At 42.5% G+C, this 96,785-nt stretch carries 70 protein-coding genes and 1 pseudogene; 39 read left to right on the top strand and 32 right to left on the bottom strand.

The genetic code is table 11. The features are described from left to right. Positions 1-330: 330 nt before the first annotated feature. Positions 331-1,443 (top strand): non-hydrolyzing UDP-N-acetylglucosamine 2-epimerase, encoded by a 1,113-nt coding sequence (wecB, locus tag V7K53_RS00355; protein WP_335195730.1) that lies wholly within the window; start codon positions 331-333, stop codon positions 1,441-1,443. Positions 1,444-1,520: 77 nt separating this feature from the next. Here wecB and V7K53_RS00350 read toward each other — a convergent pair whose 3' ends face one another. The 5 genes from V7K53_RS00350 to V7K53_RS00330 all read right to left on the bottom strand — a co-directional run bounded on the left by V7K53_RS00350 (position 1,521) and on the right by V7K53_RS00330 (position 5,597). Then, on the bottom strand, positions 1,521-2,111 hold the full coding sequence (locus tag V7K53_RS00350) for a peptidoglycan-binding protein (protein WP_335195729.1): 591 nt from the start codon (positions 2,109-2,111) through the stop codon (positions 1,521-1,523). Positions 2,112-2,350: 239 nt separating this feature from the next. Next, positions 2,351-2,812, bottom strand: coding sequence for a response regulator (locus tag V7K53_RS00345; protein ID WP_335195728.1), 462 nt, complete (start codon positions 2,810-2,812; stop codon positions 2,351-2,353). A 320-nt stretch (positions 2,813-3,132) separates the two neighbouring features. Further along, on the bottom strand, positions 3,133-3,843 hold the full coding sequence (locus V7K53_RS00340) for a Crp/Fnr family transcriptional regulator (protein WP_335195727.1): 711 nt from the start codon (positions 3,841-3,843) through the stop codon (positions 3,133-3,135). Positions 3,844-3,941: 98 nt separating this feature from the next. After that, positions 3,942-4,670 carry a Crp/Fnr family transcriptional regulator gene (locus V7K53_RS00335; protein ID WP_335195726.1) on the bottom strand — a complete coding sequence of 243 codons (729 nt, stop codon included), beginning with the start codon at positions 4,668-4,670 and terminating at the stop codon, positions 3,942-3,944. A 189-nt stretch (positions 4,671-4,859) separates the two neighbouring features. After that, positions 4,860-5,597, bottom strand: a complete 738-nt coding sequence (locus V7K53_RS00330) for a Crp/Fnr family transcriptional regulator (protein ID WP_335195725.1) — start codon at positions 5,595-5,597, stop codon at positions 4,860-4,862. A gap of 1,028 nt (positions 5,598-6,625) precedes the next feature. Between V7K53_RS00330 and V7K53_RS00325 the strand changes: the two genes are divergently transcribed. The 3 genes from V7K53_RS00325 to V7K53_RS00315 all read left to right on the top strand — a co-directional run bounded on the left by V7K53_RS00325 (position 6,626) and on the right by V7K53_RS00315 (position 9,895). Then, entirely contained in the window at positions 6,626-7,663 is a 1,038-nt protein-coding gene (locus V7K53_RS00325) for an NADP(H)-dependent aldo-keto reductase (protein WP_335195724.1), read from the top strand. Positions 7,664-7,837: 174 nt separating this feature from the next. Next, positions 7,838-8,965 (top strand): aryl-sulfate sulfotransferase, encoded by a 1,128-nt coding sequence (locus V7K53_RS00320; protein ID WP_335195723.1) that lies wholly within the window; start codon positions 7,838-7,840, stop codon positions 8,963-8,965. Positions 8,966-9,223: 258 nt separating this feature from the next. Next, entirely contained in the window at positions 9,224-9,895 is a 672-nt protein-coding gene (locus tag V7K53_RS00315; protein WP_335195722.1) for a glutathione S-transferase family protein, read from the top strand. 96 nt (positions 9,896-9,991) lie between these two features. On the opposite strand, the gene V7K53_RS00310 is transcribed toward V7K53_RS00315, so the two are convergent. From V7K53_RS00310 to V7K53_RS00300, 3 genes and pseudogenes are all read right to left on the bottom strand, one after another. Beyond that, entirely contained in the window at positions 9,992-11,005 is a 1,014-nt protein-coding gene (locus V7K53_RS00310) for a zinc-dependent alcohol dehydrogenase family protein (protein WP_335195721.1), read from the bottom strand. A 176-nt stretch (positions 11,006-11,181) separates the two neighbouring features. After that, a complete protein-coding gene (locus V7K53_RS00305; RefSeq protein ID WP_335195720.1) occupies positions 11,182-12,204 on the bottom strand; it encodes a tetratricopeptide repeat protein in 1,023 nt (340 codons plus the stop codon). A 254-nt stretch (positions 12,205-12,458) separates the two neighbouring features. Then, a pseudogene (locus V7K53_RS00300) lies at positions 12,459-12,577 on the bottom strand (ATP-binding protein); the annotation flags it as partial. Between the two features lie 280 nt (positions 12,578-12,857). On the opposite strand from V7K53_RS00300, the gene V7K53_RS00295 reads away from it, so the two are divergent. The 3 genes from V7K53_RS00295 to V7K53_RS00285 all read left to right on the top strand — a co-directional run bounded on the left by V7K53_RS00295 (position 12,858) and on the right by V7K53_RS00285 (position 22,519). Continuing rightward, positions 12,858-14,738, top strand: a complete 1,881-nt coding sequence (locus V7K53_RS00295) for an ABC transporter ATP-binding protein (RefSeq protein ID WP_335195719.1) — start codon at positions 12,858-12,860, stop codon at positions 14,736-14,738. A gap of 110 nt (positions 14,739-14,848) precedes the next feature. Next, complete coding sequence (locus V7K53_RS00290) at positions 14,849-16,273, top strand: ATP-binding protein (protein WP_335195718.1); 1,425 nt, start codon at positions 14,849-14,851, stop codon at positions 16,271-16,273. A 102-nt stretch (positions 16,274-16,375) separates the two neighbouring features. Next, entirely contained in the window at positions 16,376-22,519 is a 6,144-nt protein-coding gene (locus tag V7K53_RS00285) for an nSTAND1 domain-containing NTPase (protein WP_335195717.1), read from the top strand. Positions 22,520-22,563: 44 nt separating this feature from the next. On the opposite strand, the gene V7K53_RS00280 is transcribed toward V7K53_RS00285, so the two are convergent. The 3 genes from V7K53_RS00280 to V7K53_RS00270 all read right to left on the bottom strand — a co-directional run bounded on the left by V7K53_RS00280 (position 22,564) and on the right by V7K53_RS00270 (position 26,553). After that, on the bottom strand, positions 22,564-23,202 hold the full coding sequence (locus tag V7K53_RS00280; protein ID WP_335195716.1) for an acetoacetate decarboxylase family protein: 639 nt from the start codon (positions 23,200-23,202) through the stop codon (positions 22,564-22,566). Positions 23,203-23,333: 131 nt separating this feature from the next. Further along, entirely contained in the window at positions 23,334-25,259 is a 1,926-nt protein-coding gene (dnaK, locus tag V7K53_RS00275; RefSeq protein WP_335195715.1) for a molecular chaperone DnaK, read from the bottom strand. Between the two features lie 475 nt (positions 25,260-25,734). Beyond that, positions 25,735-26,553, bottom strand: a complete 819-nt coding sequence (locus V7K53_RS00270; protein WP_335195714.1) for an SDR family oxidoreductase — start codon at positions 26,551-26,553, stop codon at positions 25,735-25,737. Positions 26,554-26,775: 222 nt separating this feature from the next. Here V7K53_RS00270 and V7K53_RS00265 point away from each other — a divergent pair, with 222 nt between their 5' ends. Together V7K53_RS00265 and V7K53_RS00260 are read left to right on the top strand one after the other, a co-directional pair. Next, positions 26,776-28,494, top strand: coding sequence for a sensor histidine kinase (locus tag V7K53_RS00265; protein WP_335195713.1), 1,719 nt, complete (start codon positions 26,776-26,778; stop codon positions 28,492-28,494). 259 nt (positions 28,495-28,753) lie between these two features. Further along, positions 28,754-30,355, top strand: a complete 1,602-nt coding sequence (locus tag V7K53_RS00260; RefSeq protein ID WP_335195712.1) for a sensor histidine kinase — start codon at positions 28,754-28,756, stop codon at positions 30,353-30,355. A 99-nt stretch (positions 30,356-30,454) separates the two neighbouring features. Here V7K53_RS00260 and V7K53_RS00255 read toward each other — a convergent pair whose 3' ends face one another. The 4 genes from V7K53_RS00255 to V7K53_RS00240 form a co-directional block, all read right to left on the bottom strand. After that, positions 30,455-31,744, bottom strand: coding sequence for an amidohydrolase (locus tag V7K53_RS00255; RefSeq protein ID WP_335195711.1), 1,290 nt, complete (start codon positions 31,742-31,744; stop codon positions 30,455-30,457). 237 nt (positions 31,745-31,981) lie between these two features. Next, positions 31,982-32,728, bottom strand: a complete 747-nt coding sequence (locus V7K53_RS00250; protein ID WP_335195710.1) for a phycoerythrobilin:ferredoxin oxidoreductase — start codon at positions 32,726-32,728, stop codon at positions 31,982-31,984. Positions 32,729-32,855: 127 nt separating this feature from the next. Next, positions 32,856-33,590: a 15,16-dihydrobiliverdin:ferredoxin oxidoreductase gene (locus tag V7K53_RS00245; protein WP_335195709.1), complete on the bottom strand. Its 735-nt coding sequence runs from the start codon at positions 33,588-33,590 to the stop codon at positions 32,856-32,858. 263 nt (positions 33,591-33,853) lie between these two features. Beyond that, on the bottom strand, positions 33,854-34,432 hold the full coding sequence (locus V7K53_RS00240) for a phycobiliprotein lyase (protein ID WP_335195708.1): 579 nt from the start codon (positions 34,430-34,432) through the stop codon (positions 33,854-33,856). A 115-nt stretch (positions 34,433-34,547) separates the two neighbouring features. Here V7K53_RS00240 and V7K53_RS00235 point away from each other — a divergent pair, with 115 nt between their 5' ends. Next, positions 34,548-35,372 (top strand): pentapeptide repeat-containing protein, encoded by an 825-nt coding sequence (locus V7K53_RS00235; protein WP_335195707.1) that lies wholly within the window; start codon positions 34,548-34,550, stop codon positions 35,370-35,372. Positions 35,373-35,514: 142 nt separating this feature from the next. Here V7K53_RS00235 and V7K53_RS00230 read toward each other — a convergent pair whose 3' ends face one another. Then, positions 35,515-35,715, bottom strand: coding sequence for a hypothetical protein (locus tag V7K53_RS00230; protein WP_335195706.1), 201 nt, complete (start codon positions 35,713-35,715; stop codon positions 35,515-35,517). Between the two features lie 148 nt (positions 35,716-35,863). Continuing rightward, positions 35,864-36,526: a HEAT repeat domain-containing protein gene (locus V7K53_RS00225; RefSeq protein ID WP_335195705.1), complete on the bottom strand. Its 663-nt coding sequence runs from the start codon at positions 36,524-36,526 to the stop codon at positions 35,864-35,866. 153 nt (positions 36,527-36,679) lie between these two features. Between V7K53_RS00225 and V7K53_RS00220 the strand changes: the two genes are divergently transcribed. The 7 genes from V7K53_RS00220 to V7K53_RS00190 all read left to right on the top strand — a co-directional run bounded on the left by V7K53_RS00220 (position 36,680) and on the right by V7K53_RS00190 (position 43,104). Then, positions 36,680-37,258: a phycobilisome protein gene (locus tag V7K53_RS00220; RefSeq protein WP_335195704.1), complete on the top strand. Its 579-nt coding sequence runs from the start codon at positions 36,680-36,682 to the stop codon at positions 37,256-37,258. A gap of 446 nt (positions 37,259-37,704) precedes the next feature. Then, a complete protein-coding gene (locus V7K53_RS00215; protein ID WP_335195703.1) occupies positions 37,705-38,568 on the top strand; it encodes a phycobilisome linker polypeptide in 864 nt (287 codons plus the stop codon). A 444-nt stretch (positions 38,569-39,012) separates the two neighbouring features. After that, positions 39,013-39,771 (top strand): phycobilisome rod-core linker polypeptide, encoded by a 759-nt coding sequence (locus tag V7K53_RS00210; protein ID WP_335195702.1) that lies wholly within the window; start codon positions 39,013-39,015, stop codon positions 39,769-39,771. Between the two features lie 254 nt (positions 39,772-40,025). Continuing rightward, a complete protein-coding gene (locus V7K53_RS00205) occupies positions 40,026-40,562 on the top strand; it encodes a phycobiliprotein lyase (RefSeq protein ID WP_335195701.1) in 537 nt (178 codons plus the stop codon). A 91-nt stretch (positions 40,563-40,653) separates the two neighbouring features. After that, on the top strand, positions 40,654-41,283 hold the full coding sequence (locus V7K53_RS00200) for a chromophore lyase CpcT/CpeT (RefSeq protein WP_335195700.1): 630 nt from the start codon (positions 40,654-40,656) through the stop codon (positions 41,281-41,283). Next, positions 41,277-41,615, top strand: coding sequence for a CpeR family transcriptional regulator (locus V7K53_RS00195; protein WP_099102916.1), 339 nt, complete (start codon positions 41,277-41,279; stop codon positions 41,613-41,615). Before V7K53_RS00200 ends, V7K53_RS00195 begins: the two co-directional genes overlap by 7 nt. 481 nt (positions 41,616-42,096) lie before the next feature. Next, positions 42,097-43,104 (top strand): phycobilisome rod-core linker polypeptide, encoded by a 1,008-nt coding sequence (locus V7K53_RS00190; protein WP_335195699.1) that lies wholly within the window; start codon positions 42,097-42,099, stop codon positions 43,102-43,104. A gap of 364 nt (positions 43,105-43,468) precedes the next feature. Here the strand turns inward: V7K53_RS00190 and V7K53_RS00185 are convergent, their stop codons facing one another. Next, complete coding sequence (locus V7K53_RS00185) at positions 43,469-44,134, bottom strand: glutathione S-transferase family protein (RefSeq protein WP_335195698.1); 666 nt, start codon at positions 44,132-44,134, stop codon at positions 43,469-43,471. Positions 44,135-44,517: 383 nt separating this feature from the next. Here V7K53_RS00185 and V7K53_RS00180 point away from each other — a divergent pair, with 383 nt between their 5' ends. Further along, positions 44,518-45,435 carry a M23 family metallopeptidase gene (locus V7K53_RS00180; protein WP_335195697.1) on the top strand — a complete coding sequence of 306 codons (918 nt, stop codon included), beginning with the start codon at positions 44,518-44,520 and terminating at the stop codon, positions 45,433-45,435. Between the two features lie 233 nt (positions 45,436-45,668). Here V7K53_RS00180 and V7K53_RS00175 read toward each other — a convergent pair whose 3' ends face one another. Then, the gene (locus V7K53_RS00175; RefSeq protein ID WP_335195696.1) at positions 45,669-46,523 is read right to left on the bottom strand and encodes a cyanophycinase; all 855 of its coding nucleotides are present in this window, start codon (positions 46,521-46,523) and stop codon (positions 45,669-45,671) included. Positions 46,524-46,834: 311 nt separating this feature from the next. Next, positions 46,835-47,038, bottom strand: a complete 204-nt coding sequence (locus tag V7K53_RS00170) for a hypothetical protein (protein WP_335195695.1) — start codon at positions 47,036-47,038, stop codon at positions 46,835-46,837. 331 nt (positions 47,039-47,369) lie between these two features. Here V7K53_RS00170 and V7K53_RS00165 point away from each other — a divergent pair, with 331 nt between their 5' ends. From V7K53_RS00165 to V7K53_RS00155, 3 genes are all read left to right on the top strand, one after another. Next, a complete protein-coding gene (locus V7K53_RS00165; RefSeq protein WP_335195694.1) occupies positions 47,370-49,289 on the top strand; it encodes an ATP-binding protein in 1,920 nt (639 codons plus the stop codon). A 185-nt stretch (positions 49,290-49,474) separates the two neighbouring features. After that, entirely contained in the window at positions 49,475-49,651 is a 177-nt protein-coding gene (locus tag V7K53_RS00160; RefSeq protein ID WP_335195693.1) for a hypothetical protein, read from the top strand. 44 nt (positions 49,652-49,695) lie between these two features. Further along, positions 49,696-50,286, top strand: coding sequence for a thioredoxin family protein (locus V7K53_RS00155; protein ID WP_335195692.1), 591 nt, complete (start codon positions 49,696-49,698; stop codon positions 50,284-50,286). Between the two features lie 77 nt (positions 50,287-50,363). Here the strand turns inward: V7K53_RS00155 and V7K53_RS00150 are convergent, their stop codons facing one another. After that, positions 50,364-51,575, bottom strand: coding sequence for a sensor domain-containing diguanylate cyclase (locus V7K53_RS00150; RefSeq protein WP_335195691.1), 1,212 nt, complete (start codon positions 51,573-51,575; stop codon positions 50,364-50,366). Between the two features lie 794 nt (positions 51,576-52,369). Here V7K53_RS00150 and V7K53_RS00145 point away from each other — a divergent pair. Then, on the top strand, positions 52,370-52,564 hold the full coding sequence (locus V7K53_RS00145) for a hypothetical protein (protein ID WP_335195690.1): 195 nt from the start codon (positions 52,370-52,372) through the stop codon (positions 52,562-52,564). Between the two features lie 135 nt (positions 52,565-52,699). Here the strand turns inward: V7K53_RS00145 and V7K53_RS00140 are convergent, their stop codons facing one another. Together V7K53_RS00140 and V7K53_RS00135 are read right to left on the bottom strand one after the other, a co-directional pair. Then, positions 52,700-52,930, bottom strand: a complete 231-nt coding sequence (locus V7K53_RS00140) for a DUF6737 family protein (protein ID WP_099099524.1) — start codon at positions 52,928-52,930, stop codon at positions 52,700-52,702. 59 nt (positions 52,931-52,989) lie between these two features. Continuing rightward, positions 52,990-54,609: a cyclic peptide export ABC transporter gene (locus tag V7K53_RS00135; protein ID WP_335195689.1), complete on the bottom strand. Its 1,620-nt coding sequence runs from the start codon at positions 54,607-54,609 to the stop codon at positions 52,990-52,992. A 407-nt stretch (positions 54,610-55,016) separates the two neighbouring features. Here V7K53_RS00135 and V7K53_RS00130 point away from each other — a divergent pair, with 407 nt between their 5' ends. The 5 genes from V7K53_RS00130 (at position 55,017) to V7K53_RS00110 (ending at position 61,709) form a co-directional block, all read left to right on the top strand. Beyond that, a complete protein-coding gene (locus tag V7K53_RS00130; protein WP_335195688.1) occupies positions 55,017-55,895 on the top strand; it encodes an NAD(P)H-binding protein in 879 nt (292 codons plus the stop codon). A 416-nt stretch (positions 55,896-56,311) separates the two neighbouring features. Further along, positions 56,312-57,967, top strand: coding sequence for a B12-binding domain-containing radical SAM protein (locus tag V7K53_RS00125; protein WP_335195687.1), 1,656 nt, complete (start codon positions 56,312-56,314; stop codon positions 57,965-57,967). Between the two features lie 226 nt (positions 57,968-58,193). Beyond that, a complete protein-coding gene (locus V7K53_RS00120; RefSeq protein ID WP_335195686.1) occupies positions 58,194-59,003 on the top strand; it encodes an SDR family NAD(P)-dependent oxidoreductase in 810 nt (269 codons plus the stop codon). Positions 59,004-59,182: 179 nt separating this feature from the next. Beyond that, positions 59,183-60,022, top strand: a complete 840-nt coding sequence (locus tag V7K53_RS00115) for an MBL fold metallo-hydrolase (RefSeq protein ID WP_335195685.1) — start codon at positions 59,183-59,185, stop codon at positions 60,020-60,022. 1,168 nt (positions 60,023-61,190) lie between these two features. After that, positions 61,191-61,709 (top strand): hypothetical protein, encoded by a 519-nt coding sequence (locus tag V7K53_RS00110; protein WP_335195684.1) that lies wholly within the window; start codon positions 61,191-61,193, stop codon positions 61,707-61,709. 26 nt (positions 61,710-61,735) lie between these two features. Here the strand turns inward: V7K53_RS00110 and V7K53_RS00105 are convergent, their stop codons facing one another. Then, positions 61,736-62,449: a pentapeptide repeat-containing protein gene (locus V7K53_RS00105; protein ID WP_335195683.1), complete on the bottom strand. Its 714-nt coding sequence runs from the start codon at positions 62,447-62,449 to the stop codon at positions 61,736-61,738. 262 nt (positions 62,450-62,711) lie between these two features. Continuing rightward, positions 62,712-63,500 (bottom strand): tryptophan-rich sensory protein, encoded by a 789-nt coding sequence (locus tag V7K53_RS00100; protein ID WP_335195682.1) that lies wholly within the window; start codon positions 63,498-63,500, stop codon positions 62,712-62,714. A 143-nt stretch (positions 63,501-63,643) separates the two neighbouring features. Here V7K53_RS00100 and hisD point away from each other — a divergent pair, with 143 nt between their 5' ends. Continuing rightward, entirely contained in the window at positions 63,644-64,924 is a 1,281-nt protein-coding gene (gene hisD / locus V7K53_RS00095) for a histidinol dehydrogenase (protein WP_335195681.1), read from the top strand. Positions 64,925-65,125: 201 nt separating this feature from the next. On the opposite strand, the gene V7K53_RS00090 is transcribed toward hisD, so the two are convergent. Beyond that, a complete protein-coding gene (locus tag V7K53_RS00090) occupies positions 65,126-65,260 on the bottom strand; it encodes a hypothetical protein (protein WP_335195680.1) in 135 nt (44 codons plus the stop codon). Between the two features lie 65 nt (positions 65,261-65,325). On the opposite strand from V7K53_RS00090, the gene V7K53_RS00085 reads away from it, so the two are divergent. Further along, complete coding sequence (locus tag V7K53_RS00085) at positions 65,326-65,901, top strand: S-layer family protein (RefSeq protein ID WP_335195679.1); 576 nt, start codon at positions 65,326-65,328, stop codon at positions 65,899-65,901. Between the two features lie 59 nt (positions 65,902-65,960). On the opposite strand, the gene V7K53_RS00080 is transcribed toward V7K53_RS00085, so the two are convergent. The 6 genes from V7K53_RS00080 to V7K53_RS00055 form a co-directional block, all read right to left on the bottom strand. Further along, a complete protein-coding gene (locus tag V7K53_RS00080; RefSeq protein WP_335195678.1) occupies positions 65,961-67,337 on the bottom strand; it encodes an alpha-amylase family glycosyl hydrolase in 1,377 nt (458 codons plus the stop codon). A gap of 11 nt (positions 67,338-67,348) precedes the next feature. Continuing rightward, positions 67,349-67,588, bottom strand: a complete 240-nt coding sequence (locus V7K53_RS00075) for a hypothetical protein (protein WP_335195677.1) — start codon at positions 67,586-67,588, stop codon at positions 67,349-67,351. A gap of 157 nt (positions 67,589-67,745) precedes the next feature. Then, positions 67,746-68,564, bottom strand: a complete 819-nt coding sequence (locus V7K53_RS00070; protein ID WP_335195676.1) for a DUF928 domain-containing protein — start codon at positions 68,562-68,564, stop codon at positions 67,746-67,748. A gap of 60 nt (positions 68,565-68,624) precedes the next feature. Next, positions 68,625-70,982 (bottom strand): CHASE2 domain-containing protein, encoded by a 2,358-nt coding sequence (locus V7K53_RS00065; protein ID WP_335195675.1) that lies wholly within the window; start codon positions 70,980-70,982, stop codon positions 68,625-68,627. 585 nt (positions 70,983-71,567) lie between these two features. Next, positions 71,568-72,719 (bottom strand): DUF1822 family protein, encoded by a 1,152-nt coding sequence (locus V7K53_RS00060; protein ID WP_335195674.1) that lies wholly within the window; start codon positions 72,717-72,719, stop codon positions 71,568-71,570. 58 nt (positions 72,720-72,777) lie between these two features. Further along, positions 72,778-73,977 carry a sigma-70 family RNA polymerase sigma factor gene (locus V7K53_RS00055; protein ID WP_335195673.1) on the bottom strand — a complete coding sequence of 400 codons (1,200 nt, stop codon included), beginning with the start codon at positions 73,975-73,977 and terminating at the stop codon, positions 72,778-72,780. 459 nt (positions 73,978-74,436) lie between these two features. Between V7K53_RS00055 and V7K53_RS00050 the strand changes: the two genes are divergently transcribed. From V7K53_RS00050 to V7K53_RS00005, 10 genes are all read left to right on the top strand, one after another. Then, positions 74,437-75,183 (top strand): pre-peptidase C-terminal domain-containing protein, encoded by a 747-nt coding sequence (locus V7K53_RS00050; protein WP_335195672.1) that lies wholly within the window; start codon positions 74,437-74,439, stop codon positions 75,181-75,183. Between the two features lie 166 nt (positions 75,184-75,349). After that, on the top strand, positions 75,350-76,105 hold the full coding sequence (locus V7K53_RS00045) for a peptidylprolyl isomerase (protein ID WP_335195671.1): 756 nt from the start codon (positions 75,350-75,352) through the stop codon (positions 76,103-76,105). A 342-nt stretch (positions 76,106-76,447) separates the two neighbouring features. Beyond that, positions 76,448-76,684: a hypothetical protein gene (locus V7K53_RS00040; protein WP_335195670.1), complete on the top strand. Its 237-nt coding sequence runs from the start codon at positions 76,448-76,450 to the stop codon at positions 76,682-76,684. Positions 76,685-77,136: 452 nt separating this feature from the next. Continuing rightward, a complete protein-coding gene (locus tag V7K53_RS00035) occupies positions 77,137-77,553 on the top strand; it encodes a hypothetical protein (RefSeq protein WP_335195669.1) in 417 nt (138 codons plus the stop codon). Positions 77,554-77,770: 217 nt separating this feature from the next. Next, a complete protein-coding gene (locus V7K53_RS00030) occupies positions 77,771-79,990 on the top strand; it encodes a peptidase domain-containing ABC transporter (RefSeq protein WP_335195668.1) in 2,220 nt (739 codons plus the stop codon). 79 nt (positions 79,991-80,069) lie between these two features. Then, on the top strand, positions 80,070-81,572 hold the full coding sequence (locus tag V7K53_RS00025; RefSeq protein ID WP_335195732.1) for an HlyD family efflux transporter periplasmic adaptor subunit: 1,503 nt from the start codon (positions 80,070-80,072) through the stop codon (positions 81,570-81,572). Positions 81,573-81,772: 200 nt separating this feature from the next. After that, positions 81,773-86,374 (top strand): two-partner secretion domain-containing protein, encoded by a 4,602-nt coding sequence (locus V7K53_RS00020; RefSeq protein ID WP_335195667.1) that lies wholly within the window; start codon positions 81,773-81,775, stop codon positions 86,372-86,374. A gap of 246 nt (positions 86,375-86,620) precedes the next feature. After that, positions 86,621-89,812 carry an S-layer family protein gene (locus V7K53_RS00015; RefSeq protein ID WP_335195666.1) on the top strand — a complete coding sequence of 1,064 codons (3,192 nt, stop codon included), beginning with the start codon at positions 86,621-86,623 and terminating at the stop codon, positions 89,810-89,812. A 123-nt stretch (positions 89,813-89,935) separates the two neighbouring features. Continuing rightward, positions 89,936-93,940: a two-partner secretion domain-containing protein gene (locus V7K53_RS00010; protein WP_335195665.1), complete on the top strand. Its 4,005-nt coding sequence runs from the start codon at positions 89,936-89,938 to the stop codon at positions 93,938-93,940. Between the two features lie 117 nt (positions 93,941-94,057). Beyond that, on the top strand, positions 94,058-96,616 hold the full coding sequence (locus V7K53_RS00005) for a CHAT domain-containing protein (protein WP_335195731.1): 2,559 nt from the start codon (positions 94,058-94,060) through the stop codon (positions 96,614-96,616). The last annotated feature ends 169 nt before the right edge of the window (positions 96,617-96,785 follow it).

The following is a 96,785-nucleotide window of genomic DNA, read 5'->3' as shown; positions in this document are numbered from 1 at the left end:
AACTCGGTTTCCGAACTATTCCTCAAGCACAACGCGCACTCTCCAACCAACTCGATAGAGTTTTTTCTTTCTTTGTATGAAACCACCCTGCTTTTTTAAGGGGAGTTAGGGGGGATCAACAAATATTTAATACTTCTCAGACATCCTCTTAAATAGTCATTACAGGTTAATTAGACAAACAATACATTTGCCCGGTTAAGCCGGTTTTTTTATATCTTGTGTGATTTATCCATTAATATTTATGGTTTATGTGAGGATTGACTGCCGACTATTGACCATAGACCATTGACTATAGACGATTAACTATAGATGGTAAATTACAGATGAATAATGACTAATCAAAAACGCGTTTGCATTATCTTAGGTACTCGCCCGGAAGCGATTAAACTCGCTCCAGTGATTCAGGTTTTCCAAAAGTCTTCAGAATTTCAGTTGCAAGTAATTCTAACTGGACAGCATCGGGAGATGGTTGAGCAAGTTATGCAACTGTTTAATATCAAGGCAGATTATAACTTGGAAATTATGCAGGTTCAGCAATCTCTAAATGATATTACTTGCCGTAGTTTACAAGGGTTAGAAGCATTATTTAAGGCGGAAAAGCCAGATTTCGTAATCGTGCAGGGAGACACTACGACTGCTTTTGCCGCAGCTTTGGCAGCTTTTTATCAAAAAATCCCTGTTGGTCATGTAGAAGCAGGGTTAAGAACTGATGATATCTTCAATCCTTACCCAGAAGAAGCTAATCGGCGGTTAATTTCTCAGATTACTCAGTTGCACTTTGCACCGACTCCTTGGGCTGTGGAAAATTTGCATCGTTCTGGTGTTTTGGGTGAAATTCACATGACGGGTAACACGGTAATTGATGCATTGTTAAATGTTGCTGCAACCCAAGTAGTTTGCGATGTTCCAGGCTTAGACTGGGATTCATATCGGGTTTTATTAGCAACAGTTCATCGCCGGGAGAATTGGGGAGAACCTCTATTAGCGATCGCTCAAGGCTTTTTACAAATTTTAGACAAGTTTCCTGATACAGCTTTGCTCTTACCATTGCACCGCAATCCGACAGTGCGAGTCCCGTTGCAGGAACTTTTAGGGAATCATCCCCGAATTTTCTTGACAGATCCTCTAGATTATGGGGAATTGGTGGGAGCAATTGGGCGATCGCATCTTTTACTCACTGACTCTGGTGGCTTGCAAGAAGAAGCCCCCAGCTTGGGAAAACCAGTACTAGTTTTGAGAGACACTACCGAAAGACCAGAAGCTGTTGTCGCCGGTACAGCCAAACTTGTCGGTACTACGACTGAGAACATTGTTGCAGCTGCTGCTGAGTTACTCAGTGACTCAGATGCTTATGAAGCGATGGCAAACGCAATCAATCCCTTTGGGGATGGTCATGCAGCAGAGCGCATTTTGCAGATTGTCCAAAATTATATTCATGGGTAAAAAAGTTCGTAGTAAGGACTTTAGTCCTTATTTCTCAAGCACTAAAGTGCTTACTACAAACCCTCAAAACTAGTTGGTTAAATACCCAGAGCCGATCGAGTTTCGGGACCTACAACACCATCTACAAGTAGACCTTTGCTTTGCTGAAAGCTTCGGACTCGGCTAACAGTTTCTTGACCGTAAATTCCATCAATCCTGAGATTACCTAAAGCTGTTTGCAGGTCTCTGACGAGCTGACCTTTTGAACCAGGGGTAAGAATCACCGAACCACCAACACCACCGGGTCTAGTGACAGGACGATTGCTAGGTCTATCACCAATCCATCGGGCAAAAACGTATCTACCTGTAGAAAGTCTGGCAAAACCATTTTCATATCTTTCAATTGCTGGAAGTGTTGCGCCATTTGGTACACAGTCCACATACGAGTAGTTGCTGCTTGGGCCGGAACGGACACGTAAACAACTGCCGTTAGTCTTGACATAGGCAGCCGAACTCACTTGAATTTGGGTTACAGCAGCAAATAATACACCAACACCAGCTAAAGCTAACCAAGCCGAAGATTTAAGCAGTTTTTTCCAATTGAATTGAGGTTGAGGAAGATGATACTTAGTCTTTCCAGATGCCTCTTCTTGAGCAATAAACATCTGGGAATAAGCAAGATATTCCATAATGCACTCCTTGATATGAAAAAATGAGTACTCGCAGAGAATTACTTGGTCTTTCTCTGTATTTATTCTTAGTATATTTTATATCACTGTATTTTAAAAGTTTTTTATTGATAGCGAAATTAATAAAAAATAAAATTAGTCAAAAGATTCCTGAGAAAAAGCATCGCCTGATGATTTAGGATAAAAATCATCAGGCGTTGGTATAAGCCATCGTAAAAATTGTATTTTTTAAATAAAATTTAGTTAAAGATTTCTTGCCTACTGGCTTCTGCCTTGTTGCATCCCAATATCTCAAGCCTATTGTCGATTCCAACTAAACTAGCAACCAGAAAAGCTAATTCGTCTAAATCTATCGGCTTACATCGGTATATATCATAACCTGCTAAACATGCACATTTACGGTCTTCGTCGGAAGCAGATGCCGTCAGAGCAATAGCTGGAATCTCTCTCCCTCGCTTTGCTTCTAAATTTCTGACCTTCAAGAGCAGTGAATAGCCGTCTTCATCTGGTAAATAAATGTCACTAATTAGAACGTCTGGTTTATAAAAAGACATTATTTTTATAGCCTCCCCTGCTGAAGCAGCAGTGATAATCTCTGCTTCGCCTAATTCAAATAAGTAGGTAAGTAATGTTCTTGTATCAAAATCGTCGTCAACAACCAGCAATCGCAAACCTTTAAAAGACATTGATTGATTAGACATTTTTCTAACCGTCCTATAGCTGAAATATTTGAAGTAGCAATTACATCAAAAGGCAGGTATTTGTAAATGCCATTAGACCTCTTGCAAAAATATGTTTTTGCACTCTTAGGGAAAAGGGTAAAGGTTAAAGGGAAAGGATTTTGAGTTTCTTTACCCTTTCCCCCTTACCCTTTCCCCCGACTTTTGCAAGAAGTCTATTGAATGCGTACTTTACTAAATCTTAAAAGAACTAACTAGTAAGCGTCTGTCCGGTTTCAGACATAGTAACTTAAAATAATTTATTGGCGATGTCTACGACGGGCTACGCCTACGCGCCTTGGCTAATTCCCCAGCAACCGAGCAAATTCGTTTTGGATGACCCGATAACACTCGCAGGAAGTTGCTGACAAATCCTCTCGGTTGAGGATGCTAATACGACCACGCTGGTAGCGAATCATTCCGGTTCGGCTCAGGGTATTAGCTGCTACTGTCACACCGGAGCGCCGTACACCTAGCATCTGGGCGATAAATTCTTGTGTGAGCGGAAAATCCTCTGATTGCAAGCGGTCAGAGACTGTCAGTAGCCAACGAGCCAGCCGCTGCTCTACAGTATGAAAACGGTTGCAGGCACATCCTTGTGTTAATTCAGTATATGCAGCTTGTACATAGCGCAGTAGCAGCTTTTGAATAGCTCCACCCTGATTGAACTCGGTTTTAAGTACATCTGCATCTATCTGCATAGCAGCACCCGCAACCTGCACAAACGCTTTTGTGGTTGTTGTGTTGCCTCCTAAAATTACTGGGATACCGAGCATCCCTTCATTGCTCACTATCCCAACTTCCATCATCGAGCCATCTTCCATACTAGCGACTAAAGAAACTACTCCGTGTTGGGGAAAATAGACGTGTGCGATCGGTTCTCCTGATTCGTAAATGACATGCCGAGTCGAAAGCGAAACCAACTTCAAGTGCGGTACAAGACGCTGATAATCACTCACTGGCAAAGCCGCGAGTAACCTATTTACTTGCGGCTTAAGAGTGTTTTCGGCCACTGAACATTAAAAGAGAAATTTGCTCAAAATACTTTAAATCAAATTACTTTTGCGAGTCTGTCCGGTTTCGCACACATAACTCAAAAAATTTTTTTGGCTCAGTTATTGGGCATTTTGCCCAATAACCGAGCAAATTCGTTTTGTATGACTCGATAACACTCGCAGGAAGTTGCTTCCAAATCTTCTCTGTTCAGGATGCTAATATGACCACGTTTGTAACTGATCATTCCGGCTCTGTTGAGGGTGCTAGCCGCAACTGTAACGCCGGAACGACGTACACCTAGCATCTGGGCGATAAATTCTTGTGTGAGGAAAAAATCTTCTGATTCCACACGGTCAGAGACTGTCAATAGCCAGCGAGCCAGGCGTTCGTCCAATGTATGCAGACGGTTGCAGGCGGCTGCTTGCGCCAGTTCAGAGTATATAGTTTGTATGTAGGACAGCAGCAGCTTTTGAATAGCTCCGCCCCGATTAAACTCGGCTCTAACTACATCTGCATTTATCTGCATAGCAGTGCCCGAAATCTGCACAAATGATGTTGTGGTTGTGATATTGTTCCCTAAAATTACCGGGATACCAATCATGCCTTCACTGCTCACTACCCCAACTTCCGCCGTTGAGCCATCTTCCATAGTGGCAACTATAGAAACCATTCCTTTTTCAGGAAAATATACTTGTGTGATTGGTTCGCCTGCTTGGTAAAGCATTTGGTGAACTTCGAGCAAAACTAGCTTTAGATGAGGGACAAGACGCTGATAATCACTGGCTGGCAGAGCTGCGAGCAGCTTATTTGATGGTTGCTGCAAGAGATTTTTATCTAATGACATTAGAAGCCAGTCTCCTTAACATAGGTGACTTTAGAAAAGCCAACTCAAGACACAAGGAAAGGATTTAAGGATTAGATCCTAATGTCAAAAGGTGTATTCGCTAAAGAAACACGGGGACAATCTAAAGAAGCTTAAATTAACACACTTATTTACGTCTGTGCGCTACCGTACACAGAAGCTTAAAAAAAATTATTTTAGCCGTTTATTGGGTTTATTGTCCAATAAACGAACAAATTCCTTTTCTAATATCTGATAACATTCACAAGAGGTTTTTTCTAAAGCCTCTCGATTCAGGATCTTAATTTGACCACAGTGGTAGGCGATTATTCCAGCTTGGCTCAGGGTGCTAAATGCTTCGCTGACACCAGCGCTATTTACACCCAGGATCTCTGAGATAAATTCTTGAGTAAGCGGAAATTCCTTTGATTCCAGACGGTCAGAAACGGTCAGTAGCCAACGAGCCAGCCGCTTTTCTAGCTGATGAAGACGGTTGCAGGCAGATTCTTGTACTATTTGAGTGTATACCCCTTGTACATAGCACAGCAGCAGGCTTTGAAGCGCTGTACCACGATTGAACTCGCTTCTAAGTATATCTGCATCGATTTGTATGGCAGTACCTGGAATCTGCACCAATGCAGTTGTGGTTGTGATGTTGTCTCCTAAAATTACTGGGATACCCACCATACCTTCATTGCTCACTAAACCAATTTCCATTGTCGAGCCATCTTCCATAGTGGTGACAATAGAAACCACTGCTTTATTAGGAAAATAGACCTGGGTAATCGGTTCGCCTGTTTGGTAAAGGACTTGCCGATTTGATAGTGGAACCAGCTTCAGATGGGGAATAAGACGCTGATAATCACTGGCTGGCAAGGCTGCAAGCAACTTATTTGTTGGTTGCTCAAGGGCATTTTTGTTTAATGACATTAGGATTTTCCTGAATCTAGCCGTCTCTAGAAAAGGCAACTCCAGGCATAAGGAGAAAAATCAAGAATTTAATCCTAATGTCAAAAGGTGTAATTTCTAAATTTTTTTTATACTCCTATCTATAAATATAACATAACTAAATTAGTTTTTTCTAATAACAAAATAATCCAGATAGATATAGCTCAAAAACTTAGTACAGGTATCTAAAATATTAGACAAGATAATACATATTGATAGCAAACTATTAAATACGTACCCCAGCAAACAACTATCTAGTGATGTTAAATATTGGTTTTAGCAAAGTTAATAGAAAGGATGTTAAAAAAGTTATTAGTGTCGGCTCAAATGGAATAAATATTAATAATTGGAATTGATAAATTTTACTGTAATTGCACTTGCGATCGCATCATTAAATGAAATTATGTTCTAATTATATTGTTATAGACATGAGTATAGTTAGAAGCGATCGCAGCAAAAAATTCCTAGTTATACAAATCCTTAAAGCCCAAAATCTTTGTCATTGCTACCACCGGATGTTGTGTGTGAACTCTCCGAGGTAGTTTGGTATATTTTGATTACTGTGAATACAAGCTACTTAGAACTAAGTAGCTTATTATGAACATTTATTAAGACTTAATTCCAGAAGAATTTTCAGATTTTTTGATATACTACGAAAAACAGACTGATTTATAGTAGTATGTACTCAGACTAAAATACTCAATCTCACAAAGACTCAATAAAAGCAAGTATTCGCTACTACAATTTTAGATTTTTTATTACTCTCAACTAGCTTATTTATCTGGTTCATCTATGCAATAATAAGCAATTGTATCCATTGAATACGGTTTGCCTATCAGTTTTTAGTATTAATAAAAAAATATTAATTTGTTGAAAGTTTTATCTTGACTTAGTGCAAAATTAAGTGTTGTTTAAAGCTAATCTACTTAAAAATAATAGCGTCCTTGACAAAATGCAAAATATCCAACAAAAATATCAATGTCAAACTTACTGAATAACAACACAGAAAGATGAAGTATAACCAACTTGGCAAGAGTGACTTAAAGGTTTCTGAAATTTGTTTGGGTACCATGACTTATGGACAGCAAAATACTATTGAAGAAGCCCATGAGCAACTAGATTATTCTATTGCCCAAGGAGTCAATTTTATTGATGCAGCAGAGATGTACCCTGTCCCAACAAGTGCCGAAACTTATGGATTAACTGAAACTTACATTGGCGAATGGTTAAAACGTCAACAAAGAGATCGAGTTATTTTAGCTACTAAAATTGCTGGCCCTGGTCGAGGCTTTAAATGGGTACGTGGAGGAGCCAAAGCAATCGATCGTGATAATATCAAACAAGCTGTAGATGATAGTTTAAAAAGATTACAGACAGACTATATCGATCTGTATCAAATTCACTGGCCAGATCGCTACGTGCCACGATTTGGACAAACAGTGTTCGATCCGACTCAGGTGGGAGAAACGGTTCCCATTGCTGAACAACTAGCAGTTTTTGCCGACGTAATTAAAGCGGGAAAAATTCGCTATATCGGTTTGAGTAACGAAACACCTTGGGGAGTTGCCCAATTTAGTAACGCTGCTAAACAATTAGGATTACCTAAAGTTGTTTCCATTCAAAATGCTTACAACTTGTTGAATAGAGTATTTGATGGAGCCTTAGCAGAAGCAGTTTATCACGAAGAAATTGGGTTACTAGCTTATAGTCCTTTAGCATTTGGTTTCTTGACTGGCAAATATCTCAACGGCAAACCAGAGAAAGCCAGAGTCACTTTGTTTGAAAATTTTGGTCAGCGCTATCTGAAACCGAAAGTCAGTCAAGCTGTATCAGCTTATGTGGAAATTGCCAAGCGCCATCAACTAAGTCCAGCGCATCTAGCCTTAGCATTTGTGCGGAGTCGTTGGTTTGTCCCTAGCACAATTATTGGTGCTACCACATTAGAACAACTTAAAGAGAATTTAGAAAGTGTGAATGTAGTTCTCAACAAAGACATTTTGGAAGAGTTGGATATAGTTCATGCTCAGTCGCCAAACCCAGCACCTTAACAATTAAAAATTCAAAATTCAAAATTCAAAATTAAAGACAGTTCGCCTCGTTACCAGGCTCCAGCCTGGTAACGCCTCCTAGAGCCTCTAACTCTCATTATCAGAGTAGAAGTGGGCGATGCATTCTGTCCTAGTTTTTAGATTCAAAACTAGATATTTAGTTAGTAGGTAAATATGACTTTTACAGCAACATTGGTTGACCAGAATACTATTCGTCGTCGGGGTACTGGTTTAAAGGCTTACAATCCCGAAAAAGCTTTCAAAGGATATACACTTTTCACACCCTTGACAGGTCAAGGTGAAGTCTACCTTCTGAACCTGGAAGGAGAAGTCGTACACCAGTGGAATCTCCCTTATCCACCGGGATTATACGGTTATCTCTTACCCAATGGCAACCTCTTTTATAACGGTAAGACTCCACCAGAAGAACCACTACGTTTTGCTTTGTGGGCTGCATTCAAAAGTGGCGTTGTTTTAGAAGCAGATCCCAAGGGTAATATTATCTGGGAATATAAGCATCCAGATCATCATCATGATGGACGCAGATTAGCCAATGGCAACACAATTCTACTCGCCATTGAAAAGATACCTCAGTCTTTGGTTCCCCGTATCAAAGGCGGTGTACCAGGTACAGAACCAGATGGTGATATCTATGCAGATGTGCTTTATGAGGTGACTCCAGCAGGTGAAATCGTTTGGACTTGGCACGCCCACGAACACCTCGATCCAGATATATTTACGATTACACCCCAGGATCATCGACATGAATGGACTCATGGGAATACTGTAGGTGAACTCGCTGATGGCAACATTATAGTGAGCTTTCGTAATATCTCCACAGTTGTGATTGTCGATCGCAAAACCGGCGAAATCATCTGGACGTTGGGCGATGACGTGCTAGCACAGCAGCACTTCCCGAACGAATTAGCCAACGGTAATATCTTGATTTTCGACAATGGCACACATCGCCGTAACATTGCTCTGAATTTTTCTCGTGTGATTGAGGTGAACCGTCAAACCAAAGAAATAGTTTGGGAATACACTGACAATCCGCCCCAAAATTTTTTCAGTTCTTATATATCAGGAGCGCAACGTTTGGCCAATGGCAATACCTTAATTACAGAAGGTGCTTATGGTCGAATATTTGAGGTGACAGTTACAGGGGAAATTGTTTGGGAATACATCAATCCCCACTTTGCATTTCGGAATATTCCAGGTGAGAAGTCGCCGGTAACTCGTGGAGAGCAAAATACAGTCTTCCGTGCCTTCCGTTATGCACCTGAAGAAGTGCCTTGGCTGTAGGGGAAGGCAGAGGGGCAGGGGAGCAGAGGAGGAAATAATTAATCCCTATTCCCTATTCTCTACCCCCTATCCTTACCAACAATTTTGGGTTATTTGAGTATTACTCCAGTTTTAAAGTTTGGTTAGTGTCGAGAATTTTTCACGCTACATTTGCTTCAAAAAGGTTTTGTGACACTAACAATTTAAGATTTGGGATTTTGGATGAAAATTCAATTCCCAATGCCGATTAACAAGTCCTATTTACCAAGGTACTTAAACATGGCCCAAATCAAAGTATACAGTGCAGTTGTTTGTCCTTATGCTCACCGTACCCGCTTGGTACTCCAAGAGAAAGGCATCGACTTCGATTTGATTGAAATTGATTTGCAGAATAAGCCTGAAGGATTTACCAAAGTTTCTCCCTATGGGAAAGTGCCTGCACTAACTCATGGTAATGAGCCAGTTTGGGAGTCAGCAGTAATTAACGAGTATCTCGATGAGGTATTTCCCAATCCACCACTGTTACCTAGCAGCCCCATTGCTAGGGCACAGGCTCGCATCTGGATCGATTTTGCTAACACCAGATTCGTTCCCGCTTTTTCTACCCTACTGCGGAGTTCAGATCCCCAAAAACAAGAAGAAGCTAAACAGGAACTATACAAACATCTGGAATTCATTGAAAACGAAGGTTTAGCAAAGCTTTCTGGAGAAGGCCCTTACTGGTTTGGTGAATCTATCAGTTTGGTCGATTTCACTTACTTCCCTTGGTTTGAGCGCTGGGCTGCACTGAAGCAGTATCGCGGCTTTGGAATACCAGAGCAATTTACTCGTCTACGCCAGTGGAAACATGCTTTAAAAGAGCGTGAATCTGTGAAAGCGATCGCTCACTCTAAAGAATTCTACATCGAGCGATATGCTAAATTCGCTGCACCTACTCTCGCTGCTGTTTAAACGTAATTTATAACTATGTTTCAAGTGGGAATTTAAATTCCCACTTGAAACATAAAATTAAACTCTTGAAAATTACGAACTTGTACTGGGCGTATGCTAAGTATTATTAATTACAACTTTACCAAAGTGAGCCGCGCTTTTGAGGTAATGATAAGCCTCTCGTGCTTCACTGAAGGGAAAAACTCGATCGATAATTGGTTTGATTTGATGCTGTTGCAGCGCCTGATTCATCGCCTCAAACATTTCCCGACTGCCAACATAAATCCCCTGAACTGTTAAACTCTTAAAAAGTATTGGCATGGGGTCAATCTCATTTCCTCTGCCTGACAATACGCCAATCAAACTAATACGTCCTCCAATGCGGACTGCTTGTAGCGATTTTGGCAGAGTACCTGCACCGCCTACCTCAACTACACGATCTACACCCGTGCGATTGGTTAATTGATAAACTTGCTTTTCCCAATCTGGTGTTGCTTTGTAGTTGATTGTCTCGTCAGCACCAAGCTGTTTAGCTCGTGCCAACTTCTCATCACTGCTGGAAGTAATAATCGCTCTAGCACCATGTATCTTGGCAAACTGGAGAGCAAAAATTGAAACTCCTCCAGTACCGAGTAATAAAACACTATCACCTGCACCAATATTGCCTTTTGTCACCAGTCCGTGCCAAGCTGTGACTGCTGCACAGGGCAAAGTTGCGCCTTCAATGTATGATAGGTGGTCTGGTAATATTACTAAACCGTCTTGGTGTAATACGACATACTCAGCCAGCATTCCATCGATACCGCCTCCGAGATCGGATTTCATTTTCTCTTTAGTTAAAGAGCCATAAATCCAGTCTTGGAAGAAAATACCAGCGACGCGATCGCCTATTTTTACCCGTGTCACACCTTCCCCTACTGCCACAACTTCTCCCGCACCGTCAGACATGGGAATTAATGGATATTTCTGTCCAGCACCGTAAGCTCCTTCAATAACCAGCAGATCGCGATAATTTAAGGATGTTGCCTTCACTTGAATCAGAACTTGTCCAGCTGCGGGTTTTGGTTGGGGGCGATCGACTAATGCCAGGGCATCAATTCCGGCGTTGCTTTGAATTTCGTAAGCTTCCATAGATGTCCTTGTTCTAGCTACAACTTTGGTATTGTAGCTAGGGTAAAAAAGAATTTAGAGGCATAGCAAGTGCTACGTCTCTACAAGGGTTCTGGATAACGCATATTTAATTTCACTAGTAGGGTTGCCCTCATCCCCTAACCCCTTCTCCCATGTTGGGAGAAAGGAAACTGGAGCTACAGAGAATCTATGAACTGGTGTACTTTTTCTAAAAGTGGCTGATATTCAATTTGCTCTGCTAACTCTTGGGCATTTTGGTAGCACGATCGCGCCATTTTTTTCCGTTTCGTGGTGGCGTAAACGCTTCCCATATTTAACAAAGTTGAAATTTCTCCGAGATTATCGCCCAGTTCTTGATAAATCACAATGGCTTGCTTGTAGAACTTCATTGCTTGGCGATGCTCTGCCAGGGTGCTGTAGGTAAAACCAATGTTGTGAAGAGTTGTTGCTTCACCAGAGCGATCGCTAATTGCTCGACGTGTCAAAAGAACTTGATAGTAGAGCAACAGCGCTTGTTTCGGTTGTCCTAAATCATGATAGACAGAAGCAATATTGTTTAAGGTGGTTGCTTCTCCAAGCAAATTCTTGACCGCTCGTTGAATTGGCAGTGCTGCTTGAAAAAATTCTAGCGCTTGCTCAAACTTGCCTAAGACATTGTAGGCAAATCCAATACCATTGAGCGTTGTTGCTTCACCAGAAAAGTCACCCAACAATCGCCGCATCCTCAAAATTTGGTGTTGTAGCAACAGTGCCCGTTTTGGTTCTCCTAAGCGGGTATAAATTAGCGCGACATCATTAAGAGTAGAAACTTCACTTTGAGTATCTTGCGATCGCCTAAAGATTGGCAGTGCTTTGTCAAAATATTCCAACGCTTGCGAAAAGCGTCCAAGACGGCTGTAGGTAGAACCCAGATTGCTAAGTGCAGTTGCCTCTGCTGGCGTGTTGCCAATTTCAACAGCAACCGAAAGCGCCTGATGAAAGCGCTCTAATGCTTTTTGAGGTTGCCAGCAACTGAGGTGAGCTAAACCGAGGTCGTTTAATGTATAACCTTCTCTAGCTCGGTCTGGAATTGCTCTAGCCAAGTGTAAATTTTTGGTTGCAAGATCGAGAGACTCTTGAAATTTCCCCCGTTGGTAGTAGCGGTTTGCTTCGTCACGACGTTGTTCCCATTCTTTGACTTGATTTAAAGGTTGCGTCATCTGACCTCAGTTGCATTCTGCGATAAGTAGGTAGAACATCTCTTGGGAATGAACCCCTCTTAGGTTTCCCAAATTTTAACCTCAATCTTCTATCTTTAGATATAAGACGTAAACAGATAAGTATGCTATTTTTTCATACTTACAGGAATATTTATGAAGCAATTAATACAAATACTGTAGGAGCGCACTTCTGTGCGCCCTCGGATTCCCGATTTATTTAAAAAGTCGCGAATCTTGTTGTTACATCACTATTTTCAGCTCAACCGTTGCCGCAACCACAAGGCCAGTAAAGGCAATGCCAGTTGATAACCTAGCTCGGCATTATAAATCAAGCCTTGGTCTGTAACCCAGTCAGCGCGCCCTGAAGCCTTGAAGTCCTTATGTTTACCAGTTTGTTCGCCAATGATTCTGTAGGCTGCGGTTGTGAATCGTTTTGAGCCGCCAAATTCAATTAAACAGTGGCAACATTTCTGGGTAGGGGACTGATAGTTTTAAGATTGCAAAATGTAAAGGGAATCATCCAAATCTTGAGGAATATCGGGTCTTAGTAGTAGTCTTGCAGTTTCTATCTCAGGCATGGTATCAGAGTAGGAAGATAAACGCTACTTTAAACAAGCGTGTTTTTTTCCAAACATTAATATAATGCTCTTACTATGAGCATCTACCAATCTCTGAAAAAATCTTATACACCAGATCGTCGGCGTGAAAATGACTGGCGGTTATTTTTGCGTTTGGTGCCTTATGCCCGTCGTAACGGACGGCTACTGGCGCTGTCGATGTGCCTACTCGTACCGATCGCACTAGCTAATGCCGTACAACCTTTCTTAATTGGCCAAGTAATCTCTCTGATTCGTAACGAACCAAGCACTTACGAATTTTTCAGGAATCGTCCCTTCTCGCAAGGGCTAAATATTCTAGAGGGATTATTGGTAATTGCGATCGCCATCCAATTGATGTTGACAGGTTTTCAAGGTTATATAGTCCAAAAGCTAGGGCAACAAATCACCGCAGCAATTCGCCAAGACTTATTTCAGCATGTAACATCTCTAGCAGTGCGCTTTTTTGACCGCACACCCGTAGGTAAATTAATTACCAGAATCACCAGCGATGTAGAAGTGTTAGGCGATGTCTTTTCGACTGGGGCGGTTGGCATTATATCCGATTTGTTTTTAATGCTGGTGACTTTGGGTTTAATGTTTTCCATCCAGTGGCAACTTTCTTGCTTGCTGGTATTGATGCTGTTACCGACTAGCTGGGTAATTGTTTACATTCAAAAACAGTACCGCAAAGCCAATTACAAAGGGCGAGAAGAACTTTCGACCCTGAATTCACAGCTACAAGAAAATGTGCTTGGTATTAACGTCGTACAGTTGTTCCGTAGAGAAAAATTTAATGCCGAATTGTTTCGTGCTACGAACAGCCACTACACTCAGCAAATGGATAAAACCATCTTTTATGATTCATTTGTTTCAGCAACCTTAGAATGGATTGGACTGATTGCGATCGCAGGTGTTTTGTGCGTGGGTGGTTGGTTGCTGTTAGAAAAAAACTTGACTTTCGGGACTTTATCGACATTTGTATTGTATGCCCAGCGATTATTTGACCCTTTAAGGGCTTTTGCGGAAAAATTTACAGTAATTCAAGCTGGTTTCACTGCCATTGAACGCGTAGGCGATATATTAGATGAACCGATAGAAATTCGCGATCGCGCCAATGTCCGCTTCTCAATATTTGATGCAAAATTTGGCTATATCGACGAAATCCTGGCAAATCTAGAATCCCCAGACCTCACTTCCCCCCCAGAACTGGGAGAGATTCGCTTCGATCGCGTCTGGTTTGCCTACAAAAATGATGATTACGTAATTAAAGACTTAGATTTCACCATTCATCCTGGTGAAAAAATTGCATTAGTCGGCCCCACTGGTGCGGGTAAAACTTCGATTATCCGTCTTTTGTGCCGCCTCTACGAACCTACCCAAGGACGCATTCTCATAGATGGCGTAGACATTCGGGAAGTACCACAAGCAGAACTGCGGCGCTACATGGCAGTAATTTTACAAGAAGGCTTTTTGTTTGCTGGCGATGTTAAAAGCAACATCTCTTTAGGAGATGGCTACACCATTGAGCAGATTCAACAAGCAGCCGAAGAAACCAACATTGCCCAGTTTATAGAAGAATTACCTCAAGGTTATGATACTCAACTTCGAGAACGGGGCACAAATATTTCTAGTGGTCAAAAGCAACTTTTAGCCTTTGCGCGGGCTGCCATTCGCAATCCGCAAATTTTGGTACTAGATGAGGCTACCGCTAGTTTAGATGTTGGCACAGAAGCTTCAGTTCAAGAGGCATTAAACCAGCTTTTGCTCAGACGTACCGCCATTATTATTGCTCACCGCTTGTCTACAATTCGCAATGTAGACCGGATTTTTGTTCTCAAGCGTGGCGAATTAATCGAACAGGGAAGTCACGAGCAACTACTGCAACAAGGAGGGCTTTATGCCACTTTGCATAACTTGCAGATGTTGGGAAGTTAGAGGATAGATAGTCAAAAACTCATATTTTCTACAAAAATAACTTAATTTTGCGGAATATGTAACAGAGTTTGTGTTGACAATTAAAGAAAAGCCTTGTTGTGATGTAGTTAATGAAACCGGATTTACAGAAGTTTTATCAGGCTTGCAACCCTAGCAAGACTTTGGCTGTAGAAAATGCCGAGGATCGAAAGTACTATATTGATTTTTCCTCAGTGCGCGGTGGCAGGATTATTGAGGAGTTGAGGGAGAATATTACATTTTTCTCACCGGAAGGCCCTACCTGCGAATTATTTACAGGTCATATCGGCTGCGGCAAATCTACAGAATTGCTCAGACTGAAAGCAGAATTAGAGCAATCAGACTTCCATGTAGTATATTTTGAGTCCAGTCAAGACCTGGAAATGGGTGATGTCGATATCAGTGATATTTTATTAAGCGTAGCTCGCCGAGTTAGTGAAAGTCTCGATAGCTTAGAAAAACTAGAAATTCCTGAACCCCAAGGTCTGAAGAAAATTCTTCAAGGAGCCGCTAAACTGTTGATGACAGAAGTTGAAGTTTCTGCCGAAGCATCACTTCCTGGCATTGGTAAAGTTTCTGCGAGTACTGAGGGCAAGTTTGCTGCTGAAGCGAAAATTCCAGGTATTGGAGAGCTGAAAGCCAATGAGAAAGAAGGAGTATCAGTGGTGGCGCTAGGCATTGGCAAAATTACAGCCAAAACCAAAAATAGCCCTGAACTTCGCAACAAGTTAAGAGAATACTTAGGGCCGCGCACAAAAGGCATTATAGATGTAATTAACGAGGAACTACTCGAACCTGCCATAGTTAAACTGAAGCAACACGGCAAAAAAGGACTAGTGGTAATTGTCGATAATCTCGATCGCGTTGAGACTGCTAACAAGTCTTGGGGACGACCCCAGCCTGAGTACCTATTTGTAGATCGGGGAGAACAATTAACTCAACTTAAGTGCCACGTGGTTTACACCATGCCTTTAGAGTTGATGTTTTCCAACGACTTGAGCAGGTTAACACAGCGATTTATGGTCTATCCAAAAGTGTTACCGATGGTGCCAGTGCAATTACGCGATGGCAGTGAATGCGCTGAAGGTCTGGCACTATTGGCACAAATGATCCTAGCAAGAGCTTATCCTGATAATCAGCCAGAGGAGCGCCTCGGCTGGATTACAGAGATTTTTGATACTCCAGAAACATTAGAAAGACTCTGCCGCATTAGTGGGGGTCATGTCCGCGAATTACTCAGACTGCTCAACGATTGGATGAAAAAGGAAAGAAAACTACCTTTATCGCGTGCGGGGTTAGAAACTGTAATTAGAGCCTACTGCAATCAAATGACCTTAGCAATCACAGATGATGAGTGGAATTTGTTGCGCCAAGTACAACAGCGGAAATGGGTAAGCGGCGATGATGGATACCGAGTTTTGGTACACAGTCGGTTCGTCTATGAGTACCGAGACACTCAGGGGTCTTGGTTTGAAATTAATCCGATTTTGGCAGAAGCACCAGGGTTGCAGCTTTAAGTTAAGAGTTAAAAGTTAAGAGTTAGAAGTTAGGAGTGAGGAGTTAAGAGTTATTATTCTCCTCCTGCTCCCACTCTCCCCATCTATCAGCGAGGTCTAGTCATGAGCGATCCACAGCCACTCGCAATCAACAACGAAAATTCTTTACAAGAATTAGCATGGGCGATCGCTACTTCTCAAGAAGAATTTTCCCTGATTTTGGCACTCTGTAATGGAGCTAGTTTGCGAAGGCGTTTGGTGCAAAGTCTGCAAGCATCGAGCGATTTGAAAATTCGGGAGATAGTTTTGGATAAGTCGATTAAGACATTTTTCCAAACTATCCAAAATTTACTGGGTTCTGAGCATCCCCAGGCGCTGGTAGTCTCTGGTTTAGAATCGGTCAGCAAGCTAGAACAAGTGCTGAGTGGTGCAAATCAGGTCAGGGAGGAGTTTAGAAAAAACTTTCACTTTCCGTTGGTGTTGTGGGTAACGGATGACGTGCTGCACAAACTCATGCGATTAGCACCAGATTTACACAGTTGGAGTACTATCGTTGAATTTGCGATCGCCACTGATGATTTAATTGATTTTATCCAGCAAACTGCTGATGAAGTCTTTGAAAAAGTTTTAGCGGCTGGTGCAGGCAGATATCTCGATAGTACGGCGCTGAATTTACAAGTTGGCTCTCCACGCCGAGTTGAGTTGGAGTCAGCATGGCATGATTTACAAAATCGTCGTTTGAGTTTGAATCCAGAACTGGAAGCGAGTTTAGAATTTATGCTAGGTCGGGCGAATTCTAGTTCGCTGGAATTGTCAGGGCAATATTACGAGCGTAGTTTAGCTCTTTTTGTCAACGATTCTCCATTACCCCGCTTCCTAGAACGACGCGCCTGTTTACTTTACTCTCTAGGACTTTGGTGGCGTACCTATGCAGTGTTACATCACCCCGAACGCGATCGCGCTCATAGTCTTGCCAAAGATTATTTTCAGGAATGTATTCAGGTATTTGAGCAAGCTAATCGCCAAGATTTAGTAGCAAAATTTATCAACGCTTTGGGTTCTGTACTGCAAAATTTGCAACAGTGGAAAGAGTTGGAGGCTGTTGCTAACAAAGCAATTGCGTTGCATCAAACCTATCCCAATCAGTTTAAACTAGCCAGAGCTTATAGCTTTCTGGCTGAGGTGCTAATTGCTAAATCCGCTTGGAATGAGGCAAAGCAAACGGCACAACAAGCGCTTTCTCTGCTGGATAGCGTGCAAATAGATACATCTGCGCCAGTCTCAGAGGAGATGAAAGCAGATTTAGATTGGGAAAGGTCGTATCATCAGGGTTGGTATTTGTTTGCCTTAGCGCGATCGCAATCTGCACTCAATCAACCAGAAGCAGCACTGCAAACTTTAGAAACTGCCAGAGCGGAAACCAAAGCTCAATACGATCCAGAACTTTACATTCAGATTTTGGCAGAGTTACGAGCAAACTACTTTAAAAAAGGTGAATATCGAACTGCATTTCATCTTAAACAAGAACAGCGATCGCTTGAACAGCAATATGGTTTCCGTGCTTTCATTGGTGCAGGTAGGTTACAAGCACAACAAACAGTAAATAACCCGGCTTTAGCATCCGTTGAACAACAAGAAACAGTCGCTACAGAAATCGCTGCTTCTGGAAGACAGCAAGATATTAATCGCCTGATTGAGCGCATGGGTCAACATGACCGCAAATTAACAATTATTCATGGGCAATCAGGTGTTGGTAAAAGTTCAATTTTACAGGCTGGATTAATCCCGGCATTGAAACAGAGATCCATTGGTGTTCGTGATGTTTTGCCTGTTTTACAGCAAGTTTATCCAGATTGGATTATAGAATTAGGCAACCGTTTACGAGATGCTATTTCTGACTTACCGCGCATTCCTTATGAAGGCAGAAGCTATGAATACTCTCCTCCCTTAAGAGAAGACACAGCAGGGGAAAAGTCTATTCTCAAGCAATTAGAAAAACATGATGATTATAACCTGCTGACAGTTTTAATCTTCGACCAATTTGAAGAATTTTTCTTCATTTATAACGATCCAAGTAATAGACGAAAATTTTACGAGTTTTTACGTGACTGTCTAGATATACCTTATATAAAGGTTATCTTGTCTTTACGCGAAGATTATCTACATTATTTATTAGAATGCAATAATCGGCTGGCAAACTTTGATGTTATTAGTAACAATATTTTAGATAAAGATATTCTCTATCATTTGGATAATTTTTCATTAGAAGACGCTAAATTAATTATTCAAAACTTAACTCAAAAAAGCCAGTCAGTTTTAGAAGCACCATTAATTGATGAATTAGTGAAGGATTTAGCTAGAGACTTAGGCGAAGTACGCCCCATTGAATTGCAAGTAGTAGGAGCGCAATTACAAACAGAAAAAATAACAAAGCTAGAACAGTATCAGCAACATGGCCCTAAAGAAAACTTTGTTGGACGATTTTTAGAAGAAATTGTCCAAGACTGCGGTTCTGATAATGAACAGATAGCCAAACTAGTTTTATATTTACTTACAGATGAAAAGAATACCCGCCCTTTAAAAACTCGTGCTGATTTGGAATTAGAGTTAGATGTAAAAAGTGAAAAGCTCGACTTAGTTTTAGAAATATTAGTGAAATCGGGGTTAGTGCTAAGGGTACCAGCATCACCTGCTGACCGCTATCAACTAGTACATGATTATTTAGTGCCATTTGTGCGCCAGCAACAATCAGCCCGATTAATTGCTGAGTTGGAAAAAGAGAGAGAACAACGAAAGCTAACAGAAGCAAAGCTGAATGAAGTTCTTAAGGAGCAATTACTAGAAACACGTCGTGGATTGCTTTGGAAAGTATCACTAGGAACGATAGCTGGAGCATTAACAATATTCTTACCTGTGGTGTTGATAAGTCAGAACAATATCCAACTCTTATCTACAAGTACAGAAGCAAAAGGGCTACTAAAATCGAATCAGGATTTAGAGGCACTGGTCAAAAGTATAAAAGCAGGTAAACGACTGCAACAGTGGTGGTCAGTTGGAGTCAAACCTGAAACGGAAATCCAAGTAAAAACTGCATTACAAGATGCAGTTTATACCATAAATGAACGTAACAGTTTAGAAGGACATAGTGATAATGTCACGAGTGTTAGTTTTAGTCCTGACGGTAAAATGATAGCCTCTGGCAGTGCAGATGGCATGGTGATAATTTGGAGTCGCGATGGCACAAAAATTAAAGATTTTAAAGCCCACGAAAAGAAAATTACTAGCCTTGGTTTCAGCCCCAACAGTCAAAAGATACTTTCTGGGAGTGAAGATAAAACTCTCAAATTGTGGAGTTTAAAAGGTCAAAAAATTGCCACTTTTAAAGGGCATGAAGATGAGATTACTAGCTTTAGCTTTAGCCCCGATGGTCAGAAAATGATTTCTGGTAGTAAGGATGAAACTTTAAAACTTTGGAATTTGGACGGAAAAGAAATCACAACTTTCAGAGGACACAAGGAAAGCATTAACAGTATCAACTTTAGCTCGGATAGCAAGGTAATTGCTTCTATTAGTAACGAAATGATGAAATTATGGAGTCTAGATGGTAAAGAAATTAAAACATTAAATCAAGGAGGTAATCGCGTCAATTTCAGCCCCGACGGTAAAACTATTGTTGTACAAGATGCTAATTATATTACACTAAGACGTCGTGACGGCTCTTTTATCAAATCGTTTTCTTCTTCATATTCTAATTCTCAAAAACAAAGTCTAGTTTTGAGCCATGACGGTCAGACTATTTACTCGTCTAGCATCTATCAAACTATTTTAAATAGATTACGTTATATTCTCAATGCATCCATTTTAAAGATTGATACTGGGAACAAAATTAATTTTTATTTTACAGGACATAGAAACGAAGTCACTAGTGTTAGCCTTAGCCCCGATGGTAAAATGCTTGCTTCTGGAAGCGAGGACAAAACTGTAAAACTCTGGAGTCTGAAAACCAGAAATTTCCAAACTTATAATAAAAGTGATTCTAATGAGGTCAATAGGGTAAAGAATAAGGTAAGTTTCAGTCCCAATGGTCAGATAATTGTCTCTGTTAATAATAAAGAAGTAAAACTTTGGCAAAGTGATGGCATTCTAAAGACAACCTTGCCAGAAAGTAAATCAAAAATTAGTTTTAGTACTGATAGTCATAAATTAATTTCTGCCAGTCAGGTTAACACATTGCAACTATGGCAGCAGAATGGTACTTTTATCAAAAATTATCAGGGAAAATTTATTGATGGTAGTTTCAGTCCCGATAAACGAACAATTGCTCTAGTAAGTAATGATAATACTGTAGAACTATACTCAACAGATGGCAAGCTAATTAAAATTCTCCAAGGTCATAAAGATAAGGTATACCAGATTAGCTTCAGTCCAAATGGAGAAACTCTTGCCACAGCTAGCGAAGATAAAACTATCAAACTCTGGCGACGGGATGGAAAATTTATTACCAGCCTTAATGGACTAAATAAAGTATCTAAGATTAGCTTTAGCCAAGATGGAGAAACTCTTATCACAGCTAGTGAAGATAAAACTATCAAACTCTGGCGTCGTAATGGAACACTTCTTACTAGCTTTAATGGTGATATCCAAAATATCAGTTTCAGTCGTAATAGCAAAACGTTGGCTATTTTGGACAGCGATAACACTGTAAAATTTTTGACGAGGGACGGGAAATTAATTAAGAGTCTGAAATCTGATCAGAAAATGTCAGTAATTTTTAGCTCGGATGGTGAGATAATAGCTATTAACAATCGTAAGACTGAGAAGACACCAGAATTATGGCGTATGGATGGAACTTATCTGGCAAAGCTTCAGAATAAGGACAAAAGCCTCATTGGAACCTCAAATTTTACGTCTGATAGTCAAATAATTGTTGGTTCCAATAATGATAATAACAAAATATACTTTTGGAAGCGTGATGGATCTCTGCTCTCGACTTTTGAAAATAATTTAAGTATTTTTAGTCCTGATTACCAAACTTTGGTTACTCTTGAAGACAATGACAAGGTAAAGCTTTGGAAACGTGATGGCACACCAATTAGAACTATTCAAGTAAAAAGTCAGAAGGCAGATTTAGGCAATACATATTCATCAGATTTCAAGTTCAGCCCAGACGGTCAAATTTTAGTGATCCCAACAAATTTTGGAAGTGTGGAACTGTGGCGGATTGACGGTATTTTCCTCAAAAGTTTCGATTGTCTTCCGAATAAAAATATTAAGGAGTTTGAGGATGATAATTTCTGCAACGATCAACCGCCGCTGAGTTTTAGTTCAGATAGTCAAACCTTAGCTATCCGCACTAAAAAGAATGAAGTGCAATTCTGGGGAATTAATGGCAACGCTAAGACAAAAGTAAAATTGTTAAAGACTATTAAGGCAAAAGGTAATCGGGTTGAAAGTATGGTGTCTATCCCTAATAGTAATAAAATAGCAATTTTTGGGAGTGATGATGTATTAAAACTCTGGCAGCTTCCTGAACAATCAGGCAAGGAAGCTCAACTATTAAAGACTTTGCCAGGGCATAAAAATTGGATAAATAGTTTGAGTATCAGCCCCAAGAGTGGGATGATTGCTTCAGCAAGTGATGACAACACAGTAAAACTTTGGCGGCGTGATGGTACTCTGGTCTACACTTTCACTAAGCATAAAAACAAGGTCAATAGTGTCAGTTTTAGCCCAGATGGTAAACTAATTGCCTCCGCGAGTGATGACAAAACTGTTAAAGTCTGGCAACCCGATGGCAAAGTAATTAAATCTTTTGAAGAGCATGGTAACAAGGTAACAAGTGTGAGTTTCAGCCCCGATGGTAAAACCATTGCCTCTGCCAGTCAAGATAACACCATAAAACTCTGGAATCTAGATAGCAAAAATAGTAAAAGTTCAGCTACTTTAAATGGTGATGAGCCTGTTACCAAAGTCAGTTTCAGCCCAGACGGTAAGATGATTGCCTCAGCTGGTGTGACAAAAGTTAAACTCTGGAGTATTGATGGTAGTTTATTGACAACTTATGAGCGCTTTGGTAGCAGTGATGTCAGTTTTAGCCCAGATGGTAAGAGTATTGCATCTGGTGATTATGATGGTGTTTTGGTTTGGGATTTTGACTTAAATAAACTTCTCAAACGCGGTTGTGACATAGCGCATGATTATCTGAAGAATAACCCAAAAGCAGAGAGCGATCGCTATATCTGTGACGACATCTACAAACAAAAGTGAAAGCTCAAGGTGTCTTATTTTGAGTCAAATAAAACACCTTTAAATTAATTTAAAATTGATTGACCTACCACTTTTGGCGCATCAACCCGCAAACTCATCTGCTCACAACGCACAGTTAACCGAGGTTGACCCAAACCTATTCCAGAAAAAGGACTTTCGGCGGGGATTTCTAACTTAGAACCAATCAAACCCAACAAAGACTTAAATTCAGCAGAGAATATCAGCAAATCAGTACCCTTAGCGCTGAAACTAGAAGCACTTAATCGCTGTCTCCATGCCAAGCTTTGTTGATTATACTTAAGACTACACAATTTCTGGTTTTCCTGATGCACAGTAATATGCTTTCCTTGTTCCCAGGTAAACTTAGCTAGTTCCTTTGGTAGTCCCCAAATTTCTCGACCACCAGCCACCGAATCAGCATTATCTACATAAATGTGAGAAATCCAAGCGCCGATTTTCCTCTGGTAATTAATCAAAGCTGGGACAACAATTAACTCACTATACTCCAGTACTGAGCCTGACCCATAATGAGATAAATACACGCTAGCGAGAGTTTTACCAGGCCATACAGAAACAATGTCTAACTCTAAGGGAATCAAAGGGCGCACTTGGTCAATATTTACCAAATGCAGAGTTTGGATAGCATAGCCTTGAAGTGTCCAAGGTGCTTGTGGATATGGCATAAGAGATTAACCGGACTTTATATACCTAATTCCTAACCCCTAACTCCTAAAAAAAAATCCCCACTCAGGCATTTGCCTGAGTGGGTAATATGAGGTCGAACAAAACAATCTTCCCAAAAGAAGTAGAGAAATTATTTGCTCTCTGTAAAATCAGCGTCAATCACATCATCGCCGTTACTAGAACTAGAGGAACTACTATCTTGAGGTTCACCACCAGATGTAGCGCCAGCACCGGCACCAGCACTGGCACTAGCACCAGCTTGTTGATAGATGTTGCTACCAACAGCGAATAACGCTTGTTGCAATTCTGGCGTGAGCTTCTTGATTTGCTCATCGTCTTCTTTAGCAACTGCTTCCCGAACTTCTTTCACTAAACCTTCGACTTTAGTCTTGTCAGCATCGGGAACTTTATCGCCCAATTCTTGTAACTGCTTTTCAGCTTGGTATGCCAAGGAGTCGGCTTGGTTCTTGCGTTCAATCTTTTCACGCCGCTCTTTATCAGATGAAGCGTTCTGTTCAGCTTCTCTCACCATCCGGTCAACATCATTTTTATCCAGGGTGGAAGCACCAGTTATGCTGATAGACTGTTCTTTACCAGTACCTTTGTCCTTAGCGGTGACGTTAAGGATACCGTTAGCGTCAATGTCGAAGACCACTTCAATTTGAGGGACGCCGCGTGGTGCAGGAGGAATACCATCGAGGCGGAAGGTTCCCAAGCTCTTGTTATCGTTGGAGAATTCGCGTTCACCTTGAAGAACGTGAATTTCTACGTTGGTTTGTCCATCCACAGCAGTGGAGAAGACTTCTGATTTCTTGGTGGGAATTGTGGTGTTGCGGGGGATAATTTTGGTCATCACGCCGCCCAATGTTTCCACACCCAAAGATAGAGGTGTCACATCTAACAGCAAGATGCCAGTTACATCGCCAGCCAGTACGCCGGCTTGAATCGCTGCACCAACTGCTACAACTTCATCAGGGTTAACGCTTTGGTTGGGTTCTTTACCCAATACCTGCTTCACAATCTGGTGGACTGCGGGAATCCGGGTAGAACCACCAACTAACACCACTTCATCAATATCGCCTTTGGTTAACTTGGCATCCCGGAGGGCGTTTTCCACAGGAATACGGCAACGGTCGATTAAGTCAGAGCAAAGTTCTTCAAACTGAGCGCGAGTCAGGGTTGTATCCAGGTGCTTGGGCCCGTCCTGGGTAGCGGTGATAAATGGTAGGTTAATTTCTGCTTGGGTGACGCTAGAAAGCTCAATTTTGGCTTTTTCTGCGGCTTCAGTCAGACGTTGTAAAGCTTGTTTGTCTTTCCGCAGGTCAATACCTTCGGCTTTCTTGAACTTCTCTGCTAAGAAATCAACTATTTTTTTGTCAAAGTCGTCACCACCAAGGTGGGTATCCCCAGATGTGGCTAGTACTTCAAAAACTCCATCTCCTACTTCCAGCACAGATACGTCGAAAGTACCACCACCAAGGTCAAATACGAGGATGGTTTCGTTACTCTTCTTGTCAAATCCATAAGCCAGAGAAGCAGCGGTAGGCTCGTTGATAATCCGCAGAACTTCAATCCCGGCAATTTTGCCTGCGTCTTTTGTTGCTTGCCGCTGGGAGTCGTTGAAGTATGCGGGAACAGTGATTACAGCTTGGGTTACAGTTTCACCCAGGTATTTGCTGGCATCTTCAACTAGTTTGCGAAGAACTTTTGCAGAAATTTCTTCAGGAGCAAACGGTTTACCAGCTATTGGACAATCTAATTTGACATTGCCGTTGCTGCTGAGAACTTTGTAAGAAACTTCCGTAGCTTCGTTACTAACTTCATCGTAGCGGCGACCGATAAAGCGTTTGACTGAGTAAAACGTATTTTCGGGGTTCATCACCGCTTGGCGTTTAGCGATTTGGCCAACCAAGTTGTCGCCATTTTTTGCAAATGCGACTACTGATGGCGTTGTCCGAAAACCTTCAGCATTAGCAATTACTGTGGGTTTACCACCTTCCATCACTGCCACGCAGGAGTTCGTTGTTCCTAAGTCAATTCCAACTACTTTTGCCATTTTAGGTGCTGGCTCCGTATAACTACAAATGAATGAATGAGAATATAAAGCACTAAATTTTGAACCAACAGGGTCAAGAAATCAGCCAGTTCAGCATGAATACCTTTGATTTGGCTTTCCTGGGGTTAAAACTCCAGACTATGCTGATATATATACTGAAGCTTAGTGGTAGCCAGTCCATGAAGGGTGGTTTCCCGAACCTTGCTTGGGACGGTTAAACTAACTAAATTTTGTTTTTAGTTGGTTCATGGATTAATTTGTCTTCACTCTGTCTAATGTAGAAGAATTAATACTTTCAGTAATTAGGGTGAACCGTAACGTCCGAGTGGTGTTTGCCGTCTTTTAAGGCAATAAACTACAGAAGCAGTGAGGATTGGGCATGGGGCATAGGGTATGGGGAGAGAATAATAACTCAGCACTCAGTACTCAGCACTCAATACTCAGTACTCAGCACTCAGTACTCAGCATTCGGTAGTTACTCAATCCCAGAAAAAAGAGTTTCCCAGTCAATCACAGGTGGTCTTTGTCCTTGGTTGACTATTTCAAAAATTTTCTTAGAACTACTTGGTTGAAAAAGGCATTCTACACAAGCGTTTGCGACATCAATCCGGCTGGCATCACCCGAAAGTGTATCTCCAGTACCTATGACCACACCGTATTTACCCCCAGTTTTTGCCTTAATGAGGGTGTTGAGGTCGTATGAGGTATAGGGCCCGTCAATGAGGCGTCCTGGGCGGATAATGGTGTAGGGTAATCCTGAATTAATAATGGACTCTTCGCCTTTTTGTTTAGCATCCAACACGCCAAAACTATTAAGAATACTAAAAGGAAACTGATTTTTACGTAGAATTCCACAAGAAGAGACAAAAACGAATCGCTTCAAATTCTGGGGTGCTGCTGCTACTAGATTGCTGACACCTTGAGCATCAATCTTTGTCGGACTATTCTTTGCTTTTGCTTCACTAGATTTGGGATTAAAGAAAATAATTCCCCATTCAATCAAGTTCGGGGTTTCGTCAAACTCCCATCGCGCAGAGGGAAAGGCAGTAGTTCCAGTACAATTTATGATGTGGGTAACACCTGACATTGCAGCTGGCAGTGTAGCTGGCTGGCGGATATCGCCAACAGCAATTTCCACTTTTTGGTTAAACATCTCTTCAGCTTTTGCAGCATTGCGTGTCAGAACGCGAACTTTTAAACCCTTTTCGAGTAACTTGCCTACCACTAATTGCCCGACTCCACCTGTAGCACCAGCAACTAGTACCAAATCTTTAGCTGAATCAAAAGAAGTCATAAAGTGCCTCTGAGATAGTCTATTGTTAATCTACTAAAAAAAATGCGATGTCTACGATGAGCTACGCCTAACCACATCGGCAAAATAGAACGAGATTGAAGATTTTGCTAATGGTTGTTGACTCTGTAGCTTTCAGGCTGATAAGTGGGAATTTTAGGAAAAGGGCAAACTCCCGAAAACTGAATTAGCACTAGAGCCAGCACTTGAGGTTTTGAGCAAGGAATGAAAATTAGTCAAAAATTAATTTTGGGTATTCTCGGAATGGCTACTCTCTCAGGAATAATTGGTGCGATTAGTGCTAATCAACAATTGAAGATAGCTAAGTCTCTTGCTCAACAAGAGGCTGAAGAAGTTGCTGGACTACTGGGATATTTCGTCAGTCATGAGCTTGAAAACCACAAAATGCGATCGCAAGATCGGATGCTAGCCCATCTGCAAGAGCATGTTCAATCGCTACACAAGCAACGTCAGCGCGATCTGGAGATTGTAGACCGTAATAAAATCATTCTGGCAGATGTAGTTACGGAAGATATCGGTACGCAATTAGACCACGATCGCAATAATGAAGTTGGTAAAACTATTCAAGATGGTATCCCAAGAACATATATTGAGGCCAGTCCTGAATACCCAAATGGAATTCAATTGATTGCCGTTCCTTTTAAGACTAGCGACGGTAAAACAATGGGTGCAGTAATTTTGGAATATACACCACTTTATAAAGCAGCACTAGCAACAGCCTATAAAAATATTGTTGTCACGTCGATTATTAGTTTGGGATGTGGCATCTTTGCATTAGTAGTAGGTTATCTGCTCTCCAGAAGCATCTCAAAACCGATTAAGCAACTCCAGCAAGCTGTGATGAATCTGGCTGAAGGTAAGCTAGATACCAGAGTTAATATTCGCTCCCACAATGAGATTGGCGAGTTAGCTAGCTCGTTCAACAAAATGGCAGACGATCTCCAATCTTCTAGAGATGAGTTGGTCAATGCTAACGAACAATTACGAGATGAAATTAGCGAGCGTCTACAGGCAGAAGCAGAACTTCAGCAAGTTCTGAAAGACTTGAAAAAAACCCAAATCCAATTAATTCAATCAGAAAAAATGTCGAGTCTGGGTCAACTAGTGGCGGGAGTTGCCCATGAAATCAACAATCCAGTTAATTTTATCTACGGCAACCTGCAACACACTGATGATTACACTCAACAGTTGCTGCTGTTAATTAAGCTTTATCAAAATCATTATCCCAACCCAGAGCCAGAAATTAAAAATGCTAACGAAGAAGCAGATATTGAGTACCTAACAGAAGATTTGCCTAAGATGTTAACCTCAATGAAGATGGGGGCTAAACGCATTCGGGAAATTGTTCTCAGTCTCCGAATTTTCTCTCGTTTGGATGAAGCTGAGTTCAAAACCGCCGATCTCCATGAAGGAATCGACAGTACTCTGTTAATTTTACAACACCGACTCAAGACCCAAAATAATCGCCCTGAAATTAAAGTGATTAAAGAATATGGTGAAATACCTCAAATCCAGTGTTTTGCAGGGCAAATGAATCAGGTATTTATGAACATCTTGGCAAATGCGATCGATGCCTTAGAAGATTGTTTCCAAAAAGAACTTTGTCCAAATCCCTTGATTCGGATTTCTTCTGAACAGGTAAATGAAAATGTCATTATTCGGATTGCTGATAATGGGGTAGGAATTCCAGAAAAAATCCAATCGCGTTTATTTGACCCTTTTTTCACCACGAAACCAGTTGGCAAGGGGGCTGGTATGGGCTTATCGATTAGCTACCAGATAATTACTGGCAAGCATGGTGGATCTTTGCAATGTATTTCATCACCGGGACAAGGTGCAGAGTTTGTAATTACAATCCCAATTCGAGTAGGGAAACCAGCACAATCATTAGTCGGCGATCGCCATGTATCGATAACAGGGTAAAGGCAATGTTTTTCAGATCCTAAGTGCGTAGGCGTAGCCCGCACTTCTCTACGAGACACTGCACTTCGACTACGCTCAGTGACCACGCCAACGACAAGCTCAGTGACTATCGTAGACATCGCAGTTAGAGGGAAATTGCCCCTGAATTGTTCGGTTCTACCACTGTCATCAGTATACAAATAGCTATAACCTCTTAGATAGTAGTGAAATGTCTAACCTAGACGCTGTTAGTCGCTCTTGAATTAAGGGGTGAAAGCCTGTGTACCAATGGATATTGCCAAGCCTGAGCGAAATCTTGGCTGAAAATCAATCAAGTGTGGCAGAATGTTCACCTGCTAAAGCAGAGCAGCAGTGGCGTATCAGCCTCGCAGCGACAGAACATTTGCTATTAAATACTTTAGCAGACCCTTCAGTTGACACAACCCAAGGATTAGTTTTAGCTGCACCAGCACCCTTGTTTAGTCAACCAAAATTGACTCAAAGTTTACAAACAGTAACTTTTACAGCAAAACCATTTAACCCTTTGGCGCTGATGCCATTTCAGATGCCAGATGCGATACCTGCGGCAGACTACGCCAACGCATCTGTAAATGAAGACATTGCTCCCCATGATTCGGTACTTCCTTTACTACCTGCCGATCCTCTGGGGGCAGAACAGTTTTGCTTAGTTTTTACAGATAAATTTAGATTAGTGCTAGTTTTAGCAACCCACAAAAACGGTAAAAAAACCTTTTCATTTTCTTTTGAGCCAGAGATAGTGCAGCAGGCTTGGCGATCGCTAGGAGCGCGGGTAATGCTGGCTAATCCAGAGTTCTTCGCCCGCTTGGACGCATTAGTAGAACAGTATTCTCCGGTAGCACCAGACTACCGCATGATGATTCACTTTAGCCAGTTGTTGCTTCAAGAATTAACAGAACCAGAAGAGACTAGAGACTCTTTACTAGGTACTGGGGAAGAAGTAGGGGAGCAGGGGAGCAGGGGAGCAGCACTTCGGCTCCCTTCGACTACGCTCAGGGCAAGTCGCTCAGTGAACGAGGAGCAGGGGAGAAGAGTTTTCCCCAATCCTCAATGCTCAATGCCCAATGACCATTACCCCTTATCCCCACAGGGAACCCCACCTTCTCCAAATCCTGATGTAGAATTGCTCCAAGCCTTCGCTCACGAAGTCCGTACACCTTTAACAACTATTCGTACTATGACTCGTCTGCTGTTAAAGCGGCGAGACTTAGATGCTAGCGCGATCAATCGCTTAAAAATTATCGATCACGAGTGTACCGAGCAAATTGACCGCATGGAATTGCTGTTTAAGGCCGCAGAACTAGAAACTACTGCCTCAACAAAATCATCAAAAACTCAACTCACGCCGATGTCTTTAGATCAAGTGTTGCAGCAGAGCATTCCCCGTTGGGAACAAGCAGCACATCGGCGGAACTTAACTTTAAATGTTATTTTACCCCAGCAATTACCGACAGTGGTAAGCAATCCCACCATGTTGGATCAGGTTCTCACTGGTTTGATGGAAAATTTTACTCGTAGTTTACCTGCTGGTAGCCATATTCAAGTACAAGTTATTCCAGCTGGAGATCAACTGAAGTTACAGTTATCGCCGCAATTCCGATGCAAAGATTCAAATAAAGCTGCCATACCTGCAACGCCACCAATTCGCAAGGCTCTAGGTCAACTGCTGATGTTTCAACCAGAAACAGGTACGATTAGTTTGAATATCGCTGCAACCAAGCATTTGTTTCAGGCGATCGGTGGCAAACTAATTGTGCGTCAACGTCCACACTATGGGGAAGTGATGACGATTTTCCTGCCTTTAGAAGTTAGCAATAAACAGAAACCGATAGTCACGAATTAGAGATATAGCCATCCTAAATGAAATTGTGAAAATTTTTGTTATGGTTGTCCTTAGTCATTAGTCATTAATCATTTGTGACTAATGACTAATGACTAATGACTAATGACATAAAACAAAGTACTTTTCCACGCATCTAACAAATATTTCCACACCCATTGCCAAGGCGGTTTCATCAAAATCAAACCGGGGATGATGATGCGGATATGCTAAGTCTTTCGCGGGATTAGCAGAACCCAGAAAGAAATAACAACCAGGAACTTCTTCTAAGAAAAACGACATATCTTCAGCGGCCATAGTTTGGCATTCTGGCACAATACCCACAGGAGTTTCTACCACTTCTTCTGCTACGGATCGCACTAATTCTGCTATTTTAATATCATTAATTACTGGTGGATAAAGTGACCAATACTCTAAATCATAATTTGCACCATGACTCTGACAAATTCCAGCAATAATCTGCTCGACACGCTGGTTAAAAAAGCCTTTCAAACTAGGATTAAAATACCTGACAGTAGCACTCATTCTCGCTGTATCAGCAATTACATTGCGTTTGGTTCCAGCGTGAAGTTCGCCTACTGTCACTACTGCTGAATCAATGGGATTAATATTTCGAGCGACAATAGTTTGCAAAGCATTTACAACTTGGGCAGCAACAACAACGGAGTCAACAGTTTGATGGGGTAGTGCGCCATGTCCACCTTTACCCAAAATTGTGCAGTTAAAGCATTCCACAGCTGCCATCAATGCCCCAGCACGCACACCCACTGTACCCAAAGGCAAATTATTCCACAAGTGCAAACCAATAATCGCTTCAACATCTGGGTTTTTCAAAACTCCAGCTTCAATCATCGGCTTTGCGCCTCCTGGTGATTCTTCCGCTGGCTGAAAGATAATTTTTACAACACCAGAGAAGTCTTGGCGATGTTGCTGGAGATAATAAGCTGTACCTAAAGCGATCGCTGTATGTCCATCATGTCCACAAGCGTGCATCACTCCATCATGCTGCGATTTGTACGGCACTTCGTTGAGTTCTTGGATTGGCAAAGCATCCATATCCGCGCGAATCGCTAAAACTTGCGGATTCGGGAGTCGGCTTGCCGTGAGCTTGTCCTGAGCGTAGTCGAAGGGCGTAGCCAAATGGGAGTCGGGAAGTTTGTTGCCTTGGATGGTGGCCACAATGCCAGTGTGGGCAATACCAGTTTGATGCTCAATTCCCCATTCTTGCAGCTTTTGTGATACAAACTCAGCAGTCAGTTTTTCTTGAAAACCCAACTCTGGTTGTTGATGCAATCGCCGCCGCCACTCTACTAATTGCGGTTGCAATGAGCGAATCGAAAGTCGGATGCGAGATAGATCGACAGAAGCGGGATTGGGAAAGGTGGAAACCATTATGAAGACAAACTAGTTTAAGTACAGCTAATACCAATTTGAAAAAGAATGCAACAGATAATATATAGATAAGATCCCTCGCCAACCCTTTCCAAGGTATCGGGGAAGGTGCGCATCAGCGATCGTGTCGCAAACATTTTTTGAATTGGTATTACTGAGATTATTTTCCTAGTTTAACGTGACTTGGATGAGTCTTCAGTAACGAGGTACTCAGCACTGAGTGCGATCAAGGAACCTCTAGTTGATGGCTGTTAATTTTCTTTCTAGGTCAAATAAAAAGCCGTGGATATACTCTTCAGTCCATTCCGCACCATAGAAGCGTTTAAACATCCCTCGCGCTGGGTCTTTTTCAGCCCGATATCGGAGGTATCGCAGTTGGGCTTGCTCAATGGCTACTAAATTTTGGGAATCTGTTACAGCTTCTGCCTGTTCCACAAAATCTAGATAAACTTTCAAATAGTCTTTGAAAGCGGCAAACACCTCAGTCTCTACTACAGACGTTTCTTGAGGACGAGTCCAAAGAAAAGCGGGAGAGAAAAATGGCTGTGCTTCTTCGGGAAAATCCCCTCCCCAAGACAGATGTTGTTGGTGGGTGTGGAAAATGGGCAGAATTGGTTCAGTATATTTTGCTTGATATGCTAGATCGTCGCGAAATAGGGGCTGCATATCCAAAGCAATTAGATGTCCTCCGGGCAGTGTCACCAAATCTGCCCCAAAAAATGGTAAATCGTAGTTGAGGCGGGGAAAAATTACAAAATTCAGAACTTGTAGCGAATTGCCACCCTGCACGTGAGCTGCACGAATTTGCCGCAATTTTGCAGTTTGAAAGGCATAACTGGTGGTGACAACCTCTTCCTGATTCTTTCCCTTGCCCACAACAGCACTCTTAGACTCAAACCCAGTGGGGATAGGATAGGGCTGTAAATCCAAACGCGATCGCATATAGGCGATCGCATAATCAAGAAATGGCTGATAGAGTGTCACGTCGCTTCGCTCCGAATTCAAAATTCAAAATTAATAATTAAAGAACTTCTGCCTTTTGCCTCACTTCGACTACGCTACAGTGACCTCCTGCCTCCTGCCTCCTGCCTTCTGCCTCCTGCCTTCTGCCTCATCTTTTACCGGCACCGACTGCTAGGGGAACAGCATCTTCAAATAAGAACTCATGGAGAAAGCGCTCTGCCCATTCATGACCAAAGTAACTGCTAAACAAACCAGATGCGGGATCGCGGTCTGCACTATATTGGTCATAGTCTTTTTGGGCTTTGACAATCCGCTGGATATCTTCAGGGTCTTGGAGCGGTTTGGCATCTGCTAACATTTGCCAATACAAGTTTAAATAATCCTGAAAAGCTTCAAAGACTCGCGTTGCCACTGTTTCCGGGTCGGTTTTGGCAAACAATAGATATTTAGAAAAATACTGGTTGGCGTCGTAAAACTTCATTTCTAAGTTTTGCGCCAAATCCGGGTATCGATCGTGGAGAGATTTTAGCGGAAATATATATTTTTTTTGATAATCTTCGTCCTGAAATAAAGGCTGGAAATCAAGCACAATCAGGTTTTTGACTTTCCCAAAGGATAAAAAATCAATCCCTAACAGAGGTAAATCGTAGTGGTGACTGGGATAAATTACGCTGTTAAAAATTTGAGCGCTTTCCCCAGCATCAATGTAGGTATAACGAATTTTCCGCAACTCTTGAGATTGGTGACACCAACTGCGAATAGTTGCTGGGTTTCTGCCGCGATCGCTAACTTTGAATTCCAAACCAGGGGGAATGACCCTACTTTGTAAATCAAACCGCTGAAATAGCTCTTTTTCTAAAAATTCCAGGAAAGGCTTATACATGGAGCATGATTTGTTAACCCTTGCATGAAAATAAGTTATGGCGATCGTGCACGTCTCATTTATGAGAAACAAAGCAACATTCCTTAATGGGCATTCAGAGGAGGCAGTATTTCGACTACGCTCAACAACCGGGCAGGGTGCAAAGGGGAAAGAGGTAATTTTTTATTAACTCCCCTGCTCCTCGGTCACTGAGCGACTTGCCCTGAGCGTAGTCGAAGGGAGCCGAAGTGCTGCTCCTCTGCCCCTCTGCTCCCCACTTCCCCCTAACGCCTAGCATGATTGCGACCGATCATTTGCTCCAAGACTTCTTGGGAAACACAGCGACGCTCGGAACAATAAGTCATCAAGTTGATTCCGTTCATCATTCGTACTGTACTGACTCTGACACGAAAATCATCCGTAACAAACCAGCAACGTTCCTGACCTTGATTGTTGTCATAGTCAGTATCAATCGTCAGCACTCCATCATCAGCAAACCGATATCGGCTCACAACTGGAATACTCTCAACATAGCCTTGGTTGCGAATCAGTTTTCCAGAACGCCTGGTTTCGTCGGGAACATCAACCAAAATCGCAGCATTATCAGTATTCGGTAGCCTGGTATCTAGGTTAGCCTGCCATGCAAAGCTAGCACCGCCTGTTGCTTTACTAGGATCTATTCCTTGGGCTTTACAAACTTCTTGGACTTTTGGATCGTCCTTTTCCATGACTTTTATAATCAAATTCGACTCCCCCGACTCATCCGCCGCCGAGTCAAAATGATGAACGGCGCGTTCCGTAAACCACGTACCCTCACTTTTATGGAAGAAGTCGATCATTGTCAAAGGCGGTATTATATGCATCTGTTTTGAAACCTCGTTTTATCAAATTTTGGCGTTATTAATACTGACTGATGAGATGAAGTCCCGGTTTAGCTAAAGTGTAGAATAACTCCAAAAGTGATATTTTAATCAGCTGATGACAAATAGTGAAATTCAACTTATTACAAGCGTTCGCCCTAGTCCAACTCCAGAAATCTTAACAGCCCTGAAAGCCGGAATCCCTGTGGATTCGATAGAGTTGTACCAATTCAATCTCAAGGAAGTCGATTTCCGAGAAGCTAACTTGAGTAAAGCCAAGCTATTAGGAGCCGACCTTAGTGAGGTGGTATTAAGTAATGTCGATTTGAGTGGGGCTGATTTGCGAGGCGCTAATCTGCGAGGAGCCGATTTGAGTGGGGCTAATTTGCAGGGAGCCTATTTAAACCGTGCCGATCTCCAACAAGCAAATCTGAGTGGCGCAAATTTGGAGGGAGCCAAACTCCAAGTAGCGCGTTATGATTCACAAACGAAATGGCCCGAAGAATATAACTACAAAGCTTCGGGAGCGGTAGGGCCGGGTGCTAATCTCAATGGTGCTTTTCTGAATACAGCTTCTTTACGAAATGCAGATTTACAAGGTGCTAATCTGCGTGGAGCCTACCTGAGTGGCGCTGACTTGACAGGAGCCAATTTGCAAGGTGCTTCTTTGAGTGGTGCCGATTTGACAAAAGCTTATTTGACAGGGGCTTGCTTACGGAATGCTCGATTGACAGGAGCCGATTTGCGGGATACAGACCTGCGAGCAACCGATCTTAGTGATGCAGAGATGGAGCATGTTCAAAGTATCGCTGGGGCAGATTTTACTCTTGCTCAAGGACTTACAGAAGCAACTAAAGCCATACTTTCTAGCCGTCCATATTCAGAACTCGACGTTTGGAACGCCTATACCCGCACAACAACTCGTGAAAGTTTGAGTGCTTGACCGTGCCAATTTTAGATTTTAGAGGCAAGCCGCGCTCCTTGTGAGCGAAATAAATCCAAAATCCAATTTGCGTTTCCAGCGAACTAAAGCTGCGACCCAAAATCCATCCAAAATTGTTTGACCAGTTGCTCTGTAGTAGAGTTTACAACGGCTGCCAGTTCTTTTTCAGGAGTGCTAAAAATGTCGCGTATCCTTCGGAAAAGCCAGGCGGATCGGGTAGAACATATTGTGGAAATTCTTTATACGATCGCCAAGGTTCCAAAGCATTATGCCGCAAATGTAAGGCACATTCTGAGGAACCTGGTAGTCGCCAAGTCATTTGACCAGCTTGTATATCAGTCACAAATGCCTCCTCATGTAGAAAAAGTTGATCTTTTCTTCAAGATTTTGGCAGACTAACCGGATATTTTGGTCAAATTTAAGGTAAAATAAAATATTTACTGTTTATCTGATAATTCTCACAATATTGCATTGCAGACAAACCCACACCGCTATTGTGGCAACAGGTCTTCTAAAGCAGCTCCAACAACTCGGTGATCCTCATCCTGTCTGAGTTGGTTCAGGGCTGCTTTGGCTTCTGGCTCATCAAATCGTTTGAGAGCATAACTAACTCGCACGCGCATCCGCCAAGATTCATCATTCACCAACGTTAGTATTTGGGATAATGCCGCAGCACGTTGGTTAGAATTAGCCAGTAAGCCAAGTGCATCAACAGAAGATTCCTGAACTGTGAAATCTTCATCTTTTAAACCCTGAACGCATATATCAAATAGTTCTTCAGGGCAATCCATTTCAGCGATCGCAGCCAAAATGCTCCGTCTAACTAGCCAGTGGTCATCCTGATAATATGCCAAAACTAGATGAGAAACTGCGACTCTGCCAAATAGCGATAAAGAATTTGCCGCCTCCGCCCGCACGTTGGGAGTATCATCAAATTTCATAATTTGCATCAAAGCCGCAAAAGATTCCGCTGATTGTTGATTACCCAAACCCCTGGCCACAAAAGAACGCACCAAAAATTCTGAGTCATGAAGTTTACTGGTGAGCAGAGGAACTGCAACTTCTGATTCATAACTATCGAGAGCAGCGATCGCCTTTAAACGATAGTGAAAATCTGGGTTCTTTAGTTCAGCTTGGATTTTATGGATTTCCATAAGTGCATTTGGTACAGCTATTCTTTACTTTATTTTACAGATGTCACTAAATGGCGATCGCATTCTAAGAAGATTGAATAACGGGTATGAGGCATTGGGAAAGAGGAAGCAAGAGTTATTTCATTTTGAATTTTGAATTTGGAGCAAAGCGACGTGACTCAATTAAGCGAAACCGTTAAAGAATTAATAGCCAAAGCTAGAATTGTCAGCTTTGCCGAGTGGGAACAGTCCCATCCACAAGCAGCGATTGCTATATTTCAAGCTGCGGATGATGCTTTTCGCTACCTGAGCGATGAAGATTTATTGCAGATTAAAACCTTGTCACCCGATAATTCTGAGTTGATTCCTGTTGCTCAATTGTTACGCGATCGCGCCACCGAAATCGTTGATGAATCTAGAGAACAAGTTTTGGCGACTTATCCCGAAATTATCCAGCCTGGAGGCGGTCTTTATCCACCTGAACGTGCCCAAGCTTGCTGGCGAGATTTTTGGCATTTTCTCCGCTGTATTACTTATGGCATAGCAGGTGGCCACACTGAGTATACAAATCCCACAGGACTGCATTATATGAACTTGCTCTATCAGGAGTTACAAGTTCCATTGGATGCAATGGTTTTAGGCTTAAAAAGCATCAAGGCTGCTAGCTTGAAACGCTGCCAAACCGATCGGCAGCAAATTGCTCCCTATTTTGACCATTTAATCAGCCAACTGGCTACTTTCCAAATTCGATAAGTTAAGTGGGCATGAATAATTAAAGGTTGCTAGTCAGGGCTGAAACTTTTACTAAAAGACAATCTTAATTAATTTTATATTGTGTAATAGAGTTGATTTTATTTATGCCCACTTATTGAGATAAACTTGTGTGAATCAGCACGATTAAGACTCTGGCTCAAGGGAATGACACCATACCATCACTTGTATCCCAATCGCAAATGAAATACTAAAAAAAAGCTGAGATTTTTTGAAACTATTATTTAACTTAACAAATTTTAATAAATATGGTTTCGGCATCGTATCAGAATATGTAAGGACAAATGATGCAAAAACTTAAAATCATCACGACTAATAAGGATTTAAAGTCTCTATGTCCTCTCCTTTGTCACCATGATGTAAAGTTTTTTAACATCTGTTGAATATCCTTCTCATAAAATTTAGTTGTTAACTGGGAGATAGTTTGAATGGCTTTTGGACCAGCATCACGATTAGGGGTCGCTCTGTTTGAAGACACCGATCCCATTGATCTGTGGCCAAATCGCTCTAATGAGGATGTTGAAACCGTAATTAGAAGTGTCTACAAGCAAGTTCTAGGCAACGCTTATGTAATGGAGAGTGAGCGGCTTTCCGTTGCTGAATCTCAACTTAAACGGGGTGAAATTAGCGTTCGCGGGTTTGTGCGTCAAGTCGGGAAGTCGGAACTTTACCGGTCGCGGTTTTTTGATAGCACCCCTCGTTATCGGGCGATTGAATTAAATTTCAGACATTTCCTTGGTCGTGCGCCATTGGATCTAGAAGAAACGCGTACACATAGCACTATTCTAGATACAAAGGGTTTTGAGGGTGAGATTGATTCTTATCTAGACAGCGACGAATACCAAGAAACTTTTGGAGAAAACATTGTCCCTTATATTCGGGGCTACAAAACCGAAGCTATCCAGAGTTTGGTTCAGTTTACCCACTTGTTTCAACTGGTACGTGGTTCCTCTAGCAGCAGCCTGAAAGGTGACTTAGCTGGCAAACAACCAAAATTAAACAGTTTGCTAATTCAAAGCACACCTACTCCTGTAATTTCACCAGCCAGCAAGGGCGCTACATTCCGCAACCCAACATCTACTCCTCGCACTCGTCAGGGTGTGGGATCTGGTGATGATGGTAAGGTTTATCGGATTGAAGTCACTGGCTACAAGGCAAATGTGGTAAATAATATTTCCAAATTTCGCCGCAGTAACCAAGTCTTTTTCGTGCCATACAATAAGCTTTCACAAGAGTATCAGCGAATTCACAAACAGGGCGGTACGATCGCCAGTATTACCCCTGTCAACTAAAGAATAGAAATTGGAGATTTAGAGATTAGGGATTGGGAAATAATTCCGCTGTACTCAGTCTCTAATCTTTCAAGCCCCAGTGTCGCTCGTTCTGGGATTTACGCAAAACTACAGGCACTTCAGAGGCAATATGCAAGAAGCTGCTTCTCTATTAGACGTTTCGGCAATGCGTCTACATACATTGTCCTAACCTGAAAATTATTCTTTTCGCTTGTAGTTTGCGTAAATCCCGATCGATCAAAAGTTAGCCAAAGCGATCGCTGCTGTCAGTTGTCAAATACGAAAATATTTAACTCACTTTCACAAACTAAAGTCTTTCACAAACTAAAGTTTTACAAAAGCTAGTCAGTGGCAAAAATAACTGACAACTGACGGGAAATCTACCTCTACAGGGGTAGGATGCTCTAAATTTAATTTAATTAACGTTTTTCAGGAGATACTTCAATGTCACTTTGGGCTATTGATTCACCTACTGTTGAGCTGCGTCCGAACACCAGCGAAAGTGAATTACAAACGCTGATTCGGGCAGTTTACAAACAGGTTTTGGGTAATGCTCACTTGTTGGAAAGTGAGCGACTAGCCACTGCTGAATCGCAATTGCGCGATCGCAAAATCAGCGTCCGTGAATTCGTCAACACCGTTGCCAAATCAGAACTTTATCAATCCCTGTTTTTCAACTCTTCTTCCCAGTATCGGTTCATTGAACTGAATTTCAAACATTTACTAGGACGCCCTCCTGCCGATCGAGCAGAAATTTCCGAACATGTCCGCATCTACAACGAACAGGGCTATGATGCTGAGATCGACTCCTATATCGATAGCAACGAATATCAGCAGAATTTTGGCGAGAATATTGTTCCTTATGTTCGCAGCACAAGCTCCCAAATCGGAATTAAGAATGTTACCTTTAACCGCACCTTTAGCTTAGTCAGAGGATTCGCTAGCAGCGATAGCGATCGCAAAGCCAAACTAATCGGCGATATCGGTTCTAATTTACCCACATCCATCAAGGCTCCCGCAGCTGGTTCTAGTGTCAGCAGCACCGATAAACGCTTCTTGATTAAAGCTGTCAAAGGTGCAGGTAATCTCCGTACTCGTCTGGGCAACCTGGAATATGTAGTTAACTATAGCCAACTGTCTGGACAAGTGCAAAACATTCATCGGACAGGCGGCAAAATTATCAGTATCACTGAAGTTGCTTAGATTTATCTAAGTAAGGGAGTGGGGACAAGAAGACAAAAGAAAACTCCTAACTATTGTACAGACGCGATTAATCGCGTCTCTCCCGTCTCTCCTCCTAACTCTTTTACAGACGCGATTAATCGCGTCTCTCCCCACTCAGCACTCCCAAATTCAGTTGTGGTCAAGGAGGCTAACATATAGACTAGGAGAATAACTTTCTTTTTTGCCAAGATATCTCTTGGATTTTAAGCTACTTTTTTAAAATCACTTTTCTAATGGAAATTACTGACTTTTTTGAACTTTCAATTGGACGATGGCGATCGCAGCGTAGCGCTCATCATTTAGCATTCGCCCACTTTGAAGAAGTATTGTCTAACATTGAAATTGAGTCTCTATCCACCAACGATCCAGCAGTGGTAGCAATTTGTCAATTGTATAACACTGAACCCGCCAGTATCACTCACCCCTTTCGGATGACTTGGGAGGGTGAGTCAGACTGGGACGATAAACCGATCTCTGGCAGTACTGTACTAGTACCAATTCCCGATGTCGAAAATCCTTCTAGAGGCAAACTCCTGCGGGACAAGGGGTACGCTGAAACAATTCCAGCTGTGGCTAAATATCATCTGAGTGACGATGGTATTTTTACCTTGCTCACAGAGTATGAACTCGCTGCTGCTGAGGAGCGAATTTGGTTTGCTAACCCAAATCTCCGATTTCGGGTAGCGACGATTAAAACCAGTGATGGTAAAGGCGTGACAACAGCTTCCTTTTCTTCAGAGATTCGTTCTTTGTCAAGTGCAAAAAGTTAGCAATATCAGGTTAAAACATAAAAGGATACAGGCTCCTAAATTTATTTATGGGGATTGTAATGTGTGAATTTTGAATTTGGAGCGAAGCGACGTGACGATAGCGCCCAGCGAATCTAGCACTAACGCTAGCGATTTGCTCACCTTAGCCTGTTGGATGGCAGGAGATTTTAGCAACTACAAGCAATCTTTTGCAAATCCGCAACTTTACGCCCACATTCACATTTATTTTCGTCCTTTACCGATTGAATTTTTTTCTGGTATCGGTTTCTATTCTGAACAAGCTTATGACCACGATTTATGGACACCTTATCGTCAAGGAGTACATCGACTAGTCGATTTGGGCGATCGCATTTATATCGAAAATTACAGCTTGAAAGATCAGATGCTTTATGCAGGTGCAGCTCGTGAATTAGATATCCTCAAAACCATCACCCCAGAAAGCATCGAACGGCGTTATCACTGTTCAATGGTTTTCCAACGAGAAGGCGAAATGTTTCGAGGTAGTGTGGAACCAGGCAATCAATGTCTGATTCAACGCAATGGATGTCAGACATATCTTGTCAGCGAAGTAGAAATAACCGAGCGTACTTGGATAAGTCTAGATAAAGGTATGGATATTGAAACCCACAAGCAAATATGGGGATCTACCGCTGGCCCATTACAATTTGAAAAACGGCAAAGCTTTGCTGATGAATTACCTGCGGTGAGCGCATTATGTTGATTCAGCTTGAATCTGTTAAAACCAAAATGTTGCCTCCACTGGCTGAAAAAAAGATGCGCTGCTGGATTCGCAGCCGCCATTTGATTTGTTCGGGTAATTTTTTTATATTCGAGACATTAGAATATACAACGATTGAGAGATTCTCTGAATGCGTTGCTTCTTTAGGAGGGACAGTAATATCCGTTGACCCGGTTAACAAAATTTGGATGGGCGATCATCGCCAAGTAATTTTATATCAGGCAAAAGCTAGTTTACATACACCTCATCATACTTTGAAACAATACTGGATAAAATACGGTGGTTTCTACACTAGATTTGATGAGCGTGCTTGAGAGTTACTATCTTGTGGAAATTCTTCTGATAGGCGTTTATACTTCAATTCAAAATTAAGTTTTGAATTTTAAATACTCCCCAAGGGGGTTGACGGCTAATTGTTAATGTCTAATTGCTAATTTCCGATCGTGATTAGCTGTTAGTTATTAACAGTTAGCCGTCTAAGTTTGTTAGAAAATGTAACTAAAAAATTCCCCAAAAGTTGATAAGTTAATATCAATAACCAGTAATTAATAAATATTAAGTAGGGTGTGTTATAGCTTTAACCTAACCCACCATTTTATCTAGTGGTGCGTTAGATGCTTTGATTTGTATTTTAGTGACAAATCATCTTGAAATATGCATCTAACACAATATCCTCTTGAGTGCGCTGATTCACCAGTTGCTACAACTTTAGAAACCAAAGCAAAGCACTAGCTCCCTACATAAATTTTATTTTTACTTTACAAATTAGTCACTCTTACCCACACTAACCCAACTATGCAGACCTTCTTAGACGAAGAAACCAGACGACGCCAATATCAAGCATTTCCCCAAACAGAACCCATCGAACTGTGGAATACTGCTTCAGTTGATGACATTGAAATTGTAATTCGGGCAGTTTATCGGCAAGTGTTGGGTAATGCCTACATCATGGAAAGTGAGCGGCTCATCGTTCCAGAATCCCAACTCAAGCAAGGCATAATCGATGTGCGTGAGTTTGTGCGTCAAGTTGCCAAATCAGAGTTGTATCGCTCTAGATTTTTTGATAATGTTTACCGCTATCGAGCAATTGAACTGAACTTTAAGCACCTGCTGGGTCGCGCTCCCGATGATTACTCCGAAACTAAACATCACAGCAACATTCTAGATGAGGAGGGTTTTGAGGCAGATATTGATTCTTATCTTGATAGCGACGAGTATTTAGATGCCTTTGGCGAGAACATAGTGCCATATTACCGGGGTTATAAAACTCAAACGGGCAAAAAGATATTGGAATTTACCAATATGTTACAATTGCTGCGGAGCAACTCTAGCAGTGATAAGAACTTAGCAACGAATAACGAACCTCAACTGGTGCGATCGCTAATTACCAACGCTCCTTACGGTAGACAGAAACTCACGGATATTAGTGCATTGCTGGCTGAAATATTCAAGCCCAAGCCAGAAACTGCTGCTCCAGTTAATACCTTTATTGCAGCTCCTACAGCAGCCGAAGAAAGCTTGCGGCAAAAGATTAAAGAGCAAGAAAGCCAGATTGCAACTTTGCAACAACAATTAGCAGACTTACGACCATTTGCCAACATCGGCACAACAAAATTTAGTAGTAGTTGGCAGTCTTCTAGTTTACCCACCAGCACAGGTGAATATACATCTTTGCAACAGCAAGCTGACGCCCAAGAAAAACAGATTGCAGCTTTGCAAGAGCAAATTGCTGATTCCCGGCGGTCTGCCACAATTGGAGAAGCTCGGTTGAATAAGTGGCGCAGTCGCGTTTTTAATGGCTAACTTCTCTAATGTTTAGTTTTATTGGGTGGATTAGCCAAGTTTAACTCGCCCATTTTTTCACTACGGACAAATAAACTCTTTAACCCCGATTCGAGAAGCCGCTTGCAAGAAAGGGAGACAAAGCGTAGCTTTAGCGGGGTGGGGTTCTTCAGATTTAATAAGTAATTAAGCGGACAAGCTTTCGATGTAACACTATGGGCAATAGTGTTATATCATGTCCGACTAATTAGTTCTAATTCCTAAATCTATGCAGAAAGCCCAAAAACCCCTCCCCTCTGCACCTCTGCTCCTCTGCGCCTCTGCGGTCTTAATGATAAGTCTTTAACCGGACATGACATGATATTATATCTATCTTTTGCGCTAGTCAGCCAGTCGGTTGCTTGCCAGTGAAAACCGCTAATTGAGCGGCGAAAGCACGCTTGAAGGCGGGCCGCGCTTCGCCACGGGCGACATAGGTAGAGAGATTCGGATAGTCGTCCAGCATACCCAAGTCTTTCAACCTGAGCAGCACTTCCACCATCATCAGGTCGCCTGCGTTGAATGCGCCATCGAGCCAGTCGGCATCTCCAAGGTGACTGGAAAGTTCTGCCAGTCGGTTACGGATGCGACCTTCAAGGACACGCAGGCGCTGCTCGTACCAGGCCCGATCGCGCTCTAAGTACGTGGCGATTTCCCGATCGACGATTGGCGGCTCCATCGTGTTAAGTGCGGCAAATATCCATGCGATCGCTCGCGCTCGACTATTGGCATCGTCTGGCAACAGCCCTGTATGGCGCTCCGCGATATGCAACACGATCGCCCCCGACTCGAACAGGGTGAGATCGCCTTCTTCATAGGTTGGAATTTGCCCGAAAGGATGAAGCGCACGGTGCGCGGGTTGCTTCATCTCACTGAACGAAACAAGACGAACGTTGTAAGGTTGACCCACTTCTTCGAGTGCCCAGCGAACGCGCATGTCACGCGCCAGTCCCTTGCCGCCATCAGGCGACCGTTCAAAGGCGGTAATAGTGGGTGTCATTGTCAGGGTCATGGTGATTTCTCCTTTCGGTCCAATTTTCTGCTTTGGGTGTGCGTTCTGTTATGGTTAGCGTGGGTGGGACTGTCTATGCCTGTTTTATCCTCATTCTGGCAGCTTTACTACCGTCGAGAAAGCGATTGACCATGTGTAGAATTCGTTTTCCGACAGTCAAAAAGAGTACTAATAAGCCGAAAAAAGAACAACCACAATCTGCTTGACCTTTTAGTTTTTCTACTTCCAGATGTGTAACTTGTAAACTTACTACTGCTGGGTCATTTTGCCATGCTTTAGTCTAAACTCCAGTCACTAAAGATTTCCTGATATTTTGCGAGTAAGCTTGAAACAACAAATAATCAGAAAGTGTCTGAATTATTGTTCTAATAGACTTGCAACTTATGAAAAAATCTATAGTTTATCGATACCGTACTTATGGACTAGTTGGGTTAATATCCTTAACCGCTGTATTAAGTACAGCGACATCTGCCTTAACACAATTGGCAAGCGATTCCCCAATTGGGCAAATTCCTATCCCTACTTCTAACTTAATCTGGCCAACTAAAGGGTTTATTTCTCAAGGCTTCCGCAAATATCAACATGAAGGAATTGATATTGCAGGGGCATCTGGAACTCCTGTTATGGCTGCGGCATCCGGTACAGTTGTTAAAGCAGGTTGGGATAATTGGGGATTAGGAAATGCCATAACTATTAAACATCTCGATGGCAGTATTACTGTTTACGGCCACAATCGCCGTTTGTTGGTGAGCAAGGGTCAACAGGTTATTCAAGGTCAAATGATTGCCGAGATGGGATCTACAGGCAATAGTACAGCACCTCATCTGCACTTTGAAGTTCATCCAAATGGTCAAATAGCAGTTGATCCCCTTCATTTGTTGACATCCGTAACTGCAAGTGTTGCCTCCGGTTCTAAAGTTCAGCAAGTGGATAACCCAAACCGCCCAGTCTCGCCATCCTCAGTAGCAAATCAAGTTTTACCCTCACAGCAGCCAATTCCAATAGATTTTGCACCTGTAAGCACTGATACTAAATGCAATGGAATTAGTCTTATTGAAGGTGAGACTGCAAGCTCTCGTGTAAAAGTCTGTGAAGAAAATGGTCAATTATTTTATATTGGGCAATTGAAGCAAGCTCCAAGCAAGCCTATAAAGATAACAGCTTTGAATATTGGTAAAGACAGATATCGAGCAGATAATGGTAGTTTTTATTATTTAGTTACTCCACAAAGAGTTGAAGTTTGGCGAAATGGCAGTCAGATTCATTCTGACAGTTTTTATAGTTTAACGAAATCGCCTTGATATTTTTCTTGATATCCCCCTGCCTGCCAAAGGTTGAGGCAGGGGTGTTACAGCGATTAGTTGAAGAAGAATGCAGAACTCAGAATCGAGATGCTCTCTACGCACCGCGTTTCCCTTTGGGAGAAGAGAAGGCTTTACGCTTCACTATCGGCCAGTTGTACAGAATTCATTCTGACTCCTGACTCCTGAATTCTGTTCGATAAAACTTTCAGTTTAAATACACTTACTAAAAGTTAGGTGTTAACTGAAGCAAGTGGTTGAGAGACATTTGGCACAGAGCCATTATTTAGGATAGGCTGACGAGTTTTCAGATCAAATTTGAAGCCATGTGGCAAAATATGAAGCTTTGCTCCACAAATCGCCAAAGACTCATCCTTCAAAATTTCGCCCATATTGTTATATGTAGCTTCTGATTCATCAACAATCGTAACCGCTCCTTCACCAATTACTTCAATTTGGTTATCTGTCACTACCATAGCGGTATTTTCGTCAATCCCAAATCCTAAGACAGCAGGTTCTAGTATTAAAGCTGAAATCAAGCGTCCCAAGCGTCCACGCTGAGAAAAATGCTGGTCAATTACTACCCCTGGTAAAAATCCCATACCTGGGCCCATTTCAACAGTTTCAATCCGAGGATGTGTTTGCGAATCACCTTCCACAATCATTTTATCTGGCATCACAGCAGCTCCGGCACTTGTGCCTGCTATCACTACACCTTCGGAGAACCGTTGGTGAATTGCCGTATCGATTTCGGTATCCTTGAGGATGCTGGTAATACGAGCTTGGTCTCCCCCTGTAAAAAAGACCCCAGTTGCTTTCTTAATAGCTTCCAATGCGGTAGATGAAGATGCATCTTCACGGGTTTCTGTATCAATAATACGAACAGTTTCGGCTCCCAGGCGCTCAAAGACTCTGATGTAATTTTCTCCCACTTCTCTTGGTAGTTCTGTGGCTGCTGTCAGAATTACAATATATGCCTTTGTACCTCCAGCGCGTCGTACAAAGTCCCGCAAAATTACGGAATCACCCTCTTTATCTTCGGCTCCCCCAATAATTACTAATTGCTTTTTGATATTACTTTCAACCATGATGCCCCCTGGGATTTGAGTTAATAAATTTCACTAAAACATGACAATTCAATGTATCAAATCATCCCTTTGATAGATTACTTGATAAAGTAGGGTTAACATTTGCGATCGCAATTAGACCACAATACTTTTCTGAAAAATTATCTAATTTTCCAATCACTAAATAAAATCTACAACGTCAACTGCCTCTAGAAAATACTTCTAGAGGCATTTTTGGCTATATTACTAATTGTCGATTGGAGATTTATCGGGCGATGTGAGTAATTGGTATTGACCCTAACTAGATGCAAATAGATATCTGATGGCAAGTCCTAATGAACCTGACTTCTGTAAAGCAAGTTAGTTAAGAAAAAACGTGCTTGTTCTAGTGGGAGATGCCTGGGTTTGCCTTGGTAGACAATTTGATACTCATTCATGTCTGCCCCATCTCCATGTCCAGAAATCAGCTTTTGGTGAAAAGCTTCGTCAGCTAGTTCTCGAATTTCATCTCTTAGAGCAGCTTGTGTGCTATTCATACTTTGCTGTCTTTTTATACTGTCTTTTTAATGCCCCACATTTATTATTTATACAATTTTTGGATGAGTGTTGCACCTTTCAAAGGTTATATCTTTGATTATTCATGAGGATGAATTGACTGTTCTTGCTTCCTGGCAGAAGATTGGAAATTTAATTATGCCTTAAGATAGTTAAAAATGCTTAGTAATAGAGTTAGCGTGGGTTCTGATTAGCTCAGTGGCAAAGCCATCACTCTCCAAAATTAACCTGAGTCAATCTACAATCAATAAGTCTGAGTAACTATAACTCAGCATTAAAAATTCAGGGTGTTTAGCCGAAGGTTCGTAATCAATGGTTCTACAAAAAAGCAGTGAATTAGTCCGCATTAATGCTAGAAGAACGGATGTATTCGATATTTTCAACTTCAAGCATTACCTTGGTCCCAACCCTTATTTAAATGTAGGGGCGCTAGTATTTGATTTTGCTCTAATTGACTCTAGAGAGCCTTTGCCCATTGAAGATTATATTGCCAGCATTGGCGATCGCTATCCAAATCTTCGCGATCAAACCTACGAATCTTATGCCCATCTCTTTGCCCAAGTTGTGTCCGAAGCCGCAAAATTGGACATGGATTTACACCTCAACCGCTGGAGTGTGAAGCCATATCCAAATCTCACGCGAATTAGCATTCAATCACTACATGAACGCACAACTAGAGAGGTAATTTACTTTGTTTGGGATTGGTTTGAAGCCATTACCCAAGACGAAGACTTTGCCTTTGATGAGCAATTGGTAAAGTTGCAAGATAGATTTCGCGCATCTGTCTATGGAGGCCCCACGGTTTACGCCCTATTGCGAACAGCTTATGAGAAAGGTATTCCCGCCTTTTATTTGTGGGAAGAAGGATTGATGCAATACGGTTTAGGAAAAAACCATGTCCGGGGGGTAGCAACAACATTTAACTGCGATAGCCATCTAGATTCGGAGTTTACTACCCGCAAAGATGATTGTAAGGCATTTTTGAAAACCTTGGGTTTCCCAGTGCCTGAAGGTAGTATTGTCTTTTCCGAAAAAGAAGCCTTGGCAGCAGCAAGAGAAATTGGCTACCCAGTGGCAGTTAAGCCAGTGGTAGGTCACAAAGGAATTGGCGTTACGGCTGATGTGCAAGACTCAAAAGAACTGATCTCTGCTTATAATCGTTCGCTGGCAGCGATTCCCGAAAATCAGCAAACCCGAATAATTGTTGAGAAAAGCATCTCAGGATCGGATTTTCGTATGTTGTGTGTCAATGGTCGATTCGTCGCCGCCACAGAACGCCGTCCCGCATCAGTTGTGGGTGATGGGTATTTAACGCTTGCAGAGTTAATTCGCCAAGAGAACCGCAAACCTGCACGTTTAGACACGCCAACTTCGCCGATGAGTAAAATTCAGATTGATGAAGCGATGGAACTCTACCTAGAGGAACAGCGTTTATCATTAGACAGCGTGATTGAGAAAGGACGCACTGTTTACCTGCGTAAAGTTGCCAATCTTTCAGCTGGAGGTATGAGCATTGATGCAACCCCGACAGTTCATGATGACAATATTATATTGGCGCAAGATATTGCCCAACATTTCCAACTGACGTGTCTGGGGATTGATGTCATTACCAAAAGTCTTGCAGAATCTTGGAAGTCCAGTAACTTTGCCATCCTGGAAATCAATGCTGCACCAGGCGTTTTAATGCATCTTAAACCTTCTGTTGGTGAAAGTGTTGATGTACCTTCTCATATTTTAGAAACCTTTTTTGAGTCGGGTACAGATGCCAGGATACCAATTGTTACCTTTAACAAAATCTCAGTTGAAGAACTGCAAGCAACGATTGACCATATCCTTTTGCAAAATTCCAACTTGACAATAGGTGCTGTTTGTCGTGATGGCGTTTTTGTGAATCGCTCGAAAAAAGTATTAAGCAAAGATTACAACAGTAATGTCCAAACTTTGCTGCGTCATCCCAAAGTTGATTTGCTAATTGCCGAGTATCCTGAAGAAATCCTCGAAGAACAGGGCATATTTTACCAGAATAGTAATATCGTAGTTTTGGATAATCCCACCGAAACTGAGATGATTTTGGCGCGAGATGTTTTCGATGGTTCGACTGTGGTGATTAGAAAAGGCAAGGATATTTCTATTCGTCGCAAAGGCTTGATTGAAGATTATACTTTGGGCGAAGATGAACCATTTACGCGGGTTTATTTGAAGGAAACCGGAGCGATTTTGGAAGTTAAGTAAATAGGCGCTTTGGAATTGGGGAGTAGGGGAAGCAGGGAAGCAGCACTTCTCTACGAGAGGCTTCTCTTTCAGAGACGCTAACGCGAACGCCAACGGCTACGCTCAGTGACCGAGGAGCAGGGGAGAAGTGGTGGCAAGTCTTTTCTTCCGTTCCTCTTGTGCCTGTGCACAATGCCCCATACCCCATGCCCCAATTTCCAGTTCAAGCTTCCATCCTGGGAAGATTAAAGCTGTTTACGGACGCGATCGCTTCTATTGCTTCTATTATATGGATGGAAGAAACAAGTCAAATCCTCTTGCCTCCTGCCTCCTGCCTTCTGCCTCCTCCCTTGTTTCTTAGAAGAATGCCTGGAGTCAGCTAAACTGAAGAAGAAATTGCTTAAGAAGTTTTAATAATTCTGCCGTTATGAGTACTGATTCACCTGTTAATTCTCCCGAAAAACCTGAATCTACATTCGGGAAGCGTCTGAGAAACTTCTTAATTGTAATGGTAGCGATCGCACTTAGCGTTTCCCTTGTCTTGGGATTGCGAACTGAAACAACCTCGGCAACTCTAGCCAAGTTAAGCGAGACTTCCACACCGTTAGAAGTAGCAATCAGCAACGGCAAACCATCTCTAGTCGAGTTTTATGCTGATTGGTGTACTGTCTGCCAGAAAATGGCACCAGATATCACTCAACTAGAAACAGAGTATGCTAACAAGATGAATTTTGTCATGCTGAATGTAGATAACACAAAGTGGCTGCCGGAAATGCTGAGATTTCGGGTAGATGGGATTCCCCATTTTGTATTTTTGAGTCAGCAAGGAGAAACCGTAGCCCAAGCCATCGGCGATCAACCCCGAACGATTATGGCTAGTAACTTAGAAGCTTTGGTTACTGGTTCCTCTCTCCCTTATGCTCAAGCTAGCGGCAAAGTTTCCAAGTTTTCAGCCCCAGTAGCACCAACGACGAATCAAGACGATCCCCGCAGTCATGGCAGCCAGGTGGTAAATTAAAATAATTCGTAATACTTCGGCTACGCTCAGTACAAGTTCGTAATTCGTAGTTAAAGACTGTTATCTAATGGGATATTCTATGTAAGAGATTGCTGCTTGAGACGCTTTTGAGCATACATTAATTCGTCAGACCTGGCGATTAATTGCTCTAGTGACATATTGCTCTCTGGTGAGTAACGCTCTATGCCGATACTCATAGAAAGTTTATAGCTACGGTTTTGCTGTTGATTAAAGTTAGCGATATTTGTTTGTAGACGCGCTTGGATACTATCAGCGTCCTTAAAGTAGCTAGATATGAAAACAATGAACTCATCCCCACCCAAGCGGGCAACAATATCTGAGTTCCGAAAAGTTTGCTTAAGTAATCGACCAGCATCAATAATCAAGGCATCTCCCATGTCATGACCAAGGGTGTCGTTAATCTGTTTTAGCCCATCTAAATCAATGAACATAACCCAGCAAAACACTTTCATGCGGTGAGCAATTTTCAACTGCTGTGCAGCCATTAGGAAGAAAGCACGTCGGTTATGCAAACCTGTTAGTTCATCGGTCAGCAATAACTGTCTTCCTTCGATCTCTGCTTGTTTGCGGTTGCGAACTTCCTGAATGAGTTCTATTTGAGCGATCGCCTGACGACTTAGGCGGCGCAGTGCATCTAACTGCTGGTAAGTTAGGTGATGAGGAATGGTATCTAGAACACACAACGTCCCAATTGGAAGACCATCGGGCGTAAGTAGAGGGACACCAGCATAAAAACGAATTTTGGGATTACCTTTGACTAAGGGATTGTTATTAAAGCGATCGTCTTTAATGGCGTTGGGAACCACTAATATATCCTCTGGTTGAAGAATGGCATGGGAGCAAAAAGACCCATCTCTGGGTGTTTCGCTATTTTTTAGTCCAACCTTAGATTTAAACCATTGGCGATCGCTATCAACTAAGCTAATTAAAGCAATTGGAGTCTTACAAATGTAGGCAGCAATAGCAGTTAGGTCATCAAAAGCTTGTTCGGGTAGGGTATCTAGAATATTGTAGTCCGCCAGGGCTTTGAGCCTTTCTGCTTCATTGTCAGGTAGAGGAACAGGTTGGGTTTTCACAGATGAGTGTCTAAGCCTTAACCAGGAAAGTCTGGGATGTTGTAAATTTTGGAACAACCGCAGCATTACCTCTCCAGCAACAAAGCTGCGTGACATTAACATCTCTGCAACAAAAATCAACATTCGGTTGAATATACAGAAATATTGTATTACATGATGCGCTTCATGCCTTTGGTTTGCTCTGTTGTTCATGTCACCCTAACTTTCCCTGTGCAAATTCCCTAAGTATCTAGATACTTACAAGGTCTTTTGCCCAAAGGAGGCTTAAAAAATATCAATATTAGCTAAAAATTATCAAAACTTATTATATTGTTAGAGTTCTTAATCATGGATTAATGTTTTTGATACCACTAATTTGTTTATACGTACATAAGTTCCGAGAGTTAAAAATCGGTTTGGGGAACTTTTTCTCACAATTTGCTTGAGCGATGTCTACGACGGGCTACGCCTACGCTTAACTTTGCAGCACAGTTTTGCTCATCTCTGCGCGTATATGCAGAGATAATACCATATCAAGTCCGGGTAATTAGTTATGATTTCCACAGTCATTGCACCCCACCCCTTAATCCCCTCCCCAAAGCATCGGCTACGGTGTACACAAAAGTCTGAAATAGCTGATTAACCAAGCTTTTACCCCACCCTAACCTCCCCTTGCAAAGCAGGGCTGATTCATTCCCCAAAGAGCTTTAAAAATCAAGGGTTCTAGCGATTAAAAATTAGTTATTTTGTTACCGACGTGCCGATGAAACCAACTATTTTACTGATATTTCAGTGCTTAAATGTTCATCTCTTCGTCACGCTTACTTACAATTTTCTCACTAACCATCTTGACAAATCCTGTTTGAAATGGAATGAAACAGCCCTGCCCTTGCAAAGGGGAGGGAACAAAATTTCCTATTTCCCCCCTTTATAAGGCTACGGTGTACACACAAGTCGTGAAATTCCACCTGACACTTGGTTTCGTTCTCTAGCAATAGGATTGTGCGATGGCGTACCCGCTCTTTCCGATGGCGATCGCTCTGTCAGGCTGTCCGCAGCGTTCGCGAATGCGTCTCGTAGAGAGGAGGAACGACGTTCGCAAGTGCCTGTCTAAGACAAGCAATCGCTTTAACTCACGGGATTATGTGATTACTTTGCTCCGTTATCACTGCGCTCCTAATGACAATTTAAGGGGTCTATAACGCCTGAAACCCTTTCAGATAGTACTTGTGTGTACACCGTAGCTTTATAAGGGGGGTAATGAGATGCTAAATTTTGAACACGGTGGAATAATTTTCTTTACCTAGACTAATTTTCAGGATTACATTAAGTTCAAACTACTCTTTATACGACTCCAAAATTCCACTACGAATCATTAGTTGTGGCCAAAACAACACAAAAAATGCCATCCACGTTCCTATTGGGATGGAAACGAGAACTGTTAGCCAGATAGTTTTAAATAGTAACCAGCTACCACCAATTAGTGTTACACCTGTGAGAACTATAGACCAGGGTTGACACCACCAAGGTTTGTAGTTCCAAGGATTTATGGGCTTTTGTTCAGACATTAGTTTTATTTAGTCAAACTCCAAATATTCTTTTAATAATTATGAATTGTTTTGCCAGATTAAGTTTTATCGTACTCTATTTTTCCATAGTCAAGTTTGATAATTCGGTCTGCTAAATGAAAATAGCGATCGTCATGGCTAATCACCAGTACTGTTTTACCACGCGATCGCAGTTCTGGGAGAAGTTGAGTGTAGAATATTTCTTTGAATACTGGATCTTGATCGGCTGCCCACTCATCAAATAGATAAATTGGTCTATCTTCCAAGTAGGCTGTAAGTAAAGCTAGCCGTTTTCGTTGTCCTTGAGAAAGAGCAGTGGTAGAAATTTGTCCATTTTCAACTTTCACCTTATGGTCTAATTGCAGTTGTTTTAAATATTTTCTTGCTTGAGCATCCAAGTGAGAATTTTTTAATCCTAAAAGTTCTTCAAATAAATAAAAGTCGGAAAATACCACGGAAAAATGCTGGCGATACCATTCTCGATTCTCTTCGCTAATTAACTCATCATCAAACCAGATTTCGCCGTTTTCTGGGATATAAAGACCAGTAATTAGTTTGGCTAATGTAGATTTACCGCTACCATTACCGCCGACAATGAAGACTAATTCTTGAGGATAAAGTGTTAGATCGACGGGCCCAAAAATAAAGCTATTGTCTTCTTGCTCTGTATAGTAAGTGTGGGTGACACTTTGAAATTTTAATCTGTGCCAGTCAGATTTCAGAGCAGGTGGAACAGTGGATATTTCAGTTCGACTAGCTAGAGATAAACCCAGTGATTCGATTTTTTGTAAAGCAATGCTAGCTTTGGTTAATAAAGGAAGTTTACTGATGATGTTATCCATCGGTAACACCAAGTAAGTGAAAGTCAAAATGTAGCCAGAGAGAGTTTCGGGATTGATAGCAAGTAGATTAGGTAGGACAAACAGTACAAAACCGAGAGCAAAAAAGAATATAAGTTGACCCCAGCTTGAAGTTATGGCAAAAAGGCTTAGACCATTAACGTTGTGATGACGAAACTCGCTAGCAGTTGATTGTAGTTTCTCTTCTAAAAAGTCTTCACGCCGCTTGTAGTTTAGTTTAAGTTCCTTGACTCCTTCGGTAATGGTACGAAAATGTTTAAATAGATGATCTTCATCTTCACGAGCTAGAGTCAGTAATTGTCCGCCTCTGTTGAGTAGCCACTGACAACTAGCGATCGCAACTACTGAAATCCCACAAACCATCAACAATACTAACCAAGAAAGCCAGGTTATATAGGTTATACAACCCAATACGATCGCTAAATTAATAAAGATAAAAGGCATCTGATAAACAGCATTAGCCACCGCCTGAATATCTTCTGTTAAAGTAGCCAATAATCGAGGATTCCCTAAGCGTTCTAGATGACTCAACTCGGAAGCGAGAATCTGGCGACTTAAACGCATCCGTAATTGCAAGACTGCATTCTGAGAAAGACGAATCAGCATCACTTGAGAAATGATACTGGTAATTAGTGCAACTATTGCCAGCCCCGCAAAACCCCAAATTATCGATGTGAGGCGGGAAGAACTACCGCTACTTGCAGCATGGCTAATTAAGGCAATCAAGCCAGCACTACTACCGCCACTCAAAAATCCGGTAGCGATCGCGATCGCCACCATCCCCCACGAAGAACGCAAAAGAAAGTAAATCAAATTCATGACAAATGCCTATACCCATTTGGACACAACAAAAAATGAAAATCTCTCTTTTTATGTCCCATGCGCGATTTCCATAATTGTTGTTTGCCAACCAATTAAATTTGCATTGCTAGGGTAGATTTTATATTTTACCAGTTAAACACCCCTTCAAATATCACCATAAATCAGGCACAAGGTTAGTAAATGGCAAAGTTTTTCTCAAGGGCTACGCCTACGCCAATTCAATTCTCCGTACATATTAGTTCTAAATAATACCTAAGTTTTTAATAAAACTTATATAATTGAAAAGAGTTTCAAAAAATGAAATTATAAGGAATCTACGTCCATCCTAATAATTACCATTAACTTCACCAAAACAAATAGCACTAATCGATTCAGGAACCCTCGCAAATAAAAACGAAATATTTATGAAAGTTATAGTAACAGGTTCGTTAGGAAACATCAGCAAGCCACTGGCAAAGGAGTTAGTGCAAAAAGGTCATACGGTTACGGTTATCAGCAGCAAGCCGGAAAAGCAAAAAGACATTGAAGCTCTGGGTGGCACCGCTGCCATCGGCTCACTGGAAGACGTTGATTTCCTGGTGTCCACCTTTACTGATGCCGATGCCGTGTATGCTATGGTGCCGCCAAACTACACCGTGCCCGATCCAAGAGAGTATTACCAGAGAACTGGCAGCAACTATGCACAAGCCATTCAACGGTCGAGCGTAAAGTGTGTGGTTCATCTCAGCAGTATGGGCGCGAATTTAGATAAGGGTACCGGATTCATCCTCGGTTCTCACGATGTAGAAGGCATTTTGAATGAGCTGTCAGACGTAGCCATTACGCATCTGCGCCCTGGTTACTTCTACTACAACCTCTACAACTTTGTAGATACGATCAAAGGGCTGGGCTTTATTGGCGCAAACTATGGTGGCGACGACAAGCTTGTAATGGTTGCCCCAAGAGATATTGCCGCTGCCGCTGCGGAAGAAATAGAAACAGCTTCTACTGGCAAGCAAGTGCGGTATGTGGCAAGTGACGAGCATACGGCCAACGAAACCGCTCACATCTTAGGTGCCGCCATTGGCAAGCCGGATTTAAAATGGCTAATCTTGACCGATGAGCAAACACAAAGCGGTTTGGAAGAGAGTGGAATGTCGGCACATATTGCGGCCAACTTTGTTGAAATGGGCACCAGCATTCACAGCGGCGCATCGCGGCAGGATTATGAACTGCATAAGCCAATTGCTATGGGCAAAGTAAAGTTGGAAGATTTTGCAAAGGAATTTGCTGCTGCTTTTTAACAAGGAATTTACGCCCATCCTAATAATTAACGTGAGTTCACCAAAATAACTAGCCCTAACCGATTCAGAAACCCTTGAGGAAGTTATTAATTAGACCTCTTGCAAAAATATGTTTTTGCACTCTTAGGGAAAAGGGTAAAGGTTAAAGGGAAAGGATTTTGAGTTTCTTTACCCTTTCCCCCTTACCCTTTACCCCGACTTTTGCAAGAAGTCTATTGTTTAGTTTGAAAAAAACTTTGCGATTTACTGAAGGTAAGATGGGGCGATTTATAATCGCTAAGACTTTGTTTTGAGCAAAAATACATTTCTAATTCGTTCTGCCTCCTACCTTTCTTTGGTAAGCTAGTTAGAATTACAGCGAATTATGTCAATAAACTGTCAAATTACCTGCTCAGTTTTCCAGGGTGAAATTTGCGATGACTGTGAATTTAAAGTCTTTAGAGAACCAAATTAATGTAGCGGACAATTCTAAAACCGCTTCTGTCACTCAAGGAACCCGCTACGTTCCTTCGCACCATCGACGCATTCTGTGTATTTTTCCCAAGTACAGCCGTTCTTTTGGTACTTTTCATCACGCTTACCCACTTATGGGTAAAGTTCGGGCTTTTATGCCACCCCAAGGTATTTTAATTGTGGCTGCCTACTTACCTAAAGAATGGGAAGTGCGGTTTATTGATGAGAATGTCAAATCAGCAACGCGGGCTGATTATCAATGGGCTGATGTGGTGATTGTGAGTGGAATGCATATCCAGAAACCACAGATTAATCAAATTAACGAACTTGCCCACCGAGCCGGCAAAATCACCGTTGTGGGTGGCCCTTCGGTATCTGGGTGTCCAGAATATTACCCTGATTTTGATATTTTACACTTGGGCGAATTGGGAGATGCTAGCGATCGCATGATCGAATATCTAGACCAAAACTCTCAACGTCCGCAACAACAAATTCGCTTTGAAACCAAGGAACGTTTACCCTTAACAGAGTTTCCCACCCCAGCTTATCATTTGCTGAATATCAATGATTATTTCTTGGCAAATGTCCAGTTTTCTAGCGGTTGCCCTTATCGCTGCGAGTTTTGCGATATTCCCGAACTCTATGGCAACAGTCCTCGGATGAAAACACCAGAGCAAGTAGTCGCCGAGTTAGATGCAATGCGACAATCAGGCAATTTAGGGGCAGTATATTTTGTTGATGATAACTTTGTTGGCGATCGCCGCGCCGCCATGAAGTTACTTCCGCATCTGATTGACTGGCAAAAACGCAATGGCTACCCCATCCAGTTTGCTTGTGAAGCCACGCTCAACTTAGCTCAAAGTCCAAAGCTGCTGGAAATGATGCGCGAAGCTTATTTCTGCACAATCTTTTGCGGCATCGAAACACCGGAACCAAATGCCCTCCATGCGATTTCCAAAGACCAAAATCTGAGTATGCCAATTTTAAAAGCGATTCAGGTTTTAAATAGTTATGGCATGGAAGTAGTATCAGGAATCATCATCGGGTTAGATACAGATACACCAGAAACAGCAGACCGAATTATTGAATTTATGCGGGCATCGCAAATTCCAATGTTGACAATTAACCTGCTTCATGCATTACCGAGAACTCCATTATGGCGGAGATTAGAAGCAGAAGGGCGACTTGTCTATGATGAAAACCGGGAATCAAATGTTGAATTTTTGATGCCTTACGAGCAAGTTGTTGAGATGTGGCGGCGCTGCATTACAACTGCTTATGAGCCGGAATTTTTATATCAGCGATTTGCCTACAACATGGAACACACCTATCCAAATCGCATCGAAGTTCCTAACAGCCCCTCTCGGACTTCTGCGGCTAATATTCGCAAGGGTTTAACTTATTTAACTAATATTTTGGTGCGGATAGGCTTATTTAGTAACTATCGTCAGACTTTCTGGAAAATGGCCAAGCCAGCACTAAAAGCAGGTAATATTGAAAATTTGGTTCACGTTGGACTTGTCGGACACCATTTGATTAAGTTTGCCCAAGATTGTGCCAAAAATGAAGAATCGGCTTCGTTTTATTCCCAAAAAATCGTTACGAAAGTTCGTAGCTAAGGTAACAATTAAAATAAGTTTTGAGAGGTTGAAAGTCTGTTAGAGGTAGATACAGAACTGTAAAAAAGTAACCTTGAAGATACACTAGCGATACTTCCTTGGAAAGACGCGATCGCACTCCTACCTACCTAAGATTGTAAGGGTTGAAAGCCCACAGTCCATGCAATTATTTGGTAGCGATAAAACCATAGCAAGCGAGTGTGGAGCAGTTACATAGGAATTTTTGATGGTTATGAACAGTTCATTGACCCGACCCTTGGCTGTCGTGACAGGTGCCTCTAACGGCATCGGTTATGAACTCGCAAAACAGTTTGCTCAAAACGGCTTCGATCTCCTAGTTACAGCCACCGGATCGAGCATTGACGAAGCGGCTATTGCCTTCGAGGGGCTGGGTGCTAAAGTTGAGACGGTGCAGGCCGATCTGGCTAGCTATGACGGTGTTGAGACACTCTACAACCAGATTAAGGCGACTGGGCGACCAGTAGATGCGATCGCCATCAACGCAGGTGTTGGTGTCGGGGGTGATTTCGCTCGTGAAACCGACCTAAAGGACGAACTCAATCTGATCGATCTAAATGTCGTATCCTCTGTACATCTTGCCAAACGGGTAGTGAAGGATATGGTTGAGCTTGGCAAGGGTCGAATTCTATTCACATCGTCGATTGCTGCCCTGATGCCCGGCCCGTTCGAGACAGTCTACGCTGCCTCCAAGGCTTTTGTGCATTCCTTTTCAGAAGGGTTACGCAACGAGTTGAAGGATACGGGCGTTACCGTCACCGCGCTTATGCCGGGACCCACCGATACCAACTTCTTCCACCGTGCGGGTATGGACGACACAAAAGTGGGCACGGATCAAAAGGACGATCCGGCTGAGGTCGCCAAGCAGGGTTTTGAAGCTTTGATGGCAGGTAAGGATCGCATCATCGCCGGTTCGCTGAAAACGAAGCTTCTGGCGAATGTTAGTAAGGTCTTACCTGATACAGTCAGTGCTGAACAGCACCGCAAGCTGAGTGAGCCGGGGTCAGGCAACAACTAATTTGCTACCTAATCAAGCGAATATGCTCAGTTAGCACTCATTTTAAGCGGGGTGCGATCGCCTGGGCTAACGGACTTGGAAAAAAGAAATTATCCCAAATTATTTGTACATCTGTAGGGACGCACAGCTGTGCGCCCCTACTCACACATTTAGGATGGTTTGACAGTCAAGGAGGATTCATGCAAATTCATCATCTCAATTGCGGCTGTATGTGCCCGATTGGCGGGGCCCTCTTCGATGGCTTCAGTCGCGGCCCGAAGGCTCACCTCGTCTGCCACTGTCTGCTGATCGAGACAGAGCAGGGACTTGTTCTGATTGATACTGGCTTCGGACTGCGCGATATCAACTCGCCTTACTCCCGCCTCAGCCCGTTCTTCATTCATTTCAATGGCGTCCAGTTTGATAAAAAATACACGGCAGTCGATCAAATTGAAAAGTTGGGATTTTCCGCGCGAGATGTGCGTCATATAGTGCTTACCCACCTTGATTTCGATCATGCCGGTGGTCTAGAGGATTTCCCAGAAGCAACCGTACACGTAATGCAGACTGAGATGGAAACCGCCCAGGATCGGCGCGGCTTCATAGCTAGACGCCGCTATCGTCCAGAACAGTGGGATGAGGTTAAGCACTGGAAATACTATTCGGGGGGAGGCGAACCTTGGTTCGGCTTTGAAGCAGTACGTAACCTCGATGGGCTACCGCCAGAAATTCTCCTCATTCCCCTTGTTGGTCACACACGGGGTCATGCTGGTATCGCCATTGATACACCAGAGGGTTGGCTTCTCCACGCAGGTGATGCCTACTTTTATCGGCACGAGATGGACTCAGCCAAAAAAAGCTGCACGCCAGGTTTACGCGCCTACCAATGGATGATGGAAGTGGATCGTCAGGCTCGATTGCTCAATCAAGATCGGCTACGCGCATTATCAAGCGATCGCAATAAAAGTGTACGCCTGTTCTGTAGTCATGATGCTGTCGAGTTCAAAGCATTCGCTGACCAATCTAGCGGCCAAAACTAGAAATTTCATCATTGCAATAATGCTCCTACTTCCTAGTACCATTTCTATAAGCTTTATCAGTCAATCAATACAAGCTACAAAAGCTTGATTATTATTTATTATTAGGAAAAAATCTTGCCCTTGCTTCATATACAAAAGCTCTAGAATTCAGAAATGCCAATGACAGAAGAGGAATAACAATCCTAAATCATTCGTGAAAATCTCTATTTCCATACTCTCTGTGGTCTCTGCGCCTCTGCGGTAGCCTGCGGCAAGCCGCTTCTCTACGTTCCCTGCGGGACGCGAACGCGCAGCGTGTCGCAGACAGACGCTCCGCGAATGCGTCTACGATTAAAAAATATTTTTCGCTAAAGAGAGAGAAATAGAAAATTTAATAAATGATTTAGAACTGCGATCGCATCTGCTGACCTTTACTATAGACAAACAGCGAGCGATCGCAATTAGCGAACATCTGCGGCGACTCAAACTGACACGGTGTACACACTTTATACTTGCTAACAGTTTTTAAGTATTTTTACATAGAAATATACATAAAAATTGGTGGCATGAATCAAAAGCCCTCACCCTAAATCCCTCTTCCAAGTATGGGAGAAGGGTTGAGGTATGTAGCAAGATTCCACAGGGGCAGTCGTTTACTGAATTCGGGTAGTTGTTTAGGAATAAGGATTTATTAACTTCCAGATTTCCTACATAGAAGCATTTCAGTGCCATGCCCCCAGAAAAAAGTTATGAATCTAATTTAATTCTCATTCCTTACTGAATTCGGGCAGTTGTTGATTGAATTCGGACAACCCCCAATAATTTACATAAATCTATTCAATATATTTGTAATAAATAATTCAATTTATACTGGATAATGCGGGTGTCAAGTAACCCTAGTTCTGTTTATCCTAGTGCTGTACAGTCCAGGCTAGAAGTCAGGTTTTATCCTGTATGAAAATGTTGGGTTTTGTTCTTCAACCCAACCTACTAGTCTGTGAATAAATAATTGATGGATAAATTCCCTGTAGAGACGGCGATTTATTGCGTCTCTCTAACCGTCAAAATGAATTTGACAGATCGCTACGTAGTTTATGGTTTTTGGCGCTAACCCAAGCGTATTGTTCTATAAACAGCCTTTTACTTAGCCAATCAGTTTATTCAATTTAGTATTTGTTTGGATATGAGTATGATTTCATTTAGACCTTTGATTTTGATTATAGGCACAAGTATTGGTTTACTGCCTCTGTTGTCTAACTGGTGCGTTCAAGCACAAAATCAATCACAAAAAATTGAGCTAAAAGTTTATAGTGAAAACGAGCAAAAACAAAGCTGTCCAGACAAGGTAATTGTTACTGAAAAACCCCGTCCTTATCAAGAAGGCAGTTTTGCAACAGATGGCTCTATTAACCTGAGTACTTATGCCAGTAATATCTCTGTTCAAACCAGTAATAGCTTTAGTGTTACATGGGTTGGTACACTCAAGCCAAAATATGCTAAATGCTTTGCTTCTGCTGGAATGACTAAGGTTGATGGGCAAGACTACTCTGGAAAGATTAATTATTTACGGATGCACTTTGTTAAAGGTAAAGTTTACTTCATCTTAGATTTGGCTGGCGGCTCTGATGCTAATGATTATCCCCTAGTAGTGCTAAAAAATAGTTTAAAGAATGGCAATCCTAACTGGACTTGGGGTGGAACTGACTAAAGGTAATACTGGAGTCCGGCGATCGCTCATTGTTGAGCAAAAGCTAAGTCACTTTCAATTAACTTGGCATTTGTTAGATTAGCCCCACTCAAATTGCACAAGTGAAACTTTGCCCCTCTTAGGTCTGCTAGTGACAGATTAGCTCCTGTTAAATCTGCACCAGTGAGGTTGACTTCACTTAAGTTAGCATTGCTTAGGTTAGCCCCCTGAAGTGAAGCTCGTTGCAAGTCAGCCTCGCTTAGGTTTGCCCTCATCAAGTATGCTTTACTCAAGTCGGCTCCACTTAAATTCGCTTGAGTTAGGTCTGCTGCTGTTAAATCAGCTTTGCTTAAATTGGCTTGACTTAAGTCCGCCCGACTCAAGGAGGCATAACTTAGGTTAATTTCACTTAGCTTCACTGATGCAAGTACTGCACACCTCAAATTAGCATTAACAAAATTTCTTTCTCCGATTGCATAGCGGCGTAAAATTTCATTAGTTGTTACTCTGTTTAAAACGGCTTTTGATGCGCCTTGATAACACCATGTAGCTTGTAAGAGTTTGGCAGCAGTGTTAACAGCTACCTCATCACTAGAAGCTACAATTACACCATTGCAGCCATCCCATTGACCGTTAAGCATTAGAGCAATCTCATTAGCGGCAGCAATTGAGTCAAATAGTAAAACAGATTCTTTATGCCGTTTTAACCAGTTATTCCAACTAATCGAGAGAATATTTTTCATTTCTATAAATTTTGGCATTTTCAGCCGATTACGGCTCTAACTATCTATTCTGGCTAATAACAATCAGACTGGTATGTGTAACAACCGACCATTACTGTGCGTGCTTAACGAACGCTTGCTAAAAGTTCTCTCTTGAGAAACACTAGTAGTCTGCCAACCCAAAAATGCGCTCGTGAGGACTGGGAAAAGGGTAAGGGATTTAAACCTTTTCCCCCTTCCCCCTTCCCCTTTACCCCGCCAAGTTTCCTTGGCGAACTACTAGGCGGGTATGTCATCATACTTAAATATGTTCTTGTTGGATGCGTAAGCTGTTAATAGTTGCGGTTAAAACTAGGAAAATTGCCAAAACCAATACGGTATTTCTGAGCATTGAGTTATCAAAGTGTTTGAGTGCGATCGCCACCAATGCCCAAACTGTTACTCCTGCATAAGCGATGTCTCGACGCTGGATGACTATAACTACTGCAACTGCTGTTGCTATCAATACCATGATGAGAGTCCAGATTACAGCAGAAATCCCCCAACCGTTCCACCTGTGAAAATCCAAGGCACACGCTACATTGACAATGGTCGCCACGCTAATCCAGCCTAAATAAATGCTAATCGGAAAGTAAATACACCATTTTTTCAGCCGAGGTAGACGCGATTTGCCAATTTCTAACTGCACATAAACACCAATTAGCGGCAACAGAATCAAGAGCATTGCAATGACAGAAAGAGCAAAAAGCCGAGACAGAAACAGATATACCCAAATACTTTGAGCAACACAGGCGATCGCCAACAGATAACCTGTCTTACGTAAATCAGGCTCATATCGTTGATTAGGTAGAGCTTGGTATACCCCAAAAGCAAACAACCCCAGGTAAATCAGCCCCCAGATAGCAAAGGCGTAATTAGCAGGGATAATCAGGACATTTTTAAACAAAGTATTGGAAATTTCTCCGATGCTAAGTCCATTGAGCGGAAAAATGTTCGATACTACGTTGATAAAGAAAGCACCAAAGATTGCAGCCAAAGTAACGAGCTGCCGCCAAAGATCCCGGTAATTGCCTCTTGTGGACTGCTGCATAGGATGTTAACTCATAATCTTTTGTGCTTTCTTTCAGCTTACATCTGAAAAAGAGTGATGCTGCATATAAGCCACAGTCATATCTAGCAAGTTAATCAGGAGTTAAACTAATTATTGACCTCACTGCTTTTAAGATACTGTCCATGCAGCTACTTCAAACTACCGACAAAGATTTTTCTGTCAAATTCAAAACTCTTGTAAGCGATCGCCGGGAAGTTACAGTTGATGTTAGTGGGACAGTACGCGAGATTCTCGCTGATGTCAAAGTGCGTGGTGATGCCGCAGTCAAGGACTATACTAGCCGCTTCGATCGCAACAATCTCCAGTCTTTGCATCTAAGCAAAACCTTTATTGCCGAACACGCGGCACAATGTCCTGCCGATGTCTTGGCGGCGCTGGAATTTGCTGCTGAGAGGATTGTGGCTTTCCATGAAAAACAACTACCACAAGATATTGGCTACACCGATGCAGTGGGGGTGAAACTGGGATTGAATTGGGTAGCGCTGTCGCAAGTGGGAATTTATGTACCAGGGGGACGGGCTAGCTATCCGAGTTCTTTGTTGATGAATGCCTTACCAGCGAAAATTGCTGGTGTTGAAAGAATTGTCATGACAGTACCGATGCCTGGCGGTGAGATTAATCCCGTTGTATTGGCTGCTGCTCAAGTTGCTGGTGTGACAGAAATATATGGCATTGGTGGGGCGCAAGCGATCGCAGCATTAGCTTATGGTACAGAAAGCATTGCCCCAGTGGATAAAATTGTTGGCCCTGGTAATGCTTATGTTGCTGAAGCCAAGCGTCAAGTCTTTGGCACTGTTGGCATTGATAGCATCGCTGGCCCTTCAGAAATTTTAGTGGTAGCCGACGACCAGAACAACCCAGATTGGATTGCCTGGGATTTACTTTCGCAAGCAGAACACGATCCTAGTGCCCAGTCAATCTTAATTACTGATTCCGAAATCTTCGCACAACAAGTAATCAAGGCTGTTGAGAAAATTCTCGCCGATTTGCCTACCAGAAAAGTCGCCAGTGCAAGTTGGCAAAATTATGCAGCCGTAATTCTGGTCAGCGATTTAGCCGAAAGTATACCACTGCTCAATCAACTAGCTCCAGAACATGTGGAATTGTGTGTGGACAACCCGCAACTCCTTGCCGATCAAATTAAGTGCGCTGGGAGCGTGTTTTTAGGACGCTATACTCCAGAAGCAATTGGCGATTATTTAGGAGGCCCCAACCATGTACTGCCAACTGCCCGTTCTGCCCGCTTTGCCTCTGGTTTGAGTGTCTACGACTTTCTCAAACGAATTACTTTTTTAGAATGTGACAAACAATCATTACAGACAATAGGCAAAGCAGCTGTCACCTTAGCAGAGGCAGAAGGTTTGCCAGCCCATGCAGGTAGTGTATCTGTACGCTTGCAATAAAAAGCTGAGATAATTTGTGAATTAGATGATGGTTATTCAAAATTAATTCGTGTACTGACTGCTTGATTGATACAAACTTTTCTGCTTCTTAGATGTTAATGTCCGTCTCAGAATACCTAGACTATTAAAGATAAACTTGGTCATGGGTTTGAGGAATGCGATCGCAGTGGGTAAAATTCACGTGATATTTTATACAACTACTCAATAATGCTGTTCAATCAAAGATGCGAACCCTGTTCCAAATGAATAGCCTTGAGCTTCCAAATCTTTGAGATTTCCGGCTATTTTAATTTTGCGATCGCTGTAGGGTTTTGTCTTGTATGGGGTAATGTTCATTTAAAGCAACCGATAGCGATTTTGATATCACCACAGTACAGCTTGCGGTCTGAGTCTAGATCCCAATGGCGGCGAGATTGCTAGAAACCAACGATCCAAGCCAATTAGACGTACGTGACCTGCCAACAAATGACATCACTTTATTTTCACAGACAGGCTCTTCCCTTGAAGGAACTACAAAACTACAGTTCACTAGGGTAGAACTACCCGCAAACCTAGTAGATACTTCCCAGCTACCTGATACTAGCTGTAACCCAAGAAGCAAGCAACAACAAGCTAGTTCATTTATCATCACTGGACGTGGCGGTTTACCCCGCAACCCCTATAACTTTCTTTCTCCTAATGCAGTTCTGGTAGATTGGGTAACTCTCAATCCCAGCACCAGAAACCGCAAGAGTCCACCTGTTACCATCAAACCTACTACTGCTACGCCAAAACCCATTATAGAAGCTACAGGGTGGATGATAAATGCCAAAGGAGAGTTGGAACTTACAGCGAATACACTTACTAAGCCTCATGGTTTATGGCAGAACCCTGTATCTTGCCGTGCTGCTTATTATCGCTCTTTCATCACTCTCAGAAAACAACAATCGAAGCAGAAAACTGAAACTTTTGTGCTTTTTAGTCTAAAATCCAGATGATAGCGTTGACGCCGTTGCAAAAAAATGGATAAAGTCGAGCTAAGAGCAGGAGGGAGCATCTACATTTGACATTGATTAAAAGGTTCTCGAATAAAATAGAGTGCATCGCGTTTTTGAACTTCCATACCGCCTCTATTCCAGCTTCCCCAACGAGTTATAAATTTTTTCCCACCTACGCGACGTTCAATAGCAACAGTAAAATTATTACGGAGTTCCCGATAACATCCATCCAAATTCGTCAAGGTCAAATCCAGTGCTGGGATATTAAATTTATTCTCCCCTTTATTGACAACAAAGAATCCTTCACTGCCCCGCTCCATTAGTAATACAGTCGGACTATCAATTGCTGCTAAAACATTTTCTTTGGTATTTTTTCCCTGAGTTCCTCGTTGATGCATAATTTGGCGGAATTTGACACCATATTTGATAAAAGCAGCATCTCTATTATCCCAGTTCAGTATTAAAGGAGTGCCACTTTCTCTCGCCAAAATATAGGCTGTTGCAAGGAAAGAGTCAGAAGGATCGCTATAGGGGTTAATCGCATTGGAATTAATCTCGCGGATAGTATCGTGGTTTCTGCCAAAAGTGACACTACGCGGATCGTTTATGGCTGTGGGAACTCGCAGAGAACGCAAATCTCCACCAAAGCTGAAGGCATTTTTCATTGAATTGTAGAGAACAAAATCTGTGACAGCAGCAATCCAGTTATAATTTTCTGCACTGGTGTCGCTATCTGTGATTACCTCAAGATAATTCCATGCTTTTCCTTGACTTTGTCGATCTACATAGCTGATATACTCTTTGACAACATTTGCTGGTATATGCTTGGCAGCATCAAACCGAAATCCATCAATCCCTAAATCTAGCAACTTTTTTAAATGAGCTTTTTGAATTGTTTTAACATTATTGGTAAATCTCAATTCAGGAAGTCCACCTAACCAACAATTAATTTCTGAATCTCTGTTGCCATCACTATAATTAATGTTACAAGATTTTTTACCTGGACGGTTTGAGTCGGAATTAAAGTCATTTATAGAAAGACCTGGAAATTTAGTTAAATCTTCAAATTCATCATTGCCATCTAAATTAGCCATGTGATTGAAAACAACATCAGCAATCACTTTTACGTGACAATTGTGGGCTTGACTAATAAGTTTTTTTAAATTTAAGAGTGAACCTCTACCTTCGATAATGCTGTAGTCTACAGGTTGATAGCGTGCCCACCATTCTGGAGCGGGATTAGATTTTTGGGCTGGAGAAACTTGAATGTGAGAGTATCCTTGCTTCCCTATTTCACAGACAAACTTTTCGATATCAGTGTACTGTTGGTCAAATGCATGAAAAATCGTAGAAGGTTTTTCTCCTGCTGATATTTTAATCGGGTAAATACAAGTTGTGCAGATCGCAACTGCACAGATGAATATAGTTTTTATCAAAGATATTACTCCTAAATCGTATCGTGTTTTATACCAATTTGAAAAAAGAATGCGACAAATAGACCATTTGTAGAGACGCGATGAATCGCGTCTTTAGCCAAGGATGTGTTGCAATCATTAATTGAATTGGTATTACTATGCCATAAAGTTTCCTGGGAAAACCTCAAATTCTTCTCCGTCGATTTCTGCGATCGCTTTTCCCGATAAAATATACATCCATTCTTCCTCACAGAGGTGGGAATGGTAAACAAAAGATTCTTTCCCCGCAGTAATGACAGCAAAATTGCGGTATATAATTACTCATATACGAAGGCAAAAGGTAAGAAACACGATAGTAGTCGCTACAGACTTGAGAGTAGTTGCTCAGTGACTGAGGAGCACAGGGAAAGAGACTATTGCTTTGCTGTGCTACTTAGCATTAGCTTGGCAACATTCTATTAAAGGTTGTTTAGCTAAATTCTCTAAATCTACGGATTTAAGCAGATTCATCCACTCCACCGCTAGAGTTGGATCTTCAGGTTTGCTAAGACGTAATTCAGCCAAAGTAGTCAAGGCATCGTACCAAATACCATTCTCGGCATAAAGGTTTACCCGTTGCTGAGGAGTTGCTTGCTTCAAGCTATCTACTAATTGAGGATTTGGATTGACCCGTTGCACCCATCCTTCCACATACTCTCGTTCTGGAGGCTGTTGGGGATTGCAAATGACTTTTATCTTCAAAAACCAGTGATACATCTTGTCTACTTGCAATGGGGGAATATTTGCGTTTAAGGGAATGCTAATAATTCCTGGTACTTCTGGTATTGTTACTATTGTTCGGTAAAGAGTTTGACTTTGTTCACTTGACTCATCTTTGATAACAAACTCAATGGAATCAATTAGAGATTTTTGATAGGGGACAAAAAACCAAAAAGTTGGATATTCTTCATTTGTCAAACCCCAAACTTTAGTAACAGCAACAGCTTCTGTTTTCCCTTGATTTAATGTCTCTTTATATACAGGTGTCAGTGCAACTATAGACTGATTCCCAACACCACAACCACGACTTGCAGCCCCTCCGCGATCGCCTGCTGCACCCCTGTCTGGAGGAGGCGGAGGAGGCGAAAATTTCTGAGGAGTGGCCGCCGCAACTGGTGTCATCAAAATCATTGGAGAATAGCCGATAATTCCCCACAAAGTCATTCCCAGTGCCGCGATGAATTGTACTTTTTGCCAATAACTTTTCATAAAAGCTCCTAATACTTGCTTGCTGAACGGCGATTTTCATGCTTCAAATTGGCGTTATTATTAATTTTTAAATTTCATGTTTAAGTAAGTTGTAGCTATTAAACTATTAACTACTAAAGCCAACATAGCAGGAATTAGCGGAACCCAACAACTATATACAATTAAAAATATAAAACAGCTAACGTACAAACTGATAATGGCGATTCCTCCTGCCAAGCTTAAGTAAATGAATCGGTGCAGATAGGCAGTAAACAAACCGCCTAAAAAAGACCAACCCCAAACCCAAATTACCTCACCCCAAAGCGGCCAAGTCCACAACAGAGGTTGTCCATCCAAAGCAGCCCTGAGTAGTTGACTGACCATTTGGGCTTGTAAAAATACTCCTGGTATTGCCTGTAATTTTCCTTGAGGAGTGATGTAAGGAGTTAACCAGTAATCACCAAAAGTTTCTGCTGTTGTGCCAATAATTACTATTTTGCCTTTGACTGCATTGGCATTGAGCTTACCCCTTAACACTTGTTGCAAGGTCATACTTGGTGCGATCGCTTCTGGTGAAGGAGAAGAACGATAATTTAATAAGATTTGGTGTCCCAAAGCATCAACTCCTTGATAACCTCCGGTATGAGCTTCTATTGGTTTAAATGTCACCTTCCCTAATTGCCACGCGCCATCAGGGTTAAATTGCAACCGAATTCCCTTGCTGTACAGGTAATGCAGCGCCAGTTGAACGTTCAGGGCATAATTTGCAGTACAAGGAGATGAGGGTGAAGGTGTTGCCGCTAACAGATGGCGACGCACGACATTATCTGAATCAATGGCAATATCGCTAAAACCGAGATTCTGTGAAGAAAGTTCTGGGGGTGATTTTACACCTGGTTTTCCGACTTGAGAATCGCTGAGTTGACATACCCCCACAAAGCGATCACTTTTTCGCATCCTTGCTGCCAATGCTGGATAATCCTTATCCACTGGATAATCTCGGTATATATCCAAACCAATAGCTTGTGGTTGATATGCCTCTAATTTTTCTAACAGTTTGGCAAGTGATTTGTCTGACAACGAACCTTGAGGTTTTTCCGGTTTTTGCGCCTGGACATCTTCTTCAGTCACAGTGACAACCAGTAGGCGTGAGTCTGGTTTTTCACGAGGGCGCAAGCGTACCAGTTGGTCAAATGCACTTAACTCTAATGTTTGCAGCACACCCAAATACCTTACCCCGATTAATATTATGGTTACTACCATGCTCGTCAGTAATATTAATGAAAAGCCAAGGCGATTTGTGGTTCTTCTAACAGGCGTAGTTTGAGACAAAGATGCAGGGAGATTGGGTGCATTTCTAAACAATTCCCGCCAATTCAACGGCATCTCAGCCGGATTTTGAAAAATCACAGGCAACCATGTAGCGCAGGGAAATTGGTTTTCTAGTCCCTGCAACCTTTCTCGTGCTTCCCTGACGGCTAAATACAACGAGCCTCCCCGCGCAAAGGCTTCTAAAAAATACTTTAAAAACTGTTGCGCCACGCGATCGGGTACAGGCTCTCGCATCACGATAATTTGGGGAATATGTAAATCTGCAAACTCCCATGCCAATCCCAAGCCATCACAAGAATTGAAAATCGCTAGTTTTAAACCTCGTTCTACTGCCTTTTTCAAGGCATACTTTAACTGGCTAATTGTGAGACTTTCAGTTTGATTAATGTAGATTTTTCCTATTTGATTCGTTTCCTGAGTAGAACTATGTCCGGCGAAAAATAGAATTTGCCAATTCTGCTCCCATAGCTGATCGGTAAGGTCAAGGCATTGTGGCTCAACTAAAAAAGTGATATCTGTATTGGGTAACAAATTAAGTAGCGCCTGGTCTGCTTTAGTATCAATACCTTGACTGTTACCCAAAATCGCCAAGATTTTTACTTTGTCGGATGTAGTTGCTATGCGGTTAAGGTTGACTTGTTCGTAGGCAGGAGCGCTCAAGGCGATTTCCGCCTGGGGATAGCGTTCTATCAAATCCCAAAGATGCCAGGGAAATTTCTGTAATCGCAGGTCTTTGGTTTGTAAAAGCATCCGAATATTATCCGCAAGCATGAGTTTTTCTAACAATTTCTCGCGGATAGAACGAAAGGAATCGGAAGCAAGCCAAGTATTAAAACTTACTTTAAATTCCTCACTCACTTGCTGGCAGTATTCTAGGCTGGGGGCTTGGTTAAGTTCTTTAGCTAAACCAATCGGACGAGATGGCAACTTTAAATTACGATAAATAGATTGCCAACGGTGATAATCGCGGAGAATTTCCGGGTTGGGGGGAAGCTCACCTGTGATTTCCACAGTCGGGCGGACATTTTCATCGCCAATCTGTAGAGTTACGGTAAACCCTTGTTCAAAGTTTCCCTCCCCTAACTTTAAGATGATTAACTTGTCCACAGCTAGTTCTCCCTAGATGTTGAGTGTACCCGTAGGGGCAGGACACTACCCATTGGTGTTAACTTAAGCTCAAACCCTTGTACCGCATACGTTTTACTCCACCCTAACCCTCCCCTTGGAAAGGCTACAGTGTACACACAAGTCTTTAAGAGTTGCCCCATAAGCTTTTGATCCCCCCAACCCCCCTTAAAAGGGGGGCAAAACCTCTCAAAATCCTCCTTAAAAAGGAGGATTTAGGAGTATCTACAACATTTGGAACTGGATTTCCGGCTTCCCCCCCTTTACAAGGGAGAATTGAGGGGGGTAATTTGACTTGTGTGTAACACCGTAGCCCCAAGGCATAGGGGAAAGGCGGTTTTGGGTTTAGACAAAACCGGGGTGAGGTGACGCTGTGAGTAACCATAAGTAAATGAACTCAATATCACATCCTGACAAGGGTTTCAAGTTAATTGACACCAATATGCACTGCCGTGCGCTTACACCCTGCTATATATATCTTGGTTACTAAATAGGTTGTTGTGTGTTGTGAAATTCAGTTTAAGAGTAAATAATAGAGGCTAAACGTGAAGATTTTTGAAGTAAAACTTAAAACCGCAAAATCTCTCGTTCATAGTCTTCAGGTGTGGGTTCTATTTCCCAAACCAATCCTTCTCCTAGTTCCAAAATTACTTCCAAATACAACATATCTACAGGAATTGTTGCCGTATCTTCATTATTTTCAAAAGCTTGTAAGTCTTCCGTTAGTAGTCGGAGCTTAAACCCAGCCGGAATTTGACCATCAAGAGTTGTACTTCGCAATTCAAAACGCCAAACATCGTTCTCAGAAGCGCTTTTTGGGAAAATGCGTAACTCGTATGTTTGCTCTGCAATTATTATTTGCCGAGACAAGCCGAGAACTGGTTCTGCACTCCGCATTCCCACAGGTACCACAACGAATTCTCTTTTTTCCCATCCCCACTGTTGGGCTAAATTGGCTACTCCTGTCTGCAACCATTGCGGAATCGATCGCTGTATAAGTAAACCCTGACGCAGTTCATACAACTTTTTTCGCCAACCGCTATGTGCCAAGAGCGCACCCCAGAGTGAAAATGGAACTGCCAAACGCGGAAATTTCACATCGCGATCGCCCAATCTTTCTAAGAGGTTTTCTGCCTGGGTTTTGCCAATAGAATCTAAAGGTGCAATCTCAGCACGTAAGGTTTCTAGCTGATTAAGTTGGCGTGTAACCCACAGCACATTAATATCTGGAATTAAATCTTCACTTTCCAAGCTGTAAGTGCGATCGCCAGCATCATAAACCCCTTTTGTTTTCATAATTTGATGGGTTGTGTAGCCAAAAATCTTCATCCAACCATCATCGGGATTAACTTGTACTGCTATGTAATAGTCAGCAACCCACTCTGGAATATCTACCCATTCTTGCGGTACGCGTAACTCATCGTCATCCATTGCCAAGGTGGGAATTAATACCAGGCGATCGCGCTCGAAAGTAATAGCTGTGCCATTGACTACTTCCCAAAAACTCGGTAATGCCGCACTGTTAGGATAAACCCTGGCGGTGGGAGCAATTTCCTCCTGGAACCAAGGCAAAAATGCTTGCAAGCATTTTTGATTTATCCACCCACGTTGACAAGCACCAGCTGTTGAGTATGGTTGTTCTTGCACTTCTGGAAATTGAGTAATTTCCAAGTATAAATGCTGTGAGTCAATAGTGAATGGGGCAGGTGGGTTCAACATAAATAATTCTAGAATGGCTCCATATAAAGACCATATTAGGGAGAGGGAAGAGACAAAATTATTTCTTGTCTACTGATTGAATTTGGGTATGGCTATATTGGACTTTGAGCCATTCCTCTAAACTTGTGTTTATGGCATCTACTACGTCGGATTTCGGGGAAATATGCAAGGTGTTTTGACTCCATTGCGTGAGAGTTAGGAGCAATGACTTTTTAATGCTGCTCAGGCGACGGGAAACAGTATATTGCTTAATTTTTAACTGGGCAGCAATTTCTTGTTGAGTCAGTTGTTGAACGTAGTAAGCTTGTAGTACTTTTTGGGACTCAGCATCGAGTGCAGCGATCGCTTGGGACAAAACTTGGTTTAACTGAGCTTGCTGCGATCGCATATTCACAGCTTCTTCCTGCTCAATAATTTCCGTTAGTAAAGATGTTTGCAAATCTACAGGCAATATATCTAATAAATTACCATCATCTTCTTTGAGGGGAGCGTCTGCGGAAACAAACTTAGGATAGAGGAAAGTACGGGCAGCTTTAGCAGCAGATAATACCCAGGTTTCTATGGTTTGCTGATTGACTGCGGCAGTGGGCGAACTCAATCGGCTGAAACGTTCTGCATTATAAAGATGACTAATAGCCTCCCAAGTCAGAGCATCTGGCTTGGGAAGCTGACGAATTTTTGTATTGTCACCCGTGTAGAGTTCCTTAAAGCATTCCCAGGCTAAAACATGACTTTCGATGCTTTGGGCGTTAAATCCGGCATTTTGTAATGACTGCACTAGTCGTTTCCGACTGAGTTTATGCAATAAAGCCCAGTCTGAGCAAATGTCTGCTTCCCGCTGTAAGCGCACTGCATCTTTGATAATCGATTCAAAAGTTAATTGTGCATAGGATTTTAAATGCGAACTGTATTGAGGATTGAAATTTTTGAGGATTTTGTTAGTATTAGCGATCGCCATCTGAAAACAATCGGCTACAGACGACTGTGTAGGAAAGTTGAGGGCGAATTTTCTGGCAGTCCAGTAGCACACCTCTTGTAAATAAGCAGAAATATGTGCAAGTGCCACAGCACTAGATTGAGTCTGCCAAACTCTATACCAGTAAAGCGCCCAAAAGGTATCTGATTTCTCAATTGACGACTCCAGGCAAACTTTCATACTGCGTCGCAGTTTGGCATCTGTTGCCCAACCACTAAACTGGTCTACATCAAATTGCACAAAGGTAGAAAAGATTTCAACAATGCCCTGTCGGGGTTGCATGGAACACTCGCCGCTGTTTGAAACATAGCTGATTTCAATTATACAACAATATAGCCAAAAGCTAATTCCTTACTGCGTAAGGATTTTACAGATTTTTCAAAAATTTTCCGATCTCAGTGCATAAAGACTAAAAGTCATCGTAGAGAGTGATATGCAGAGAAGTTCATTTAAAAAGATGCTTTCTTTGGGGACTAGCGGAATCATTGAATAAGTTCGTTAAATACAGAACAAAAATTCGATGGTTATAAGCACAAATTCATCCCACAAATATGCAACTTCTTAAAAGTTACCTAATTATCTCTGCATCACCTAATTAACAAAGAGAGAAAAACTCACTTTAGGTTGTCATGTTCTCAAATCCTGGAATTGAATTGCAGGTAATTTGCTGCTGGAATTCAGACAAAAAATTACATCTGCTGAGTTTAACTTAACCAACATCAACAACAAAAGGAGTCAAAAATGACTGTCTACGATAATATCGGTGTTCTGCCTGCTACCCCTGTTACCCGCAATGACTTTAATTTAAATGTTTTAGATGCCACTGATGTCTTTGAGTTCAGAATTGACACTACCCAAAACATAAATTTGTCTCTGACAGATATCAGTGCTGGTGATGATGCCGATTTGCGCCTTTATCAAGATAACGGTAACGGTTTCTTTGATACAGGCGACCAACTAGTTGATTCTTCCAGTAGGGGGAGCAACGCAGATGACTTCCTTAATCGTCGAGCAGACGCAGGTACTTATTTTGCCGAAGTCCGTCGCTTTAGCAGTTCATCAGGCGATGTAAGTTACAATTTGGCCTTGTCTGCAACTACACCCAATTCGACAAGTGGTTTCAGCAATCTTTTGCCTAGAGAGTTTGCACTTGGTGACTTGTCAGCTGATGTTACCCGCTTTGGGACAATAAGTAATACCAACACCACAGATACTTACGAATTCTCTCTGGGATTATTTGAGGGTGTCGACATTACACTGAGCGGACTCCAAAGTGATGCTGACATCCGACTGATTGCGGACTATAACAACAATCGTATTGTTGATGCAGGTGAGGAAGTTGCACGTTCTACTAGTGGTGGTATTACATCGGAAGTAATTTCCAACACTAATCTTTCTGGTAATTACTTCTTGCAGGTCAATCAATTTAGTAGTATACAGACTGCTTACACCTTAACTTTTGACCAATTTACCACCACTGATGCTTAAGTTTAGGCATTAGAAGTGATCGGCGGTAATTGAAAGCATTGTAAGGTAATGCTCTCAAGTGTACGTAAATAGTGCAAGCGGCAGAGAATCATACTTGAACTTTGCCGCTTTATTCCAAAAATGATCGCTGCACTTATCAAATATTTCAACAAAATAGTCTTGAAATATGACTAAAGCTTTACAAATAGGTAATGTCTACGACGAGCATAGCTGCATCTCGGTCTTACCTAAAGAAATTATCCCATTTTTGGCTAGTTACAACCTGATTGGGCAATTGTTATCTCAGAGCATTATCGAATCTGCGATCGCACCAATCACCTGCACACAAGCAGAAACATCTCATGCTCTAGAGCAATTTTATCAGCATTGGGATTTAACAAGCGAGCAAAAAATCCAAGATTGGTGTTCGCGTTATTGTCTGACTCAAGAGCAATTAGAACTTTTCGCAACCCGAAAGCTCAGAGTTGAAAAGTTCAAGCAAATAACTTGGGGACATCAACTAGAATCTTACTTTCTCAAATATAAAAGACATTTTGATCGAGTCATTTATTCTTTAATTCGGACTGAAAACAGAGAAACTGCCAACGAACTATTTTTCCGAATTACAGAAGGGGAACAGTCATTTGCTGAACTAGCGCGTGAATATTCTCGAGGGACAGAAGCTGATACAGGCGGCATCGTCGGCCCAGTAGAACTTGGTACTATTACTCCCAATTTTGCTCAGTTACTTTGCACAAGGCAAGTGGGTATAGTTCAACCACCCGTACCCTTTGGAGAATCATGGGTAATTTTACGTGTGGAAAAGTTTATAACTGCACAGTTTGACAATTTTATGCGTCAACGATTACTGCAAGAAAATTTTGAAACTTGGTTTCAACAGCAAGTAAATCAACTGTCACCGGAAGAAAAAACCTGGATGTGAATCATACCAATTCAAAATTCAAATTTTCAAGTACCTTTCTTCTGTCACTCTCCAGAAAATATAGAGATTTGGTTTAGCATTTTGGTTCGGAAATTACTTAAGCGTGCTAGCTTCAAGAGCCAGGATGACCTCAAAACTATAATTCTCGGATTTATCGACTATTTTAATAAAACAATGGCTAAACCTTTTAAGTGGACATACAAGGGTAAAGTGTTGGCTATCTAATACTTAGTTTATTTACGCCAAGCTGTACTAGAATCTTTTGGTTTAATTGAAGAAATTGACGAACAAGCTGCTGAAACAATTAGTAACGGTTACGAAGTTTTTGAAGTTAAAAACAAAATGGTATACAATACTCTCTACACTGTCGATGGTAAAACAACAGGCGATCCAGCACCTGGCTCCGATCGTATATGGACTGCGTACAGTGAAGGAATCATTGAATTTGACGCTGACGGTCGAGATGGCTACGAGCTATACAAAAAATACAATTTGGCCGATGGAGGAGTGTATGAGTTTCAAGACAACACAACAACTATTGGCAATCCATATGATATCGAACTTTATAGGGTAGCCTAATCTGCAATTCTCAAGTGGATTTACTGATTTGAATTTTCGAGGTTAGATTGTCCTATCTCGGTTCAGATCAAAGAGCTAACTACTCAAAAATCTGGGCTAAAAAGCTGAATACAATATAACGTCGGGGCAAGTGCCCCGATTTTTTCATGCATAAGAATTTGCCAGATTTTTCAAATTTTTTCCGACCTGAGTGCATAAAGACTAAAAGTCATCGTAGAGAGTGATATGCAGAGAAGTTCATTTAGAAAGATGCAAGTTTGGGGACTAGCGGAATAATTGAATAAGTTTGTCAAATATAGAACAAAACTTCGATGGTTACAGCCGCAAATTCATCCCACAAATATGTAACTTTTTAAAAGCTATTTAATTATCTCTATACGACCTAATTAACAAGGTAGCCTAATCTGCAATTCTTAAGTGTATTTAGTAAATTACGATCGAGGATAAAAGTTATGTCAAAAATCATTTCTACTAACGCTATTGTTGTTGCTCAGGAACAACTTTTCACTAACCTAACGCCAGAAGAAGCGGCTATCATTGAAGGAGGATATAACCTCTATGTAAGTAGTATAGTTTGCCTGAAAGATGGTGCAGATACTTTTAGTCAGGATGATGTTTATGCTAACGTCACTGTTGACGAGATAACCAGTAGACTCGATATCGGTGGTATGAGTGCAGGAGATGGTAAAAATCTAGGTTGGGAATTTAACTTTTTTGAAAATGCAGAAATCAGCTTTTTCGATAGTGATTGGCCAGACTCTGACGACGCTCTAGGCGGTTTTTCCGTCTCCGGTCCAACAAACGGCATACAAAGAACTACTATAAGTGGGGGCGGTTCTAGATACAGAGTATCTTACTCAGTCAGTTGAAGAGATTACAAACCGACCTGAGTAGTACCATTTTGGATTTTAGATTTTGGATTGTAAAAGCTTTTGGGCAATCCATATATCGCAATCATTTTTCAAATTGGTAGGACTTTCCAGAAATAGCCTAGTACTCAGATGTTTAGGTTTAACAAATTAAATATCATCTTTAGTCGGGGTTTTCTCCCCGACTTCTCTTTTTCCATTACCATTCGTTTTGACAATGAAATACCAAATAGTCCTCCAACACACTGAAGAAGACTGCGGTGCTGCAAGTCTTGCAACTATTGCCAAACACTACGGACGCACATTTACCCTCAACCGCGTCCGAGAAGCCGTAGGCACAGGTTCTAGAGGAACATCCTTACTGGGATTGAAGCGAGGTGCAGAAGTACTAGGATTCAATGCTCGCCAAGTTAAAGCCAGTCCCCAATTAATCGACCAATTACATCAAGCTCCCTTACCAGCAATTATCCACTGGAAAGGCTACCACTGGGTCGTATTATACGGGCAAAAAGCCAAAAAATACGTCATCGCCGACCCTGGTGTTGGTATTCGTCATCTTACCCGTCAAGAGTTAATGGCGGGTTGGGGTAATGGCGTCATGCTGCTGCTGACTCCAGATGACAGTCGTTTTTATCAACAAGAATCAGATAAAATTGGCGGACTGGGAAGATATCTGCAACGGGTTTGGCCTTATCGTTCTATTCTCGCCCAAGCGATCGCCATTAACATCGCCATTGGACTGCTTTCTTTGGCATCTCCCTTCATGATGCAACTCCTCACCGATGATGTCTTAGTACGAGGTGATACCCAACTACTAACTACTGTGGCCATTGGCGTTATCGCCATGAACTTAATTAGAAGTGCCATTAGTTTAGTCCAATCTCACCTTATCGGTCACTTCGGTCAAAGATTGCAATTAGGACTAATCCTAGAATACGGACGCAAACTCTTACATTTACCCCTATCCTACTTTGAAGGACGACGCAGTGGCGAAGTTGTCAGCCGCATTGCCGATGTCAAAGCTATCAATAACTTAGTTTCCCAAATTGTCCTCGGATTACCCAGTCAATTCTTTATTGCTGTAATTTCCTTGGGTTTTATGCTCTTTTACAGTTGGGAACTAACTCTCGCTTCCATAGTTGCATTTATAGTTGTCACGGGTGTTAACCTGCTTTTCTTACCCGCGATGCGCCAGAAAACCCGGAATCTGATTATTTCTGGTACAGAAAATCAAGGCTTTTTGGTAGAAACATTTCGCGGCATCCAAGTCTTAAAAACTACCCAAGCCACTCCCCAAGCTTGGTCAGAATATCAAGGAAATTATGGTCGCCTTGCCAACCTGGGCTGGAGTATGATGAAACTGGGACTGTATAGCAGTACAGTTACTGGCATTCTTTCCACCTTCATTAGTATTGGCATCCTTTGGATGGGTAGCTATTTAGTCATTAATCGCACCTTAACAATCGGTCAATTAATGGCATATAACGGCATGAGTGGCAACTTTCTTGGCTTCTTAGGTGCTGCCATTGGTTTAGTAGATGAGTTTATCACAGCCCAGATAGTCCTTCAACGGATGACAGAAGTTATTGACGCTACCCCAGAATCCGAAAATGATTTTAAAAAGCCTTGGGCACAAATCCCTGGGAATGCAGATATAACTTGCACTGAACTTAACTTTCATCACGCAGGTAGAGTTGACCTCCTACAAGATTTTTCCTTAACTATTCCTGGCGGTAAAGTTATTGCTTTAATTGGCAAATCTGGCTGTGGTAAAAGTACCCTGGCAAAATTACTGACTGGCTTATATAAAGTTGAGTCTGGCAATATTCGTTATGGTTTTTATAATCAGCAAGACCTATCCTTAGAATGTTTGCGTCAACAAGTGGTATTAGTTCCTCAAGAACCCCACTTTTGGAGTCGTTCGATTATTGATAACTTCAACTTTAGCTATCCCCATATTAGTTTTGAAGAAATTGTCAAAGCTTGTCAAATTGCAGGTGCAGATGAATTTATTAGCAAACTCCCTGATAAATATCAAACTGTTTTAGGAGAATTTGGGGCAAATCTTTCTGGTGGACAACGCCAAAGATTAGCCATAGCCAGAGCCATAGTTACTCAGCCAGCAGTCTTAATTTTAGATGAATCCACGGGCGCACTTGACCCAGTAAGCGAAAGACAAGTATTAGATAGACTTTTATCTCATCGTCACAATCAAACGACTATTTTAATTAGTCACCGCCCCAAGGTAATACAGAGAGCAGATTTAATTGTATTTTTAGAACAAGGACGCTTAAAAATCCAAGGTACACCAGAAGAATTGCGCTCTTTACCTGGCGAACATTTAGATTTCTTAGATGATATTTTCCCCTCTCATAATGGATTGGCGCTGATATCTTGCCCGGCTCATCATAATGGTAAGACTGCCACTATTAATTAAGATAATTCGTACCTCGGCTTACTTCGACTACGCTCAGTACAAGTCGCTCGGCAACCTAATTTGTAATTGGTATGACATCATGGTTAGCAACACAAATTTTCTCCCCCCAATTCAAACAAACGAATTCCTCCCACCAATTACTCGTTGGACAACATGGGGCGGAATGTTTATTCTCTGCGTTCTCGGATTAGCTGGGCCACTTGCTGCAATTTGTAAGTATAAGGTTACAGTCCAAGCACAGGCGGTTGTGCGTCCGGCGGGTGAATTGCGAATTGTGCAAGCGGCGACTGAAGGTCAGGTTATGCACATTTATGTCAAAGAAAATCAGCTTATCAAAAAAGGAGATGCGATCGCAACTATCGATGACTCCCGTCTGCAAACGAAAAAGAGCCAATTGCAAACTAGTATTCAACAATCTCAGTTACAACTAGTGCAAATCAATGCCCAAATTAGTTCCCTTAATAGCCAGATTCAAGCCGAAACTGACCGTCTTAACCGGATTATTACTGGCGCTAAAGCCGAATTGAGCGGCCGCCGTCGGGAATATCAAGATAAAAATCTGACCACTGTTTCCGAACTTCAAGAAGCTGATGCCAACGTCAAAATTGCTGAAAAAGAATTGCTGGCTGGGGAAGCACAGTTAAAAACAACACAAGCAAATCTCCATGCTGCTGAAGCTGCATTAGGTGTAGCCCAGTCAAAACAGAAGCGATATGAGAGTGTAGCCAACCAAGGGGCGCTATCTCAGGATCAATTGGAAGAAGCACAATTATCTGCTAGACAGCAAGAGCAAGCGGTAAAGGCGCAAGCAGCAGCAGTGGAGGCGCAAAAACAGACAATTGAACGGTTACAACAAGCGGTATCTGCTGTGATTGCCAGAAAACAACGCGCCCAAGTTGCTGTAAATCCAAGTAATGCAGCAGTAACTGTTGCTACTGAGCGAATCGCTCAAGAAAAAGCCGGAGGGGAAAGCAACAAAGCAACATTAGAAAAGGAACGCCAAGCTTTAGTTAAGCAACGGATTGAAATTGAAAAGCAGTTAGAACGTGATACTAGCGAACTCAAACAAGCCAAAATAAATTTAGCTCAAACTGCGATCGCAGCTACCGCCGATGGTATCATTTCCCAACTAAATCTGCGAAACCCAGGTCAAACTGTGCGTGCTGGCGAGGAAGTATTGCAAATTGTCCCCTCTGATGCGCCTCAAGTTTTGAAGGCAGCAGTGGCATCTGAAGATCAAAGTAAGTTAAAAATTGGTCAAAAAGTCCAAATGCGAGTCAGCGCTTGTCCTTACCCAGATTATGGTACTCTAAATGGTCAAGTGCAGACGATTTCTCCAGATGCGATCGCTCCTCAGAAGAATGGCACAAATACATCGATGAATGGGACTACTAGCCCAAAAGCTACTGCGCCTGGTGCTTTCTATGAAGTGACTATTGAACCAGAAACTCTGGTTTTAGGTAAAGGGAAAAACCAGTGTCACATTCAATTAGGTATGGAGGGTCGGGTTGATATTATTTCCCGTGAAGAAACTGTGCTGCAATTCTTCCTCCGTAAGGCGAGGTTGATTAGTGATTTGTAACTTTTTCTTTTGGGAACCATTACCTAAACTTTAAGTTTTAAAAACTTTCCTCTCATCGAATTAAAATATCTGCTGAAATTAATTGTAGAAAAATTTATCAGTACGGCTAGCAGAAAACCCTTGAATATGTGGCTCGAAGCCGTGGCGTGATTGATTGCATATTCACAGGAATGAAATGAGCAAGCGAGGCTGGTTATGATATGGCAATCTGTGGAAATAGGAATTGGCGCTCAGATTTATTAGGATTAGGAGTGTTTAATATTATTGGAGTGCTTGCTCATGTCATATTTTGTTCTGAAAATCACGCCTTAGCCCAGATTCCCCCTGATGGGACATTGGGTAATAACTCTTCAAAAGTCACTCGCAATGTCAATATTAAAGGTAGTACTGCTGACCGCATTGATGGTGGAGCAACTCGCGGTGCAAACCTGTTTCATAGTTTCCAGGAATTCAATGTCGGAAAATCTCAGCGAGTTTATTTTGCCAATCCCACAGGAATTAAAAATATTCTCACAAGGGTAACGGGAAGTAATATCTCCAGTATTCTTGGCACTTTGGGGGTGGATGGTGGTGCAAATTTGTTTTTGATCAATCCCAATGGCATTTTATTTGGGAAGAATGCACGGCTGGATATGGCGGGTTCGTTTGTAGCGAGTACGGCGAATTCTTTTGTGTTTAGCAATGGGTTGGAATTTAGTGCAACTAATCCTCAGACTCCTTCCCCATTACTAACAGTTAATCCTTCAGCATTGTTGTTTAATCAAATTACTGCTGCACCGATTCAAAACAACTCAGTCGCACCAGCAGGAATAGATCCCGCAGGTTTTAATGCATCTGGTTTACGAGTAGAAGATGGTAAAAGTTTGCTGCTAGTGGGCGGTAATGTCAGCATGGATGGCGGGCAGTTAAATGCTTATGGTGGGAGAGTTGAATTAGGGGGATTAGCAGCACCTGGAAATGTCAATCTTCTTTTTAATGGCGATAATCTCAGCTTGAAGTTTCCTGAGAATGTGACTCGTGCAGATGTATCACTTACCAATCAAGCGGGTGTATTTGTGACTGGGGCTGGTGGCGGTGATATTGCAGTTAATGCCCGCAATTTAGAGATTTTAGGACGAAGTGGGCTATCTGCTGGTATTGGGGAAGGTTTGGGTACACCTGAAAGTGTTGCTGGAGATATTACCCTCAAAGCTACGGAAGAAATTAAAATTGCAGGTTTTGAGAGCAATATTCGGAATTTCGTGCGCTTGGGATCAAAAGGCAATGGGGGTAACATAATTCTCGATTCTGGTTCATTCTCATTACAAGACGGCGCTCAACTTGTGACCTCAACTTATGGACTGGGGAATGCGGGGAATGTGACAGTGGGTGCAAAAAATGCTGTTTCCCTTGCAGGTAACGCTTACATCTTTAGCACGGTGGAAGCCGGATCTGTGGGTAAGGGGGGCAATATCGACATTAATGCTACTTCACTCTCACTCACTGATGGCGCTCAACTGCTAACCTTCGTTCGGGGAACTTCTGATCCTCTTCCTGCTGGGCGTGGCGATGCTGGTAATGTGAATATTGATGTCCGTGATGCTGTCACTATTAGTGGGGTTAATAACGAACGTGTCAGTGGAGTTTACACCTATGTGAACAACGGATCGATAGGCAATGCGGGTGACATCAATATCACTGCCGGGTCGCTGTCTTTAACCAATAGCGCTAAACTGGATGCCAGTATATATGGAGAGGGGAATGCCGGCAGCATATTTGTGCAGGCGTCTGACTCGGTTTCACTCGCAAATAGCAACATCCTCAGTGCTGTAGGAAATGAAGCGGAAGGCCTGGGTGGCGATATCAATATTAAAGCTAAGACACTTTCCTTAACTGATGGCAACCTAATTGCTAGTACCCTTGGACGGGGGAATGCAGGTAACATATTTGTGCAAGCCTCTGACTCGGTTTCTCTCATCAATAGCATCATTGGCAGCCCTGTACAAAATGAAGCGGTCGGCAATGGTGGTGATATTAATATTACTACTGGGGCGCTTTCTCTAAGTGATGGCGCTATGCTGTTTGCCAGCACATCTGGGCAGGGGAATGCCGGTAACATATTTGTGCAAGCTTTGGGTAGAGTCTCTCTTGCAAACAATAGCTATATCAGCAGTGGTGTAGCAAAAAAAGTAGTCGGCAGCAATGGTGGCGAGATCAATATCACCGCTGGGTCACTCTCCTTAACTAATGGCGCTTCCCTGTCTGCCAGCACATATGGACAGGGGGATGGCGGTAGTATTTTTGTGCAAGCATCGGACTCGGTTTCTCTCACAAATAGCAACATGCTCAACAGTGTAGCTAGTGGAGCAGTCGGCAATGGTGGCGATATCAATATTAAAGCTAAGACATTTTCCTTAACTGATGGAGCTGCTCTAGTTACCAGCATCCTTGGAAAAGGGAATGCAGGCAGCGTATTTGTACAGGCATCGGGTAGAGTCTCCCTTGCGAGTGGCAGCTACATCGGGAGCAATGTTATAGGAGTAGGAACGGGGGGCGATATCAATATCACAGCCGACTCGCTTTCCTTAACTGATGAAGCTGCTCTATTTACTGCCACTCTTGGACAGGGGAATGCAGGAAATGTGACGATTAAAGCTGATGGTGCAGTTTCCTTTGACGGTGCGAGGGTAATAAATGGCTTTCCTAGAGGTAGCGGAGCTTACAGCGGGGTGATAGCAGTAGCAACTCTAGGAAGTGTGGGCATTGGCAATGGTGGCGACATTAATATCACCGCAGGTTCATTTTCTCTAACCAATGGCGCTCAATTGAATACCTTCACTGGTGGACAGGGGAATGCAGGAAACGTAACTATTAAAACTGATGGTGCAGTTTTATTGGACGGTGCGGGGGAAATAAGTGGTATCTCTGTACCAAGCAGCGTTTACAGCGGGGTGGGAGGGTTCTCAGCTAGCCAGTTCTTCGAGGCTTTCGGATTTTTGGGTTTGGGATTGGTACCAGATCAAGGAATTTTGGGCAATGGCAAAGGTGGCAATATCAATATTACTGCTGGTTCACTCTCCTTGACCAATGGTGTTCAACTGGAAACTAGTACTAGTGGACAGGGAAATGCTGGTAGCGTATTTGTCCAAGCGAAAGATTCAGTTTATCTAGCAGGCAGTGGCACTGGTATCCTCAGTAATGTATTTTCTGAAGCGGTAGGCAAGGGTGGCGAGATCGATATTACCACTGGCTCACTCTTTTTGACCAATGGCGCTGCACTAATTTCGAGTACTCGTGGACAGGGGAATGCTGGTAACGTATTTGTGCAAACTAAAGATTCGGTTTCTCTGGCAGATAGTGGCACTGGTATCTTCACTACTGTAAATCGTGGAGGAGTAGGCAAGGGTGGTGATATCGACATCTCATCCCGGTCTTTTTTTGTAACGGGTGGCGCTGAACTAGCAGCTAGTACTGAAGGACGGGGAAATGCAGGAAATATTTTGGTCAATGCAACAGATTTTGTTGAACTCTCTGGAGTTGCTTCGTTCCCAGTCCTTGAAGATGGTCGTGCAGGCGGATTCTCTAGTGGGTTGTTTACGACCACCAACAAAGGAGCCAGTGGACAAGGTGGTGAACTGGGCGTTACTACTGGTATCTTACGTGTATCAGATGGGGCGGTTTTGAGCGCCCGCAGCCAAAGCAGCTCCAAGGGTGGTAATATCACTGTTAATGCTAATGTGCTTGAAGTAATAAATGGTGGGCAATTTCTTACCACTGCCTTCAACAGCGGCGATGCAGGTAACATCGCCGTCAAAGTTAAAGACCGCATCACTATTTCAGGCAGTGATTCCACGTTCAGCGATCGCTTTAACTCTGTTGCTAAAGTTTTTGGTGAGGAGCAAGCCAAGGCTACAATTGATCCTGTTCGCCCAGAAGCAGGGTTGTTTGCCAACACCGCGACTGGCTCTAGTGGAAATGGTGGTAGTATCTTCATTGACCCCATACAGTTAGCGATCGCAGATGGTGCGGGTATCGCCGTAGATAGCCAAGGAATCGGAAAGGGTGGCAGCTTACAGGTACAAGCAGGCTCTCTTACCCTCGACAATAAGGCTTTCCTCTCGGCAATAGCAAACACAGGTCAAGGTGGAGATATTGCGCTAACGGTGCAGGATCTGCTACTACTCCGTCGCAACAGTCAAATTTCCACCACTGCCGGGAATCGTAAATTCGGTGGCAATGGCGGTAACATCACCATCAATACCCCTTTCATTGTCGCCGTCCCCCAAGAAAATAGCGACATTACTGCTAATGCCTTCACTGGTCAAGGTGGTAAAGTTGACATTACAACAAACGGTATTTTCGGTGTTGTCCCGCAAAAAAGCCCAACCGAAAAGAGCGACATTACAGCGAGTTCGGAATTGGGAGTGAGTGGGCAGGTAACTATCAACAGTCCAGATACTGACCCTAGTCGCGGCTTAATTCAATTACCTTCTAACCTCGTAGATGCATCGCAACAAATCGCTCAAGGTTGCACTCCCAGAGGACGACAAAACGCCAGTCGTTTTATCTCTACAGGACGCGGTGGATTACCCCAAAGTCCTAATGAACCTTTGCGAGGACGAGCAGTGATTACTGGTTGGGTAGATTTGCCACCGCAAGCAACAGCCATGACGGACAAATCATCTACTGCATCTATGACCAAATCTACCGATCCGATTGTGGAGGCTCAAGGATGGATTGTCGATGCTAAGGGTGATGTTATTCTTGTGGCTCAATATGCACAAAGTTCTTCTATTCCCTCTGCTATTTCCTGTAGTCAATAATTCGTTACTCCAATTGGGCGAGGAATTCCGATGAAACCCAAGAGCGATCGAAACAATCAGATGCATTACCTAATTTTAAGTTTTAAAAAGTTTACTCCGATCTAGTTCAAATATCTGCTGAAATTAATTGTAGAAAAATTGATTAAGACGGCTAGCTGAAAACCCTTGAAGATGTGGCTCAAAGCTGTGGCGTAAGAAAATTGCATATTCACAGGTAGGAAATGAGCAAGCGAGGCTGGTTGTGATATGACAACCTGTAAAGATAGGAATTGGCACTCAGATTTATTAGAAGCTATTAGCATTATTGGAGTGCTTGCTCACGGCATATTTTGTTCTGAGAATCACGCCTTAGCCCAGATTACGCCTGATGGAACATTGGATAATAACTCTTCAATAATCACTCCTAATGTCAATATTAAAGGATTTCCAGCTGACCGCATTGATGGTGGAGCAATTCGCGGTGCAAACCTGTTCCATAGTTTCCAGGAATTCAATGTGGGTGAGTTGCAGCGTGTTTATTTTTCCAATCCCACAGGAATTTCCAATATTATCACACGGGTGACGGCAAGTAATATCTCCAATATTCTCGGCACATTGGGGGTGGATGGTGGCGCAAATTTGTTTTTGATCAATCCCAATGGGATTTTATTTGGGAATAATGCACGCTTAGATGTGGCGGGTTCCTTTGTAGCGAGTACGGCGAATTCTTTTGTGTTTGGCAATGGGTTGGAATTTAGTGCAACTAATCCTCAGACTCCTTCCTCATTACTAACAGTTAATCCTTCGGCTTTGCTATTCAATCAACTTCAGGCTGGCAGAATTGAAAACAGGTCAATTGCACCAGCAGGAGATAATATCTTTGGTCTACGAGTACCAGATGGTCAGAGTTTACTATTAGTGGGTGGAGAAATTGCCATCAACGAAGGTAAATTGAATGCTCCGGGTGGGCGAGTGGAATTGGCAGGAATTGCAGGTGAGGGGACAGTCGGACTGAATGTGGATGGTAATAATTTGAGTTTGATTGTTCCTGATAGTGTAGCTAAAGCCGATATCTCACTCAGTAATCAAGCCTTAGTGAGTACCAGTGGCGAAGGTGGCGGCGCTATTCAGATGTGGGGTAAACGAGTTACAGTCAATGGAGGTTCCCAGATTGAAGCCAGCACTTTAGGAGCATTACCTGGAAAAGGATTGAGTGTAAATGCTTCCGAATCAGTGCAAGTCGTTGGAGAATCACCTACTGGAATTCGCAGTGGTTTATTTGCTGAAAGTTCTGGGACAGGAGATGCAGGAGACCTGACAATTAACACCAGACAGTTACAAATCTTAGCAGGAGGCAAGATTTCATCTAGTACAACAAATGCAGGTGTGGCAGGAAATTTGACCGTGAATGCCTCAGAATTAGTGCAACTAATCGGTATTCCAGATAATCCCAATTTAGGCTCTACTGGTATATTTGCTGCATCTAATGAAGTGGGAGACGCCGGAGACATCACGATTAACGCTAGACAGTTACTCATCCAAAACGGAGCCGGAATCACAACTGATAACGAAGGTAAAGGGGTTGGAGGCAGTATAACAGTAAATGCCGAATCAGTGCAGCTAATCGGTACTGCGATTCTGCCACAGTTTCCAAATAGATGGTATCCTAGCAAAATAAGTTCTAACGCCTATGGCACAGGACCCGCAGGAAAGATTGCGATTAATACCAATCAGTTGTTAATCCAAGATGGAGCAGCGATTTCAGCTCGAACTAACGGTAGTGGGGCTGGAGGAAGTTTGACGATAAATGCCTCCCAATCAGTTAAACTGATAGGATCTGCCACTAATAGTAATAGTCTATTTCCCTTTCCCAGTAGCTTGTTGACTCAAACACAAAGTACAGGAACAGCGGGAGATTTGGTAATTAACACCAATCAGTTGATTGTCCGAGAAGGACAACTATCTGCCAGTACTTTTGCACAAGGGAATGCTGGCAATATAAATATTGAAACTGTCACGATGAATATCATTGATAGTCAAGTGGGAAGCAGTGTTTACCGTAAAGGGTTTGCAGGAAATTTGACTATTCACGCTGCCGAGTCAGTGGAAATCAGTGGAAAAATCAAATCGTTTACATCTAATCTTGAAAATCCTGCTGGCTTATTCGCTCAGGTAAACCCTAGAGGTGAGGGTCGCGGTGGCAACTTGACCATTGAGACAAAACGCTTGAGTGTCAGTCATGGAGGCAGAGTGCAAGTCGCTACTTTTGGTCAAGGAGACGCTGGTAATCTCACAATTCGTGCTTCTGAAGTAGAGGTATTTGATACACCTGTTGATAACCTCTTTGCTACAGGGATCAATGCAGGTATTGAAGTAGACGCAGATGAAAGAACAGTTATTCCACCCAGAGGCAACGGTGGCGATGTAACAATCGAAACCGATCGCTTGAGTGTGAGAGGTGGTGCAATAATATCGGTTAGAACTGCTGGAGTGGGCAATGCAGGTAGATTGCGAATTCATGCGTCGAAATCTGTGGAAGTCGTTGGAAAATCACCAAATGGTAACTTTAACAGCCAAATCAGCGCTGCGGTGAAGCCAGAAGGTACTGGTCGTGGGGGAAGTTTAAAGATTGAAACTGAGCAGATGAGTGTTCGGGATGGAGGTGAAGTCACTGTCAGTAGTACCGGAGCGGGGACGGCAGGCGACCTCGAGATCCAAGCTCGTTCTCTGAGCCTGGATAATCAAGGAGCGATCGCCGCCATAACCAGAGCCGGGAATGGTGGTAATATTACCCTGAAGTTGCAAGACTTATTATTACTACGCAATCATAGTCAAATTTCTACCACTGCCGGTAGTAGCGAATTCGGTGGCGATGGCGGTAATATCACTATTAATAGCCCTTTCATCGTCGCTGTTCCCAAAGAAAATAACGATATCAGCGCTAACGCTTTCTCTGGAACTGGTGGTAGAGTTGACATTACAACAAACGGTATTTTCGGTATTCTCCCGCAAAAACGCCCAACCAAAAACAGTGACATTACAGCGAGTTCGGAATTGGGGGTGAGCGGGGAAGTAACTATCAACAGTCCAGATACTGACCCTAGTCGCGGCTTAACTCAACTACCTTCCAACCTCGTGGATGCATCTCAACAAATTGCCCAAGGTTGCACTCCCAGAAGAGGACAAAATGCCAGTCGTTTTATCGCCACCGGACGCGGTGGATTACCCCAAAGTCCTAATGAACCGTTGCAAGGACGAGCAGTGATTACTGGTTGGGTAGATTTGCCCTCACAAGTAACAGCCATGACGGACAAATCATCTACTGCATCTATGACCAAATCTACCGATCCGATTGTGGAGGCTCAAGGATGGATCGTTGATGGTAACGGTAATATTATGCTTGTGGCTCAATCTGGGCAAAGTTATTCTATTCCCTCTGCCATGTCTTGTAGTCAATGATTGGTTATTCCAATGGGAGAGGAATTTCTATTTATCTAAGTATTTCTTCAGAAAAGTTATTACTTTTCATTACTCTTAGCAGAATAAAATTAGGCCAAAGCATTAAAGCGAATCGCTAAAGCGATGACACAGCTTAAAATACCCATCATCACAATCACTATACAAACTAACCTTGATTCAACAATTGCTGTTTCTGTGGGGATGGGAATTGCGATCGCAGCTTTTTGGGCAAATTGTGCTTCTGCCCAAATTACTCCCGATGCCACTCTACCTAATAATTCCACCATCAAACTAGAAGGGAACACCAGAATTATTGAAGGAGGAACCAGAGCGGGTGGCAATTTGTTCCACAGCTTTGGGGAGTTTTCCGTTCCCACTGGAAGCACTGCTTTCTTTAATAATGCTCTTGACATTCAGAATATCATTAGCAGGGTAACGGGTAAGTCAGTTTCTAACATTGATGGGTTAATTCGCACTAATGGTATAGCTAACCTATTTCTGATTAATCCGTCGGGGATTATTTTTGGTAAAAATGCCTCACTGAACATTGGTGGTTCTTTTGTGGCGACTACTGCCAATGCGATACAGTTTAGCAATCAAAGTTTTTTCAGTGCTGACAATCCAAATAGTCCTGCATTATTGACAGTCAATCCTTCAGCTTTTCTATTCAATCAAATTGCTGCTGCGCCGATTCAAAATAACTCAGTCGCACCAGCAGGATTAAATCAGTCCGGCTTTAATGTCTTTGGTCTACGTGTAGTAGATGGTCGAAGTTTGCTGCTAGTGGGTGGCAACATCAGCATGGATGGTGGAAGGTTAAATGCTTTTGGTGGGAGGGTTGAGTTAGGAGGATTGGCGGGTGCAGGAACAGTTAATTTAAATAATATAGATGGTAGTAATTTGAGTTTGAATCTTCCTGAAGATATAGCATGGGCAGATGTATCACTGAGCGACGGAGCCAACGTAAATGTCTCTGCTGACAAGGGGGGAAGTATCGCCATCAACGCCCGAAACATAGAGGTTTTGGGAGCAAGTTGGCTACTAGCTGGAATAGCACCAGGGTTAGGTTCTGCAAGTAGTCAGGCAGGAGATTTAACGCTGAATGCCACAGGCACGATTCGAGGTGGGCAGGCTAGCAGAATTTTAAATATCGTAAACTCTAATGGTAAAGGTAGTGCTGGCAACCTTAACATCATCGCAGATTCACTATTTTTAACTGATGGCACCCAATTGTCTGCCAGCGTTTTTGGACAAGGGAATGCAGGTAATATTTCCATTCAAGCTGAAGATATCTCTTTTGATGGAGTGGATAATAATGGTTTTTCTAGTGGTGCATTTAGTGCTGTAGAACCAGGTGCAACAGGAAAAGGAAGCACTATCAGTATTACAAGTGGATCGCTGGCTTTAACTAATGGCGCTCGATTGAATTCGGGCAACGGTGGTAACATTAGTGTAACAACTGGGTCACTCTCCCTAACCAATGGCGCTCGAGTGTCTGCTAGCACTCGTGACCGAGGAGATACAGGCAATATCTTTATTGATGCTAGAAATAATATCGTCTTGGATGGAGTAGAAGGTAATAACTTTTTCAGTGGAGTATTTAATGAGGTCTTACGTGGATCTGTTGGTAATGGAGGCAGCATTAGTGTGGCAACTAAGTCACTATTGGCAAGTAATGGCGCTAGATTAACCGCTAGTACCTCTGGTCTAGGAAATGCAGGTAATGTGTTGATTGATGCCCGTGATACTGTCTCACTTGATGGTCGTGGTACAGGTGTTTTCAGTAATGTGACAAATAGGGGTAATGGTGGGAATGTTACCATCATTACCGGAACGCTATCTGTCACCAATAACGCTCAACTGAGTACAAGTACCTTCTTCAAAGGCGATGCAGGCAATATCAGTATTGACGCTCGTAATCGAATCTCTTTTGATGGCAGAGATACAGGTGCTTTCAGCAGAGTCGAAAAACCCGGCGAAGGTAATGCTGGGAAAGTCAATATTACTACCAATGGCTCGCTGTTTGTCACTAATAGTGCTCAATTGAGTGCGGACGTTCTTGGGCGTGGGAATGCAGGCAATGTGACGATTAAGGCTCAGGATCGTGTCTCTTTTGATGGAGTAAACAGCGTTGTTTCTAGCGCAGTCAGACCTGGAGCAGAAGAAGGCAAGGGTGGGAATGTGACTGGGAATGTGACTATCACTGCCAGGGCTGTTTCTGTTACCAATGGGGCACAAATAGTCGCAAACACTCAAGGAGGAGGGGATGCTGGCAGTATAACGATAAACGCCCGTGATACAGTCTCTTTTGATGGAGTAGACAGCGTTGCTTCTAGCGCAGTCAGACCTGGAGCAGAAAAAGGCAAGGGTGGGAATGTGACTATCACTGCCAGGGCTGTTTCTGTTACCAATGGGGCACGAATACTCGCAAACACTCAAGGACGAGGGGATGCTGGCAGTATAACGATAAACGCCCATGATACAGTCTCTTTTGAAGGAGTCAGTGATGACGGGCAGCGTAGCAGTGCTGCTATCACCGCAGTTCAAAAAGGAGCAGAGGGCAACGCTGGGGACATCACTATTAATACTGACTCACTATATATCACTAATGGAGCTAGATTAGTGAGCATCGCTGAAGGTCAAGGGAATGCAGGCAGCGTCACAATTAACGCCCGTGATGCTGTTTATTTCAGTGGAATAGGTAGTAATGGATATTCCAGTAGTATATTCAGCAACTTAGCATCTGGACTAGCGGGCAAGAGTGGGGATATCATTATTACTACCGGATCGCTGTCTGCAACAGATGGGGCTTTCCTAACAGTCAGTACTACAGGACAAGAAGGTGCAGGAAATGTGAGGATTGAGGCTCGCAATACCGTCTCCTTCGGCAAAGACGCTTTATTGTCTGCTAGTACCTTTGGGCAAGGAAATGCAGGCAGTGTGACGATTAAAGCTAAAGAGCGCTTTTCCTTGACAAACAATGCGAATGTCGCCACCGTAGTTTACCCTGGAGCATCGGGTAATGCTGGGGACATTACCGTCACCACGGGGTCACTATCGATCGCCGATGGAGCAAGATTAACTACCACTACTGAGGGACAAGGTAATGCGGGTAGTGTCAACATTAATGCAAGCGATCGCGTCTCTTTAAGTGGAAGTAATACAGGTATCTTCAGTAGAGTGTTACCTGGAGCAGTTGGCAAGGGTGGCAATATTACTATTATTACTGAATCGCTGTCTGTGAAGGATGAAGCTCAACTAACTGCTAGCAACATTGGACAGGGGACAGCAGGTGATATAGGAGTTACAGCCAGTTTGATTTTTCTTAACAATAAAGGCAGTATTCAAGCTACGACTGCCTCAGGCAATGGCGGCAGTATCGACTTGAATGTGCGGGACTTATTACTCTTGCGTCGAGACAGTCAAATCTCCACTACTGCGGGCACTACACAAGGTGGTGGTGATGGCGGTAATATCATTATCAATAACCTCCCAAATTACCGAGGCTTTGTCGTTGCCGTCCCCAATGAAAATAGCGATATCACTGCCAACGCTTTCGAGGGTAGCGGCGGGAAAGTTATTATCAACTCTACTGGCATCTTTGGGCTACAGCCGCGCAGTCGGGAAGAGCTTGAGCAGCAGTTGCAAACAACCGACCCGAAAAAGCTAAATCCTAATCAGTTACCAACAAGTGATATCACTGCCATCTCCCAAACCAACCCTTCCTTAAATGGTGAGATAAATCTCAACACACCTGATACTGACCCCAGTCGTGGCTTAATTCAACTACCCTCTAACCTCGTGGATGCATCCCAACAAATTGCCCAAGATTGCACACCCAGAAGAGGACAAAACGCTAGTCGTTTTATCGCTACAGGACGCGGTGGACTACCCCAAAGTCCTAATGAACCGTTGCGGGGACGAGCAGTGATTACTGGTTGGGTAGATTTGCCCGCACAAGTAACACACACAGTTACCAATACATCATCTACTGCATCTATGACCAAATCTACCGATCCGATTGTGGAGGCTCAAAGATGGATAGTTGATGGTAACGGTGATATTATACTTGTGGCTCGACCTGTGCAAAGTTCTTTTAGTCCTTCTGCCATGTCCTGTAGTCAATGATTCGTTATTCCGAAAGTCGGGGGAGGAATTACGATGAAACTCAAGAGTCATAAAAATAATCAGTGGCAACGGATATGTAATGGATGTAATTTTAAAATCCATAACTTGCCTGTTTTCATGCTCTTGGTTTTGGTGACAGCTTTTTTATGCGTTACTGCTTTTCCTGTTGCTGCAACTTTAGAGACACAACATATCGCAATTGGGGTGTCAATCCAAAATCCGACTGCACAAACACAAGACTTGCTGCAACAGGGTAAAGTGCTGTATGAGGCAGGACAATTTGCAGAAGCGGTTAAAGTTTTACAACAAGCAGTTAAAAGTTTTGGCAGCCAAGGCAATGAATTGCAGCAAGCTGTAGCATTAAGTAATTTGGCGTTGGCATATCAAAAACTGGGTAATTTACCACCAGCACAACAAGCAATTACAGATAGCTTGAAGTTGCTCGAAAAATCTTCTAATTCCCAAAATCTTCAGGTTTTGGCTCCAATCCAAGATATTCAAGGTAGTATTCAACTAGACTTAGGACAAGCTGAACAGGCACTCAACACCTGGCAACGTGCCCAAGCGAACTATAAGCAATTAGGCGATCGCAATGGTACGATCCGCGATCGCATCAATCAAGCTCAAGCATGGCAAGTTTTGGGATTTTACCGTCGGGGTTTGACAATCTTGACTCAATTGCAACAGGAGTTACAATCAAAACCTAATTCAGTCAGTAAAGCAGTAGAATTACGGTCTTTTGGGAATGCTCTGCAATTAGCCGGAGATTTGAATCAATCCCGTCAGGTATTACAGCAAAGTTTGTCAATTGCCCAAAAATTGGATTCTCCCCAAGATGTCAGCGCGGCTTTATTCAGTTTAGGCAACACGGCACAAGTACAGCAGGATTTTAAGGGTGCAATAGAGTTCTATCAGCAAGCTGCTGCGATCGCTCCTAACTCGATTAGCAAAGTTCAGGCTCAAGTTAATCAGTTGAATTTACTAGTGAACACGGGACAAACAGCCGCCGTGCAGACATTATTGCCGCAAATCCAAACTCAACTGACACAACTACCTGCTTCTGTAACAACTATTTATGCACAGATTAATCTAGCTCAAAGCTTAATGAAATTCGGGACTACACCCGAAGCGATCGCTCAAATCTGCGCGCGAGCCTTGCAACAAGCTGAAGATTTAGCAGATAAACGAGCCGAGAGCTTTACCCTTGGGACTCTGGGCAGTGTATACGAACAAACTAAACAATGGTCAATAGCCCAGAACCTCACTCAACAGGCACTGAACATAGCCCAAACAATCAATGCCCCAGATATCGCTTATCGTTGGCATTGGCAGTTAGGACGCTTGTTAAAACAGCAAAAAGAGATTGAGGGCGCTATTGCCAGCTATGATACTGCGATCGGTGAGTTGCAGACTCTCCGTAGTGACTTAGTGGCTGTGAATCGAGATGTCCAGTTTTCCTTTAAAGAAAGTGTAGAACCTGTATATCGAGAGTCTGTAGAATTATTGTTGCAGTTTCAGCAAACTCATCCGAGCGAATCAACCCTAGACAAAGCTAGACAGAGGATTGAAGCACTGCAACTAGCCGAATTAGACGACTTTTTCCGAGAAGCTTGCATTAATGCCAAAACTGTTTTGCTTGACACAGTGGTAGATAAAGATAATCCCACAGCCGCAATTATTTATCCAATTATTCTGCCCGATCAACTGCAAGTGATTGTCAAAATTCCTAAACAACCACTGCGTAATTATACAGTAAATAAGCCCCAGAATGAGGTAGAAGGTACTATAAAAAAACTCAGAGAGTATCTATTAGAACCCGATCGGAATGAGGAAGTGCAAGCGTTATCACAGGAAGTCTATGGGTGGTTAATCAAAGAAATTGAGTCAGATTTAAAAGATAGTGGTGTCAAAACCCTTGTATTTGTACTGGATGGAATATTACGAAATGTGCCAATGGCCATATTGTATGACGGTCAGCAATATCTGGTAGAAAAATACTCTGTAGCACTCAGCTTAGGACTCCAGTTACTCGCACTCAAACCCTTGACACAAACAAAACTCAATGTACTAGCTGCCGGGTTAGTGCAACCACCACAAGGCTTTCAACAGCAGTTTCCACCGCTACCAGAAATTAAATCAGAATTCGACTCTATTTCCCAAGCGATCGCCTCTACCACCCAGTTACTAGATCGAGACTTCAACAGCAAAAACCTAGAGAGTAAGGTAAATACTGTACCATTTAATGTGTTACATCTGGCAACTCACGGTCAATTTAGTTCCAATGCTGAGAATACTTTTATACTTGCAGATGATGGACCGATCAACGTTACGCAATTTGATAGCCTACTGCGCCGTCGGGATCAAACTCGCTCAGAAGCTTTGGAAATGCTGGTGTTAAGTGCTTGCCAAACCGCTACTGGTGACAATCGCGCCACGCTAGGGCTAGCGGGAGCATCCGTGAAAGCCGGTGCCCGTAGTACCTTGGCTTCACTATGGCATATCAGTGATAAATCTACTGCGATCTTAATCGGTGAATTTTATCGTGAGTTAGTTAAAAATGAGGTGACAAAGGCTGAAGCCTTGCGTCGTGCCCAAGTAAAGTTGTTAAAAGATTATCCCAATTACAGTCGTCCTGGTTACTGGGCACCTTATGTTTTAGTTGGTAACTGGCTTTGACAAATTCTATCCACTGATATCATGTCTGCTTGATTGCTTATTAAACCCGAAGAACCCCACCCCGCCAAAGCTACGCTTTGTCTCCCCTCCCCGCTTGCGGGGAGCAGGGTGGTTTCATACAAAGAAAGAAAAAACTCTATCGAGTTGGTTGGAGAGTGCGCGTTGTGCT

It is taken from the genome of Nostoc sp., from assembly GCF_036917355.1.
Classification (GTDB): Bacteria; Cyanobacteriota; Cyanobacteriia; order Cyanobacteriales; family Nostocaceae; genus Nostoc.
Note: the sequence above shows the minus strand (reverse complement) of the source record. Positions and strands in the feature narration are given on the sequence as shown.

Excerpts from the sequence above, each read along its gene's own strand:
- wecB (WP_335195730.1), top strand. The coding sequence starts at position 331 with ATGACTAATCAAAAACGCGTTTGCATTATCTTAGGTACTCGCCCGGAA.
- V7K53_RS00350 (WP_335195729.1), bottom strand. The coding sequence starts at position 2,111 with ATGGAATATCTTGCTTATTCCCAGATGTTTATTGCTCAAGAAGAGGCA.
- V7K53_RS00345 (WP_335195728.1), bottom strand. The coding sequence starts at position 2,812 with ATGTCTAATCAATCAATGTCTTTTAAAGGTTTGCGATTGCTGGTTGTT.
- V7K53_RS00335 (WP_335195726.1), bottom strand. The coding sequence starts at position 4,670 with ATGTCATTAGATAAAAATCTCTTGCAGCAACCATCAAATAAGCTGCTC.
- V7K53_RS00330 (WP_335195725.1), bottom strand. The coding sequence starts at position 5,597 with ATGTCATTAAACAAAAATGCCCTTGAGCAACCAACAAATAAGTTGCTT.
- V7K53_RS00325 (WP_335195724.1), top strand. The coding sequence starts at position 6,626 with ATGAAGTATAACCAACTTGGCAAGAGTGACTTAAAGGTTTCTGAAATT.
- V7K53_RS00320 (WP_335195723.1), top strand. The coding sequence starts at position 7,838 with ATGACTTTTACAGCAACATTGGTTGACCAGAATACTATTCGTCGTCGG.
- V7K53_RS00315 (WP_335195722.1), top strand. The coding sequence starts at position 9,224 with ATGGCCCAAATCAAAGTATACAGTGCAGTTGTTTGTCCTTATGCTCAC.
- V7K53_RS00310 (WP_335195721.1), bottom strand. The coding sequence starts at position 11,005 with ATGGAAGCTTACGAAATTCAAAGCAACGCCGGAATTGATGCCCTGGCA.
- V7K53_RS00305 (WP_335195720.1), bottom strand. The coding sequence starts at position 12,204 with ATGACGCAACCTTTAAATCAAGTCAAAGAATGGGAACAACGTCGTGAC.
- V7K53_RS00295 (WP_335195719.1), top strand. The coding sequence starts at position 12,858 with ATGAGCATCTACCAATCTCTGAAAAAATCTTATACACCAGATCGTCGG.
- V7K53_RS00290 (WP_335195718.1), top strand. The coding sequence starts at position 14,849 with ATGAAACCGGATTTACAGAAGTTTTATCAGGCTTGCAACCCTAGCAAG.
- V7K53_RS00285 (WP_335195717.1), top strand. The coding sequence starts at position 16,376 with ATGAGCGATCCACAGCCACTCGCAATCAACAACGAAAATTCTTTACAA.
- V7K53_RS00280 (WP_335195716.1), bottom strand. The coding sequence starts at position 23,202 with ATGCCATATCCACAAGCACCTTGGACACTTCAAGGCTATGCTATCCAA.
- dnaK (WP_335195715.1), bottom strand. The coding sequence starts at position 25,259 with ATGGCAAAAGTAGTTGGAATTGACTTAGGAACAACGAACTCCTGCGTG.
- V7K53_RS00270 (WP_335195714.1), bottom strand. The coding sequence starts at position 26,553 with ATGACTTCTTTTGATTCAGCTAAAGATTTGGTACTAGTTGCTGGTGCT.
- V7K53_RS00265 (WP_335195713.1), top strand. The coding sequence starts at position 26,776 with ATGAAAATTAGTCAAAAATTAATTTTGGGTATTCTCGGAATGGCTACT.
- V7K53_RS00255 (WP_335195711.1), bottom strand. The coding sequence starts at position 31,744 with ATGGTTTCCACCTTTCCCAATCCCGCTTCTGTCGATCTATCTCGCATC.
- V7K53_RS00245 (WP_335195709.1), bottom strand. The coding sequence starts at position 33,590 with ATGTATAAGCCTTTCCTGGAATTTTTAGAAAAAGAGCTATTTCAGCGG.
- V7K53_RS00240 (WP_335195708.1), bottom strand. The coding sequence starts at position 34,432 with ATGCATATAATACCGCCTTTGACAATGATCGACTTCTTCCATAAAAGT.
- V7K53_RS00235 (WP_335195707.1), top strand. The coding sequence starts at position 34,548 with ATGACAAATAGTGAAATTCAACTTATTACAAGCGTTCGCCCTAGTCCA.
- V7K53_RS00225 (WP_335195705.1), bottom strand. The coding sequence starts at position 36,526 with ATGGAAATCCATAAAATCCAAGCTGAACTAAAGAACCCAGATTTTCAC.
- V7K53_RS00215 (WP_335195703.1), top strand. The coding sequence starts at position 37,705 with ATGGCTTTTGGACCAGCATCACGATTAGGGGTCGCTCTGTTTGAAGAC.
- V7K53_RS00210 (WP_335195702.1), top strand. The coding sequence starts at position 39,013 with ATGTCACTTTGGGCTATTGATTCACCTACTGTTGAGCTGCGTCCGAAC.
- V7K53_RS00205 (WP_335195701.1), top strand. The coding sequence starts at position 40,026 with ATGGAAATTACTGACTTTTTTGAACTTTCAATTGGACGATGGCGATCG.
- V7K53_RS00195 (WP_099102916.1), top strand. The coding sequence starts at position 41,277 with ATGTTGATTCAGCTTGAATCTGTTAAAACCAAAATGTTGCCTCCACTG.
- V7K53_RS00190 (WP_335195699.1), top strand. The coding sequence starts at position 42,097 with ATGCAGACCTTCTTAGACGAAGAAACCAGACGACGCCAATATCAAGCA.
- V7K53_RS00185 (WP_335195698.1), bottom strand. The coding sequence starts at position 44,134 with ATGACCCTGACAATGACACCCACTATTACCGCCTTTGAACGGTCGCCT.
- V7K53_RS00180 (WP_335195697.1), top strand. The coding sequence starts at position 44,518 with ATGAAAAAATCTATAGTTTATCGATACCGTACTTATGGACTAGTTGGG.
- V7K53_RS00175 (WP_335195696.1), bottom strand. The coding sequence starts at position 46,523 with ATGGTTGAAAGTAATATCAAAAAGCAATTAGTAATTATTGGGGGAGCC.
- V7K53_RS00170 (WP_335195695.1), bottom strand. The coding sequence starts at position 47,038 with ATGAATAGCACACAAGCTGCTCTAAGAGATGAAATTCGAGAACTAGCT.
- V7K53_RS00165 (WP_335195694.1), top strand. The coding sequence starts at position 47,370 with ATGGTTCTACAAAAAAGCAGTGAATTAGTCCGCATTAATGCTAGAAGA.
- V7K53_RS00160 (WP_335195693.1), top strand. The coding sequence starts at position 49,475 with ATGCCCCAATTTCCAGTTCAAGCTTCCATCCTGGGAAGATTAAAGCTG.
- V7K53_RS00155 (WP_335195692.1), top strand. The coding sequence starts at position 49,696 with ATGAGTACTGATTCACCTGTTAATTCTCCCGAAAAACCTGAATCTACA.
- V7K53_RS00150 (WP_335195691.1), bottom strand. The coding sequence starts at position 51,575 with ATGAACAACAGAGCAAACCAAAGGCATGAAGCGCATCATGTAATACAA.
- V7K53_RS00145 (WP_335195690.1), top strand. The coding sequence starts at position 52,370 with ATGGCGTACCCGCTCTTTCCGATGGCGATCGCTCTGTCAGGCTGTCCG.
- V7K53_RS00140 (WP_099099524.1), bottom strand. The coding sequence starts at position 52,930 with ATGTCTGAACAAAAGCCCATAAATCCTTGGAACTACAAACCTTGGTGG.
- V7K53_RS00135 (WP_335195689.1), bottom strand. The coding sequence starts at position 54,609 with ATGAATTTGATTTACTTTCTTTTGCGTTCTTCGTGGGGGATGGTGGCG.
- V7K53_RS00130 (WP_335195688.1), top strand. The coding sequence starts at position 55,017 with ATGAAAGTTATAGTAACAGGTTCGTTAGGAAACATCAGCAAGCCACTG.
- V7K53_RS00125 (WP_335195687.1), top strand. The coding sequence starts at position 56,312 with ATGACTGTGAATTTAAAGTCTTTAGAGAACCAAATTAATGTAGCGGAC.
- V7K53_RS00120 (WP_335195686.1), top strand. The coding sequence starts at position 58,194 with ATGGTTATGAACAGTTCATTGACCCGACCCTTGGCTGTCGTGACAGGT.
- V7K53_RS00115 (WP_335195685.1), top strand. The coding sequence starts at position 59,183 with ATGCAAATTCATCATCTCAATTGCGGCTGTATGTGCCCGATTGGCGGG.
- V7K53_RS00110 (WP_335195684.1), top strand. The coding sequence starts at position 61,191 with ATGATTTCATTTAGACCTTTGATTTTGATTATAGGCACAAGTATTGGT.
- V7K53_RS00105 (WP_335195683.1), bottom strand. The coding sequence starts at position 62,449 with ATGCCAAAATTTATAGAAATGAAAAATATTCTCTCGATTAGTTGGAAT.
- V7K53_RS00100 (WP_335195682.1), bottom strand. The coding sequence starts at position 63,500 with ATGCAGCAGTCCACAAGAGGCAATTACCGGGATCTTTGGCGGCAGCTC.
- hisD (WP_335195681.1), top strand. The coding sequence starts at position 63,644 with ATGCAGCTACTTCAAACTACCGACAAAGATTTTTCTGTCAAATTCAAA.
- V7K53_RS00090 (WP_335195680.1), bottom strand. The coding sequence starts at position 65,260 with ATGAACATTACCCCATACAAGACAAAACCCTACAGCGATCGCAAAATT.
- V7K53_RS00085 (WP_335195679.1), top strand. The coding sequence starts at position 65,326 with ATGGCGGCGAGATTGCTAGAAACCAACGATCCAAGCCAATTAGACGTA.
- V7K53_RS00070 (WP_335195676.1), bottom strand. The coding sequence starts at position 68,564 with ATGAAAAGTTATTGGCAAAAAGTACAATTCATCGCGGCACTGGGAATG.
- V7K53_RS00060 (WP_335195674.1), bottom strand. The coding sequence starts at position 72,719 with ATGTTGAACCCACCTGCCCCATTCACTATTGACTCACAGCATTTATAC.
- V7K53_RS00055 (WP_335195673.1), bottom strand. The coding sequence starts at position 73,977 with ATGCAACCCCGACAGGGCATTGTTGAAATCTTTTCTACCTTTGTGCAA.
- V7K53_RS00050 (WP_335195672.1), top strand. The coding sequence starts at position 74,437 with ATGACTGTCTACGATAATATCGGTGTTCTGCCTGCTACCCCTGTTACC.
- V7K53_RS00045 (WP_335195671.1), top strand. The coding sequence starts at position 75,350 with ATGACTAAAGCTTTACAAATAGGTAATGTCTACGACGAGCATAGCTGC.
- V7K53_RS00040 (WP_335195670.1), top strand. The coding sequence starts at position 76,448 with ATGGTATACAATACTCTCTACACTGTCGATGGTAAAACAACAGGCGAT.
- V7K53_RS00035 (WP_335195669.1), top strand. The coding sequence starts at position 77,137 with ATGTCAAAAATCATTTCTACTAACGCTATTGTTGTTGCTCAGGAACAA.
- V7K53_RS00030 (WP_335195668.1), top strand. The coding sequence starts at position 77,771 with ATGAAATACCAAATAGTCCTCCAACACACTGAAGAAGACTGCGGTGCT.
- V7K53_RS00025 (WP_335195732.1), top strand. The coding sequence starts at position 80,070 with ATGGTTAGCAACACAAATTTTCTCCCCCCAATTCAAACAAACGAATTC.
- V7K53_RS00020 (WP_335195667.1), top strand. The coding sequence starts at position 81,773 with ATGGCAATCTGTGGAAATAGGAATTGGCGCTCAGATTTATTAGGATTA.
- V7K53_RS00015 (WP_335195666.1), top strand. The coding sequence starts at position 86,621 with ATGACAACCTGTAAAGATAGGAATTGGCACTCAGATTTATTAGAAGCT.
- V7K53_RS00010 (WP_335195665.1), top strand. The coding sequence starts at position 89,936 with ATGACACAGCTTAAAATACCCATCATCACAATCACTATACAAACTAAC.
- V7K53_RS00005 (WP_335195731.1), top strand. The coding sequence starts at position 94,058 with ATGCTCTTGGTTTTGGTGACAGCTTTTTTATGCGTTACTGCTTTTCCT.